Genomic DNA, 115343 nt, shown 5'->3' on the forward strand with positions numbered 1-115343 from the left:
AAAAAAAAAAAAAAAAACAGAAATTTATTCTGTTTTAAAAAAATTTTTTTAATTATTTAATATATAGTTAAATGCTGATAAGGCTGCCTTTGCTCCTTCACCTAAAGCAATTATTATTTGTTTATATGGTACAGTTGTGCAATCACCTGCAGCAAATATACCCTTACAACTTGTTCTATTATATTCATCGATTTCTATTTCTCCAATTTTGTTAGTTTTAACTATATCTTTAAAATTATCAGTATTTGCTCTTAAACCAATTTCAACAAAAACTCCATCTATTTTTAAATTTTCTAATTCCTTTGTTGTTCTTTCTTTGCATAAGACCTCAGTAACAAATTTATCCCCTTTGATTTCATCTATAGCTGTATTGACTTTTATTTTAATTTTAGAATTTGATTTTGCTTTTTCTTGTAAAACTACATCTGCTTTTAGTTCAGGTAAATATTCTATTATAGTTACACTTTTAGCGATATTAGCCAAATCAAGTGCTGCTTCTACTCCAGAATTTCCACCACCAGCAACTATTACATCTAAATTTCTATAAAAAGGTCCATCACAAGTTGAACAATAATGAACTCCTTTACCTTTAAATTCTTCTTCACCCTTAACATTTAATTCTCTATGTTTTGCACCAGTTGCGATAATTATTGACTTTGTCTTAAATTCAACACCATTATCTGTAACGACTAATTTTTTATTTCCATCAATAATTTTAGAAACTAAATGTCCTTGATAAAAAGGTATTTCATATTCTTTGGCATGTTTTTCTAAAGAAGTTGCAAATTCAGGACCAGTTGTTGAAACAGTTCCGATAATATTTTCTATACCATTTGTAGTTAAAACTTGACCTCCAACATTTTCTGCTACAATCCCAATTTTCATTCCTTTTCTTTTTGCATATATTGCACTTGATATTGCTGCTGGACCTGCTCCTATAACAATTACGTCATACACAAGATCGCTTCTCATTTCTTTAAAATTTTTCTTATTTTCTTCCAAATTAAGATTTAATTCAAACATTAATTGTTCTCCTTTTTTATTCTTATAATCTTTTTCTTACCTGCCTTTACTACCATGTCTTGAATAATCTTAATATTAGCTTTAATATCTACTATAGCAACATCGTTTATTTTTACTGCTCCTTGTTCTATTAATCTTCTAGCTTCACTTGTTGATTTACAGAAAGATAATTTATTTACTAACAAATCAATTATATCCACTTCTTGTTCAGAAATAATGACTTCTGGTAATTCAACATTTAAATTTTTCTTAGAAAATAGATTTTCAAAATATTCTCTTGCACTCTTAGCTGCTTCTTCTGAATAATATATTTTAACTAATTCTTCTCCTAGTCTCTTTTTTGCTTCCATTGGATGAACTTCTTTTTTTATTCTTTCTATTTCTTGCATTGGTATTTCTGTTAATTGTTCATAATATACATACATCAATTCATCAGAAATAGACATTATCTTCCCAAACATATCATTAGGAGTATCAGTTATTCCAATATAGTTATTCAATGATTTACTCATTTTTTCTACACCATCAAGACCTACTAATATAGGCATTAACATACAAACTTGAGGTTCTTTATTAAAATCTTTTAATAAATCTCTTCCTCTTAAGATATTGAATTTTTGTTCAGTAGCACCTAATTCAACATCTGCTTCTAAATGAACAGAATCATATGATTGTAGTATTGGATACATAAATTCAATTAAAGAAACTGGCTTATTTTCCTTAAGTCTTTTTGCAAAATCTTCCCGAGATATCATTTGTGAAACGGTAAATTTTGATAAAAGATTCAATATAGTTGTTAAATCTAGTGTTTCTAACCATTCATGATTATATTTCACTGTCATTTTATTTACATCTAATATCAAACTAATTTGATCCATATATGTTTTTATATTTTTTTCTATTTGTTCCATACTTAGCATTTTTCTAGTTTCACTCTTACCTGTAGGGTCACCAATTCTAGCAGTAAAAGTTCCAATTAAAAATATTGGTTCATGCCCTAAATCTTGGAATTGTTTTAATTTTCTAATAGGAACTGCATGACCCAAATGTAAATCGCTTCCAGTTGGATCAATTCCGAATTTAACTTTTAACCCTTTTCCTGTTCTTATGCTTCTTTCAAGTTTTTTCTTAAATTCTTCTTCATTAATTAATTCTTCGCATCCTCTTTTTAGAATATTAAATTGTCTTTCAACTTCATTTTTTATCTCTACTTCAGTCATATCATTCTCCTGTCAATTTTATTTTACATTTTTTTTATTTTTTTTTCAAGCTATTAATCTTCATTAGTTTTATTTATATAGTAAAATTCTCCATTTCTACCTAATACATCATCATATTCAACTGTTAATACCTTATCACCAGCTTTTAAATTTTTTATATTTAATCCATCAATAAAAGGTTGTGTTATTTCTGAAAAATATACCTTAATATTTTCATTAAATAATTCTTTATTCTTTGCATTTAATATTTCATTACATCCGCTGTAATCATGTATATAATAATATCTACCATCATTAGCAATAGACATATCAGAATATGATACTAGAAAATCTTGATATTTAACATTTTCTCTAGTCTTTTTTAAAATTTTTGAATTTAAAGGAAATATGTATGTATTACACATACTTAAATCTTCATTATTATCTATTTTAGAATATTTTTCATAACAGTCTTCATTATCTATAGTTTCAATTAATCTATTGTTTTTTTCATCATAGCTATATACATATTTTTCTTCATCATCAATTGCATATAGCTTATTATTTTTTCTATCTAATTTACTAATAATTGCAGATCCGTCGTCATATCTAACAGCCTTATAATACTTATTATCCATTTGAAAAATAGTAAATACTTCATAATCTGCATTCAAATCACTTATTATCCAAGTTCCTAAAAAATTATCTGAAAATCCTATTAGTTGAAATACTAACAAAAGTATCCCCATTACAATTTTTTTCATAAAAACTCCTTACAAATTAAAATGTTTTTTTGTTTTTATTATACCACAATTTTTTTTACTATACCAACCATATTTTCCTTGCTTTTTTTAAATTTTAATATGATAATAAATATATCAACATATGAAAGGACGATGTATGTATCATGAAAATATTAATAGCTCCTGATTCATACAAAGCTAGCCTTAGCTCAAATGAAATCTGTGAGATTTTTAAAAATACTTGCATTAACCAAGTAATAACTTGTCCTCTTGCCGATGGTGGTGAAGGAACTGTTAATGCAATAGTATCTGCAAAAAAAGGAAAATTTTTTTATTCCTTTGTACTTGGTCCTAATTACAATAGAATAAAAGCTAAATATGGTGTTATATATAGCAATACAGTAGTTATAGAAGTTGCTAGTTGTTGTGGAATGACAGTAGTAGAAAAAAAGAATCCATACTTTACTACAACTTATGGCTTAGGTCAATTAATCCGTTATACATTAGACAAAGGTTTTCGTAATTTTATAATAGGTCTTGGTGGAAGCTGTACTAATGATGCTGGTTTAGGCTTACTTCGTGCATTAGGTGCTAAATTTTATGATAGAAATAGAAAAATAATTAAAAATGCCAGAGATATTGGCGATATTTATGAAATTGATTTAAATAATTTTGATAAAAGAGTAAAAAAAAGTAAATTTTTAATAGCCTGTGATGTTACAAATACTTTTACTGGACCCAATGGAGCTTCATTTATGTATGGAAAGCAAAAAGGTGCTAATGACGAAATGATAAAAAAATTAGATTCTAATTTCTCGCATCTTGAAAAAATATTAAATCAAAATTTAAATTTTCTATATGCTGGTGCTGCAGGTGGTTTAGGTGCCTGCTTCAAAGTTTTTTTCGATGCAAAACTTGTAAGAGGTTTTGATTTAATTACCAAAATGACTAATTTAGAACAAAAAATACAAAAAGCCGACTTAGTTATAACTGGCGAAGGTAGATCAGATATTCAAACAAAATATGGTAAAGCTCCTTATGGGGTACTGAAATTAGCTAAGAAATACAATAAACCCGTATATTTAATCTCTGGTAGAATAGAAGATGAAGAAGAATTAAAAAAACTTGCTTTTGATAAATTAATTGAAATTAGTCCTAAAAATATTAATATATTTTATGCAATTAAAAATTCAAAAAAATTTTTAATAAAAACAATTAAAATTTTAGGATTATAGAAAATATTTACAAATATATTTATTTTTTAATCTTTGCTTTTATCATTTTATTATTATAAAATATTATTATATTGTTTAGGAGGTATTTCAAATGAAATTATCAAAGAAAATTATTGCTATTTTAGCAACAAGTATCGCTTTTACAAGTTTTGCTGAAGTTAAAACTTATACATTAACTGCTAACCAATTAATGGCTAGAGAAAATACCATGAGTACTTATTGGTATCAAACATCTGTTGAAGCAAAAGCTTTATATCTTCAAGGTTATAAGCTTGCTACTAAAAATTTAACTAATATCTTAAAAAAACACCATAATAAACCTTATGCTATAGTTTTAGATATCGATGAAACAGTTTTAGATAATAGTCCATATCAAGTTCAAAATATCAAAGATGGAACTGGTTTCAATCCTAAAACATGGGACGAATGGGTTCAATTAGGTGTAGCAAAAGCTGTTCCTGGTGCTAAGGAATTTTTAAATTTTGCTAATAAGAATAAAGTTAAAATATATTACATTTCTGATAGAGATGACAATCAAATAGATGTTACTATTAAAAATATGAAAAAAGAAGGTTTACCTGTACAAGGTAGAGATCACTTATTATTCAAAGGAATGGGTACAAAAGTTGAAAGAATGGATAAAGTTAAAAAACATTCTAATATAGTTATGTTATTTGGTGATAATATCTGTGATTTTGGAGATTTCTCTAAAACTTCTATGGCAGACAGACAAAAGAAATTAGACGAATTAAAGGCTGAATTTGGTGACAGATTCATTATCTTCCCTAATCCAATGTATGGTAGTTTTGAAAGAACAATTTATAAAGAAAAAAATGCTAAAACTCCTGAAGAAAAAATGAAAGTTAAACATAATTTACTTAAAGGATATAAATAAGAATAAAAAAAAGCCTACGGGCTTTTTTTTTACCATTCATAATTATAGCCTAAAGTTGCTGAGTATGCTTGCGATAATTTACCTAAGGATAGTGACAATTTATGCTTATCTTTAAATAACATTTCAACTAATATATCTCCAGAATGAACCATATAATTATCTTCTTTCTTATTTATTATTTCTCTTGAAAAAATTTCATATTTATTTGAATTTTTTAATCTTTTATCAAATGCGTAACCTATAGAAAGTTTATATTTATTTTTAGTTTCAAATAATATACCTGCTCTCAAAAAGGCCCCAATATTATAATTAAAACTTGGTACTAATTTTACAAGAGAATTATTTTGATCCCTAACTTCTGATTTCAAATTATATGTATAACTTGCCCTAAGTCCCGGTTCCACAAAATATTTTTTACCAAAATGTAATCTAAAATCTAAGCCTCCAATTATCCCCATATAATTTTGTTTAAAATTTTTATTATAGTCTATAATGCTATAGTTAAATTTATGCTCAGTATTTATTCTCACTTTAAAATCTGGTATATATGCACTAGCATTAAGTCCAAAATTAATTCCATTAATTTTATTAGAATTTATTAATGAATTTGTATAACCTACTGTAGCACCAAACATTGTTTTATTTCCTTCATAATCTAATGCTTTTGAAAAATTAATATTAGTATTTATATTGTATTTATTCTTATCTCCAACAAAATTTGTAAATGTTCCTATATTATATTTTGAATTTTTTTCATCAAGACTATCTATAAAATTTTGACCAGAACTTTTTAAATTAGTAAATTTATAATTTGATAATTCATAATTAAAAGCCTTAATTTGCATATTTCTAAATTCATCAATTGTTTCCATAACTATCTTTTTTTCTTCCGATAAATTTTCATAATTTACTGTACTAGCAAACCCTAAAGTTGTAATTAAACTTAAAAATAATAATTTTTTCATTTTTCTCCTATCTAGGCCAATATATCCCTTGTACCTTTTTATCTTTTTTATAATAACTTTTTTTTATAACATTTGATTGATTTCCACCAAGACAATAATATCCATTATCATCTTCTGATACTATGAAACTACAGTGTCCTTTACCATTTCCATAATTAAGCACTAAAATAGCCCCATATTTTGCTTTATTTATTTTTTTGAAATATTTAGCTCCCTCTTTAGAATAAAAACATTGTGAACTAGGTGATTTAAAGCCTAAATTTAAAATGTAGTTTACAAATGAAGCACACCACGGTGTATTTATGTCTGCATCTATACCCCCACCTTCTTTATGATAAATTTTAACCATTTTTTGTAAAGTATATTGATTATAACTTTTCATATATTCAAATAAGGCCCTTTCCATCCATGTGCACTTTCTATTTTCGTTAGTGCTAATTTTATATGGTGAATAAAGTTGTGGTAATTGTTTCTTTGCTTTTTCAATAAATTCAGAAAATACATCTTGTTTGCATAACTTTTTTCCTATATTTACCCATTTATCATTTTCATATTTTGAATTTATTTTTCCCAAGAAATATCCCATTATTATTTTAGCTAAAGGCTTTATATTTATTAATCTTTCATTTTTAGAATCAACAACTGGATATACCTCATAACTCATTAACTTCTTTTCATCATACCTTGGTTTTAATTCAGATTTAAATAATATCTCACATTGTTTCGCTAATGTCCTTGCAAAACATTCAACTGAATAAACATATCTTGCATATTTATTAAAATATCTTCTTTCTAATCTGGAATATATATTTTCTATTGCTTTATAGTCATCTAATTTATATATTATTTCCGTTTTTATTTCAGGAATTTGTTTTAAGCTACTTTTTATTTGATTTGGATTTGTAATATTAATAGTTCCACCTAATGTACAAATACACTTTGAATTTTCTAGCAATATCGGTTTGTTTTCTATTTGTATATCCGTTTTTTTTAACCAATATGACAAATTTGGAGAACACACTTTATTTATTGTGCAAGTTTTAAAAGGTATTATCCTATTATCATATATAGTTGCACATGCTTTCCCATCTATATATTTTTTTGCACTCAATACATTCAATGTTGATATATCTGGGCTCATTGTACAACTTACTTTTGCTCCAGAACAAACTATTTTATTTTTTTCATTATTTTCAACTTCAAAATATATTTTTTCATAAAAATTATATATGTTATAGCTTGATCTTATCTTCATATTATATGCCAGTGCTTGTTTTGTTTTAAAACTCTTTTTTATTTTACTTGCACTACCATCTTTTAAATAAGTTTTACAATCCTTATTTTCCATTAAGTTAGATATTTTTTGTAAAGATTTATCTTTATATTCTTTATCACTTTTTAGCAAAGAAATAATAACATTTGTAATATTAAAGTCTTTAATGCTAGCTAAAAAACTATAGTCACTAAAATCTAATCCTTGTCTATATTCATCTAAATATATTAAATAATTTCTAAGAATATTCTGTTTATCATTTGGAAAATTGTCAAAATATTTTGTTTTTACTCTCGTAATACTTTTTATTAATGAAATTAATAAATTATCTAAAAATCTTCTTGCTCTTTTAAAATTTCTCTTAGATTGTTTGTCTAAGCTATAACTTTTTTTTACTAAGCACTCATCTTTAAATAATTTTAAAAATCTATAATGTTTTGTTTTTGGATATTCCCTTAAAGGTAAGGTTGGGCAATCAACTTTAATATCATCAACATCTGCCAAACCTAAGCTTGTTAAATAATTTGTATTTGAATTTTCTAATTTAATCTTAGTAAAATCTTCTATTTTATTTATAATATATTCTTTAACCTTAGATTTAAATATATTTTTTATAATATTCCCTATTTGCTGTATTCTACTTTCATTTTCATACTTACAGCTCAAAAAGCACAAAGAATCTTCCAAAGTTTGCAATGGATCCATTGAAGAACTACAAATATCATATAAAAAGTCTATTACACTAACTTGTTTTTTTAAAATATCTCTATATTTATCAAAATTTTCTTGATTAATTATATCTTTATTTTTTTTATCAACTGCTTTTAAGATCTCATTAAAACTTTTTCTTTCTTTGCTATCAACCTTAGAATTTGTAACATCTTCAAAATAATTTGTGTACTTTTTGTCTCCATATTCTTTTTCAAATTTTTCTTTTAACTTTTCTCTTACAGAATCACTATCTTCAACCAATCTAGCCTTTGTTTTGTTATTATCCTTTATTATTTCTTTTATTTTCTCAATAAGTTCTTCATTAGAATTTTTATTTTCTATAAGTTCTTCTTTTTTACTTTGAGTTAAATTTTTAAGTTTTTCTAAAATAGGTAATATTTCTTTTATCTGTTCTTTTAAACCTTTACTATTCTGTCCAATAAATTCTTCACCAACATCAATTTCAGACTTATCTTTTTCATTTACTTTTGGAATAACTTTTTTTTCTTTAAGTACCCCTGTAATATAGCTAATATCATATTCACTTTTATTATCAAGATATTCTGTTATGGGAATATTATCTCTACAGTGTATTTCAACCTTATTTAATAATTTTTTTAATTTACTTATTCCAAACACATGACAAGCAATATATATACCAGCTGGACTTAATTCAACACTTAATTTTTTATCTTTTAATTCTATTTGCTTATTATCTTGTATAAAGGGTATTCCACTTATATCTAATATTTCACCAGAATATTCAAGTAATATCTCTTTTAAATCTTTAATTCTTATAAACTTATCAAAAAATATCACAAGTTCATCCTGTTTTTTATAACCTTCCTCACAATGTAATAAAAAATTTAAATCTATATTAGGTTCTATTAAATATATTTCAGTTTGACTCATTAAATATCTTCCTATTTTTTCGCTTGTAATTTCTCCCTTTGTTTCTCTACCAACTTCATAATCAGATTTAAGATATTTCATTGCTAAATCATCATAAAATCTTTGAATTTCTTCAGGTATTTGTTCTTTTTGAAAAAATTTTTCTTTCATATATTCCTCAATTATTAAATATTTTATTAGCTTTTAATTTAATATTAGATTTACTATTTATGTCTATATCTGCTTTTTTGGAAACAAGAATAATATTATTTCCATATATACTCATTTCATCCTTTGCTTCCATAGATATATAGCCCCTACTTAGATTAGCTATTTCTTCTTTTGAAATAAATACTATCTTATTAGTATCTACTGTAAATTTATCTTTTTCTAATTCTATACTTGCCTCTTTACTTATGTATACTCTTTTTTCATCAGTACAAAATCTATTACTTCCTTTATTATTAATACAAAATGCTACCTTTGCATCATTTTCATTATCACTTGGAAAGTACACATCCACTATATCTCCATTTTCTGGTGTTGGAAAAAAGCCCGTACTTGTCTTTGAATAAGGTGTAGAAAAACTCAAACTTTTTTTATTTTTACTCTTATCCCATATACTTCTTGAAAAATCCACTTTCATACTAGCTACTTCAAGATTTTCAATAACCTTAATTACCGTTGCTTCCAAAAAAGTTCCCTTAACATTATTTTTTATTTCATATAAATAATTGCCTTTTGGGCATAACAATATTTCTGTTAAATAAATATTTTTATCTAAATTTGTAATTAGCTCGCAAATATATTTATCTTGGTATTTATCTCCGACTAAATATACTTCATTTTTTATTTTGAAATAACTATCCTTATTCTTGATACCACTTTCAACTATATTTTTTAAATCAATTTCAGATACATTTTGTAGACCTATCATTAAAATTCCAGAATAACTTGTATATATTACTTCATTTATATCATTTAATATCCTTGCCATAAATTCAAAATCTGTTTGTGCATATTGTAAATACAATCTATTAATTGATCTTTTTAAACTATTTGAAATTGAATATTTAAATTTATATTCTTTTAATAATTCTAAGCAAATATCATAATATGTTATTGTTTCATCTTGGAATATTTTATAATTTTTTTTTATATCCATTTTCTTACTATATGAATAAGCTTTTATAAGAGCTTTTTTACCATCTATACCAAATTTTGATACACATTTATCATATATTTCTCCAGAAAAATAGTTTATTTTATCTTCTATTTCAATTATATTTCCACTTAATTGTTGAATATCTAAAATTTCAAGTTCTATTTCCAATTCTGTGTGCTTATTATATGCTGATTTTAAGCTTAATCTTTTTAAGGTATATTCTTTTATTTCAGTATTATTAATTTTTATTATCATCTACATTTACCTCAATTTCTTTTTGATCACCTATAAATTTCTGTAATAGAACCAAATTAAATTTCCCACTTTCGCCATTAAATTTTTGAATTAATTTATAGATATATAACTTTGGGAAAAAATAAGCAACATCATCTATTTTTAAATTTACATCAAAGTACTTATCTTTGATTTTTATAAGTTCTCTTATTAAAGTATTTGTTTTTATATTTGTATTATCTTTTGTAAATATCTCACCTTCTATTAATAACTCTATTCTATTTTTATCATTTACATAACTTTCTTTTACATCTTGTAAAATATTAATTTCTACAGATTTTATTATCTCATTTGAAATATTTACATTTTCTAATTTAATTTCATATTTCATATGCTAATCCACCTTTCTTGCTCTGAAAATTCTATTATATCTAAGAATAAAAAATTATTAAAAAAATACCTACATTCAAAGCCTATTGGTAAAAATTCTTCTATTATCTCATTAATTAATCGTTCTATATATACTGTTTTTTTATAATCTAAAATTATGAAAAATTGTCTGTCTTTTCTATATATCATATAACTTTCAAAATTATCTTTAATACATGAAAAAAATATATATAACTTATCTTTTATATACCTTGCTTTATACTTCCACTTACTTATTAAATATTTTTCATTTTCATTATATATACTTAACTTGCTAATTATTAATTCATATCTTATTTTCGCTAAGATTTTAATATATATTTTAGCTAAATTTTCATTAAGTCCATATTTAAAATATATATTTAATGAAGGTAAATTTATATGTGCCTTTTTCCCTATATTAAAACCATCTAAACTTAATTCAAAATAAGGAATATACTCATTAAAACTAATTTCTTTTATTTTTTTATACTCTAAATACCAAATATATGGGAAAAATTTATTATTCATAAATTCTCACCTCAAAGGCTTCAAATTTATTATTTAAAAAATTCACAAGAAAAAAAACATCTTCATAGCAAGCTATTTTCTCTAATTTTATATAAATATATGAATTTTTAAATTTAAATATTTGTTGATTATAGTCTGGAATTAATAAATGTGATAGATTTTCATTTGAATAGAATATTTCTAAAATTTTTATTTTATATTGTTTGAAAAATATTTTTTTTATATCTTCTAAAGAGATTAATTTATGTTCTACTATTTTATTATCAATATACTTAGTTACAAATCGTTTATCAAAAGGTAAAATTTTAAAAATATCAAAGATATATAAATCATCTTTTCTTGAATAAATATCAATATGTTCATCATAAATTAATATATCATCGATATTTCTTATATCATCTTTTACTAAATAAAATGTTTCTACTTTTTTATCTAAGATATATTTATAGCCTATATCGTCCAATCTTGTTAAAGTTTTTTTTGAAATTATTTTCTCTTCGCTTATATTCCAAAAAATTGTTTGATTGAATTTAAAATCTTCGTCTAAATTATATTCAATTTTGGCTTCTTCAACATTTTCAATAATATCAATAAATTCCTTAAATTTTATCTTGTACATTCTATTAACATATCTTAAATCTAATCCATCCCATTCAAGATTTGAAAGTAAATATGCAAAATATATTTCTTCTATTTTTTCAATATACCTTGTATCTTTTTCTAAGGTGAATATAAACCTAAACCTTTCTGTACCAAGCACATATTCTCCTATAAATTCTTTATTTTCCAATTCTTTTAATTCATAATATGGCTTATCTATATATACTTCATCTTCATTAGATTCCAACATAGGATTCAAAAAGAAAGAGTATTTTTTATTCTCTTTTTCTAGAATTGTAAAATAAATATCTGGCTTAGTCTTCACATCAAAAAGCAAGCTTTTTATATTTTCTAAACCTAATTTCAAATTTTCTTCTATTCTTTTTTTAAATAACTCTGTATGTTCTAAAAATTGCTTATCATCTATCATTTAAGCTCCTCCTTTCAGGTATATTTTACTTTTTTTTTAAAATAATTTTCTTTTTTTTCTTAAGTTTATTCCTTTCTTTTTTCTTAAAAATAAAAAAAAGAAATCTAGTAGTACTAGATTCCCTTATAAAAAATTTTTTTATTTTATAACCTTAAAAATTTCTTTTTTTATTCTTGACATTTCTTCTTCAGTTTTATTAATCTTAAATTTTGCAACAAATTTACCTGGTTGCCCTAAAAGTACATAAACTGTATCTGCTAGCAAAATTGCTTCATTTATATCATGTGTAATTAGAAGACAGGTTAAATTTAACTTATTTTTTAAATTTAAAAACCAATCATACATCTTAGTTTTTGTAATATAATCTAAGGCAGAAAATGGTTCATCCAACAATACTATTTTATCACTGAACATATATGTTCTTAATAAAGCCGCTCTTTGTCTTTGACCTCCAGATAATTCTTTTGGATATCTTTCAAGAAGTCCATCTAAACCAAATTTTGGTATATTTTCTTCTATTTTCTTTCTAATTATATTTTTATCAACTTTTTGTATTTTTAAAGGTAGGGCTATATTGTCATAAATAGTCATAAATGGTAATAACAAATCTTTTTGTAGCATATAGCTAACCTTTGCAGTTTTTCCTGTTATCTTTTCATCTTCTAAATATACTTCTCCCTTTGTTGGATAAATTAAACCAGCTATAATATTAAACAATGTAGTTTTACCTACCCCACTAGGTCCTATTATTCCGACAATTTCTCCTTTTTTTACACAGAAATTTATATCTTCTAATATTGGTTTTTCATCAAATTTGTGACAAATATCCTTAATTTCCAAGATATTCATTTGTTACACCTGCAGAACTTGGTAATTTTTTATCTATTAATTTCTTTTCATATAACCAATTATAGAATCTATCCCATTTTGCTATATCTATACGTCCCCATTCACCTTTTTCATTTAAGTAATATTTAGCAATACTCTTTTGGCTTTCTTTAATTAATTCTTTATTACCTTCAGGTGCATTTTTAATTAAAATATCTGCTGCCTTATCTGGATTTTGTATTGCATATCTATAACCTTTTTCAAGAGCTTTTAATACTTTTCTAGCTAATTCTGGTTTATTTTTTAAGAAGTCATTATTAGCTATTAAAACTGGTGAATAATAATCAAATATTGGTTCATATTCAGCTAAAGGGAAGAAATTAACATCTACTTTCTTTAATTTTGCATTAATTAAATCCCAATTACTATATACAATAATAAAGTCATATTGATTTGCTACCAAACCTGCTGTAGCATCAGTACTTTCTCCTGGGATATATTCCATTTTATCCCCTACTATTGTTTTTACAGTAGCATCATCTATAGGATCTTGCCAAGTTGAATATCTTTTACCTTGTAAATCTTTTGGTGTTTTAGCTCCTAATGATTTTAATGACATTAACCCAGCTGTATTCTTTTGTAATATTGCAGCTATAGCAGTTATTGGAGTATTTTTTAATAATCTTTTTACTAAATTAGGTTGGAAATATATACCTAATTCTGCTTTACCTGAACCTACTATTGCTGCTGAACTATCTTCAGCTGGTTGAACTATATTTAAATCTATACCTTCTTCTTTGAAATATCCTAAATCTTTGGCTACGAAGATACCTGTATGATTTGTATTTGGAACCCAATCCAATACTAAAGTAAGTTTTTCCAACTTTTTATTTTCTGCTTTCTTTGAATTAAAGCATGAAAACACTGTAAATAACATTACGAAAATTGTTAAAATTTTAATAAATTTATTTTTCAACTTTTCTCCTCCTATTTTTTAATTATTTTCTTTTCTAAAATATCTATTATTGACATTAATAATAAGCTTAAAAAGGTTATAAGAAATATAACAGCAAACATCTTATCTAAGGCAAATGCCTTTTTTACTCTTGTCATATATACACCTAATCCATAATAGCCCCCTAACCATTCAGAAATTACTGCAGATATTAACGAATATGACATTGATACTTTTAAACCTGAAAAAAAATAGCTCATTGCTGAAGGGATTTTTAAATATCTATACATTTGAAAGGTATTAGCCCCCATTGCTTTAAGTAATTGTATATTATCTTTATCAACAGCCTTATAACCATTCAATAAAGAAATAGTTATTGGAAAGAAAGTTGATATAACTACTAAAACTATTTTAGGTTTCATATAATATCCTAACCATATAATTAATAAAGGTGCTATTGCAATAGTTGGTATTGTTTGCGTCAATATTATAACTGGATAAACTAAATCGTAAAGTCCTTGGTATAAATCCATACTAAGTGATAAGATAAAACTAAGTATTATACCTATAAAAACGCCAATAAAAGCTACCAATAGTGTATAGTAGGTATGTCGCATAAGCAGACCAAAATCTCCTATAAATGCTAAAATGACCTGATATGGGGATGGTAGCAAAAATTCTGATATGATATGTAAATCAGACAAAATCTCCCAAACTATTAGCAATAAAATAACTAAACTATAATCTTTTAATTTCTTCATATATACTCCTAAAAAAAAACTCTCTATGAGAGAGTAGTAAAATTTGATTATATCAAAAAAAACATAAACTCCCTACGCCAGTATTACCTGTATCAGGTTTAGGGTATAATCTCAGCCATTAAAATAGCACCCCTGTTTGTTCAAATATATTATACATTATTTTTCACCTTTTTCAATAATTGTTTTTATTTTCACAAAAATAAATAGTGACCTAAGCCACTATTTATATCATAATTTATTTTTTATTTCTGTCTATATATGGATAACGTAAATTTGAATAAATCAACACTATTATACAGAAAACTACTATAGGTATTATTGCACCTTGGCTCTTTAAGAAACTCCAACTTGATACTATTCCTATTATATATATTGTAACACTTAAAATTGGGAATATTATACTTGCAATAGGTCCTAATTTAAATTTAGCATTTTTATATGCTTCTGGTCTTTTTTTCTTTAAGAAAAATAAAGTTATAACAGGGAAAATTGAGAAAATTAATCCTACATTTGCACCTATAAGTGAAACAACCTTTATTTCTTGACCAGTTATTATTGGATACATTCCTATAATATAATACATTAATAATAGATAATGTGGTGTTCCAAATGTTTTATTTTCTTCTGCCATTTTTTTAGGTAACCAACCATCATTTATTGCTGCTTTTATACCGATAGGTGCCCATGAGAATACTGCATTAAGTGATGTAAATAACGCTATCATTCCACCACCTATCATAAAGATATAGTACATATAATTTGGTAATATTCTCTTTGCAACTACACCTAAGGTCTTATTAGCTACTTCTGATACTGGTAAAACACCTGCTGCTACTATTGTTATTAAGAAATATACAACTGCTACAATTAATGTTGATCCTATCATAGCTATAGGTATATTTTTACCTGGGTTCTTAGCCTTTCCACCAAATTCAGACAAGAATTCTCCACCTATCATTGTATATCTTACAAGTAACATTGCTGATATAAATGTTCCAATACCATTAGGGAATATATTCTTTGCTTCAAAAAAGCTTGGAAATTCTTTTACTTGTGGTAAACCAAAACCAATAAATGCGAACAATGATACTATCAATATAATAACTGTTACTCTTTGAACAAATACTGATGTTTTCAATCCAACTATATTAACTATGAAAACAAAAGTCATAACTGCTCCTGCTAAAAGTCTTGGATTAATAAAAGGCCATAAATCTTGTGCATATTGTGAAATACCAATTGCATATTGTGCCAAAATGAATTGCCCAAAAACTAATAAAGCAACATAGAAAAAGGCTGTTCTAGGTCCTATAAGATCTCTAACATACGAATACATTCCACCCTTATTAGGTATTGCTGAACCAAGTGCTGCAAGAGGTATTAACGGAATAATTATAATAACTGTTGCTAATAAAAATGATACTGCAACCCCCTTACCTGTCATTCCAATTGCTATACATAGCAATACTACTATACCAGATCCAATTATTTGACCTATTCCTATCATCATAAGTTCAAATAAATTTAATTGTTTTTCATTTGTTTCTTCCATCTAAACTCCTTTTACAATTTAAAATTAACCAATGCTTCAAGAGCTACATCTGCACAAGTATTAACTGTTTTCTTTAATAATTCTGGATCAGGATTATTTTCTTCAGCTTTTTGTAAAACTTTCAAGGCATTTCCATCAACAGATAAAATAGATCCTGCTTTAATTCCATACATACTAGCTGCTACAAATAGACAAGCTAATTCCATTTCAAGACCTATAGCTCCACTTTTAGCTTGTTCTTCAGTATTAGTTTTAAGAACTCCTCCATAAAATGCACCTTGTGTAACTACTATACCAACATTTGGTTTCAAATTCTTTTTTTCTGCTATTGTTTTAAGTTCATTTAATACACCGTAATCACTAATAGCTGGGAAACTCTTAGGTACATAAATATCACTAACTCCATCTTCTTTTGAACATGCAGTAGGTATTATTATATCTCCAGCTTTTATATTTTCACTTATTGAACCACATGTTCCTAGTCTAATAATAAGCTTTGCCCCACCTTTAATTAATGAAATAAATGCCAACATAGCACCACTTGCACCGACTCCATGTGAACAAATATTAATTGGTACTCCTTTATAGTAACCAAAATAAGTCCAATATTCTCTTGCCTTTACTAAGCATTTCATATTGTCCAAACGATTTGCCAACATTTCAGCTCTAAACGGATCTCCAACTACAAGAACTCTTTCTTGTACTTCACCTTCCAACAATTTAATTCCTGGTAGCATATTTTTTTCCAAAACTATCAGCTCCTTTCACTAATATTAGTGTACTCCATTTTATAAAAAAGTCAACATTTCCCAAAAAAGCACAATATATTACTTGTTTTTTTTGCATTTTAAATTATACTTTGTGGTGTAAATGGTGATATAAAATTTGACTAAAATTTCTTTTCATAATATAATTGTCATTATTAGGAGGTACTACTATGAATTATGATTTAGTTTTAAGAAATAAAATTAAAGCTGTACGTACTTTAAGAAAAATATCTCAAGAACAACTCGCTCATATGGTTGGCATTTCTCGTCAAACCATTTGTTATATAGAAAATGGGCAATTTAATCCTTCTGCAAAATTAGCTCTATTAATCTGCAAAGCTTTAGATTATAAATTTGAAGATTTATTTTTCTTATAATTTTTTAGCTTAATACCATTAAATTAAATGCTTATTTACGTTTTTTAATGAGCATTTTTTTATTTTTTCAAAATGTGAAATAAACAAAAAATTTTTTAAGTACATTCAAATACTTTTGTGCAAATATTTATATATTCCTAGCATTTTTATTTAATTTATAGTAAAATTAAGGGTGGTAAATATGTTATTAAAATTAGAAAATGTTTCTAAAAAGTTCAATAACGAACTTATCTTTTCAAATATTTCCTTCTCTGTAAAAGAAGGTGAAATTTTTTCTATAGTAGGTAAATCTGGTATAGGTAAGTCAACACTAGCTAAAATAATTATTGGTCTTATAAAGCCAACATCAGGCAGAATTTTATTTAATAATTCTGATATTTCAAAAAGAAAAATATCTGATATACAAATGATTTTCCAAGATCCTTATAGTGCTTTAAATGAAAAAATGACTGTTGAAGAAATTATTAAAGAACCTTTAATTGTCAATAAACAAGATAATATCAATGAGCGTGTAACTGAGATGCTAAACTTTTTAAAATTAATTGATTTTAAAACGAAGTATCCAAGCGAATTATCTGGTGGTCAAAGACAAAGAGTTATTGTTGGTGCAGCAATGATTTTAAAACCAAAATTAGTAATTTGCGATGAACCAATTGCTTCTCTTGATCTTACTATACAAGAACAAATAATACAATTAATAAAATTTTTTAATAAAAAATATAGAACAACTTTTATCTTTATTTCACATGATTTACAAATAGTTAAACATATTTCAGATACTATATTTAAAATGGAGGTTAAAAATGAAAAAAACTAATAAAGTTTCAATTATTGGAGCTGGCTTTGTAGGTTCAGCTACTACTCTTGCAATTGCAGAATCTGGACTTGCTTCTCACATTGTTTTGGTTGATATAAACAAGAATAAGGCTCAAGGTGAAGCCTTGGATATAGCACATGGTGCGGCATTTATGAAATCTGTAGAAATAACTGCAGGAGATTATAAAGATACTACTGATTCAGACATAGTTGTAATTACTGCTGGTGCTGGTCAAAAACCTGGAGAATCAAGATTAGATTTAATAGGAAAAAATTTAAATATTTTCAAACAAATGATACCACAAATTGTAAGATATTCTCCAAATAGTATTTTACTTGTTGTTGCAAACCCAGTAGATATACTAACTTATTTCACTTATAAACTTTCTGGTTTCCCTGCTACAAGAGTAATAGGTAGTGGAACAGTACTTGATACTTCAAGATTAAAATATCATCTTGCAAAAATATTTGATATAGATGCTAAGAGTGTACATGGCTTTATGATAGGTGAACATGGGGACAGTGAATTTCCTGTATGGTCTGCTTTAAGTGTTGGTCCTTTATCAATAGAAGAATATTGTAGATTAGTTAATATTGAATTAGAAGAACTTAAGAAAACAGTTACTCACAATGTTAAAAATGCTGCTTATGAAATAATTGAAAAAAAAGGATATACAAATTATGCAATAGGTTTAGCTGTTCGTCGTATTGTTGAGGCAATTTTAAGAGATGAAAAATCAATTTTAACAATTTCTACATACAACCCTATAAGTGAAGTATATTATTCAGTACCTAATGTAGTAGGTAGAAATGGTCAAATAATGAAAATTTGCCCTGAATTAAACAAAGAAGAAAGAGAAAAATTAGATGAATCTATGAAAATTTTAAAAGAAGTTATAAATAAATTTGAACTATAATTTTCTTTGTTTTTGTGATATAATTAAGATAAAAAAATAAACTTGGAGGAAATCATGTTATCAATAATTTTAGCTGCTGGTAAAGGTACTAGAATGAAATCTAATTTACCAAAAGTTTTACATAAGGTTAATGGTAAGCCAATGTTACAAAAGGTTATAGAAACAACTAGCAAATTTGGAGATATACTTTTAGTTTTAGGGTATAAAAAAGAACAAATTATAGAAAATTTTCCAACATACCCTTATGTTGTACAAGAAGAACAATTAGGTACTGGACATGCTATTAAAATTGCAAAAGAATATTTAAAAAATGCTGATACTGTTTTAATTACTTATGGCGATGGTCCTTTATTGTCTTCAGAAACAATAAAATCAATGCAAGATAAATTTTTTAAAAACAACTTAGACTGTCTACTACTTACTTGTTATTTAGATGAGCCTAAAGGTTATGGAAGAATTTTAAAAGATTCTATGAATAAAGTTATTGATATAGTTGAAGAAAAAGAAGCTACTGAAGAAATAAAAAAAATAAATGAAATTAATGTTGGAGTTTATTTATTCAAAGCAAAAAGCTTACTTAATATCATAGATAAAATAGATAACAATAATCTTAAAGGCGAATATTATTTAACAGATGCCATAAAATTATTGAATTCTAATGGTTATATCTGTGATAGCCTAACTCTAAAAGATAAAAATGAAATGTTAGGTGTAAATTCAAAAATTGATTTGGCAAAAGTATCAAATATTTTATTACAAAAAAAATTAACTTCATTAATGGAAAATGGTGTTACAATTATTGATCCAACATCTACATACATTGAAGATGATGTTATTATAGGTTCAGATACAATAATTTATCCTAATACTATTATTACTGGAAAAACTACTATTGGATCTAATTGTCTTGTATTTTCTTCAAGAATTGAAGATAGCGAAATAGCTGACAATGTAAAAATAGATAATAGCGTTATAGAAAGTTCTACTTTAAAAAATGAAGTTACAATTGGTCCTTTTGCACATTTAAGAAAAGGTACAATTTTAAATGAAAAGGTTCACATAGGTAATTTTGTAGAAGTTAAAAATTCTACTTTGCACAAAGGTGTAAAATCTGGACATTTAACTTACCTTGGAGATGCTATCATAGGCGAAAATACTAATATTGGTGCTGGTACTATTACATGTAATTATGATGGTGTTCACAAAAATAAAACTCAAATAGGTGCTAATTCATTTATTGGAAGTAATTCTATATTTGTTGCTCCAATTAATGTAGGTGCTAATGTTCTTACTGCAGCGGGTAGTGTAATTACAAAAGATATTGAAGATGATAAACTTGCATTTGGTCGTGCAAGACAAGTTATTATTAATAAAAAAAAGTAGAAAGAGAGTGTAAGAAATGAAAGAACACGAAATTAAAATTTTCGCTGGAACTTCAAGTTTTAAATTAGCAAATAAAATTGCTGACAAACTCGGTACTAAGCTTGGAGATAGAGATATCATTAAATTTGCTGATGGTGAATTTTTTGCAAAAGCTAATTGTACCGTAAGAGGTTGTAAAGTATTTATTATACAATCTACCTCGAAACCTGTTAATGAAAATATTATGGAATTATTAGTTTTTATTGACTCGTTAAAAAGAGCTTCTGCTTCTGAAATTATTGCTGTTATGCCTTATTATGGTTATGCAAGACAAGATAGAAAAGCTAGTCCAAGAGAACCAATTACTTCAAAGTTAATTGCTGATCTTTTAACAACTGCTGGTGCTACAAGAGTAGTTACTATGGATTTACATGCTAAACAAATACAAGGGTTCTTTAATATTCCAGTTGATCACATGGAAGCCTTACCTATATTTGCAAAGTATTTTATAAACCAAGGTTTCACAAATGAAAATACTGTAGTTGTCTCACCTGATGTTGGTGGTGTTAAAAGAGCAAGAAACTTGGCTACTTGGTTACATATGCCTCTAGCAATAATTGATAAAAGAAGACCACAAGCAAACATTTGCGAAGTAATGAATATTATTGGTGATGTTAAGGGTAAAAGAGCTATTTTAATAGATGATATTATTGATACTGCTGGTACTATTTGTAATGCTGCAAAAGCTTTAAAAGAAGCTGGTGCTACTGAAGTATTTGCTTGTGCCACACATGCTGTATTTTCAGGAGAAGCCGTACAAAGACTTAAAAACTCTGAATTTACAAAAGTTATAGTTACAGATTCAATTCAATTAAATGACGATCAATTATTTGATAAATTAAAAATAGTTTCTGCAAGTACAATGTTTGCTGAAACTATTCATAGAATATACAATGAAGAGCCTATTAGCGACCTTTTTGCTCTTCCAAATAATATAGATGAAAGTAATGAATAATAATTTTGAAAAAGCCATACAATTATTACAAGAAGGTCGTGCAATAATAATTCCAACTGATACTGTGTATGGTTTAGCTGCTATTCCTACAAAAAAAGCTATAAATCTTTTATATACACTAAAAAAAAGAGATAAAGCTAAAAAGATTCTAGCCTTAGTAGCTGATTATTCAGACTTTGAAAAATTAACTACTGATGTTGATTATAAACTTATAAAACATTTTTTACCTGGTGCTTTAAGCATAATTTGTAAGACAAACAAAGAATTTTTACCTTTATTAGGTCCTACTATTGGCATCAGAATTCCAGACTGCGATTTAACTCGTAATTTGATTAGAAAAGTTGGTGGCATACTTATGACAACAAGTGCTAATATTTCTGGCGAACCCCCTGCTACAAAGATTAGCTCTATTTCTAAAGAGTTGTTAGATAATGTTCCTTTAATACTTGAAACTGATAAACATTTATCTGGTATACCTTCAACTATTATCTCATATTTGGATAATCATTATACTTTAATTCGCTCTGGGCAAATTGATTTTAAAGACATTTTGAAGATTGGAGGAAAAAAATAACATGAAAATAATGAATGCAAATAGATTAAATGATATGGATGTTTTAAATATGAAACAACAAGCTAAACTTGCAAGTTCTATGCAAAAAATTGGTAAAACTAAAAGAAAAATAGAAGTACATCTTAGTAAAAGTTCTCAAAAATATCTTGATCAAGTTATTATAGAACTAAAAAAACAAATGGATGCAAATACTAGTTCAGCTTTACCTAATATTTTAAGTTTTTTCAACTATTTACAAAAGCAAGTCCATGTTGAAAAGAAAGCAAAAAGAGAAAAACTTAAATCTTTTAAACTTTCATATGAAGAACAAGACTTCTTAGTATTACAAATAAAATCTATGATTAAAGAAGTTGAAAGACAAAAAGAAAATTTAAAATTCTATAATTTAATTAAAAAACTAATTTTTTCTTCAGTTAAAGCACAAAATGAACTATTATTAAAAGAACTTACAAATAAAAAATAATTTAATTTCATATGGGGGGATTATGAAAAAAATGATAAAAGAAGACATTGCTCCTAGCAATGTCTTTATATCTAATAACACTATTTTAATAGTTAATGATATTATTAGTTATGGAATAAAAAATAAAGCAAGTGATATACATATTAGAGATTATTATGGTAAATGTATAATTGAATATAGAATAAATGGTCTTATTAAAGAATACAAAAATGATTATTCTAATTCTGTAGAAATTATCTCAAGAATAAAGATAATGTCAAAAATGAATGTAGCAGAGAAGAGATTACCACAAGATGGAAATATTACTTTCGAAAATTATGATTTAAGAATCTGTGTAATACCTACAATTAGTGGAGAAAATGTAGTAATTAGAATATTAAATTCTACCTTAGATGATATTTCACTAAAAGCCCTTGGTTTTTCAACAAAATCTATTTTAAATATTCAGAAGGCTATTTGTAAAAGTCATGGTTTAATTCTGGTTACAGGTCCCACTGGAAGTGGAAAATCAACAACTCTTTTATCAATAACAAAATTATTAAATGATGGCACAAGAAAAATTATAAGCATAGAAGATCCTGTTGAAAATAAAGTTTCTGGTATAGTTCAAGTTCAGGTGAATGATGATATAGGTCTAAGCTTTCCTACTATTTTAAGAAGTTCTCTTAGATCTGATCCTGATGTTATAATAATTTCAGAAATAAGAGATGAATTAACTGCTAAAATTGCTGTTAGAGCTTCTTTAACTGGACATCTTGTATTAGCTACTCTACACACAAATGATTGTATTTCAAGTTTTGCAAGACTAATTGATATGAATATCCCTAAATATCTTATTCTCGATTCCATCCTTATGATAATATCTCAAAGACTATTAAATTCTAGCGATGATAAAAAAATAAAAAATAGATTGATGATAAATGAAGTTCTTTATTTAACTGAAAAAGAAAAAGATATATTTTCTAAATATACTTTAAATAGTGACATTTTAGAAAATTTAAAATTACTTAATTTTAAAACTATGATGGAGGATGCAAGTGAAAAAGGCTATAATATATGATTTTGACAAAACAATTTATTCAAAAGAAACAAGTATAACTTTTATGAAATATTTTTTAAAAAAACATCCTTATTTAATTTTTCCTTTTTTTATTAATCTTATTAAAATACTATTTAATTTATTTAATTTATCCAAGGTTAAAAATATCTTTTTTGATATATTTAAATATAATAATCCAAATGAAGATATTATTGATTTTTGGGAAAAAGAAATAAATAATATATATCCATATTTTTTTAATGAAATTAATAATAATAAAAAAGAGGCTGATATTTTAATTTTGATTTCTGCTTCACCTGATTTCTTACTTAAACCCCTTTATAAAAAGCTTGGTTTTGATATTTTAATTGCAACAGAATATAATAATTATTCTATTGTTGGTAAAAATTGTAAGGGAGTTGAAAAATTAAATAGACTGAATAACTTAGGTGCTTTTCATGTACTTGCTTTTTATTCTGATAGTTTGTCAGATAAGCCTTTATTTGATATTGCAGATAAAAAATTTAGTATAGTAAAAGGAAAAAAAAATATAGGCTTGCCTAAAAAGAATGGATTGATAGATAAATGGTTATAAAAATTAAATATAGCTATGATGGTAGCAAATTTTATGGAATGCAAAGACAAAAAGATAAGATTACTGTTCAAGGTGAAATTGAAAGAGTTTTATTTGAAGTTTTTTCTGAAAAAATTAATTTAATTTCTTCTGGAAGAACAGATCGTGGAGTACATGCCCTAAATCAAGTATCAAATTTTGAAATTAAATCTCCTATTCCCTTGGAAACTATTAAATATCAACTAAATAAACATCTTTATGGTAAACTTAAAATTAATGAAATTAATTATGAAACAACTCATTTTAACTCAAGATACTCAGCTATTAAAAGAACCTATGAATACCGTTTTAAACTTTTAAAAGATATTAGTCCTTTTGAAGCAAACTATATTTCAGGAATAAATTTAAAACATATTGATCTTGATAAAATAAACAAAAATCTTCTTCTTTTTATTGGAACACACGATTTTACACAATATTCTAAAAAAGATAAGGCTCTTAAAAATCCCATAAGACAAATATATTCTGCAAAATGCAAATATGAAAATGAAATATATATCGCCACAATACAGGGTAATAGTTTTCTAAAATCTATGATAAGACTCATTATGGCCTCTTGTATATTTGAAAATCCTGAACAAATAAAAAATAGATTAGATTTAAAAGCCCCTAATTTACCAAAAAAAATATTAAGTCCTTATGGTCTTTACTTAAAAGAGGTAATATATGATGAAAATTAAAAGATTAGATGCAAAGGCAGACAGAAAACTTTTAGAAAAAATATACATATATGAAGAAGAAATTTTTGGCAAGGCAGGTATAGGTCAATATAACATATCTCCTTTTACAAAATATGGTAGAACTTATGCAATATATAACGATAAAGATATTATTAGTGTTATCGAAGTTTTACAATGCAATAAGCTTTCATATATTTATGGTGTATCGACAAATAAATCATATCAAAATATGGGCTATGCTAAAAAACTATTAACTTTTGTCATAAATGATTTAAAAATTTCTAATTTTGAATTTATCGAGTTAACTGTTACTTGCACAAATGAAAAAGCAATAAAGCTTTATCAAAGTTTTGATTTTAAAATAAAAGAATTGCTTGAAAATGAGTATTTTGATAATGAAAAAAGATATTTAATGAGAAAGGAAATATAAATGCAACATTATTTTAGTGAAAACCCTGACATAAAATCAAATAGAAAAAAAATTGACTTACAATTTTTAGATAAACATTTTTCTTTTACAACAGATAATGGAATTTTTTCAAAAAATAATATAGACACTGGTACCAAAATCTTATTAACTGAAATTATTAAAACTTTTAAAGCTCCTTCTACTTCTTTTGATGTCCTAGACATTGGTTGTGGCTATGGTGTAGTTGCAACTATAATAAGATCATTTTATAAAAATAGTAATGTCATTTTAAGTGATGTAAATAATAGAGCCTTAGATTTAGCAAAAATAAATTTAGAAAATAATAATATATCTGCTAATTATAAAATAATAAAATCTAATTTATATGAAAATATTTGTGAACAATTTGATTTGATAATCTCTAATCCTCCAATTAGAGCTGGAAAAAAACTAATCTTTGAACTTTATAGAAAGAGTTATGAGCACCTAAAAAAAGATGGTTTATTCTTCTGTGTTATAATGACAAAACATGGTGCAAAATCAACAGAAAAAGAATTAAAAACTATTTTTTCTTCTATTTCATGTATACAAATTTCAGAAGGATATAGAGTTTATATGGGAAGAAAGTAACTTCCCATTTAAACTATAATATCAACATATTCTGCTTTAACAATATTAATTAAATCTTGTGGATTTATTTTAATTTGTACACCTATTTTTCCACCACTTACAAAAATATATTCTTTACCTTTTGCACTCTCATCAATAAAAGTTTTAAATAACTTTTTCATGCCTATGGGTGAACAACCTCCATGAACATAACCTGTTAATCCAAGCAAATCTCTTTGTAATAGCATTTCTATCTTTTTACTATTTGAAACACTTGCTGCTTTTTTTAAGTCTAATTCATTAACTACAGGTATAATAAATACAAAATATTCTTTTTTATTTGAAATAGTAACTAAGGTTTTATATACATTTTGAGGATTTTCTCCAGTACTTATTGCAACATCAACACCTGATATACCCTTACTTGCATCATATTCTATTTCTTCGTATTTTATTTTCTTAGATTCTAATATTCTAATTGCATTCGTTTTTTTCATTTTATTCCTTTTAAATAATCTTAAATAAACCTAAACTAACTAAACTCATAATTAAAAATGCTAATATTACACCAAATAATACAGATAACACTGTCTTTTTAAAATCAAGATCTAATAAACTTGCTGCTAGTGTTCCAGTCCATGCTCCAGTTCCTGGTAAGGGTATTCCAACAAATAAGAAAAGAGCTACATATACTCCATATTTTGAACCTGTTTCTAATTTTTTACCAGCATTATGACCCTTTACCAAACAATATTTAAAAAATTTTCCAATATATTTTAATTCACTTCCAAATTTTAAAACTTGTCTTGCAAATAAAAATATTAGAGGAACAACTAACATATTACCTATTATCGATATTAACATTATTTTAGTTAAATCTAATTTCATAGCTATTCCATATACAACAGCTCCTCTTAATTCAATTAGAGGTAGCATAGATATTATAAAAACAATTATATATTTCATTATTATCCTTTTTATTAAAAAAAGCCAACACCAGCTGGCTTTTTTATTTTAATTTTATCTTACTTTTCCTTTTTTGTAAGCCCCTTCAGCACCATAAACATCTACTATTTTTTCTTTGTAGTATTTCTTCATAAATTCTTTACCTTTTGCTAAGTATTTTCTAGGGTCAAATACAGTTGGATCATCAAAGAATGCTTTTCTAACTCCTGCAGTAAATGCTAATCTTCCATCTGTATCAACATTTATTTTTGCAACTGCTGATTTAGAAGCCATATGTAATTGTTCATCAGGTATTCCTAATGCATCTTGTAATTTTCCACCATTTTCATTAATAATTCTTACATATTGTTGTGGAACTGATGAAGAACCATGTAATACTATAGGGAATCCTGGTATTCTTTTTTCTATTTCTTTTAATATATCTAATCTAATATGTGGATTGTCACCTGGTTTGAATTTATATGCACCATGTGAAGTTCCTATTGCAATTGCTAATGAATCAACTCCTGTTTTTGAAACAAAATCTTCAACTTCACTTGGTTGAGTGAATATATGTTCTTCAGCATGTACTTCATCTTCAATACCTGCTAATACTCCTAATTCTGCTTCAACAGTAACATCATATTTATGAGCAAAATCTGCAACCTTCTTTGAAAGTGCAACATTTTCATCATATGGATATTTTGAAGCATCAATCATTACTGATGAGAATCCATTTAAAATACAGTCTTCAGCTATTTCATAACTTGGACCATGATCCAAATGTAATGCAACTGGTATATCTGAACCTGAAGCCTTTACATATTCTACTGCTGCTCTACCTAACCATGGTATCATATCTCTTCCAATATAATTTCTTGCACTTGGTGAAACTTGTAGAATTACTGGTGCCCCCATTTCAACACAAGCTTCAATAATAGCTTGTAATTGTTCCAAATTATTGAAATTAAATGCGGGAACTGCATATCCTTCCTTATTTGCTTTTGCAAACATTTCCTTAGTATTAACTAAACCAAAATCTTTGTAGTTATACTTCATTTCCATGTTATTTAATCCTCCTATTCGATATATATCTTATTTTAGCATAATTTGCACTATTTTTTCAACTCTTTTAAATAATAATTAATATTATTATATCTTAAAATGTTTTTATCAGTAAAACCATCTATTCCTTTTACTCTTCCCCTATTTGAATATTGCCATATAATCCACCTATTTTTTTCAAAAATAGTTGGTTTTTTTCTTATATCCCTTATCCAAATTGGATTAGCTATTAATTCATTTTTAATAAAATTATTATATGATTTGTAATCTGTATAGATTATAACTTTTTTTTCATATCTATCTTCCAGGATTTTTATCATGTTTTTTAATTCTTTTATTACCTTTGCTTTATCATATTTTTTAGAAAGTTCTACATCTATTATTGGGGGAAAAGAATCCTTACTTTTTGGAACTTTGGATATATAGTAACTAGCTTGTTCTTCCCCACTAGATAACATTGAAAAAAAGTGATATGCTCCTACTTTAAAGCCATTTAATTGTGCCTTATTCCAATTATATAAAAAATCTGTATCCATAAAATCTTTACCTTCAGTTGCCTTCATTAATACAAATTTATATTTTTTATCAACCTTATTCCAATTTATTCTTATTTGGTGATGAGAAATATCTATTCCATGTATTTTATAATTCCAAGTCATCAAATCATTATGATATAACAAACCTGAAAATTCTAAATTTGCAAATAATAAGATTACATTAATTATTATAAGACATATTACAAACTTTTTCATTTAGTAATTACTTTTAATCCTCCCATATATGGTACTAAAACATCTGGAATAACAATACTTCCGTCTTTTTGTTGATAATTTTCCATTATTGCAACTACTGTTCTTCCTACTGCAAGTCCTGATCCATTCAATGTATGTACAAAATAACTCTTCTTATCTTCTTTTGATCTATATTTTATCATTGCTCTTCTTGCTTGGAAATCTTCTGTATTTGAACATGAAGAAATTTCTCTATATTTATTTTGACTTGGAACCCAAACTTCAACATCATAAGTTTTAGCAGCTGAAAAGCCTAAATCTCCACTACATAAAGTTATAACTCTATATGGTAATTTCAATTGTTGTAAAATATTTTCAGCACAATTAACCATATGTTCTAATTCGTCATAAGAATTCTTAGGATGTACTAATTTAACCATTTCTACTTTGTTAAATTGATGTTGTCTTATCAAACCTTTTAAGTCTTTTCCACCTGCTCCAGCTTCTTTTCTAAAACAAGCTGTAAATCCACAGAAATACTTAGGTAATTCTTCTTCTTCTAAAATTTCTTGATTGTATAAATTAGTTAAAGTTACTTCAGCAGTAGGTATTAAAAATAATTCTTCTCCTTCTATTTTATACATATCATCTTCAAATTTAGGTAATTGTCCTGTACCTGTCATAATTTCTCTTTTTGCTAATTGAGGTGTCATAATTTCAGTAAATCCTTCTTTTTCATGTGTATCTAACATAAAATTAATCAAGGCTCTTTCCAATTTAGCTGCTTGTTTCTTATATACTGTAAATCTTGAACCAGATAACTTTGCCCCTCTTTCAAAATCTAAAATATCCAATTCAACACCCAATTCATCATGTGTTTTTATAGGAAAATCAAATTTTCTTGGTTCTCCCCATTTTCTAATTTCAACATTTTCATCTTCATCTTTTCCAAAAGGAACAGAAGAATGTAATTTATTAGGTATTCTATATAAAAAGTATGTTAATCTTTCTTCAACTTTAGTTAATTCTTCATCTAATCTTTTTATATTTTCATTAATTTCTTGCATTTCACTAACTAAATCACTTGCATCTTTTTTTTCTCTTTTCAATTTTCCTATTAGTGAACTTGCTTCATTTTTTTTACTTTTTAGGCTTTCAACTTCAACCAATAATTCTCTTCTTTTTTTGTCTAAATCTATAACTATGTCTAAATCAAAATCACTATTTCTTGCTTTTAGAAATTTCTTTACTTGTTCTGAATTTTCTCTAATATATTTTAAATCTAACATAATATTTCTCCTATTTTTTTAATTTATTATATATAATATTTTTTATCTTACTTAACTTTGTTTCTTTTGGAATTTCTAATTTATTTTTATATTTTTTATTATATATTTCAACATATAAGGCTGATACCCTTGAATAAAAATATTCCATTTGTTTTTTATCTGTAATATCCATATATTTATTGCAGGAGTGTGTAAAATAATCTAATAAATTTTTTAATAAATACTCTCTATACCCTAAATCGTTATACATTATTTCAAATAAATATGTTTTTATTAATTTATTTTCATCCTCTGAAATATATGCTAAACCATACATAAGATTAAAAAACTTTTCTTTATCTCTTATAATTAATTCATTTGCTAAATCAAAACAATATCTATTTGAATGTATTAAATTTTTAAATAATCTTTCATATATAATTTCTGTACTTAAATTAACCATTCTATTTAGTTTTTTATATTTCTTTTTTACACATTTCTTTGATTCTTCTTCGGCAATATCAAATTCATTAAAATATATTAACTCAAATACAAAAGAAGGTTCAATATTTTCAACACTTAAGTCTTTATTTATTCTATAGTAAATATCTTTCTCATTTTTTAAAATATACTTTTCCATTTGCTGACTCAATTTCATCATATATTTCTTTTAGCCTCCTAAATCTATTTCTTAGTCCAGATTTTGATATATTTAATTTATTTGCTAGTTCTTGCAAAGAAGCATCTTCATTTTTCATTCTAAGTATGGCTACTTCTCTTAAATTTTCATTTATATTATTAAGACCTATTGTTTTATCTATTTTTCGTATAAGTTCTATTTGTTTCATAGAAGTACTTAGTTTTTTTGCTTCATTTGCTATTTCATAATTCATATTTCTATTTATTTTTAAATTAATCTCTTTATTTATACTTGAATTTTGATAATAAAAGAAAGACTTTTGAGCAGATAAATCTATTAATAAATCTAATATATCTTCACAATTTCGTACATATATTAAATTTGTATCTTTTTTCTCTGAATAAAAAGCTTTTTTCCCCCATTCATTTAAAAGATTAAATAAATATTTTGCACTATCCTTACTTTCAATAAAAAAATCCATAGAATATCCTTTTATTGGATCTTTTATATATCCACCTGCTAAAAATATACCTTTAAATACCCAAGTATTATCTAAATTAGACTGAGCTATTTTAAAATTTTGTATTTTTATTTCGTAAATAATCATATTTTTTTTTATGTAATTGAACTTAAAATCAAATATTTCTATTTTTTTTAAATTTTCAACAATTCTTCTTGCTAAATAACTTATTTCTGTTTTAAAATTTACTCCTTCTTTTATTATAGCACCTTTTGATAGAAAAATTCCATATAATTCTGAGATAATTTCATTTTTTGTCTGTGGTTTTATTAAAAGCACTTCTTTTTTCACCTTAGTAGAAAATGAAATAATATTATCTTCCATAGTTTATACCAGATTTCCATTTTATTTTAGTTATTATAATTAAAAATATTATTGCTGCTGTAAAATTAGAAAATAGATTTCCATAAAATACTGCATAATATCCTAAATATCTTTGTGTACATAAGATAAATACATATCTAAATAACCATATTCTTAAAAAACTCATAACAAGAGGCATAACATTTTTACCTAAGGCATTAAATATTGCCTGACAAACCATAAATATTCCATAAGGTAATATTGAAAATGTATAAATTTTCAAAGCTGAATTTGCAACATTTAAAACATTTTGTTGTAAGGTAAATAATTTTGTTATTTTACTTGTTAAAGGAATAATTATAACTAAAGTTGTAAGAGCTATTATTATCGCTATAGTTAATCCTATTTTATATATCTTTTTTGCTTTTTTTGAATTACCTACCCCTATATTTAAACTAACCATAGTAGTTACAGTAGTTCCTATACAAGATGGTAATTGAAAGCATAAGCTATTTACATTACTAGCTATTCCTAAGCCTGCTATAACAACTGCTCCATACTTACTTATTTCCATATTTATTAATAGAAAGCCTAAATTTATCATCATAAAGCTTAACATAGATGGAATACCTAATTTTATAAGTGTAAATATAATATTCTTTTCAAATTTATAATCACATAGATTTAATTTATATATATATTTATTCAAAAATAAATCATAGTACATCCAAAAACTTACTACTATGTATGCAGATAGCGAAGCAAATACTGCCCCCTTTATATCCATTTTTAATAGTTCTAAAAAAATAAAATTAAAAAATATTTTAAGTAATAATAAAACTATCATTCTATAAAACGAAGCTTCTGGATTACCTACACCATCTTTTATAGAATTGAATATAGCTGCCATAAATTGAAAGGGTATTACCAGTGAATATAGCGATAAATACATATACACATCATTTGACATATCCTTAGTTACTGTTGTAGACATATATGAAGCTACAAATAAGCTAATTGGTATTAGAACTAAACCACAAAATATTCCAAAAATTAAAACTTGTAAGGCTGTTTTTTTTACTCCTTTTACATCTCCCTTACCGACCAATTGTCCTATCATGGCCATCGCTGCAACTCCCAAGCCTTGTGATAAACCAAGCATTATATTTATTGTAGGTTGTGAATATGTTATCGCCCCCGTTCTTTCTGGTCCTATTATATGATTTAAATATAGCCCATCTGTAAATGGTATCATGGCTTGTACAATAGCCATCATTATTGTAGGAATACTAAGTAAAAATAGGGTAACTATTACATTTCCATTAAGTATAATATTTCGTCTATCTTCCATAGTTAATTTTGTAATATTTATTTTCAATTCATTCTCCTCGTAAAAAAAAGCATGTTTTCACATGCTTATATAATTTATTATACATCAATTTCTATAATTTTTTCTTGCCCTGCATGTACTTCTTGATTTTCGTACTTAATAATTTCTTTGTATTCTTCTGATTCCAATACAATGACTGGCGAAGTTACTGATGGAACCTTATCTTTAATAAACTCTAAGTCGTATTTTATAATCCCATCTCCTGCTTTTACTTTTGTTCCAGATTCTACTAATTTTTCAAATCCTTCACCATTTAACTTAACTGTATCTAATCCTAAATGAACTAAAATACTTATTCCATCCTTTGATTCTAATGTAAATGCATGCAATGTTGGTGTAACTTCAACAACTCCATCCATAGGTGCAACCATTACTCCAGAATTGCTTGGTTCTATTGCTATTCCATCCCCCAACATCTTTGAAGCAAATGTTTCATCTTTTACTGTTTCTAAAGGAACTACCTTACCTGTTAAAGGTGCTATAAGAACTTTTTTTGTATCTTTATCTTTTTTACTAAATAATTTGCTAAAAAAACCCATATTATTCTTGTGTATTAATTACACAACTCCTTTCTTTTTAGACTCATATTATCTATAATAACATATTTAAAATAATATATCAACATTACTTTATTTTCTATATTTTTACTTAAAAAACAAGTTATTAATTCCTTCTTTTTTATTTTTGAAAAAATATAATTTTTAATAAACATAAGTCTGGGCATAATAATAGTAAAATTAAGACAAGGATAAAAAATATAACTATTTATTTTTCTTTTCCTTTTTTCAATGCTATTAAAAAAAGTATTAAGCCTATTCCAACTAATATATGACCAAGTCCAGCAAGTCCAGATATAAATAAAGATATTTTATTAGAAATTTCTAATTCAAGTACTTGAATTATCCCACGCACTAACATTGAAATTGATAAAATTGCTAAACCTATATTATATATTTTCATAAAAATACAAAAACTTTTCTGTTTTTCTAATTCAATATTTTTAGAAAATATTGCAACAAATAAATAAACAAAAGTGCCTAGAATAAAAAGATGAGTATGTACCTTACCAAGAGTTGTTACTTTTGTAAAATGATAAAATTTTGTAAATTCACGATAAAAAACTCCTCCTATCATTGCAAATATCGCATAAATTAATGCTAAGTTTAAATATTTCTTTTTCATTTAAAAGCCTCCTTTTTCATAGTATTATATCCAATTAATACTGTCCATATATATGCACAAGTTTTAGGTATCATTAATACTCCAATTGCAGGAATAGTACTTGATAAGAGTACAACCGGTATGTAAAAAGCAAAACTAAAAACTATTGTAAGCCAAATATTTTTAAAATTATTATCCTTATTTGCCTTATCATAAAAAAGCTTAATAATTAATAAACCCAGAAGTAGAAAAGGAATATTTCTATATATTCCCCATGATAAAGGTTGTTTTATACTAAGCCATTTATTTTGAGGCATAATTGAAAGTATTATCCTTAATATTGACAATATATATACCATAAGTGTTAGGCTCTTTTTTCCTCTTATTTTATATCTACTTCTCCAAACATAATATAGTAGTATATAAAAAATAGTCATTGTAATTGAGGTTATAAGCTTACCTATACCTAATGCCCTTGTATATGTTGAAAGCCCTGTAGTATTAAGAGCAATAGCTCTTGGTACTAAATGAAATGCATCTCCTAAGCCAAGTATTATAGCCATAAGTCCAAATATGAAAAATTGACTGTTTAATTTACTCTTACTTAGCATTTTTATTCCTAAAATAATAACTGTTAACAAATATACTACATCAAAAAGTGTTTCAAAAATCGCTTGCATTAAAACTCCTCCCGTCATTATGAACAATGTTCAATTTAAACTGATATAAAACTCTTCCATATTTGGAAGAGTAAATTTAATATATACTTTTTTTTATCAAATCTATTAATATCATATAATCATATTTCTTTTGTGTCAATAAGGAAAATATATTCATTATTAAAAAATCAATAAATTTTTCTTTTGAAAATTTATCATTAAAAACATTAGGTCTAATATTCGTATCTTTTTTCAAAATATCTTTCATCTTTTTTTTAATATTGGAAAGATAAAAATTCATTTTGCTATATCCTTTTTCTTTCCCATTTTCTGATAAACTTATTGAATGTATCATAAAAAAATTTGGATATTTATCTACATTAATTCTTATATGCAAAAAAAGTTTTTCTACAAATTCTAAAAAATTGAGTTCTTTTTTTTCAAAATCATTCCACTTAAATATATCTTCCCAAACACTTTCAATTATTGCAATTAAAAGATCATCTTTTGAAGGAAAATAATAATATATGGAACCTAGTGCAATATTACATTCTTTTGCTACTAACCTCATATTTATTGCAGTTAATCCTTTATTTGAAACAATTTTTTTACAAGTTTCAAGAATATTTTCTCTAGATGTAATCACAGTATTCACTCAATATACACTCCATTCTAAATATTTTCTATATATTAATCCAATATCTTCTTGTTGTAACATTTCCTCTTGATAATCTATTTTGCACTTTGTTTTCCAAAATCCCACCATTATTTTCTATAACTTTTATTGATCCGATATTATCATCATCACATGTAATCAAAACCTTATGAAGGTTCAGTGTCTCTTTACAATACATAAGTGCCATAGAGAGCATTTTTGTTCCATAGCCCTTCATACATTCAGATTGTCTAATTTCATATCCTATGTGACCACCATAGTTAATTAAAAAAGAATTTAATTCATGCCTAATATTAATTTCACCAATAAATTTTTCATTATCTATCAACCAAAATGTAGTGGCTCTAACATAATTTATAGGCAAATTTATACCATGTTCAAAATTATATGAACTTTCTATAATTGTCTCAGGGTTATTAAAACGTCTTTCTGCATGCGGTCTAAAAATTTCATCTTCTTCATTTGCTTCTATATAACCTTGAATATATTTCTTATCTGGTCTAATTAATTTCATAAGTCCTCCTTTATTAATCATACCCTTTTACACTGCTTACAATATGTCATGTGTCAATTACACTCACTAACAACAGTATATTCAAAAATCTTCTGTAATTTTTGTTTTGGCGTAATACGTTTACTCTATAAGCTGAGATTTATTTGTGGTTATTTTTATATCCTAAAATTAAATCACTTAGTTTATTTCTGTAATTATATGCTCTACGCTACTATGCTCTGAGCTAAGATATTCCTTCATAAATGTCGGATATGCCTTACATTTATCTAGCTCATCTATAGGCACCCAATACATTGTCTCTTTAGCACCTGAATCTGTAGTGCTTTGTCTCGTAAAATCTCTTTTGCCTATTGGTTTCATCATATAGTAGAAAGTAAGCTCATGGAAGTCCACTCCTTTTAAGCCAGAGGTTCCAATGAAGAAGTTCTCGTGTATTACTGCAAGGTGATCGACCTCGTAATTAAGTCCTGTCTCTTCAAACACTTCTCTCTTCACGGCTTCTTCTGATGTCTCACCCATGTGAACTGCTCCACCAACTGAGTAGTAATAGTCATCGACTTCATTTCTTGCAAATAGCACGCAACCATCTTCGACTATGATTGCTGCCGCTCTATATCTAAATGCTTTTTTATCTTCAATAATAGAACAATTATGCTCCATAGTTTTCCTCCATTAAATCCTTTTAAATCTCACAATATTTAAATATTCTACTATTTTTTTCATACTCAATAAGATTTTCATCTACATTTTCGCTTTCAAAATCAACTTTAATTTTTCCACTATTCTCAATATTCATCGTTAACACAGTCCACTTATCTTTTTCACGCATCGCTCCTTCCAGTGCACCAAACTGGTACATGACACTTTTTTCCTTGCTCTTAAACTGTGAAAAGTCATAGTCAATACTTTTGCAAATTTTAGTAGCGTATTCGTCTCGATACAGTGTCGGGAACTGCTCTGTGCAAAGCTTCCGTGCATACAACGGTAAAACAAGTGTTTCCTGTATACTACCTTTTTCTATATGAATTTTATTCATTGATAAACTCCTTTCTGTTATAATGATAAAACTATCGTATTTGAATAAGATATTCTTATTCTTTTTGCTGAGTATCTACCTCGTTTCTGTACAAAGATTTTTAGTAAAATTTCATTTAAAATCCACTCTACTCATTTTTCTATCCATAGGTTCTAAGTATATTTCAAGTTCTTCCAAAGAGTAATCAATCGTCTTTATTTCTCCAATTGGATATAAAGATTATGCGGGTATTTATACCCAACAAAGAAATTGTCTCTCGCAGAAGATTTGTGTGTTCAGCGGACTTCTTAACTAATAAGCTATATTCCTTGTAAGTCCCTTCTGCTTCAATGTTAAGCCTAATAGTATCCAGCTTGACAGAAATCTTATCTTTTCCCGTTACCAGTATTGCTCTATCCATGTTACGCCTTCTGTGCATAAAATAATTCTTTCAACTTAACTATCTGATTTTGACGTTAATTTATACACTTCTATTAAAGGTCTCCACATGCGATGTCTTTTGCTTGGAAACATAATTTTTATCAATGAGGACAAATATTTTTTGCCTTTTTTAGTTGACCTTACACATTGCCAATTTACTTTTTTATAAATTGAACTGGTGTGCCAAGTTCTTCTTGAAAGTATTTTACCACAAAATCCACATTCTAGCATACTTGAAAAGTATATTTTCTTGATAGTTTTTCTCTTTTTCTATCCTTATTAACAATAGTATTTCAGTTCTTATTTTTTTTATTATATTTGAAGCTTTTATTACTTTTACTTTTATATTCATTTTACCTCCTTCCCATTTTGTATCTTTCTACAGTTTTATTATATCACAAGATTAACATAGCAAATCTCATACTATAAATCTTTATTGCTTGCATTTTACCCTCCTAAGTAAGTTAATTTTTTACTTGATAAGTTATCTAAAATTAAAATATACTAATCTCACCTAAGCAACTTTAATAATATTCGAACTTCAAAGTATTTTGATTTTTATAGAAAGATGACAAAATCCCCCTCACTTTATAAAGTGAAATTTGCCCTCTTTGGTAACCAATAATATCCTACACCGTTTCTCCAAGACTCATAAGAGAAATGCTGTCAAGCATTGTAAAGTTTTCCTTTAACAGTTCCTTATCCATCGGATAGTCTAACTTAAATCTTGAAGTTACTGCGTAGCTTATCGAGTCCCTCACAAATTTAGTAAAGGAAAGTCTATCTTCATCGGATATTCTAAGCTCATTCATCAGGCTATCTATTTTTTTCATCCCCGTAAAGCCTGCTTAAAGAAAAAATGTTTTCTAAAGTGCTTTCGCATTCTTCATAGCCCTCACTTCTTTTAATACATCTCTATGAGTTTCTTTATCAAATCTTCAAAGATTTACCTCATTGACATATCTATTTTTAGAAACGGTCTGACTTATATCAAAGATATAGTCCACCTTTTTGTATGTGCCATAGTCCTCTAAAATTGGGATACCATTTTGACCTCTCATAACAGTACGGTTAAAAAAGCGTTCCCTTCAATAATCAAACTTGGCACAGGCTATAGCTTCAAAATTCCTATCATAGATACTTAACTGACTTCTAAAGTCGTATCTTTGATTATTTCCAACAACCTTTAAGAGCTTCGGGTATTCTGCTTCACTTTGCAAAATATCCTGTTTTACAAGCACCAAAATGTTATGAAAATCATTGATTCGCATTTTTATCTCCTTCTTTTTTCAAACAAAAAAGGCGGTTAGATTTTACTCTAATCACCTTCGCTATATACCAAATATTATTACTCTATTTCAATTTTTTAATTGATTCACTTTCAGATAGTATCTTCATTTGTTCAATAGCTATTGCATTTAATTTTTCCAATCTTTCAGTTTGGCTCATGCCTTCATTTATAAATACCGCATTAAGATTCTCAAGATTAGAAAGGCAGACAAGCTGTGATATATCCGCATAATCTCTAATATTGCCTTTTAAATCTGGATTTTCATCACGCCACTCCTTAGCTGTTATTCCAAATAGAGAAACATTAAGAATATCCGCTTCACTTGCATAAATAAAATTGATTTTTTCTTTTGAAAGTTTATCTGGTACAAGTTTGTTTTTAATGGCATCTGTGTGAATTCTATAATTGATTTTTGCCAAATTTCTCTTAATATCCCACCCTAACTTCTTTTGTTCTTCTTCCTTTAGGCGTTCAAATTCTTTGATTAAATATAATTTAAAGTATGGCGATACCCAAGAAGCAAACTCAAACGCTATATCTTTATGAGCATACGTTCCACCATATCTTCCTGCTCTCGCAACGATACCGATAGAATTAGTTTTTTCCACCCATTGCTTAACTGATAATATAAAACGGTTAAATCCTGCTTCATTTTTAATTCCCTCGAATTCGGGGGAATTAAAATTCGTGTTATACATTTCTTCCCAAATACCTAAAAACTCTATTGTATTCTTGTTTCTGAGCCACTTTTCAATCAAAGCAGAACCGTTCTCAATATCTCTAACCATATCCGTTAAAGAAATATAATCTCTATTGTCTATGGCAATAATGCTGATTTCTGAACCTTCAACATTTATTTTAGACCCTAAATTGCAATCCTAAATGACGAGTTTTTTTCTAGTAGTTATGCCTTTATTTTTTTCTAAACTCCCGATAGTAAGGTGGCAGGTCAAGCTAAGTCTGATAAGTTCTAATTCATCGTAAAATATGCTATAATTATTCATTAGGAAAAGGAGAATCATAATGACACAGTACACAGATGCTAAATGAACGATAAAGAGAAGTCACAAAAGGAGATAGTTTTATGGATTATATACGAGCGATTCTGGACGGGATTGCAATAGCCGCAATCTTTAACGGTGCAGTGGCAGCTTTGGTGCTTATTAACCCGAGATACTTTTTTGATTCTTATCCAAAAGCAATTCAGAAAGCTGCACCAGAACAGATGACAAAAAAAGAAAAAAATATAAATTTAATTCTAACAATTATAATTTGCGGGATTTGTTTCATATATTCAACGGCAAGTCTTATACATACAGGCATTTTGGGTTTTTGGAATCTTTTTTGGATGGGGTATATTCAGTGGAGCATATTAAACTTAGGAGATTTCTTTTTGTTGGATTGTCTGTTGTTCCAAGGAAAATATAAGGATAAAATCGTCATTCAGGGAACAGAAGGGCATCCAGATTATGAATTCAGTAACTGGCTGAAGCATTTAGCAATCATGGAACATTTTGTAGTTACTCCGTTTTTAATTATACCATTTGTGGCAGTGATTCAGGCGTTGCTGGTTGGTTTATTAGGAAGATAAATTTTTATATAGGTAGTTTGATGGTAAATATGTCAAATTTTTGAATTATAAAAATAAGTAGAGTTTTTCTCTACTTCTTTTTATAATTTATATTTTATTTTCCCTTGTATTTTTCTATAACTTTTTCTACTTGTTCTTCAAGCTCTTCTCTGTTTGGGATATACAAAGTATATTTTGATGCGAATATTTTATTTGATAAGTTTCCTAATGCGTATTCTGCTTGTACTCCGTCCTTATCTGTACACAAGATTATCCCTATCGGTTCATTATCCATTTCATCATTAACTTCTGCCTTATAATAATTAAGATACATATTGATTTGCCCAACTGCTTCTGGCATTAGCTTGCTTGTTTTTAGTTCGATTAAGACATAAGACCTCAAAATCTTATTATAAAATACCATGTCCACATAATAATGTGTGTTTCCTAGGGTTACTCTTTGTTGGCTACCTACATACATAAAACCCTTGCCAAGTTCTAGCAAGAATTTTTCAATATGCTCTATAAGTGCTTTTTCTAAATCACTTTCCATCATTGGTTTTTCTTCTGGCAATCCTAAAAATTCAAATACATAAGGGTCTTTTACAAGATCAGCCGCCTTTTTTATTTCATTACCTTTTAAGGCTAGGTCTAGAACTTTTTCTTTATTTTTCTCTCCAGCTTATAAGTGTAATCTTTTAAAAAGTGATGTTTTAATTTGTCTTTTAAGTTCTCTTACTGACCAGTTTGCGTTGATACTCTCTTTCTCATAGAAGCTTCGCTTTTTCTCATCGCTAATTGATAAAAGCTCACAATAATGAGACCAAGTCAATTTAACAGACACTGTCTGTTGAATTTCATATTCTTGAAAAAATCTCCTCATAAATTGCAAATTTGATACTGAAAATCCTCGCCCAAACTCTTTAGTTAATCTCTTAGATAAATCTTTAAGTAATTCTCTACCATAATCTGCTCTTTCTGAATGTCCTTGTTCATCTTCTACGATGATACGTCCAACCTCCCAGTAAGTTTGCACTAAAATATTATTGACTTCTCTTGCAACTTCATTTCTTGCCTTATCCATCAATGTTTTTATGCTATTAAAAATATCGTCATGGACTCTATCTATGTTATTTTTGTTATTCATACAAGCACCTCTTTGACCTCTTAATTACTATAATTATATCATAAAATATTGTGTTTATTAAATTTAATATTTCTAAATTGCAACCCTAAATGACAAGTTTTTATCATTAAACTGTTCCCACAAGGTATTTCCGAAAAGAAAAATGACTTTTAAGATTTTAAAGCAAATCTTAAAAGCCACCTTTTTAGCCTGTTATCTTATTTTCTTGACATCAATACTACATTAAGAAGTAAGTCTTGACGCTCGTTGCAGGGTGGAATTTATCTAATAGAATATCGTAGGAGTCCAAGTACAATCCGAGAGTTTTTATTCTTAAATGCCCATATTATCACCTCAACAAAGTCAATTTTATTAACGAATTTCCATCACGAATTCTCCTTGCCGAACAGAAAGTAGAGAATCGGCCCGACAAAGTTCATCAGTACAATGGTAATAACCAGCCATAATGTACGATTTCCTCGCTTATATGTGTAATGAGTCAAAATATGATACAATGTATAACCCAGTAGCACAAACTGTGCAATGATAAGCGGAATCAATAATGGAAGATATTCTACAATTTTATCCATCTTTCTTCTCCTCTCCATAAACTTCTATGCAAAAACCGTGATACCCGCAACAAGTACAAGTCAGTTTTCTAAGCGTTGGGGTATGACGTGCCCATAATGCCTCTTTAAATTTTGGTCTAAATATTTCATGACACTGTGGGCAAATATACGCAACATTTTTGAAATAATAGATTGACACCCAGATTGCATATGGAATTGCTAACACAGCCCAAATAATGAATGGCCAATATATTCTTGACGAAATTAGCAGGATAATAGATCCCCACTGTAACATACTGATAGGAATACCCGTAATCAGCAGAAAAGCATGAAGCTGTTTCAATTTATTTTTTTGTTTCACTACATAGGCTATGTCACCGATAGATTCAACAGAGAAAATATCCACGGTCTTTAGTTCTTGTTGAATACTTTCAATCAACTCCAGTTGTGTCTTGCGCTCATTGACTTCTTCTTTGATAATCTGTTCTTGTCGTTTCAGCAAAGCAGCAATAACGCTGCTCGGATTTTCCTCTGCAAGCAGTTCTCCAATGCTGTTTATAGATATTCCTGCATCACGAAGAAAACAAATGACCTTCATACGTTTTAAATCTTGTTCAGAGTATAGTCTGCGACCACCTTCAGACAATTCGCTGGGGACGAGAATATTTCTGGAGTCATAATACTGTACTGTTCTTACAGATACGCCACAAATCTTTGCAATATCTCCTGTCGTATATTTTGACATAGCCTTCACCTCCTTTCATTATGCAGTTTACAACATTACGCAACGTCACAATCAATACCTTACGCAGCGTTACAAGTAATAAATTACATAATTTAATGCACACCTATCATCTTAACAAGTGTATTATTGACTATAGTTTCCTTTGCAAGTTTTACCTAAGTGATTCTGACTTCAATACATTTCGTTTTCACATCAAGTTCTACATTATTTTTCAGCACGTCAAAAAAATGCTGCCGACAACGTTTCTGTAGTTACAACCCTCATATTTCAAGTAGTCAGAACTGTTGTCAAATGGTATAAAAATGGGATCCCGATCACCCTCCAAACTGGGGAAGTACTTCGGAATCCCTTGATTTCAAGCCCTTTCTATACTATTTAGTCCTTTACTCTTGACATCAATACTACAGTCTCCACATGTATCAAGACTATCCTGATGATGATGATGATAAAAGTCTAAGGCACTACAAACTGGGATTTGGATTTTACTTAAAATTGTATGATTTTATTGGCTATATCTTCTACAAATCGCTTATCGTGTTCCACAAATATAAGTGTAGGCTTTGCTTCTTTTATAATTTCCTCAATCTGTATTCTTGATATTACATCTATATAATTCAGTGGTTCGTCCCAAACAAATATATGAGCTGGCTTTGAGAAACTTACAGCAATTAAAACTTTCTTTTTTTGTCCATCGCTATAGTTCTTCATATCCATTTCAAATAATTCTCTTGAAAAATCTAATTTTCTTAGAATTGTTTTACACAATGTTTCATCAACATCTTGCTTGTGAATATATTCGTTTAGGCTACCTGTTAAATTAGATGTGTCTTGAGGAATATACGAGATTTTTAAATTACCTGCTAATTTTATCTCACCTGTATACTCGTGATTTATACCTAATAAAATTTTAATCAAGGTTGATTTTCCGCTACCATTACCCCCATATATAGCCACTATGTCGCCTTGCTTTATCTCAAAACTTACATTACTTAGGATCTGTCTTTCTCCATAGTATGCTGATAACTCGCTAACCGATATTAGGGGATTTTTGTGATGATTTAGCGGATGCAGTAATAGGCTTTCCTTTATTTCGATATCTTTTAGTAAACTCTGTTTTTCTTCTATTGCCTTGTTTTGTCTATTCTCCAAATTCTTAGATTTTTTCATCATCTTGGCTGATTGATGACCTATATGTCCTTTGTCTGGTTTTACACCTGATACTTTCACACCATTTTTAGTATTTTCAATTTTATCAGACCAAATTTGACTTTGTCTTGCAGCCTCTTTTAATCGTTTAATATCTTTTCTTAATCTCTCATTTTGACTAATTTCAAATTGGTCTTTCATCACTTTGTTTTCATACCATGATGTAAAATTTCCCGATTGGACATCAATAGAATTCCTGTTAATAGAAATAACATGATTAATACAACCATCTAAAAAATCTCTATCATGAGATATAAGCAAAAATCCTTTTTTACTTTTCAGATATTCACTTACAATTTTTCTTCCGTCCATATCTAAATGGTTTGTTGGTTCATCAATAAGTAAAAAACCATCTTCTCTTGTAAACAAAATAGCTAAAAGGATTTTTGTTTGTTCCCCTTTAGAAAGAGTTTTAAATTCCCTATAAACAAGGTTCTCATCTACATTTAGCAAATTAAGTTCTCTAAATAACTTCCATTCTTCATCATCTGATATTAGTTCTTTATATAACTCAATTCCTAATTTTGAAGTATCAATTATATTTGGTGGAAATTTAATAAATTCAACATCCTTGCTTATTTTACCTTGATAAGTTTCTTGATTTAAAAGTAACTTAAATAGAGTTGATTTACCAATTCCATTTCTTCCTATCAAACCCGTTTTCCAGTTTGTATCAAAGGAAAACGATACATTTTTAAATATCGGTTTTACATATCCATAATATGAGAAAGTGAGGTTTTCAATTTTAATTGCCGACATAAAAACACCCCCATCACAATCCTATTTTATTTAATATTATACCATTTTTAAGCCATTTTTTCTATATCAGCTTTCTGTGGCACTTGATAGTTCCCTATAAAGTTAAAGTAAACATCAACTTGTTGTTTTCTGTCTTTTCCTTTTCTTCCCCAAAGTTTGACAGTTTTAAATAATTAAAAATGTTGTAGGTATATTAAAATCTACATTTTTTTGTCAAAATTTTTTAAAAACTGTATAATTAAACATAAATTGCATCTCTAAATGACGAGTTTTTTTTTAGTAGTTATGCCTTTATTTTTATTCTAAACTCCCGATAGTAAGGTGGCAGGTCAAGCTGAGTTTGATAAATTCTAATTCATCGTAAAATATGCTATAATTATTCATTAGGAAAAGGAGAATCATAATGACACAGTACACAGATGCCAAATGAACAATGAAGAGAAGTCACAAAAGGAGATAGTTTTATGGATTATATACGAGCGATTCTGGACGAAATTGCAATAGCCACAATCTTTAATGGTGCAGTGGCAGCTTTGGTGCTTATTAACCCGAGATACTTTTTTGATTCTTATCCAAAAGCAATTCAGAAAGCTGCGCCAGAACAAATGACAAAAAAAAAGAAAAACATAAATTTAATTCTAACAATTATAATTTGCGGGATTTGTTTCATATATTTAACGGCAAGTCTTATACATACAGGCATTTTGGGTTTTTGGAATCTTTTTTGGATGGGGTATATTCAGTGGAGCATATTAAACTTAGGAGATTTCTTTTTGTTGGATTATCTGTTGTTCCAAGGAAAATATAAGGATAAAATCGTCATTCAGGGGACAGAAGGGCATCCAGATTATGAATTCAGTAACTAGCTGAAGCATTTAGCAATCATGGAACATTTTGTAGTTACTCCGTTTTTAATTATACCATTTGTGGCAGTGATTCAGGCGTTGCTGGTCGGTTTATTAGGAAGATAAATTTTTATATAGGTAGTTTGATGGTAAATATGTCGAATTTTTGAATTATAAAAATAAGTAGAGTTTTTCTCTACTTCTTTTTATAATTTATATTTTATTTTCCCTTATATTTTTCTATAACTTTTTCTACTTGTTCTTCAAGCTCTTCTCTGTTTGGGATATACAAAGTATATTTTGATGCGAATATTTTATTTGATAAGTTTCCTAATGCGTATTCTGCTTGTACTCCGTACTTATCTGTGCATAAGATTATCCCTATCGGTTCATTATCCATTTCATCATTAACTTCTGCCTTATAATAATTAAGATACATATTGATTTGCCCAACTGCTTCTAGCAATCCTAAAAATTCAGATACATAAGGGTCTTTTTCAAGATCAGCCGCCTTTTTTATTTCATTACCCTTTAAGGCTAGGTCTAGAACTTTTTCTTTATTTTTCTCTCCAGCTTATAAGTGTAATCTTTTAAAAAGTGATGTTTTAATTTGTCTTTTAAGTTCTCTTACTGACCAGTTTGCGTTGATACTCTCTTTCTCATAAAAGCTCACAATAATAATACCAGGTCAATTTAACAGACACTGTCTGTTGAATTTCATATTCTTTAAAAAATCTCCTCATAAATTGCAAATTTGATACTGAAAATTCTCACCCAAACTCTTTAATTAATCTCTTAGATAAATCTTTAAGCAATTCTCTACCATACTCTGCTCTTTCTGAATGTCCTTGTTCATCTTCTACGATGATACGTTCAACCTCCCAGTAAGTTTGCACTAAAATATTATTGACTTCTCTTGCAACTTCAATTCTTGCCTTATCCATCAATGTTTTTATGCTATTAAAAACATCGTCATTGTGTTTATTAAATTTTATATCCTCTATCTACCTTGATATACTTTTCGGAAGTTTTTTTATTGTAAATGGCAATATATAAATGCACAAAAGAGTAATTTCCAATCCATTGTTTCATAAAATGGAGCTTCACATATTACTGTGAGCTGCCAGCATGATGGTCTGTATATTTACGCCTAGTCAATCATTTGGGATGCTTAGCACCTGTGCTTTTTAGGCTGATTATACCGCCGACACTTAATCCTCACACGTGCCATTCAAACACACAGGAAGCCAGTTTGAATTCATTACATAACACTCTTAATGTTGTGTTTTTTAAAGCACTTGCTAAAATTATTCATTTTGTTTTGATGTATCTTGCTCATATTCCCGTAATTGCATATGCCAATCATCTCTTTCTTCCTGCGATATCTAACGTATGATACGGCAGGGATTGCCTCCTGCCACAACGTGACTTGGAATATCTTTTGTGACAACCGATCCAGATGCAACCACCACATCGTCTCCAATCGTCACACCAGGATTAATAACAGCATTGCCACCAATCCAAACATTATTGCCTATGGTTACAGGTTTAGCGTATTCAAGGTCTAGATTACGCACGTTCGCGTCAATCGGATGGCCAGCCGTGTAAATACTTACATGCGGACCTATAAATACGTTATCTCCAAAGGTCACATCATTCTCATCAAGAATTGTTAAATCAATGTTTGCATAAAAATGCTTACCAAACGAGATCCTATCTCCGTGATCAAAATAAACAGAAGGTGTTAAAACCATATCCTCTGGAGCAACTTTAAAACATTTTTTCAATTCTTCGAATGCACTTTTATCATTCCAATATTCTGATTCATTAAACTTCTTCTGTGCCGCATGCACTATCTCAAAAGAATAATCGCCAATTTTATAAGGATTATAGAGTTTACCAGCAATCATCCTATTCCATTCAGTTTTATTAACTATACAAATTCCTCATTTCAATTCATCAACTTGTAATAAAATATCATTCTGCGTAGATTATGAAGAGACACGCAGCTTAGATATAAAAAGGAAAATACACCACCTAATCAGCCCTTGACATCAATACTACCGTCTCCACATGGATTGAGAGAACTCCTAGTACGTCAGTCCTTTTTCGAGTGCACACTATTGATAGTGGGTGCACCTTTTAACGATAGAAAAAGCTATCGTTAAAAGGTTTAAGATTGGCTTAATAGCTTGATTATTGAGCATTGAGATGGACCCAGAATTTCGGACACACTAGGCGACAAGCTGAAACGAGTGAACACTAAGTATGTCATGAAGTCTTGTCTGTATGTGGAAACATATCCACATGCTTTTTAACGATAGCATAAGGTTATCGCTAAAAGGTATTACCTCGACAAACCGGGATCTGTTTACTTACAATATTCCTCTACTTTATATTCATACTTTTTTAAAAGTTCCCGTGAGTAAACTTTTTCATTTATCGAGTTTCTAACTTCTTTCCAGAGAATAGCTGCAACTTTTAACTTATTAGAATAACAATCGCTAAATTCATCTAAACAAAAGTCTTTTAGAAACTGATTCCATTGACAAGCAGAACTATCATACTTGGCATAATCCGACTCACCATAATATATTTTAATCATATCTTGAATAGTAAATTTTATATCTTTATCCCTTTTTATTTTTCGCCAAGCCGTTGCCATATCAGCACTAAATTTAAAAGGAGTAATACCTGTTACAGCTGAAAAATAATCTCGAAATTTTTGGTTAAATGAAAAACCGCATTTAAGTAATGGTGTCTCCAAGGTTATAACTTCGGACTGATTTTTATTTCCTTTACTCATACTCAAAAATTTTTCTACTTTATTTCCCCTAAAATATTGTTCGATAATATAGTTCAATTCTTGCTTCGTACATCTATACTCTAATCCAAGAGACTTACAAATTTGTGAAAGTTCTTCTCGATACCAATAGTATCTATTAAATTCTTCAAATGATTTTATATCTCTAAAATCATGTCTTTTTTCTTTCATATGGTCACCTTAATAATTTCAAATTTTTCAGTTTTTGATTTAAACTGATTTTATTTTCTCATTTATACCTTGCAAGAACGCTATAACAGCGGCTCCAACCATCGGTATTCCATATGGACTAACTAAGAATCCAATAATCAATGCTTCTATACCAATGGTAACTTCTTTTTGTAAAAAGGATGCTATCGCTCCAAGTATACAAAATATCTTCAGCAAATATAGTAGTGCCGTTCCTATGCTAAGTAAGAATATCAGAAATGCAGTAAGGACACTTAACAAAAGACAGATTGGGGAAAAACTATTTTTATCCATCTCATGGACTGTCATTCATTTCTATTCAATCATTTTGAAGTGTCTCAAAGCATCCATGATGGCTTCTTCTTTTTCAGGTGTACACTGTGGAATAATTTGTTTCTCCTTTTTTTTGACTTGTTGTAATGTTCTCGTAATTCTATTCCACATTTCCTTTTTTATTTGTGCAATATATAATGTCGGAACTTTTAATTCAAATTTATTCCAAACATATTCTTTGATTTGAGCATATGTTGCCTTGCTTTCAGCACTGGTCAAATCAAGCTCATTCAGCTCAGTTTCAACGTCTATATGATTATCGACATCGAGTTTGGACAAAAGTGCTAACGTCCCGACGTGTGATTTTTAGGTTAATTCTAAATTTATCGTTACTTTTGCGAAAATGCGAATTTTACTTATCTTACATCTTTTCTATACACTCGGTCTTTGCAAATCTCAATTAGGCTATTTTATAAAGCTATACCCTCGCTTTAACATTTTCTAAAAATAAGATTCTATTGTATTTTCTCGTTTATCTCTCATACCTCGGATTTTATTTTGAAGAATATCAATATTCTATATTAATTATATCCATTTCATAGTTTCCCATCCATTTTAAAAATTTTAACCCGCTTTTCTCTAATCCTGTCGTACGTATAAATCTATATCCCATCGACTTAATTCCGTAATTTCTAAAGTAAAATCTATCAAATACACACTAATCTTATCATACTCATTAATCTTTTTTATTTCTTTTAAATGTTCCTGTGAAACTCCAACAACAATAATATTATATTTATGATTGAATTTTTTATACTTATAATCTTCAGCCAATTTTTTACTTGAAAATAATAAAATCTTATTTGATAATACACTGTTTTTTTCTATAGATGTTTTACCATCTGTATTCATTAACATCCAAAAAGGATCTCCTATTGTATTGAAATCAGGTTTTAAATACTCATTATATTCAGACATAGCAAAAGTATCAAAATCATCATATTTTATCAATTTAATTCCATTATACTCTGATACCTTACAAGCACCATTTTGAAATTCACTTTCTGCAGAAATAAATACACCATTAATTCCACCAATATGTTTCAGTTTGTAATCGAAATTTCTTAATTCACTAACATTTATTGGGTTTCTCCAATTTTTACATTCTATACCAACTTGATAAAATATACCAAAATGCTCAAATGAATAAAGAACGTCTATTTCATGAGTCGCACCATCATCACCCACCATTTTGACTTTCGTTCGAATTTCTGAATTTATTCTCTCTTTCTTAAAAAGTAGTACACAAATATTTTCAACTGCTTTTTCAAAATCATCACCTTTTCCCATATACTCACCTCACATATAATTCTCTAATAACGTTATAATCTACACTATGCATTTTTACATTACAGTCTATTATGGAAGAGATTTGTTTACTTGGCCGAATAAGACCTAATTTATATGGAAAAAGCCCACTCTCTGCAAGAGAAATCAAAAATACTAAATGACGTTGTGAAATACCAAATACAGCGTAATCCTTTTGTTGTTTACAGTATGCATCGGCAAGTTTTTTTGATGTGAAAAGTGGTAAAGAATTCCCTCCAACAAAATAATTTCCCGTATTTTTTTTTGTTCGTTCATCAATTTGCATTAAAGTCCAAAAAGGATCACCAATAACATTTTCATCAGGTAAAAATTTACTGATAGCTTTTAAAGCATTTATTCTTGTTTCTTTCATAACATCAAAAAATATGGTTTGAATTTGTTTATCATTAGCAATATTCAATGCTTCTTCATCTATTTTAACGTTATAATACAAAACACCTTTAGGAAAGTAACCTAAATCTTTTAAGAGGTTATCGAACTGCCATACATCTTCAGCTTTTACAATTTTGTTATCTATTATTTTTATAACCGTTTTTTCTAAATTATTCATCTGGACAAATTCAATGTATATATCTATTTTATGTTCAATGCTTTTCCCTTTAACTCTAATATTTTTAAAAAGTTTAGGATTGATTAAATTTTCTCTATTTATCCTATAATCGTATAGAGAGAATACTAAATCAATCAACTCCATCCCCTTATTTTTATTGTTTTCTATGCTATCTTTCAATTGATTCTTTTTACGAAAAATATTTTTGAAAAAATTCATTATTATAACTAACCTCCTTGAATATAAACTGGAAAATTTTAGAGGATATCTGTTAACGCATCGTTTTTTCTCTGACAGATATCGCATAGTCAATTATTAAACTATTCTCATCATTTCTATCCTCTGAATCAAGACTACACCTTCACATGAGATTTTTAGACTATTTGAAAAATTACAGATTTATGCAAAATCCATTGATTTTTCATGTCTTATAACATTTCAATTGTTTTAAGCCTATTATTTTTAATTAGACTATTTATCATCTGGCTTTAAATGCTTCCTTAATTTTTCAACTTTCTCTGTACATTTGGTGTAAAGTTCATAACCTTCATTGAAGTTCACTCTTGACCTAAATGTGCTAGCAATGAATTTGCATGGTGAGGTAATCCTTTCAACTACACCGCACCGTTCGCACTCAGCATACACATTCCCATCCTTAATCGGAATAAACATTCCATGGTCTTTCTCATTTCCCATGACGCTAACATCTCCGAAATCATCAAATTTTACATAGAGCATATACGGCTTCCTCCTTTATTGGTATGTCTATATACGCTCTAATTCCAACTTATATCAAGTTTTATTGCTTCTTTTTTGATCTATATGTCTGCTACTTTGCAATAGCTTTCCCATTAAGGCAGCGCACCATGTAATGCGCAAATCCATCGTTTTTACAGTTTACCTTCTTCTTATCTGAAACCTCGGTGACACCATTCTCACAATCTACTTCAAGGCTTGCATCCTTGGTGATTGTTCCTTCTAAAATACTCATGCCATTTAATGTATCAAGCGTACAAACATGAGTTACTTCTACGTTTGTTGCTGAAGCCGACCCATTACAACATTTAAGAAAGACATCATCCGCTTTCAAATTAACAACTTCTACCTTGCCATTGCCCACTTCTACATAAAGCTTACCAATCTCAATATCTGTGATGAGCACTTGATTAGAATCAGATTCAACCTCACAAACTTCCACATCACGTGGCAAACTCACAACAATTTCAGGCATACCCTGAATAAACCACCTCAGCCAATTCGAAGCTGAGACTTTTTTAGTTTGAATAAGCCTTATAACATTTTGCGCTTCCTCAACCCTCAATATATCTTGTTCACAGTTAACAAAGCTCACACCAAAGGTATCAGCACGTTTCACCGTTAAACGAACATCTTTCGTCTCTGCGATAAACTTCTTCCCTTTTAATTTAGTCATTTCTTATTTCTCCCTTCCCAATTCATCCTTTGTATCTCCACACACCATATCAATGCAAACATTCACATCTATATAATTTTTTAGGACTTTTTTTCGTCCACCTTCGCCATCTTCTACAAATACATAATGCTTGTAAAACTGCTTAAAATGCAGGATTTTCACGATTTCACTCTTTGTATCAACGCTATGCACTCCACATGATTAGTAAATGGGAACATATCAACTATACATACTTTTTTTACTTCATAACCATATTCTTGAAATTGTTTTAAATCTGTACATAAGGTTCTTGGATTACATGAAACATATATTATTTCATTTGTTGAATAAAATTCTGCTACTTTTTTTACTACTTTTTCACCTACACCATTTCTAGGAGGATCTAAAATAAGTAAATCTGGTTTTTCTAAATTTTCTAATTTACTAAAAACATCACCAGCTATGAATTCACAATTTTGTATATTATTTAATAGACAATTTGCTTTTGCTTTTTTTACAGCTTCTTCAACTATTTCAATACCTATAACTTTTTTACAATTTTTTGATACTATTTGCCCTATTGTTCCTGTACCACTAAACAAATCAAAAACAACCCTATCTTTTTTATTTCCTATATATTCAATTACTTTTGAATAAAGTTTTTCAATTGTTTTCTTATTTGTTTGAAAAAAACTATATGGACTAATTTCAAATTTTAAGTCAAATAATTCTTCACATATATCTCTTTTCCCATAAAGTATATTTTCTTTCTCAGAAACAACCATATCTTGTAATCCATCATTTAATGTATGTAATATACCTGTTATTGTGTAATTTTGAATAAATTTTAAACTTAATAATTCATCTTTTAAATTTTCTAAATATTTTTCTTCTATTTCTTTATCAATTTGACTTGTAGTTACAAGATTAACTAATATATCATTTTTTCCTTTTCTAATTACTAAATTTCTTAAATATCCTTTGTGCTTAAGTCTGTGATAAAAATTCAAATTAAATTTTTTAGAAATTTCATCTACTTTATTGTATATCATGTTAAAATTAGCATCCATTAATTTACAGCCACTAACATTTACTATATCATGAAAACTATTCTGTTTATGTAAGCCTAAAATTGTTGGTCCATCTAAATATTCATTTCCAAAACTAAATTCCATCTTATTCCTATATCCTTGTTTTTCAACACTTTGTATAGGTTCTTGAAATTCATATTCTTTTTTTATTACTTGATCTAAAAGTTTTTTTATATTTTCACATTTTAATTTTAATTGTTCTTCATATGTGTAATATTGATAGTTACAACCTCCACATTGTCTTTCTAATTCAGAATAAATTTGATTTGTTCTACCTGCATAATCTAATATTTTACAATGATTAAGTTCATATTTTTTCTTTCTAGTTTTTGTTAATATACCCTCAACTATTTGATCTTTTGCAGCATTTATATTAATATATACCTTATTATCTTCTAGTAAACCGTAGGATTTTCCTCTTTCATTTATTCCTACTATTTTTATTCTTACACTTTCTCCCTTTTTCATTTTATTCCTTTACAAAAAAATGGCGTGCTTCACAAGAGTCGAACTCGTAACCTTCTGGTTCGAAGCCAGCTGCTCTATCCATTGAGCTAGAAGCACATTATTTATATAAATATTCTTTTACACTACTATCATATACATTTAAAGGAGCTTCTACTACCAAGCCTTTTTTTGCTCCCTTAATACAATCGACCAGAACTAACAAGGCCTTTGCATCATGTTTAGTATACACAAATTTCAATACTTTAGCAACTAATTTTGTACTTAACAAATATTCTAAAATTTCATCTAATCTTTCTACTCTAAATATTAAATATAGATGCCCTCTATTTTTTAAAATTACATTTGAAATAGCTATTATTTCTTCAATTTTTAAATTTTCTTCATTTCTAGCTATTCTTTTACAACTATCTTTTTTTATTTGATCTTCGTTATTTTCCAAAAAATATGGTGGATTTGAAACTACTATATCAAATTCTTGAAAAATATGTTTAGAAAATTCTTTTATATCCTCATTAATATATTCAACATTTTTTATTTCATTATTATTTGCATTTTCAACAGCTAAATCATATGACTTCTTTAAAATTTCAACACCTACTATTTTTGCTTTCATTTTTTTTGCTAAAAGCAAAGAAATTACGCCATTGCCACTACCTATTTCAAGAACTTTTTTTGCACATCTATTTATTTTAACAAAATCTGCTAAGGCAACTGAATCTAAGGTTATTGATTGTAATTCAGTATCTTGCATCAATTCAATATCTTTAATCTTAATTTTTTGTATCAAGTCCAGTTCCTCCACGATAAAAAAAAAGTACCTAAAGGTACAAAATGGCGTGCTTCACAAGAGTCGAACTCGTAACCTTCTGGTCCGTAGCCAGACGCTCTAATCCATTGAGCTAGAAGCACATATGGCGGTGAAGGAGGGATTTGAACCCTCGATCCAATATTACTTGGACACTCCCTTAGCAGGGGAGCATATTCGGCCACTCTAACACTTCACCACTGGCGGGCAGACTGGGATTCGAACCCAGACGGCTTTCACACCTTCGCTGGTTTTCAAGACCAGTTCCTTAGCCAGTTCGGACATCTGCCCTTTACACTCAACTATCCTACCATTTTTTAAAAATATTGTCAACTATTTTTTTAATTTTATGCATTAGTCCAACACTTTGTTTTTCAATGGCTTCAACATTGTTATTTATTTCCTTTAATCTAGGTACTATATTGGCTTTAACTGTATTCTCATCTATTCCATAAATTCTGTCATATTCCTTTGAAAAATCTTCAAAGCTAATAGGTGCTAACTTAAGATATAGATCTTTTGCCTGTTTCATTCTATCAACTTTTCCAAATTGTATAATTGGCATACGAGAAAATTTTATATTTGAAAAATTTTTATTATCCTTACAAATTTTTTTCAATAAATTATGTAGTTCATATTCATCTTGCACATCATATTCCTTCATTAAGTCTAAATTATCTCTAAATATTTTCAATGATGAATATTCGATATTTTTATATTTTGTTAATTCTAATGCAGTCAAAAATTTTTTCATATCTTTATTTTCAATATCATAATATCTTATAGTATTTTTTAATTTACTTAATATATCTGGTCTATTTTTTATAGCATTTTCGTAATCTCTATTTTTTAGTTTTTCAATCTTACCTTGACAATAAGTATCTAAAAAATCATTATACATTTCTTTAAATTTTTCAAGATTTATAGTAACTGCGGCATTTTTTTTCAAAAAATATTCCATTAAACTTTTTTTTGTTAATTTTATTTTTTCTCCATCTATAACTAAAATATCTTCATTCAATAAATTATTTATTTTATTTTTTATATCATTCGATATTTCAACATCATTTAAAATTTCTTCAAGAGGTATTCTTTCTTCTTCTAAAAAGTCTAATCCAAATCTTAATTCAATAAAATTACAGATTTCCTTTCCGAAAATTTTATAAATATCTTCTTTTTTAAAATCATATTTTTGTACAATTTCTAAATATTTATCATAACCTAGCTTCTTATCTTTTAATATTGATAATACTTTACATTCAATTTGTCTTATTCTTTCCCTAGTAACATTGAAATCTTTTGCAATTTCATTTAAAGTTCTGCCATTAATTCTATCAATAAAAATCTTTATCTTATTAGCATCCAAAATTGGTTTTAATTCTTCCTCTAAACTTTTTATATTTTTCAATATTAGAAAATTATCTCTTATTTCTACTTGATCTTTTTGTTCTAACTCTCTTATTGCTTCATCTATTATATCTTGATATTGCAATATTACAGGTAATTTTTCAATAAAACAGTCTTTTAATACTCCATAAGGATAAAAAGAAAGAAATTTATACAAATAATCTAGTAACTTATTTTTAAAATATGAATTTTTTAATATTAAAAATTTTAATATTTCATATGTATTATTATAATCTAATGATACAATATATAGGCTTTCAATATCTAATTCTAATAAAGTTGAAAGTTCAATTAAATTTGGACTATATTTTTCATATTTTTTAATTTTTTCTTTAACTTCACATAGTTCTTTTAAACTCTTTTGTCCCATTCCTTGAATATTTTTCATATCATTTTCTGTTAATTCTAATATTTGTGTATCAGTTGTTATACCAACTTTAATTAGTGCATTATATGTCCTTGTTGATAAATTCAAATCTTTTAGTTCTCTCATAATAAACAACCTTCTATTTTTTTGTATATTATACCATAAAACCTTTCTTTATCTAAGCTTTAATTTTACAATTTCTTCATTTTATGCTATAATTATACATATTTTTTATTGGAGGAAATTATGGGAAGACATGGTACTATAGCTGGTCGTAAAGAAGCACAAGATAAGAAAAGAGCAGCTGCATTTACAAAGTATGTTAGATTAATTACCGTCGCTGCAAGAGAAGGAGCAGATCCTGATTACAATGTTGCACTAAAGCATGCTATTGAAAAGGCAAAAAGTATAAATATGCCTAATGACAATATACAAAGAGCTATTAAAAAAGGTTCAGGTGCTGATGGAAGTGTTACATATGATTCACTTAATTATGAAGGATATGGTCCTGGTGGTGTAGCTGTAATAGTAGAAATTTTAACAGATAATAGAAATAGAACAGCTTCTTCTGTAAAAGGTTTATTTGATAGATGTGGTGGAAATGTAGGTACTCCTGGTTGTGTATCTTATATGTTCACAAGAAAAGGTGCAATAGAAATTGAAAAAACTGATAATCTTACTGAAGACGATATTATGGATGTTGCTTTGGATGCTGGAATGGATGAAATTACAACTTATGATGATAGTTTTTATATTACAGCTCCTACAGAAAATTTTGAAGCTGTTAGTACAGCATTAAGAGAAGCTGGTTATAAATTTATTGATTCAGACATAACTTATGTTCCTAACATAGTTGTTGAAAATGTATCTGAAGCTGATAAAGAAAAACTACAAAAGCTTATTGATCAACTTGAAGATAATGATGATGTACAAAAAGTTCATCACAATTGTAAGGATTTATTATAAAAAAGCACAAAGTGTTAAACTTTGTGTTTTTATTTTATCAATGTTCTACCTTTAAATAAATTATTTATTATTAAAGATAAAGCCCCTAAATTCTCTATATCATTATTTAATTTTGAATATTCTATTATTGTATTTGAAAATAAATTACTATCTACATTTTTTCTAACATTTTCTTTAATTAGATTTAAAAAATAATCCGATTTTATATGATCTTCACCAGATATTACAATTTTCCCTATATCTAAAAGATTTAATACATTAGCTAAAGCAAAACCTATTTTCTTACTTATATCTGTTATAATTTCCATATATGGCGATTCACCTTTACTTGCTAACCTAAATATATCTGAAATTTTTAACATTTCATTTTCCATACCTTTTTTAGTTAATCTATCAAATATATTATAATCATTACAGTAGTCTCCCAAACTAAGTTCAGTATTACTATAAGTGTTGTTAAATTGACCTGCTGAATAATTAACACCAGAATAAATTTTATCATTTATTAATATTGCAGATCCTATACCATTCCTAAAGAACATAAAAAAAGCATCCTTATTATTTTTCAATGTCCCAAATAGTTTTTCTGCATTTATCATAGCCCTGATATTATTTTCTATCACACAGGGTATTGAAAAAATGTCCTCTATATATTTTGTAATTTTTATATTACTTCCTTTAAAAACTGTTGATTTTTTAATCAAGCCATTTTCAGAGTCAACTATCCCAGGTATCGCAAGACCGACACCTATTATATTTTCTTTTCCATATTTTTCCATCATATATTCTAATTCATCACACATCATTTTTATTAATTTAGCTTGTAAAGTTGCATATGATCTCTTTCTAAGCCTAGTTTCAATTATTTCTCCATTAAGATGTGAAATTGATATTGATAGATATTCCTCGCTTAGAAAAATTCCTAAAATTTTTCCATATTTTTTATTCAAAGTTATAACTTTTCTAGGTCTACCACCATTTGAAGGTAACAATTTTCCTGTAGATATTAGTAATTTTTTATCAAATAATTTTTTAGTTATTTTAAAAATAGCTGGTGCCGTTAAACCTAAAACTTCTACTAATTTAGCTCTACTCATATTATTTTCTAATAAAATATGATTAAGTGCTATGTAATCATTACTATTAAGTTTTTTCATTCAATCACCTTTTATTTATTTTTTTATAAATAAATGATATACTAGATTGTAGATAATTGCAAGAACTTTTTTTATTTTTATAGGAGGCTTTAAGATGACAACACGACAAACATCAGAATCAACAGAAGTTTCTATGCTTTTAACTTTTATCGGAGGTTTTTTAGAAATATATTCTTTTTTATTAAAAGGGCATGTATTTGCAACAACAATAACAGGAAATATTGTTTTAATGATATTTAATCTTTCTAGTAAAAATTATTCTTTAATTATTAAATATATTTTTCCTATTCTTGGTTTTTGCTTAGGAACTATGATTTCAATAAAAATTAGAGAAAATTTTTCAAATAAACTTTTACATTGGCGATTATATGTATTGCCCTTAGAAATATTACTAATTGTCTTAGTTTATTTATTGAGAAGTAAAGAATTTATAATTATTGATATTTGTTTTATTTCAACATTAAGTGGCTTACAAATACAAACTTTTACCAAGATAAAAAAAAGAGTATATATGTCAACTATGTGTACAGGAAATACTAGAAAATTCATTCAGCATTTAGTTTATAAAGATTATGAAACAGCAAAAATTTTTGCACTTATAATTTCTAGCTTTGCATCAGGAGTTATTTTTGGGACATTTATAATTAATATTTTAAAAGAAACTTCAATTTTACTTATGATAATTCCTATAGTAATTGTTGGATATCTTGTACATAAAAATTAAGCTACAAACAGATTAAACTGTTGTAGCTTTTTTTTAATTTTAATTTTTATTTCTTCTTTCTCTTCTTGAAACAAATTCTCCATCTTCTTTTTGTTCTTCTTGGTGAGAAGGTTCTTGAGGTTTAATTCTAAGTAAGAATGATGTTGTATCTCTATTTATTGATTCTATCATATCGTTATATACATCAGCACTTACAATTTTATACTCATTAACTGGATTTTTTTGACCATATGATTGTAAATTTATACCTTCTCTTAATTCTGATAAATTCTTTAAATTATCTCTCCATTTACTATCAAGAACTTCAAGCATAATATATCTTTCAATTTTCTTAAAATATTCATCTCCAAATAAATCAACTTTTGAATAATATATTTTTTCTAATTCTTTGTATAACTTATCTAGAAGACCTTCTTTTTCTTCTTTGTTAATATCGAAACTTGGTTCATAATTATATATATTATGTAATTTTTCAATTATTTCTTCATTATCTTCAGAAGTTTCTAATATGTCATCTATATTACCATATAACATATCCAAAATTACATCTCTTAAATTTTCATTTTTTAATATTTTATCTCTTTGTGCATAAATAATTTCTCTTTGCTTATTATTTACATCATCAAATTCAATCAAACTTTTTCTTGTAGCAAAGTTTCTACTTTCTACTCTTTTTTGAGCATTTTCAACAGATTTAGATACTTTTTTAGATCTTATTTCTTCATCTTCGCCAAGTTTTAACATAGCCATTATTTTCTTTAATCTATCTCCACCAAACAATCTCATTAATTCATCATCTAAAGATAAATAAAATTCTGATGCTCCTGGATCTCCTTGTCTTCCTGCTCTTCCTCTTAATTGATTATCTATTCTTCTACTTTCATGTCTTTCAGTTCCAAGTATGAATAAGCCTCCAGCTTTTAGTACCTTTTCTCTATTTTCTTCACATTCTTTTTCATACATTTTCAAAGCATCTATATATTCAGGTGTACCTCTTTCAGCAACCTTTGTTGCTAATGAATCTGGATCTCCACCCAATTTTATGTCTGTTCCACGACCTGCCATATTTGTTGCTATAGTAACTGATTTATATCTACCTGCTTGAGATACAATTTCTGCTTCTCTTTCATGATATTTTGCATTCAATACTTCATGAGGTATTTTTGCCTTTGTTAATAATCTTGATAATTCTTCTGAATGAGCAATAGTAGCTGTACCAACCAATACTGGTTGTCCTTTTTCAAATAATTCAATTATTTTATTTACAACTGCCTTATATTTTGCTTTTTTTGTTTGATATATTACATCTGCTAAATCTTTTCTTATAACTGGTTTATTTGTAGGAACTACTACAACTTTAAGATTATAGATTTGTCTAAATTCTTCTTCTTCAGTTTTTGCAGTACCTGTCATACCTGACAATTTATCATACATTCTAAAATAGTTTTGTAATGTAACTGTTGCTAAAGTTTGATTTTCTCCGGCAACTTTTACATGTTCTTTTGCTTCAATTGCTTGGTGTAAACCATCTGAATATCGTCTTCCATCCATAAGTCTACCTGTATGTTCGTCAACTATTATTATTTCATCTTTTTGGTTTATGATATAATCCTTGTCTCTTTTAAATAATTCTTTTGCCTTAAGTGCTTGAGTTAAGAAATGTGTCAATTCTACATAATCAGGTGCATAAAGATTTTCTATGTTCAGCATTTTTTCAACACTTTTTATACCCTTATCTGTTATTGTTACTGTTCTAGCTTTTTCATCAACTTCATAATCTTCCCAATCTTCATCAGGTATAACTGTGTTCTTTTTATCTTTAATTTTTTCAGTCTTATAACTTCTTTTTAATCTATTTGCTACTGTTGCAAAAGTTCCATACCATTCAGTAGTTTCTTCTGCAGCACCAGAAATAATTAAAGGAGTTCTTGCTTCATCTATAAGTATAGAATCTACTTCATCGACAATTGCAAAATTAAATTCTCTTTGAACTTTTTCTTCCATTTCATGTACCATGTTATCACGCAAATAATCAAACCCAAATTCATTATTAGTTCCATATGTTATATCACAATTGTATGCAATTTTTCTTTTGTCATTTTCCATATTTGCTATTATAACACCTGAAGACAAACCTAAAAATGAATAAATTGTACCCATGGTATCTCTATCTCTTTTTGCTAAATAATCATTTACTGTAACAACATGAACTCCCTTACCTGTTAAGGCATTTAAATATACTGGAAATGCTGACATCAAAGTTTTACCTTCTCCAGTTTTCATTTCTGCAATTTTCCCTTCATGAAGTATCATACCACCAATTAATTGGACATCATATGCTCTCATTCCTAAAACTCTTTTTGCAGTTTCTCTAACTGTTGCAAAAGCATCAACTAAAATATCATCTAAAGTTTCACCATTAGCTAATCTTTCTTTTAATTGTCTTGTCTTATCTTTCAATTCATCATTACTTAACTTTATATATTCTTCCTCAATATTGTTAATTTTCTCAACTTTTTTTCTCATTCTTTTAATAACTTTTTCGTCTGTCAAACCAAACATTTTATTAAAAATTCCCTCAAACATTTAACTTCCCTTTCTAATTTATCTTTTTTTTGTAATTATTGCTACCATTCTTTCAGGGGTATGAGTTTTTCTATATGAATAAAAATCACCTTCAGTAGTACAATAATTATTTTTAAATATATTTTTTTCCAAAATTCCACAGTTTTTTGCTATTTGTTCATTTAATTTTTGTGTATCTAAATATATTTTATCTTCTTTATATGTTATCATATTATTAAAAGTTAGTAAAGTTTTCAAAATATCAACAGTATCTTCTTTTATTTCATAATTTCTTCCCGATATTCCTATTCCAAAACAAACTAATATATTTTCTAATTTACATTTATATTTATTTAACATTAAATCTATACCTTTTTCCAATATTTTATTTGCACTTCCTCTCCAACCTCCATGCAAAACTCCAAATACATCCTTTGTTGGATCTAATAAGAATATTGGTAAACAATCTGCATAATATGTAATTAAAGTGTAGTTAGTATCATTTGAGATAAATCCATCTATAACTTCATTTTCATCTATATCTACTTTTTCATTTTTTTCTATGCAATATATGTTAGTTGTATGTTTTTGATTTCCCTTAATACAATTTTCAGAAATATTTAAATCTGTTAAAATTTTATTTAAATTAAACTTATCTTTCATATCTCCTGCTTGTTTTGTTGTTTGTATTGCAAGATATCCATATTTTTCTATTTCATTAAAATGAATATATTTCATTATTTTTGCCTTTCAATTATTTTCATTATAAATTGGGTTAAGTTTGTGTTAGTAGGTAAAAGCTCTTTTAACTCTTTGATATATTTTTCTAATTTTTCTTTTGCCTTCATTTCTCCTAATATATTAACATAATTTGAATTATCAGTTTCATTTTTTGAATCAAAAATGTCATCCTGTAATTGATAAATTAAACCTAATAAAGTAGCTATTTTTAGATATTTTTCATTTTCAAGTCCTTTATGTATCATTACCATTTCAAAACATGCTTTTATTAAGGCCCCAGTCTTATATTCATGAATTGTATTAATTGTTTTTTCATCAAGTTTTTTATTTAAATTTTGCATATCAAGATATTGACCTTGAACCATACCTCTAAGTCCTGCATTTTTACTTAAACATTCTATAAGTTTATCCTTATTTTTTAACTTTTCTGATCTTGCTATTATACTAAAAGCTTCTGTAAGTAGAGCATCCCCTACCAAAATACCTATATACTCTCCGAATTTCGCATGAGTAGTAAGTTTGCCTCTTCTATACTTATCATTATCCATTCCTGGTAAGTCGTCATGTACCAAAGAATAGTTATGTATAAATTCTATAGCTATTGCTATATCTACAATTTCATCTTTTTTTATGTTCAATACTTCAGAAAAGTATAGTACCAAAAGTGGTCTTATTCTTTTTCCACCAGAATTTATTGAATATTCTATTGCCTTATACAAATTATCTTGAGTATTATAATAACTAAGTGCTTCATTTAATTTTTTTTCAAAATATTCTTTCATTTCTTTTCCTTAAAGTCTTCTAATTCATATCCTTCATCTGTTTTTTCTATTATTTTTTTCACTTTACCTGAAGCTTCATCTAAAAGTTCATTCGCTGATTCTAAAATTTTTTTACTTTCTTCATAAATTTTCAATGATTCCTCTAAACTTATGTCACTTTCTAAAATTTTCATATTATTTTCTAATTTTTCTATTTTCTTTTCAAAGCTCTCTTTTCTAGCCATTTTATTCCCCTAACTTATATTTAAAAAATGTAACTATTTTTCTATTATAGTCTCTTTCATCATATTTTATAAATTGTCCTATTTCATCAGCTAATTTTTCATACTTTCCATGTTCACAAATTATTACTCCATCTTTTTCTAAAAGATTACAATCAGATATTTTTTCAATTGTTTCTGTAGTTAAATTTTTTGCATATGGTGGATCCATAAAAATTATATCAAATTTCTCATTTTTATTTTCCAAAATTTCTATTGCTCTTAAAACATTATTTTTATATGCTCTACACTTACTTGATAAGTTAAGTCTTTCAACATTATCTATTATTACTTTTAAAGCTTTTACATCTTGTTCTATTAATATTGCTTTTTTAGCTCCCCTAGATAAGGCTTCAAAACTCATATTTCCTGTACCTGCATACAAATCTAAAAATTTAGCTTCATTTATTTTATCATAAATAATACTATAAATAGCTTCCTTTAATCTTTCCAAAGTTGGTCTTGTATCTCTACCCTCTCTTGAAAGTATTAATCTATTTTTTAAATTTCCTGAAGTTATTCTCATACATTTTCTCCTATATACATTGCATCTCCTAAGCTAAAGAATCTATATTTTTCCTCTACTGCAATTTTATATGCATTAAACAAATTATCCTTACCCATAAATGCTGAAATCAACATTACTAAAGTTGATTTTGGTAAATGGAAATTTGTTATTACTGCATCAACAATTTTGAAATTATAGTTTCCATATATGAAAATCCCAGTTTCACTTTTTTGTGCTATTAATTCTCCTTTTTCATTTAAAGAAGATTCTAAAGTTCTAATTGATGTAGTTCCAACTGCAATAACTCTTCTTCCTTCTTTTTTAGCCAAATTAACTATCTTTGCTGTTTCTTCTGGAACTTCATATTCCTCTGTATGCATAATATGTTCTTCAATATTTTTACATTTTACTGGTCTAAATGTTCCCAAACCAACTGTTAAATTAATTTCTGCAAAAATTACACCCTTATCTTTTATTTTTTCTATTAATTCTTTTGTAAAATGTAAGCCTGCTGTTGGAGCTGCTACAGATTCTCCTTCTTTTGCATATACAGTTTGATATCTATTCTTATTTTCTAATTTTTCATGTATATATGGTGGTAATGGCAACTCTCCTAATTCATCCAATATTTCTTCAAAAACTCCTGAATAAATAAATTCAACTATTCTATTTCCATCTTCTTTTATTTCTAATAATTTTAATTTCAATTTATCTTTTACAAAAATTAATTCATCGCCAACTTTTAATCTTTTCGCAGGCTTTAATAAAACTTCCCATTTATTTAATTCTAATCTTTTTAGTAATAAACATTCTATAACTACACCATTTTCTTTATGCCCTATTAATCTAGCTGGTATAACCTTTGTTCTATTTATTACTAAAACATCACCCTTATTCAAAAAGTCTATTATATCATAAAAATGTTTGTGCTTTATCTCACCAGTTATTTTATTAACTGCTAACAATTTAGAATGATCTCTTGGTTCACAACCTTTTTGTGCTATTAATTCCTTTGGCAAATAAAAATCAAACTCTTCTATATCTATCATTTGTCATCCCTTCCTTCATATTTACATAATATAACCCTATCATGAGAATCTAAATCTTTAATGACCCTTATATCTTTATATGAAAATTCTAATAAAATATTTTTTACTGCTTCTGCTTGGTTAAATCCTATTTCAAAAGCTAGCATACCCTCATTTTTCAAATAATCTCTAGCTTTTTCTGCTATTAAATAATAAAAATACAGCCCATCTGCATTAGCAAATAAAGCTTCTTTTGGTTCATGTATATATGTTTGTTCACTGACCAAAGCTATTTCATCATTTGATATATATGGTGGATTAGAAACAATAATATCAAACGATTTAAAATTTACATTTTCAAATAAGTCTGATAAAACAAATTTTACATTTTTAGCTCCTAAATCATCCCTATTTTTTTTTGAAATTTCTATAGCTTTATCTGAAATATCTATTCCTAATACCTTACTTTCTGGAATTTCAAGTCCTAATGTTATTGCTATTGCCCCTGAGCCTGTGCCTATATCTAATATAAAAGGTGCTTTTATTTTTAAATTTTTTATTACATTTTCAACTAAACATTCTGTATCATATCTTGGTATAAGAACTCCTTTATTAACATAAAAATTTCTTCCATAAAAATTTTGTTGATTTATCAAATACTGATATGGTAATTTATCTATAGCTATTTTTTTTAATGCTTCCCTTATATCATTTTTTTGTTTATCCGTAATATTTTTATCATAATTCATAAAAAGTAGCATTCTATCTATTTTCAATATATTGGAAAAAATTAATTCTGCTATTAATCTTGCCTCATCAATTTTATATTTTTTTAAATATTCTATTGAACTATCCAATATATCTTTCAAATAACCACTTTTTATTTTTGTATCATTAATATATGTTTTTATTTTATTTTTTTCTTCATTTGTTAAAATTCTATCATACTGTGTATAAAGAGTTATTCTATCAATATTCAAAGATTGTGAAAATATTCTTTCAGCTTCTAATCTAGGTTTTTCAACTTTATTTTTTTTCAAATATTCTTCAGTTTTTTTTAATAATTCTAACAAAGTTTGCATTATTCATCTCCGACTGTTTGTAATAATTCTGCTTGATTATATGCTATTAATGCATTTATCATTTCATCCAAATCTCCATCTAAGAAAGCATCTAATTTATGTAAAGTTAATTTTATTCTATGATCTGTAACTCTTCCTTGTGGGAAATTATATGTTCTTATCTTTTCAGATCTATCTCCCATACCTACTTGTGCTCTTCTTTGAGATTCAATTTCTTTTCTTTGAGTTTCTCTTTCAAGATTAAATAATTTTGAAGCTAATACTTTCATTGCAGCTTCTTTGTTTTTTATTTGTGATCTTCCGTCTTGAGATGTTACAACAATACCTGTTGGTTTATGAGTAATACGAACTGCTGAATCTGTAGTGTTTACGTGTTGTCCTCCAGCACCAGATGATCTATATGTATCTATAATTAAATCACTTGGATTTATTTCAACTTCAGCTACATCTTCAACTTCAGGTAAAACTGCAACTGTTATTGTTGAAGTATGAATTCTTCCAGAAGATTCAGTATCTGGAACTCTTTGAACCCTATGAACTCCACTTTCAAATTTTAGTCTTGAATAAGCTCCCTTACCTTTTATCATAAAAGTTATTTCTTTTAATCCTCCAACACCTATTTCATTTTTATCTAAAACTTCAGTTTTCCATCTACATCTTTCAGCATATCTTGTAAACATTCTAAAAATATCTGCAGCAAATAAGGCAGCTTCATCTCCACCTGCAGCAGCTCTTATTTCTACTATTACATTTTTTTCATCATTTGGATCTTTTGGTAATAATAAAATTTTAAGTTCATCTTCTATCTTAGGAATTTCTTTTTCTAAATCATTGATTTCCTCTTGCATTATTTCTTTCATTTCATGATCTTTTTCTTCTTTTATATCTTGTTTTAAATTAGTAAATTCTGTATTTTTCGCCTTATATTCTCTATATTTTTCAACAATATCTTCTATTGCATTTATTGCTTTATTACATTCCATTATTTTTTTAGGATCTGACATAATTTTAGGATCCATTAATTGTTTATTTAATTCATCATATTTTTTTTCAACTTCTTCTAATTTTTGAAACATATTTTTTCCCTTCTTTTAGTGTTTTTAATACAATTATAGCACAATATCATTTAAAATTATAGAGCACAAAAAAAGATACAAATTAAAGCTAATTCATATCTTTATTTTTCATATAGTATATCTTCTATTTCATTAGCTGATAAATCAAAATTTTGAAATTCAATATATGATTTTATACTATCTTTGTTTAAATTATTAATTAAGAATAAAAAATTTGAATATACCAAACCATATTCATTCAATTGATTCAATTTGACATAAATTACATCTTCAAAATCAAATATCAATTTTTTACCATTTTCTAAATAAAATATAAATATCCTTTTTACTATTTCATCTATATCATCTTTAAATTCAAATTCTTCTACTTTTACACTACCTTTATACACTATACTAGCATTATTTCTATCTAAAATAACCAAGTATTTATTATTAAAATTATTTTTTAATTCATCTATAGCCTTATTGTATAAATCCACATTCATCACTCTCCTTGAATGCTTTTTATTACTATAAGTTTAACCTATTTTTACGGATTGTCAATAAGGTTTACACATATTGAAAATTTATTTTAATTATTACTTGCAGCCCTTGTTAATGGTGGTACAATTTGTTTCTTTCTTGAAACTATACCTTTTAATAAAATAGTATCATTTTCTGCCTTAGTTTCAAAAGCTTTTTCTATAATATCTACTCTATTTCCTCTTATAACTCCAACTGAGTCATTTGTTAAAATATTTGTTATTACAAACATAAAGCCTTCAAGATTTAAATCTTTTAACATTTTGTCTATTTCGTTTATAAATACTTCCTTTTTGGCTAATAATTCTTCTTCATTTACTGTATTTACTTGTGCAATTCCAAATCTTCCCTTATCTAATTCAAATATTTTCATGTCCATATTCAAAATTTCTTTTTCAGTTTTAGAACTTAAATTAGTTCCTGCTTTTAATAAAGCCATACCATATTCTTTCAAATCTACACAAGCAATCTTAGCTAAATATTTACAAGCTTCAACATCATGTTCTGTACAAGTTGGTGATTTAAATAAAAGAGTATCTGATATAATTGCACTTAGCATCATTCCTGCCATTTTCTTACAAGGAATTACATTTTTTTCTTGATACATTTCACAAACTATTGTTGATGTACAACCATAGGGTTCAACTCTAGCATGTAAAGGTTCATCTGTTTTAAAATTAGCTATTCTATGATGATCAATTAATTCTAAAACTTTCGCTTCTTCAAATCCATCTGCTGTTTGTGTTCTTTCATTATGATCTACTAATATTATTTTTCTACCTGAAACATTTTCAACATATTCTGGAGCTTCTACACCAAAATATTTTAAGGCATATTTTGTTTCTTCATTTACATCACCTATTCTAACAGCAACAGCCTTTTCTTTTGGCTTGATAATATTTCTCAAATTTGCATAAGCTATTGCAGTACAAATAGCATCTGAATCTGGATTTCTATGTCCATAAACTAAAATTTCTTCCATTATTTCCTCCTAATAAAAAATCTTTCCTAATTTTATTAATGTTATAAATATTATATATGTTACACTAAAGCCAATAATACTTCCTACAACGACTTCTTTAAATGTATGTATTCCTGCTTTAATCCTACTTTGACAAACTAACAAATATAGTAGAAAAGTTAATAAAATTACTCTTGTGTCGTGTGTCATAAACATTACAATTATTACCAAAGAACTTGCTATTGTTGCATGACCACTAGGCATACCTCCCTCAAAAGCTGTACCTTTTTTAAAATAGGCCTTTAAACTTACTACTATAATACACAAAAGTGCTAAAATTAATAAGGCAATATTTGAAATTCTACCTGTTATTCTTGCAATATAATGTGCTGTTACAACAAATTTTAATATTCTATCAAAGAATATAATATAGCCTATAAAAATTGCTGCAATTGCTGCTATCATGACTGCTCCAGCTGCTGCATCTTTTGCAAATTTTGCCAAAGGATTGTTCTCTTGTATAACAAGATCAACTGTTTTTTCAATACTTGTATTTATTATTTCTGTAATAAAAACTAATGAAACTACAAGTATTAAGATTAATAATTCTGCCTTTGTTATTTCAAAGATCATAGCTAAAATTATTATAATAAAAGCTATAAAAATATGAAATCTCATATGCGATTCGCTTCTTATAGTTGCTATAATACCATCTATAGAATGATTAAAACTTTCAATTATTCTATTTTCTTTTTTATTTTTATTATCTCTTGTACTCATAAGCACTCAAATATCTTTCTTCTTTTTCTCTCATTATTTTTCTTTCATCTGCTTCTATATGATCGTAACCTAAAATATGTAACATACCATGTGTCAAAAGATAAAAGAATTCTCTTTTATCTGAATGTCCATATTCTTTAGCTTGTTCTTTAACTTTATCTATAGAAATTATTATATCTCCAACAACTTCCATTGGGCCTATATTTTCAGTTTCATTATATGCAAATGAAATAACATCTGTTGGTCTATCAACATTTCTATATTCTTTATTTATTTTATGTATAACAGGATTAGTTGTTAACATAAATGAAATATAATAAGTTTTACTATCAAAATCATTTTTTTCATTTTTTAAAATATATTCTAAATATTCTTTAATTTTATCTTCATCATAATATTCTTCTATTTTTTCAACATCATAACATATGTCTATATCTAACATAATTACCTTCTACTTTCTATTAATTTTAGGATATTGTATTCTTTCATGATAAGCTGCTTTTAAAACTTTTAAGAATGCCTGTACTAAAGTTTCAATATCTTTTAAATTAATTTCACATTCATATAATTGATTATCATCTATCTTATACTTTATTAAATATCTTATGGTATTTTCTATACCTTCTTTACTCTTATCAGTTGATGCTCTAACTGCTGCTTCTACTGTATCTGCCAACATTACTATAGCTGATTCTTTTGTTTGTGGTCTAGGTCCTGCATATCTAAAATCTGTTTCACTTATATTTTCCCCTGTTTCAACTGCCTTATAATAAAAATATTGCACCATTGTTGTCCCATGATGTTGTATTATTATATCCAACACTTCTTGTGGCAAGCCATATTGTTTTCCTAAAATATATCCATCTCTAGGATGAGAAGTTAAAATTAAAGAACTAAGCGAAGGCTTCAATTCATCATGCAAATTACTTAGACCTCCTTGATTTTCAACAAAATAAATTGGTCTTTTTAATTTACCTATATCATGATAATATGCCCCAACTCTAGCGAGTATAGGGTTTGCTCCTATTGCTTCTGCAGCTTGTTCTGCTAGTGCTCCTACCATTACACTATGATAAAAAGTTCCGGGAGCTTCAAGTAGTAATCTTTTAAGTAATGGTGATGAATAATCTCCTATTTCTAAAAGTTTTATGTCTGTTAATATTGAAAAGGCATTTTCAAAATATGGCATAATACCTAAACAAATCATACCTGTTAAAAAACCAGAGATTATAGAAAAAGTCAATATTATTGTCATCAACTTCAAATCATAGTTATAAACTGCTGAATATATAATAGCAAAAATAGCTTGTAATGCTCCTACTTTAAATCCATTTTTTACTAATTCCATTCTATTAGTTATTTTTGAATTATTATACATTGCTACCAATGATACTATCATCATAGCTATGAACCATTCCAAATTAGGTGCTAATAAATAGTTCGTCATTGCTGATATCGCTAATGAAAACATTTTATCAGTGGTTAGAATAGATGCAATTATTGATACAACTGCGAAAGGTATTAAATATAGCAAAGTATCTGATTTATTTATAGTTAATAAATAAATAAAATTAACAAAAAAGAAACTTATTAATGTTGGATAAAAACCTTTAGAATTAATACCTTTTTTCAAAAATTTTTTTCCACTTATATAAAATGAAATTGCTATCATCAAAGTGTATACTACCGTAAAAATATTTCTAACAGTTTTATCATAACCCGTAACAAGACCTAATACTTTTAATTGTTCATAAGCACTTGAGGTAATTTCATCACCTTTTTTAAGAATAAAATCTCCTTTTTTTATAACTATAGTATTATTCTTTAAAGCCTTTATATTATTTTCAATTTTTAATTTTGTTTCTTCTTCATTTATAACTAAATTAGGTTTAACAAAATTCTTTATTAATTCTTTTTCATAGTCATCTAAAACTATTTGTTTTTTAGATAATATCTTTGTTAGATCTTCTGGAGATATAACTCCTTCTTCATATATTTTTGATAAAATATCTATTAAATATATGTGATATTTATTTCCACCATTTATACCAACACTAATCAAATCTTCTGTCTTTATATCTAAATTATTTGCATCTATAAATTCTCTAACTAATTTTTCATTTTTTAAATCTAAACTACTCAATTCTGTTAGAACTTTTGTAAATCTAGCTATTTCTTCCTTTTCGACATCTTCTTTTCTATTATATTCAGGCTTTGTATTCTTTAAAATTTTGCTTTTTAAATCTTTATCTAAAATGTCTTTTTCATATTTAATTGTTTTATATGCAATAACATCATGTTTAGCCTGAGTCCCTATTATATATTCATTTTTATTTTTGTAATATATAAAAAGGGCAGAAAAAAACATAAATATTAACAAAAATATGGATATTTTAAAATTATATCTGTCATATATATTTCCTTTTTTAATTTCTTCTATGTCTTCCTGCTTTTTTATACTTAACTCAAATTTATTTCCAAAAAAATTAAATTCCATAAGTCCTTCTCCAACTTCTATTTGTTAAATTATATCATATAGAAATGCAATTGTCTATTTAAGACTTATAAATAAATAACTGAAAAATTTGCATTTCTTTCACCTATTTAAAATGCTAAAATAACTAAGATTATTTATACAAAGAACTGAATTTGGCTTATTGACTTGCTAAAAATGTTGTTATATAATCGTGATAATCAAAAATAAAGAGGAGAAATAAGATGAAAAAACTATTATTAATTTTAACAATGTCTTTTGCATTATCAACTTTTGCACATGGCAATCATGCTGATGTTAAATTAGAAAATGCAACTACTTATCATTCAGTAAATTCTGCTTTAAATACTACATTAAGCATTGGAACTCATGAAGGAGAACTACATGCTCTTATAGGTGATTTTGGTTTAGTTGATATAGAAAAAACAAGTACTGGATATGAAACAGCTAACAAATTAATAACTATAACTACATATGGTAAAAATGCTTACCTAGAAGCTAAATTCCTATTATTCGATAGAGCTGATTATGCACCTGAAAAATTTGAAAAAGAAATGCATTTCCATTCATACAACGCTGGTTTCCCACACACACACATTGATTTCTTAAATAAAGACTATACTGAAGTTAGATTACAAGAAAATGAAAATCTTACTTTTAAAGGTAAAATGGTTGTAAATGAAGAAACAAAAGATAGAATTTTCACTGAAGAAAAAGGTAGATTTACTATTATTCTATTTGGAAAATATGACGATAAAAAGACAATGTCTAACAAATTAACAAGAACTGGTATGTTAATCTTAAATATGAATTTATCTGAATAAAGATTTGGCTGTATTACATAATACAGCCCCTTTTTTTATATAAATTTTTTTCATTATTATACCCATTTTTTTAATTTTAAAAGATAATTATGTAAAATTTCATAAGAAGCTAAACTAATATAAAAATCAATTTGTCTAATACTCTATTAATTTAAAACATTTAATTAATGCATGAATAGTTTCACATTTTAACTAATTAAAAAAAATGCACCTTTTACAAGGTGCATAAATATTAGTTTTGTTAAGAGTTTACTATCCTAATGCTTTAACTTTTAACGATAATCTTGACTTTGTTCTTGAAGCAGTATTTTTCTTTAATACTCCTTTAGTAACTGATTTATCTAATTCTTTGAAAGCTACAGACAATGCTGCTTTAGCATCTTCTATATTTTTTTCTTCAATAGCTAATAAAACTTTTTTTACGAAAGTTTTAACTCTGCTTCTTATAGCTTGATTTCTAAGTCTATTTCTTTCTCCTAAAACAATTCTTTTTTTAGATGATTTAGTATGTGCCATTATTCCTCCTTTATAAGCTTCAATTAATACCTTAACATAATAACACTTTTTTATATAAAAATCAAGTATTTGTTTACTTAAATTTCTTCTATTTCACAAATAGATTTTACTATTAAATCTGCTTCTTGTTTCACATTTTCTGGAGCATGATGCATACAAATAGAATAATCTGCTTCTTTAAACATTTCTACATCATTACCTGAATCTCCTAATGCTATAATGTCAAGCTTATCAATTTCTTTTATTTTTTTTATTGCTACTCCTTTTGATAAATTTTTTGAACAAACTTCTATTCTTGTTTTTGCTGTTTTAAAAATTGATAAATCTTCAAAATTTTCTTTTAGCCTTTTTAATATTTCATCACATTCTTCTGCCTTTGGTCTTATATTTACCTTATATATTTTTAAACCTTTCAACAGTCCATACGGATTATGTACACAAATAAGTTCCATATTCCATAAAGATTTTGGATTTTCATGATTAAAATTTCCTATCCTTTTTTCTCCATCTAAAGCATCAAATATCAGATTATTTTCTTGTAAAAATTTGTATAATCTTTCTAAGATATCTTCATCTATATGTTTTTCAAAAATTAGTTCATCATCTTTTTGAATTTGTGCTCCATTAAAGGCTATTTTATAGCTAAATTTAAGATTATTATTTTTTTCAATATATTTAATTTCTTTCAATGATCTTCCAGTTGCAACACCTATTAAATATTTTTCTTGAAACTCTCTCATCTTTTCAAGATCTTTTTTATATATTTCAACTGAATTTTGTAATAAAGTTCCATCTAAATCTGTAATTATTAATTTTTTCATTAGTCTTCTAATCCTAGTATATCTATTATTTCCATTTTTAACACTTGTGCATGTGCACCATATATTGATTGCACTTGCATACCATTTTCTGTAACACCCATTGCTTTAAATTCTTTTTTTATTCTTTCTTTATCTACAATGCTTTTATCTTTAACATCAATTCTAAGTCTTGTAATACAAGCATCTACAGATACAATATTATCCTTTCCACCATAACATTCTATCAAACCTAATGCTTGTTCATGTTTATCCATCTTAGTCTTATTTTTTTCATCTTTTAAAGTTTTTAAGCCATATTTGCTTCTTGCTTCTTCCTTTGTAGAAATATGTATATCTTCGATATTTCCTTCTCTTCCTGGTGTCTTATAATCAAATTTTAAAATCATAAACTTAAATACAAAGTAATAAACGATGAAACATACAACACCTGCTATAGGTAATAAATACCATTTTGTTCTTGTTCCTTGTAAAACTCCATAAATTATGAAATTTATTAATCCATGACCTGTTGGTGTAAGAAAAGCTGCTCCCATAATATGCATAGCTAATAATGTTAATCCTGCTAAAAATGCATGTACAGCATATAGCATTGGTGCAACAAATAGGAAAGTAAATTCCAATGGTTCTGTAATTCCAGTTAAGAATGAAGTTCCTGCAGCTGCAAATAATAAAGAGGCAACCATTTTTTTATTTTCTTTTTTAGCAGTCTTATACATAGCATATGCTGCTCCTGGTAAACCAAACATGTTGTATACAAATTTTCCAGAACTAAATCTTGTAATATTTGGATCTATTTTTGTATTTGCATCTCCTATTGAAGCCATATATGCATTAATTGTTCCACATACTGTTTTACCATTGATAACAAAAGTACCACCTAATTCTGTTGTTCTAATTGGCCAATTTAAACCATGATGTAGTCCAAATGGAAGTAAGAATCTTTCAGCTAATGCATATAGGAAAGTTCCAATATATCCAGATTTAAGAATCATTACTGATACAAAATTTATTCCATGTTGTACAGTTGGCCAAATTACAAACATAATACTTGCAACTATTGCCATTGCTGGCATTACAATGATAGGTACAAATCTAGGTCCACTAAAGAATCCTATTACTTGTGGTAATTGTACATTAAGTGCTTTTTTATGTACATAATATGCTACAACACCTACTATTAATCCTCCAAACACATTCAAATCCATTGTTTGAATACCTAATACTTTTGTTTGCATGCTTTGTGCCATCAATTGACTTACTTGAGCTTTAGTCAAACCATCACTAACAACTAATGTATTTGTTACTTTTAACAAAAAGTTCATTATATAATGGAAAGATAAAAATCCTAATACTGCTGATAGAGCAGCTGAACCTTTTTCTTTTTTTGCTAATCCTACACAAACACCTACAGCAAACATAAGCGGTAAATTTTTAAATGCTACATCTCCTAATGTAACTAATAATTTCATAAATATTTGTAAAAATTTAACATCTAAAAATGAGTACATTTTTATTGTATTTGAATTTGTAAAAGCCGATCCTATTCCTTTTAATATTCCTGCTGCTGGTAGTACAGATACTGGTAATAAAAAACTTCTACCAAATTTTTCGAATGCTACTACTACTTTGTTACGTTCCATGCTTTCAATGCCTCCTATTTATTTCTTATATGGATAGTATAACCTACATATTCAAAATGTCCATTATATTTGCCATTTTTGACTTATAATAAAAAAAATGCCTATTATAGTAATTTTTTACTAAATCGACATTATTAATTTTTCTATTATTAAAGTAGCTGCTAAATGTAGCATTAATCTTGATCTTATCCTTTTTCTTTCAATTCTTGTATTATAAACAGTTATTAATGTATCACTTAAATTTGCTAAACTATTATTACTCAAAGAACATATACCTGCTATTCTTGCTCCCTTCATCTTTGTGTTTAATAGCATTTTATTTATCTCACTGTCTTCACCACTTAATGAAAAATCTACAATCAAATCATTTTGATCTATTATATCAGGTATAGTTTGTATTGCATATTTTTCAATATAATCATTTGCCCAAAAGCCCAACAATTTAAGTTGTCTATTAAATTCTATGCATACCTGTGAACTCATTCCTATCCCTATACAAAATATTCTTTTTGCCCTTTTTATTTCTGATATAATTTGTTCTAATTTTTCATCAGTAATTAGTGATAAGGTTTTTTCAAAATCTTTTTTTATATTATTTTTAAAAATATCAATAGTTTTATTATTTTTCAATACCTCTTCATGTTCTGAATTAATTAAAGCAAATTTGAATTGATTAAAAGAATCATAACCTATTTTTTTGCAAGCTCTAATTATTGTCGATGATGAAATATACAAACTTTCTTCTATTATTTTTATTTTTAATTCTTTTTTATTTTTGAAACCCAGAACATAGTCAATAACTTGTTTTTCACTGTCTGATAATTTTTTATAGTTTTCTGTTATTTTTTCAATAATATTAGTCATCATTTACCACCAGTGCATTTTTCGCACAACCCTTTAATATAAAATTGAACTGTGTCTATTTTTATATTTTCTAAAATTTTAATATTTATGCCCTTTATATCAAAATCAAAATCACATATTTTATTGCAATTCAGACATTTAAAATGCCCATGAGGTTGTGGAAGTGCATCATATCGCACTTCCTTTCCCTCTATGGCTATTTCATTAACTATACCTTTTTTTACAAATAATTTTAATGTATTATAGATAGTTGTCTTAGATAAAGTAGGTATTTTATTTGAAAGGCTTAGATAAATCATATCAACACTAGGATGATTTTTAGCTAAAAGTAAATAATTAAGTATTTCAACTCTTTGTATTGATAACTTTATATTATTTTCAATAAGTATATCTTTTGCCCTCAATTAAAATTCACTCCTATCTAAAACTTCCAATAGCATTATTTATGAAATAATTTGCTGCATTATCTATATCATAACTTTTTAAATTAAGCATTCTATTTTTTCCTAATGGCATACCATATCCATAATCATTACTATATCTAACAACCTTATCAGAAATAATACTATTTCCATTAAATAAGAAAAATCTTACTTCTAACATTTCTTTTCCTGAATAGTTATCGTTATAATAACTATATTCTTCTTTATATGTTAAATCATAACTAGGATTATATTCTGTTCTTGTGTAACCTTTGCTGAAAAGTAATCTTTCTATCAAAGATTCTCTACTAAATTTTTCGGCATATAATTTGTATGTTTTTGATTTATAATTATAATCATTCAAATTATTTTCCATTCTTTTAGCTAAATCATAGCTTCCTTTATAATTATTAATCACATTATGTGCTTCATAGAAATATTTAGCAGCCATCATATAATCTCCTTTTGCTTGATAAATACAAGCTTTTTGGAAATATTCTTCTGCTTTATTTTCCTTTATTCTATTATTTAAATTTTCAATATATACATCTATATCTCTAATTCTGCTATTATATTCATAATATTTATTATATAAAGCACGAGCTTCTTTGAACTTCATTAAAGCTGTATTATAGTCATTCATAGAATAATAACTTTTTGCTACTTCATATAGCTTATTTGCCATTTGTATATCAAGTTCTCTTTGTAATTCTTTATATTTTGTTTTTGCTCCTCTATAATCGCTATAAAAATCACTATAAGCTATATAACAAGACTTATAATAATCAATTGCTTTTTGAATACTTGTTGTATTTTCAGCTAATTTATAATATTTATCTGCAATAGCTTTTGAAATATTTTTATACATATTTGCATATTTAGAATAAGGTATTCTTATTTCCTTCATATCACATCTTATTGCTTCCATAGAGTCAACTTCATTTTTTTCATATCCATTTGCTAAATTACTAGTTATCTTATATTCCAAAGTATTTGCTAATCTATCTACTGTATTTTTATTTAAATTAACCATTTGTTGTGATAATTCAGGTACTTTAGTATTTATCATATAACCTATTGCAAAAGCATCATACATAGTTGAAATATTTGGATTATTTTCTGCATTAGCATAAAAATTATCAATTATTTTCATTCTATTCAAAATTTCTTGTTTTTCTTCTAATTTCAAATTACTATATTTACCATTTTCTAGTAAACTTAAACTTGTTTTTACACTTTCTCTATATTCTCCTCTTTCAAATTGACTTTTTGCAATTTGACCAGCACATGAAAAAAGTAATAATAACATTGAAAAATAAAACACAATTTTTTTAAACATAACTTTTCCCCTCTTTACATTTTATCTACTGTTTTAATTCCTAATAATGCCAAACTCTTTTTCAAAGCTTCCCCAACCTTTTCTGATAAAAGTATACGAGAATTTCTTAATTCTTCTGATGAAGCTGTCAATATTTTTTCATTATTGTAAAAACTATTAAATTTTTTAGCTAAATCATAAACATAATCTGCTATTACATTAGGTTTTTTTGTTTCATAAGCTTTAATAACTGCTGTAGGTAATTTTAATATTGTAGAAACTAAATCTCTTTCTGCTTCAGTTGAAGATTCTACTAAAACTTTTGCATTTTCATCTATCTTATCAACTTTATTTAATATAGACTTAATTCTAACATAAGTATATTGTAAATATGGACCTGTATTACCTTCAAAACTTAAAACCTTATCCCATTCAAATAAAATAGGTGAAGTTCTATTTTGACTTAAATCAAAATATTTTATTGCACAAACTCCAACAGCTTCAGAAATTTTATCTCTTTCTTCTTCTGAAAGATTAGGATTTTTTTCGTCAACCACTTTCTTAACTTCTTCTTTTGCTTGATCTAATAAATCTGTAAGTCTTATTACATTTCCACCTCTTGATGAAAAAATCATTCCATTTCCAAATCTCATAATTCCAAATTGTGTATGGTGTTTTTCATATTCATATAAACCACCTAATAATCTTGAAATTTCAAATACTTGTTTAAAATGACCTGCTTGTCTTTCATCAACAACATATAAGGCAATGTCAACATTCAATTTTTCTTTTCTATATTTTATAGTTGCTAAATCTGAAGTTGAGTACAAGAAACTACCATCCTTTTTTTGAACTATGCAAGGTGGTAATTTATTTTCATCAAAGAATACTACTAAAGCTCCGTCATCTTCCTTAGCCAAACCTTTTTGTCTCAAATCATCTAATACTTTTGGCATCATTTCGTTATAAAATGACTCACCATTAACTAATTCAAAATGGATATCAAGTCTATCATAAACCTTTTGATATTCTTTCATTGAGTAAGTTATAAATTCCTTCCACAATGCTAAATTAACTGGATCTCCTATTTGAACTTTTCTTAATTCTTCTCTTGCTTCTTCTTCTAAGCTAGGATCTTTTTTAGATTCTGTTGAAAATAAAACATATAGCCTTTCTAATTCTTCTATTGCATTTTTTTCATATGCTTCTTTATTTAACCATTTATTATATGCAACTATAAGTTTACCAAATTGTGTACCCCAGTCTCCTATATGATTATCTCCATAAACTTTAAATCCTATTTCTTCATAAATCTTTTTTAAAGCATCTCCTATTATTGTAGATCTCAAATGTCCAACGTGCATTCTTTTTGCAATATTTGGTGATGAATAATCTATTGCTACTATTCTGCTTGTATCTATTCCATATTCAAATTTTTCACTTCCAAATCTTGTTATTTCTTCATTTAATTTTTCATCTGAAACATATATATTTATAAAGCCAGGACCAGCTAATTCAATTTTCTTTATTATTCCCATACCATCAAATTGTTCTACTAATTCTTTAGCAATTTCCCTTGGATTTTTACCTATTTTTTTTGAATTAACCATAGCAAAATTCGTTTGAAAATCTCCAAATTCTTTTTTTGTAGAATTTTGTAAATCTTTTTTTTCAATTTCTACATTAAATATTTTTTTTATATTTTCATTTAACACATCAAATACTTGATTTATAAGTAATTTCATCTATTTCCTCCAAACCTTATTTACTTAAATTATACTATAATTTTTAATTTTGTGTCAATTATTATAACTTATCTATTACAGTTGTTGCTAAACCTAAGAAAAGGAAAAATCCACATACATCTGTAACTGTAGTTAATATTACTGCTGACGCCATAGCAGGGTCTATATTTATAGCTTGCAAGCCTATAGGTATTAGATAGCCTACTAAACAAGCTATTATACAATTTCCTATCATAGATAATAAAATAACAATTCCTAAATAAACATTATGAAAAGCAACTGCTATTATAATTCCACAAAAAAGACCTAATACTAAACCATTTATAAAGCCTAATACAATATATTTTATTGAAATCATCAAATTTTCATTACCATCATATTCTCCCAATGCTATTGATCTAATTGTTACAGCCAATGCTTGAGTCCCTGCATTACCACCCATACCACTAACTATTGGCATGGTTACAGCCAAAGCAACAACTTTATCTACTGTATTTTGAAAAATTCCAACTGTAAATGATGCTAAAAATGCTGTAAGTAAATTTATAAATAACCATGGTAACCTTTTCTTTATAGATTCATAAAGACCTGTATAAATATCTTCATCATCACCTGTACTTGCCAATTTTAGCATATCTTCTGTATGTTCTTCTTGAATTACATCTACAACATCATCTATTGTAATTATTCCCATTAAAGCCATTTTATCACTAACTACAGGCACAACTTTCAAACTATATTTTGAAACTAATAAGGCAACCTCTTCTTGGTCAACCATAGGTTTTACATATTTAAAATTTTCATTTGTTATTTCTTCCAATATGGTATCATCTGATGATCCAAGTATATCTCTTAAGTCCGCTTCTCCCATTAAAGACCCATCAACATCTAAAACAAATATTGTTTCAATATATTCTGTCTTAGGACCAATAATTTTAATTTTTTCTAAAATATCCTTTATCTTCAAATCTTTTTTAAATGCAATAAATTGTGTTGTCATTATACCACCAGCACTGTCTGTTTCATACCCTAAAAGTTCTCTTAATTTATTTGCATCGGATCTTTTCATATTATTTAGTAAATTTTTTCTCTTTTGGAAATTAATATATCCCAATATATCAACAATATCATCTGGTGACATATGTGAAAAAATATCTAGCACATCATCTTCTGGCAAAAGTTCAACTATCCTCTTTTGTATGTCCTCATCTGCCTCTTCTAATATCGCAGCTTTTTCTTCATCTGTCATAGCATTCAAAATTTTCAACAAATCTTCATCTTTGTCAATTTCTTCAAATGATTCTGCAATATCTACATCATGATGCTCTTCTAAGTATTCATGTAATTTTTCATTATCATCTATATGCCTTAATTCCTGTGCCAATTCTTCTCTGCTTATATTCTCATCTTCATCTATTTCTTTATTATCTACATCTGATAATCTAGCTTTTATCTCTTGCTTCAATTCTTCAACTTCTTTGTTACTAAGTTTTTCCACATCGCACCTCCTTTTTTATTGTACATATAGTATAACAAAAAAAGAAAGATATATCCATTTAAAATTGGACTTTTTTTTTATTTTATGCTACAATTTGTAAAAATATATGTATTTTTATGGAGGAAAAACAAATGGCAAAACAAAAGTATGAAAGAAGTAAGCCCCATGTAAACATAGGGACAATAGGCCATGTAGACCATGGTAAGACAACAACAACAGCAGCAATATCAAAAGTATTAGCAGCAAAAGGATTGGCACAAAAGGTAGATTTTGAAAATATCGACCAAGCCCCAGAAGAAAGAGAAAGAGGAATAACAATCAACACTGCTCACATAGAATATGAATCAGAAACAAGACACTATGCACACGTAGACTGTCCAGGGCATGCTGACTATGTAAAGAACATGATAACAGGAGCAGCACAAATGGATGGAGCAATTCTAGTAGTATCAGCAGCAGATGGACCAATGCCACAAACAAGAGAACACATCTTGTTGGCAAGACAAGTAGGAGTACCTTACATAGTAGTATTCTTAAATAAGGTAGATATGGTTGATGATGAAGAATTACTAGAATTAGTAGAAATGGAAGTAAGAGAATTATTAACTGAATATGGATTCCCAGGAGATGAAATACCAGTAATAAAAGGATCAGCATTAAAAGCCTTAGAAGGAGATGCAAAAGCAGAAGAACAAATCTTAGAATTAATTAAGGCAGTAGATGACTACATTCCAACACCAAATAGACCAATAGACGAACCATTCTTGATGCCAATAGAAGATGTTATGACAATAACAGGAAGAGGAACAGTAGTAACAGGAAGAGTAGAAAGAGGAGTTGTAAAAGTTGGGGATGAAGTAGAAATAGTAGGAATCAAGCCAACATCAAAAACAACAGTAACAGGAATAGAAATGTTCAGAAAATTATTAGACCAAGGACAAGCAGGGGATAATATAGGAGCATTACTAAGAGGAGTTAAGAAAGAAGAAGTAGAAAGAGGACAAGTATTAGCAAAACCAGGAACAATAACACCACATACAGAATTCAAGGGAGAAATATATGTTCTAACAAAAGAAGAAGGTGGAAGACATACACCATTCTTCACAGGATACAAACCACAATTCTACTTTAGAACAACAGATATAACAGGAGAAGTACAATTACCAGAAGGAGTAGAAATGGTAATGCCTGGAGATAATGTATCAGTAGAAGTAAAATTAATACACCCAATTGCAATGGAACCAGGATTAAGATTTGCAATAAGAGAAGGTGGAAGAACAGTTGCTTCTGGAGTTGTTGCTAAAATTGATAAATAAAAATAATAAATTTAATAAGTGAGATTATACAAATCTCACTTATTTTTTATAAAAAAAAACAGCAAAAGCTGTTTTATTTTATACTAAAAATTATATTTGAATTATCTGTAATTTCTAAGGTATATATTAAATTATTTTTATACTTCAATTGTGATGAATTTTTATTTTTATCTACTGTTAATAGTAATTCAGAACATATTTTCTTACTTTCTATTTCATCTATATTTTTATCAGAAACACAAATTAAAGTAGTAATAATATTTTCCACAGTAGGCATATTCGCCTCATTTACATTGAAAATACTTGCATACAAGGCACTTACATTTATTCCCTCATAATGGATTAAATATTCTGAATTTTTCAAATTATTTATACTCATTTTATAATAAGTCTTATTATCATATTTTATTAAGGAAAATTTACTAATTTCTATATTTGATTTTTTAGTTTCTACTTTAAATTTTTCAATTGTATCTTCTAATAATTCCGATTTGAAATTTCCTTTTTTTATATTTGCTATATTAATGCCATTTTTATCGTTTATATTATTTAATTTCCATAGTTGAAATACTATTAAAGAACTCACTAAAATAATAACTATAAGAAAACTAAAATATAAGTACTTTTTCAAATATTTCACCTCATATCTTACAATATTCTAAAAAAGCTAGTTTTCACTAGCTTTAATTTATTTTTCAATTTTTGTATATGGTAATAAAGCAATTTGTCTTGCTCTTTTTATTTCTTTTGCTACTTTTCTTTGAAGTTTTGCATCAAGACCTGTTACTCTTGCTGGAGATATCTTACCTTTATCATTCATAAAGTTTTTCAATAATTCAACATTCTTATAACTTAATTCTTCTATTTTAAATTTTACCTTTGGTCTTCTTTTTCTTCTTTTAAATTCAGCAACTGGTTTCATTTTTACCTCCTTTTAAAATGGAAAATCTTCACCATCATCTGAATCTTCATCCATTGTAGTTTCATAATCCATAGTATCATCATTTCTAGTACTATTTGTTGAACTACCATTAGCCATACTTTCTATAAAGTCTGCCTTATCTACAACTATATCAAATGAAGTTCTTTTTTCACCATTAACTTCATATGTACCTGTATTAATTCTTCCTTGTATTAAAATTTTTTGCCCTTTTTTAAAATAATTTGCAATAAATTCTGCTCTTTTATCCCAAGCAACACAATTTATAAAATCTACTCCGTCTTTAACAAAATCTTTTTTTACTGCTATAGAAAATCTGCTATATGTTTTACCAGATGATGTTTGCTTTAATTCAGGATCCTTTGTTAGTCTCCCCATCAAACCTACATAATTCATATTAGTCCACCTTTCTTGGTTTACTTTTCATTCTTAACAATCATGTATTTTAATATATTTTCAGTTATATTCAACTTTGTTTCCACATTAGTTAATTTTGTTCCATCCATAACAAAACTTGTTAAAACATAATAACCATTTTCTTTTTTCTTTATAGGATAAGCTAATTTTCTTTCTCCCATAATTTCAGTACTAACTTCTGTAGCTCCATTTTGTGTTAATAAAGTTTCAACTGTTTCAACACAAGCTTTTTTTTCTTCATCAGAAATTTGTGTTGTTAGTATAAACATTATTTCATACTTTGTCATTCTTCATTTCTCCTTTCCTTATGGTTTTTAGCCCAAAGACATATGTCTAAAAGCAAGGTATTTTCATTATATCAAATTATCAAATTTCTGTCAAATTATATCATTTTTTATTTATCAATTCTTTTAATTGCTTTATTTGTTCTTTTAAGTCACTCACTTCATTATTTAAATCTTTAATTTCTTTTTTCATTGAATCAATTGAGTTATTCTTATATTTTCCAAATTGAACTCCTAAACCTAATCCTACTGAAAAATTCCCTTTATGTGTAACTGAACTTGATAATCTATATGTTACTCTATCATCTGGCGAAACACCACTAACACCTAAAGCAAACGCATGATTTTTACCATAGTAACCATATGCTCCACTTATTTGATGGCTATATTTAAAGCTTGAATTTGCCATTCCCAAATTAGCTATTGCTACAGCTGCAGATGTTCCATCATACAACCCACTTTTTTGATTTTCAGCCTCTTGCATTTCAATATTTTTTACACTCATTTTTTTAAATTCTTCATCTATATATTTTTTTGTATCTTCATTTAAACCTGCATTATGTGGAGTTTGTGATCCTCCTTTATTAGGATTTCCTCCATTTCCGTCAAGCAATTGATTTCCAAATGCTAAAATTTGTAATAAAAATAATAATAAAGCTATTTTCTTTTTCATTTATTCTTCCCTTTCTTCAATAATATTGCCAAGTTTGGAAAATTTATTATTTCCATTCATATTTCATATTAAAATTCAATTTCAAATATTCATTAATTGCCTTATCTGATAAATTTCTTTGTTTTTCTTTAGAAATATACTTATATTCTCCTTTAACAAATTTTAAACCTGCTATAGCTTCAGCATTAAGCATCAAATTATTTGTTACATTATATTTCAATTCTAAACCTACTTCACCTTTTAATCTATGCAAAAAATATTCATTATAGAACTTAGTATAATCATCAAGAGTTCCAATATGCTTTAAATGTCTATTTAAATATTCAACTCTTATTTTAGGAATTAAAGTCAATTTATCATTAATTTTACCTTCATATGCAGAATAAACATCCAAATCTAGAAAATTTCCCTTTGAAAAAAAACGTTCATTTCTTAAAGTCTCTACTATTCTAACTTTTGATCCAAGTAAATACTTATTTAAAAATTTATTACTTATTTCTGTATTAAGTCCATATATAACTCCATTATTTTTTTCATATGTAACATAGGTGAAAATTGCATTTGCAAATGGCATAACCTTAATTTTAAAATCTTTATTAACATATTGTACTTTTAGATATGATTTAAATACACTGCTTGGCTTACGTACATCATCTAAGTTAACACTATTAAAATAAAAATTTTGTGTCATTAATTGATCATGTTCTTCACCATTATACGCTTCATATAAATATCCAGTTTCTTCTTCTGTATATAACTTTCTATAATCTCCAATACCAAAATAATTTAGATGTGCATATGGTTTTAACTTACTATATTTATAGTTCTTTATTGTAGCAAATTTTCCATCTATATTCACATTTTCATTAGCTTTTACACTAAAATCCAATCCTGTTGTAAAATACGTATCATTTTCAGAACCCCAATCAGAACCATAATATTCAGGATCATTTATTACTACTTTTTCATTAAAATGATCTATGCCAAAACTTGTTTTAATATTTGCTTTATTAGAAATATTAACATCCAAATAAATCTTATTTTGTGTTCTAAGTCTTTGTTCTTTTTCAATATAGCAATTAAGCTTATTATCTAAACCTAATTTCACTCCACCTTTAAATTTAAAAGCTACATCTGCACCAAGTTGAACATATTCTCTATAAATATCTCCAAAATCTTCAGATTTAACTTTAGCTTTTAGTGTTACATCTGCTTTTTCATCTCTTATCATTGCATATTCTAAACTGGCTTTACTAGCTTTAGCAACATTTTGTTTGACATTATACATATAACTATTTAGTTCATCATAATTATCTGCATATTTAGGATAGTCAATTAATTTTCTTTTTTCCATATCTTTATTTAAAAAACGACTATATCCAATCTTTTTAAAATATAACTCATCAAACCCTATATTAGTTTTAAATTTGAACTTACCTTGTTCTACATTCAATCTAATTCCTGCTTTATCAACCTTATTATTTCCATTACTTTCAACATAGAATTTTCCATATGTTTCTACATAACCCTTTGAAAAACTTACTAATGAAAGTAATAGGCTTAATACACATATTTTTTTCATAATTCACCTTCATTTTTTTAATAGCATTAATAATTGTACCCCCCCCCGCCTTTTTTTGTCAATAGCATTTTACTTTTTATTTACATTTTAAAAATAAATTAAACTTTTTTTAAAACATATTTTTATATAAGCCATATTTGTGACATTTTATTACCTTCAACACTTTATTCTTAATTCTTGTTAAACAAAAAAATTTAATTTTAATATTTATTTGAATGAAGTAATCAATATATTATTTTTTTACTAAAAAATTTTTTTTATTTATATTTCCATTTGACTTTCCATAAAATTTAACTTATAGTATTTTGCTATATATTGAAAAAAAAATTAAAAAGTGCTATTATTGAATTAAACTATAGATACAAGGAGTTTATATGAAAAAAATAGCAATTTTAACAAGCGGTGGAGATGCACAAGGAATGAATACAGCTATTCGTGCCGTTGCAAAAGCCGCAATGTATAAAGGTTGGGAAGTTTATGGAATAAAAAGAGGTTATAAGGGGATGTTAACTGATGACATTTACTTAATGACACCTCTTGATGTTGCAAACATCGCCGATAAAGGTGGAACAAAATTATTAACTGCTCGTTTACCAGAATTTAAAGATCCAAAAATCAGAGCACAAGCCGTTGAAAATTTGAAAAAAAGAGGTATTGAAGCTCTTGTTGTTATAGGTGGAGATGGTTCATATCATGGAGCACATTTTCTTAACTTAGAACATGGTATTCAAACTGTTGGTTTACCTGGTACAATTGATAATGATATTGCCGGTACAGATTATACAATTGGTTTTCATACAGCACTTAACATTGTAATCGATGCTATATCAAAATTACATGATACTGCACAATCACATGATAGAACTATATTAGTTGAAGTTATGGGAAGAAATTGTGGAGATCTTGCACTTAATGCTTGTATAGCAGGTGGAGCTAATGGAGCTATCATCCCAGAAGTTCCTTACAAAATAGAAGATATTGAAAATATAATTCGTAAAAGAAGAGCCGAAGGAAAGAACTTTGATGTCATAGTTGTTTCTGAAGGAGTAGGTAATACAAAAGAAATTGCAGATACATTACAAAAAAGAAATCCTGATCTTGACGTAAAGGTTACTACTTTAGGTCATATACAAAGAGGGGGAGCACCTACTGCATTTGATAGACTACTTGCAACAAGACTTGGAATTGCTGCCGTTGACTTAATTGAAAAAAATGAAGCTAATGGTATAATGTTAGGAATTGAAAAAACTAAGGTCGTTACACACAAACTTGCTTATGCTTGGGAAAATTACGAAAAGAAAGACCAAAAATTTTATGAAATTGCTATGATGTTATCAATATAATAATTAATATATAATTAATTTAGGAGGAATTATGAAAATTAAAATGACAAAAGTTGTTTGTACTATAGGTCCTAAGAGTGAATCACCTGAAGTACTTAAGGAACTATTATTAAGTGGTATGAACGTTATGAGACTTAACTTTTCTCACGGTGATCATGAAGAACATGGTAAGAGAATTGTAACATTAAGAAAATTATGTAAAGAAACTGGTAAATTTGTTGCTATAATGTTAGATACTAAAGGTCCTGAAATCAGAACAGGTGAATTTAGAGACGGAGACATTAAGTACAATCTTGTTGAAGGACACAAAATTATTTTAACTACTGATTATTCTTTCAAAGGAGACGATAAGAAAATATCTGTTTCATACAAAGATATAACAAAAGATTTAAAACCTGGTAATACTATTTTAATAGACGATGGTTTAATTGCATTAAATGTTGACTCTATAAAAGGTGAAGAATTATATTGTACAGTTAAAAATAGTGGTTCTTTAGGACAAAAGAAGGGTGTTAACTTACCAAATGTATCAGTTAGCTTACCTGCATTAGCACCTAAAGATATTGACGATTTGAAATTCGGTTGTGAACAAGGTGTTGACTATGTTGCAGCATCATTTATTAGAAAGGCTTCTGATGTTGCTGAAGTTAGAAGAGTTCTTGATGAAAATGGTGGAGAAAATATTAAAATAATACCTAAGATTGAAACTCAAGAAGGTTTTGATAATTTTGATGAAATTCTTGAATTATCAGATGGTATAATGGTAGCAAGAGGAGACTTAGGTGTTGAAGTACCCGTTGAACAAGTTCCTTATATGCAAAAAGTTATGATAAGAAAATGTAATGAAGCTGGTAAACCAGTTATAACTGCTACTCAAATGTTAGACTCAATGCAAAAAAATCCAAGACCTACAAGAGCCGAAGCAGGAGATGTTGCTAATGCAATACTTGATGGTACTGATGCAGTAATGTTATCAGGAGAATCTGCAAATGGTAAATACCCAGTAGAAGCTGTTAAAACTATGACAAAAATTTCAGCTGTAACTGATAAAATTGGAGTTCAAAGAAGAACTTATACACCTAGTACAATGACTATTACAGAAGCAATAAGTAAAAGTGCTGTATATGCAAGTGAAACATTAAATGCTAAATTAATAGTTTGTTGGACTAAGACAGGTAGAGCAGCTAAAATGATAAGAAAATACAATCCAGTTGTACCTATAATTGCCTTGACAGATAACGAACAAACTGCAAGACAATTATCAGTAGTTAGAGGTGTTAGAGCTGTATTAGCTACTGAACTTGATAAAACTGATGATTTCTTTAAGAAGGCTGTTGAAGTTGCTGAAAGTCATTCAATCACAACTGAAGATGAAAATTATACTGGAATTAAAAAAGGTGATTTAGTTGTATTAGTAACAGGTATTTCTGAAACAGGAACTACAAATACTCTTAAAGTTACTAGAATTGGTGAAAATCAATAAATACTAACAAATATTCAAGGGAGTATCTAATACTCCCTTTTATTAGTAAAGGAAAAATTATGACTAAATTAGAAGATTTAATTACTGCTTTTTCAAAATTACAAGGTATAGGGAAAAAAAGTGCTACTAGAATTGCCTTTGATTTTTTAAGTAAAAAGCCTGAAGATGTTAATGCATTTTTAAATGTTTTAAAGTCTTCTTATGAAACTATTAAACCTTGTAAGATTTGCCAAAGCTTAACTGATACTGAAATTTGTGATATTTGTCGTAATCCTAAAAGGGATCATTCCATCCTTTGTATTGTTGAAGATACAAAAGATGTATTTGCAATTGAAAAATCTTCTATCTATACAGGGCTTTATCATGTTTTAGGTGGAAAAGTTGACCCTCTTAATGGTATTGGCATTGATGATTTAAATATTAAAGAATTGTTAGATAGACTTGCTGATATTAAAGAAATCATTTTTGCACTTAATCCTGATATTGAGGGTGAAACAACTATACTTTATTTAACAAAACTTTTACCTAAACATATTAAAATAAGTAAAATTGCAAGTGGTATCCCAATGGGAGGTAATATAGAATATACTGACATTATCACACTTACAAAATCTTTAGAAGGGAGACAAATAATAAATTATGAACAATAATACATTTTTTACATCTGAATTTGTATCACCTGGGCATCCTGACAAAATTTGTGATCAAATATCTGATGCAATTTTAGATGAATGCCTTAAATATGATGAAAATTCAAGAGTTGCCTGTGAAACATTTGCAACTACTGGTTTAATCTTAATTGGTGGTGAAATTACAACAAAAACTTATGTTGATGTTCAAGATATTGCTAGAGGAGTTATAAAAGAAATAGGATATAAGCCGGGGTTAGGTTTTGATTATGATTGTGGAGTAATTAATACCATTCATTCACAATCACCTGATATTTCTATGGGTGTTGATACTGGAGGTGCCGGAGATCAAGGTATAATGTTCGGAGGTGCCGTAGATGAAACTCCTGAACTTATGCCACTTGCCATTACATTAGCTAGAGAGATTATAAGAAAATTAACAGAACTTACAAGAAATAATACTCTTAGTTGGGCAAGACCTGATGCAAAGTCACAAGTTACTCTTGAATATGATGGTAATAAAATAGTTGATATTGATACTCTTGTTTTATCTGTTCAACATGATGAAAAAGTTGATCTTGATAAAATAAAAAGTGATATTAAAGAACTTGTTTTCAAACCCGTAGTAGAAAAATATGGATATAAATTAGAAAATGTTAAACATATCTATATTAATCCTACTGGTAGATTTGTAATTGGTGGTCCACATGGAGATACTGGACTTACTGGTAGAAAAATTATTGTCGATACTTATGGTGGATATTTTAGACATGGTGGTGGAGCATTTTCAGGAAAAGATTCATCAAAAGTTGATAGATCTGCTGCATATATGGCAAGATATATTGCAAAAAATATTGTTGCAGCTAAGCTTGCTAAAAAATGCGAAGTTCAATTATCTTATGCTATTGGTGTAAATAAACCTACATCAATAAAAGTTGAAACATTCAATACATCAAAATATTCTGAAAAAGATATTGAAAATGTTGTAACAAAATTATTCGACTTGAGTCCTCGTGGAATAGAAAAAACTCTTAATTTAAGAAAACCTAATTTCAAATATAGAGATCTTGCTGCATTTGGACATATTGGTAGAACAGATATAGATGTTACTTGGGAAAAAACAGATATGGTTAATAAAATTTTGGAGGAACTTAACAAATAATGAATAAAAAAATTTTTATTTTATTTTCTTTACTTTTAGTTTTTTTTGTTAGCTGCCAAAGCAATACTGAAAAAACTTTAACATACAACTTAGTTTCAGAACCAACAACAATAGATCCTCATAATTTTAATGAATTAGTTTCAGTACAACTTATGAATAATATTTATGAAGGTTTACTTCGTATAGATGAAAAAGGTAATTATGTGCCTGCCTTAGCAAAATCATATACAGAAAATGGAACTAAATTAACTTTTACTTTGAAAGATAATTTAAAATGGTCTGACGGCTCTAAACTTACAATAGATGATATCATTTTTGGCTTTAAAAGAGCTTTAGATAAAAATACAGCTTCTCGTTTTGCTGAATATCTATTTCCTATTAAAAATGCTAAAAAATTTAATGCAGGCTTAATATCTGAAAAGGAATTAGGTATACAAAATGTAGATGGTAAACTTGTAATAACTTTAGAAAAACCTACACCATATTTTAAAGATATCTTAACTTTACCTATTTCATTTCCAGTAAAAAAAGGAATAACACAAGACATAGGTGATTATACAAAAGCACTATATAACGGACCTTATATTATACAAAAAATGGATAATTCTAGTATTATTTTAAAAGAAAATAAGTACTATTGGAATAAAAAAGAAACTAAATTCAAAAATGTAAAACTTTTATTTGTTTCTGACTTTGGTGTATTGGAAAATTTAATAAAAAATTCTGAAGTAGATCTTGCTAGAGTTGAACCCTATGATTTAAATAGTAAAAGAAAAAATAATGAATTACTTTCATATACTAATGGTCGTATTTGGTACTTAGACTTTAATCTTGATAATCCTATATTAAAAAATATGAAATATCGTATTGCAATCAGAAATAGTATCGACAGACAAAAATATGTTGATGTTATTAAAGAAGATGGATCAAAGGTTGCAAAATCTGTTATTTCTGGTATATTAGGAAATTATAGAAAAGAATTTCCTGATAACAATTATTTTAAAGATAATATTAAATCTAATATTTTAGCTGGTAAAAAATTAAGACTTTTAACTGGTAATTCTTCAGTTGAAGTAAAAGAAGCTAATTTTATTCAAGAAGAACTTAGAACAAAATTGAAACTTAATGTTGTAGTTACAACTGTTTCTTTCAAAGATAGACTTGCTTTGACAAGAAGTAAAGATTTTGATATGGTTCTAAATACCTATAGTCCAAAATTCAATGATCCTATTAGTATTTTGAATCGTTGGTATAATAAAAAATTAAATAATTGGTCTCAAGCTAAATATGATGCTCTTATTGATCAAATAAATGAAGAACAAGATACACAAAAAAGATATTTACTAATGAATAAAGCAGAAAAATTGTTAATTGATGAAGCAATAATAGCACCCTTATACTATTCATCAGAAAATTGGTATATACGAAAAGGCTTAAGCAATATTGTTATTCATCCTATTACAAATACAATGGATTTATTTAGAATAAAATAGTTACAAAAAAGCTGTGCAATAAACACAGCTTTTTTCATAGATACCCCATTGGATTTACTATATTAACTCCTCTTCTAACTTCAAAATAAAGAGTTGATTTCTTTGTTTCTGAATCTCTTCCTAATGTTCCTATACTTTGTCCTTTTTTAACCACAGCATTTCTTCCTACTCTTACAGAAGCTAAATTTCCATAAACTGTAACTAAGCTACCATGATTTATTATTACAACTTTACCTAAACCTCCAAGACTTCCTGCAAATATTACTGTTCCTGTATCTGCAGCAGAAACTGATTGTCCTAAAGAACCTAAAATTTCTATACCCTTACTCTTTAAACCTTGTACTTTTTCATGTCCAAAGCCTACAACTACTTTACCTCTTATTGGGTACATAAGAGACCCTGTTCCCTTAACAACATTTATTGGTTCTATATCTTTTTCTATAACCTTTTGTCCCTTCTTTTTCTTAGCTTCTTCTAGTTTTCTTTTTCTTTCTCTTTCTAGTCTTTGTTGTCTTAAAGCATTTTGTCTAATAATTTCATTTATTTGTGCTTCTAATCTTGATCTTTCTGAAGCTAACTTTTTATTTGTACTTTCCATTTTACTATTTTCAGAAATTAATCTAGATTGTAGAGCTTTTAATTCTGCAACAGCAGTATTTTTTCTTGCAACTGCAGTATTTAATTCTCTCTTTTTATTTTCCAATTCATTTCTTGCATTCATAACTTTGTTCGCTTCAGTTTGATTCTTTTGTTTTATTCCTTCAACTTTTTTCTTATTAGTTTCTACACCTTGCTTATAGGTTTCAATACCCTTAATTTTATTAATTTGTAAATCTAATATTGCCTTAGCATCATGTCTTAACTTATCATTTTTAGCACTGTTACTCATTTCAAGTTTTATGCTTCTAGCTTTTCTTAATATATCATAATTTTTTACTTTTACATTATATTCATCTTTATTTATTTTTATTTGTGCGTCACTATTTTGTATTTTTTGTATACTTGCTTTTATATCTTGTTCATTTGCACCAATGGCCTTTAATAGATCTATATATTTTTTTTCCAAAATATTATATTCATTTTGTAATTTTGAAATTTGTATATTTAGATCTTTAATTTCTCCTTGTAAGCTTGCTTGTGTTTTTTTAGATACAAAAATTTGTGTATTATTTTTTGAAATTTTTGTCCTATTTTGTGCAACTTGTTGATTAATTTGTGCAATTCTTTTTCTATTTTTATTAATCTTAGAATCTGAAAAAGCCATATATGGAAGACAAAAAGCTAGTAAAATAGAAACCATTCTATATTTCCCAGTTATTTTCATCTTCATCTCCTATTTCTTCAGTTGAAGTTGCATCTTCCTTTTCATCATTTTCTTCAACAATTATCTTTTCTAAACTTTTAATTTTGAAATATCTATTCATAGCAAAGAATGAAATAATTGCTGAAATAATTATTGCTGCTACAAATAGAACTATTGCTACACTTGCTTCTTCTAATATTGATACTGTTGTTGTGTAACTTGGTAAAATTTGTTTTATATTCTTTACCAATAATTGCCTAATTAGTTGATATAGACCAAAACTAATTAAAGTTGATAAGAATATAACAGCAACACTTTCTAAGAAGAATGTTTTCTTAAGTACTTTTGCTTTTACACCTTCTTCAAGAAATTCGTGTATTTCTTTTTTTCTTGTTTTAATTGAAAAACTTACAATGTTATATATCATAAATAGACATATAACTGTTGAAACAACTGCAACTTTTACACTCAAAGAATCTATTCCCTTAGAAAAATTAATATTTTTTTCCAAAGCCTTTGTTCTAAAATCTACAGCTGATATTTCTGGCATATTTAATAAGCTTGTCTTTAATTGATCTAATTTAACTGATTTATTTAAATATACAAAGAATGCATCATTTAATGGATTTTCACTTTCATCAATTGCTACTCCTAATTCCTTAGCAGCTATCTTCAATGCTATTTCCTTAGATTCATATCTTATTGATGAAACACCAGGTAATTCTATAATTTTTTGTGAAAGATTATTTTTGGTATTTTCATCTAAATCATTAAGATAAACTATAACTTGATTTGTATTTGCTTGCATAGAACTATATTCTTTTAAATTAAGTAAAGCAAAGGCAAAAAATTCTACTATTACAAAGACTATTGTTAAAGTAATAATTGCCGATAAAAATATTCCCTTATCTGTTAATTTTTTTGTATATTTTTTATTATCTTGCATATCACAGCTCCTTACATATTTTTAAGAACTAAATCTACTATATTTATAGCTCTCAATCCATATTTATCTAACATTTCATTTCCTTCACCGCTTTGTCCAAATATATCATTGACTCCATGTCTAATAATTTTTGTTGGATATACTCCTGATAAGTATTCACAAACTGCTGAACCCAAACCTCCAATGATAGAATGTTCTTCTGAAGTTACTATAAATTTACATTCTTTTGCTGCTTTTAATACTACTTCTTCATCCAAAGGTTTAATAGTTGACATATTTATAACTCTAGCTTTTATACCTTTTTCTTCTAGCATTTCTGCTGCCTTTAAAGCTTCATATACTAATAAGCCTGTAGCTATAAGGGCAACATCATTTCCTTCTTTTAAAGTTGTTGCTTTTCCAATTTCAAATTTATAATTTTCATCAAATAAGATAGGTACTGCCAATCTTCCTAATCTCATATATACAGGTCCTTTATAATCTGCAATTGCAAATACCATTTTTTCTGTTTCTACAGCATCTGATGGTGATAAAACTACCATACCTGGCAAAACTCTCATTAATGCTATATCTTCTATTGATTGATGTGATCCACCATCTTCACCTAATGATATTCCTGCATGTGTTGGACAAATTTTTACATTAAGATGTGGATAAGCAATACTATTTCTTATTTGATCAAAGGCTCTACCTGCGGCAAATACAGCAAATGTAGAGGCAAAAGGAATTTTTCCTGTTGTTGCAAGTCCTGCTGCTGTTCCCATCATATTTGCTTCTGCTATACCCATGTTAAAATGTCTATTCGGAAATTCTTTTTGAAAAAAAGTAGTCATTGTTGATTTTGTTAAATCTGCATCAAGAACAACAACATCTTTATTGACTTTACCTAATTTAACTAAAGCTTCACCATATGCTAATCTAGTAGCTTTCTTTTCCATATTAATTTTTCCTCCCTAATCTTCTAACTCTTTCATTGCTTTTTCATATTCTTCTTTATTTGGTGCTTTACCATGCCATCCATAGTTTCCTTCCATAAATGAAACACCTTTACCTTTTATAGTATGTGCAACTATTGCTGTTGGTTTACCTTTTGTATTTCTTGCTTCTTTTAAGGCTTCTTTTATTTGATCAAAATTATGACCATCTATTTCAATTACATTCCAACCAAATGCTAAGAATTTATCCTTTATTGATATTAAATTCATAACATCTTTTACATTACCATCTATTTGTAGTCCATTTGAATCTATTATTGCAACTAAATTATCTAATTTATAATGAGCTGCAGCCATTGCTGCTTCATAACATTGCCCTTCTTGTAATTCACCATCACCTAATATAGCATAAACTCTATATTCTGGTCCAAATTTCTTAGATGCTAAAGCCATACCATTAGCTGCTGATAAACCTTGACCAAGTGAACCTGTTGACATTTCTATTGCCTTAATTTTTTTCAAATCAGGATGTCCTTGTAAAGGAGAACCAAATTTTCTAAGTTGTGTTATTAAACTTTTATCAAGAAAACCTTTTTCCATCAATGTTGAATATAGACCTGGTGCAGCATGCCCTTTACTCAATACTAATCTATCTCTATTTACCATTTTAGGATCAGAAACATTCACATTCATTTCATCAAAATAAAGTACAGTTAATATATCTGTTATTGATAATGATCCACCTGGATGTCCTGATTTTGCATGATATATCATTTCAACTATATCTTTTCTAATATTTTTTGCAATTTTAGCTAATTCAATATTTTTCATAAAAACCTCCATTATATTTCTTTTTTCTTAATAGCATAAAAGGCAATTGAGATAATGAGCATAACTATAGCAAAGCATAAACTTATAATAACTCCTTCTTTTGTTGCATTTCTTAAACCTTGCTCATCTGCTATACTTCCATATACAATTGTAGAAACTGAAATTATTGCTTCCACCATAAAGGCTAATTTTAAGAAAAAACCTTGTATTCCAAATAGTAAACCTTCAACAGAAACTCCTGATTTTTTACTTATCTCTGTTGAAATTTCACTAAGCATAGCTGGTGGAAATATAAAGGCAGCTCCACTGATACCTACACCTATTATAGCACAAAATGTATAAATTGTTATTATATTTGCTCCATTAAACAATACCAAACCTAAAGTTCCTAGTATAATAATTAAAATATCTAATATCATTATCTTTTTAAAACCATATTTTTTCGTAATACTATTTGTAATTGGAAAAAATATTGCAGAAGTTAAAAATATCACTGCTGATACTATTGTAACAAAACCTGCATCCTTATTTAAAATTAAGCTAACATAATATGCTAAGCTCCCTCTTATTATATTAAATGCACTAAAGAAAAAAAACAGTCCTAAAAAATAGCTCAATACTTCAAAATTGCTAATTTCTTTTATTGTTTTTCTAAAACTTGAACCTTTAGATAATTCATTCTTATTTGTCAATTTTGATTCACCAAGAAATAATGCACAAATATAAATACCTATAACTGAAATTAAAGAAAAACATATTATCATAAGTCTGAATCCTAAAATAGAGCTTTTAGCAGTTTCTGTTAATTTAGATAGAATTATTCCTGAAAATACCAAAGGTATAGCTGTAAATACAAGTCTAAAAATTGATTGTACTGTTGATAAATTAATTCTTTCATACTTATCATTTGCTAAATCTGGTATCATTGAATTATATGGTCCTCCAACTAAAGTATAGGCAACAAAATATATTGATCCTATAATAGAAAAATATACAAATCTTTGAAATACTGTTGTCCCCATTGGATAGAAAAATAATATCATTGCTATTCCTAAAGGTATTCCACCAATTAACATAAAAATTGATCTTCTTCCTAATTTTGAATGATTATGATCTGACATATATCCAACTATAGGATCTGTAATTGCATCAACTAAACGCATTATTATAAATCCCAATACAATATATCTAGTTGGTAATATAGTTTTTAATCCAACACCTTTAGGTGGTAAATAAAAATATTTAAGCCATTGAACAAATAATTGATCTAGCATAAAATATGAAACACCTATACCATATAAAATATAGGCTTTTTTTGATAATTTATTCATATTTTCTCACTTTCTAAAAATTTATTTATTGTTTGTGTATATTCTTCTTTATATTCTAAATAAATACGAACATGTTGCCCTTTTCTAAAGGCTTTAAATCTTACTTTTTCTTTTTTTTCATCAGATAAATTAAAATATTCTTTTTCAATAATACGAAATGGTGTCAATTTATCTTTCTTAGATTGAAGTAATAATGTCGGAATATCACCTAATAATTCTGATAATCTTAATTTTTTTAAATTTTTATCTACTATCTTATTTAAAGCTATAAATGAAGGAATTAAAAATACTTTTGGTATAGTATAATCCTTTATTTTTGAATGATGTAAAATAATTTTTTGTATATTAGATACTGGGCTATCTAAAATCATCTTACTTATTTTTATATTTTTTTCACTCAACTCTTTCTGAAATAATTTTGAGCATATTGCAGCCCCCATACCTCCTTGAGAAAACCCATATAGTACAAAATTATTTAACTTATATCTTTCATTTAGCATTTTCATACTACTATAAATATCTCTTGCAAAAAAATATCCAAATGCTGTCATTGCTTCATCAGATTTTCCTGAATTTCTTAAATCTGGTATGAAAATATTATATTTATTTTCTTTATCAATTTCAGAAAATATTTGTAAAAATTTAAGACAAAATATTCTATTATTATTTCTTCCATGTAATAAAAGTATTGTGTTTTTTGGTTTATCACTTCTTTTTATATACCAGCCGTATAAATTAAGCCCATCAATAGACTTATATTTAACTTCTTCATAATTCATAGAAAAAATAGTCGGAGAATATTTTCCAGAAATCATTTTATTTTTACTTTTCATAACCTCTTTTAATGATTGCTCTAACGTTTTTTTTGGATATTTTATTATTTTATTTAATATATACATATTATCTACTTTCATAATATTTAGTATTTGTAAAGCTATATTCTTCAAAAAGATATGAATATAACTGCTTAAATTTATCTTCTTCTATTAAATCTTTAAAATTAACACAAATCTTATCTCTATTTTTTATATACTTAGCTCCTTTTTCATTAATTCCTAAGATTTTAATTTGTTTTATTTCAGAATTTTTTGATATATCTTCTTTCTTAATTTCTAATATTATATTTAACATAAGTCTTTTTACCCTATTAATTGAAATATTTCTTGAAGACATTAATTTTAAAAATTCAAAATAATCATTTGTTTTCTTAACTACCTTCAACATCTTATTAAAAATATCTTCTTTTAAATCAAATATATTTTCAAATTTTCGAGTTAAAATTAGAAATTTAAATAATGTATATAGCTTATTTTCATAATTTAAATTATATTGATATTTTTTAGAAAAAGGTAAATATTTTTCTACATTTTGCCCATTTTTTATCATTTTTCTTATATTCGTTGCTGAACTTATATTAGAACATATCTTTTCTTCATTATAGTTCACTAGCTTTCTTTTTATTATATAAGGTTTAATATTTAAGTTATAATTCCTTATTGTCCTTAAATATTCCATAGCTAATATATTATTCGAAGTATACAAGTAACTTAAATCTCCAAGAGCTTTTTCACAAGATTTATTATATGAAAAACCACTTTTCAAATGATCTTTTAAAATACTTTTCTCTAATTTATCCATCATTAAATATATATCTTCTATTTTATCTGTTTCAGCTCCAAAGACTTGATAATCTGCTCCTAATTCTTCAAGTAATCTTGTTGAATAATTGCAAAAAATTTCTGCATTTTGTATTGCATATTTTGTTGGAATGCCAACAACTATATCATAACCCATTTCCAAAGCTATTTCTGTCTTATCTCTTTGATTTAAAATACTAACTTCTCCCCTTTGAACAAAATCAGGAGAAATAACTGCAATTTTTATATCTGCTTTTATTTTATCAACTTGATATTTATGCCCATAATGAAAAGGATTAAATTCTGCAACAACACCCGCTACCATTGTACACCTCAAAATACTTCCATTTCTATTCTATTTTTATATTTGTCACAAACTCTTACAACCTTATATGCCTTATTTTTTGTTAAACCTTTTACTGCTTGTATTTCCTTAACTGAAGCATTTAGAATACCACTCACATCCTTAAATTCTCCAATTATATTTTCAGTTTCCTTTTTTGTTAAACTAGGTATATTACCTAATAATCTATAACCTTTTGCTATTAAAGAATCTTCCATTATTAAATTTTTAACATTATATCCTAATAAATTAACAATATATTCATCTTCTGTAATATCTGTACTATCTACTTTTAAAACTTTATCTAGTATTTTGTCATATTTTTCTTTTTTATCACAATTAAAACTATAATCTTTAATTAAATTTGTAAAATTCTTTTTATGTCCTATCATAATTTCTTTATTTTGTAATTGCAATGTTTTACCTTCAGTACCTAATTCTAATATATATTGATTAATTTTATTTTCCATATTGAAAAGTAATATAAAAAATCTAATAACTCTAACAACTTCTTCAAGAGTAACTAATTTTTCATACTCTAAATGATTAATATTATTTAAACAACGATTTATTATACTAGAATATTTTTCCAAAGACATTATTGCTTGAGAAGATTTAATTAATAAATCTCCAAGAGAATCTAATGAATATTTTATATTATCTTTATATATCGTAATCTTATTTCTTCTTTCAGATATAGTTATTACAATATTACCAGTTTGCATTGCCATTCTATGTGCTGTTCTATGTCTTGTACCACTTTCATCAGTAATTAGAGTATGGTCAGGTTGCAATTGCAAGTTAGCTCCATATATTTTCTTTATATCTTTTGAAACAATAACAGCTCCATCCATTTTTGCTAATTCATATACTTTTTGCGGAGAAAAAGTAGTATCTAGTATAAAACCACCTTCCATTAATCCCTCTATTTCACTAGGTTCACATAAAATTATTAAGGCTCCTAATGAAGCTTCTTGTATTCTATCTATTGCATTTCTCAATGGTTGTCCAGGTGCAATTATTCCAAATATTTCTTTTAATATTTCTCTTTTATCTGTCATTAATTAATCCTTTCTACCAATTCACTTATATTATCAATAAAACTTAATTTTATTTTAAATTTTTCTTTTTCTACTTCATCCTTTTGTACTTTAGGTAAATAAACTCCTGTAAAGCCAAGTTTTTCTAACTCTTTTAATCTCTTTCTTAAAAAAGATACAGCTCTAACCTCACCTCTAAGTCCTAGTTCTCCTAATACAGCTATTTTAGCACTTATTTCTATTGATTTAACAGAAGATATTAATGATAAAATTATTGCTAAATCACTTGCTCTTTCTTTTATCTCTATTCCTCCTGGGACATTTACATATACATCATTTAAATTAAAATCTAATTTCATATGCTTTGATAAAATAGCTAACAATATTTCTAATCTATTTTTATCTAAGCCTTGTATAATTCTTTTTGGATATCCATATATAGCCTTATTAATCAATGTTTGTATTTCAAATAGTACTACTCTACTACCTTCTATACTAGGAACTATTATACTTCCTACATTTTTTTCATCTCTTTCAGAGATAAAGAATAATGACGGATTTTTAACCTCTTCTATTCCTTGATCATGTATTACAAATATTGAAATTTCATTAGTTGAACCATATCTATTTTTTGTACTTCTAATTATTCTATATGTGTTTTCCTCATTTCCTTCAAAAGAAATAACACAATCTACCATATGTTCTAATAACTTAGGCCCTGCTAATTTTCCATCTTTTGTAACATGACCAACTATAAAAAAAGATATTTCATTTTCTTTAGCAAGTTGTATTAATTTTAAGGCACACTCTCTTATTTGACTAACACTTGCAGGTAATGAATTAACAGTTTCACTATATAGGGTTTGTATTGAATCAATAACTACTACTTTCGCTTTTACCTTTTTAATTGAATCAATTATATATTCTAATCTTGTATCACTTAATACATTAAGTTTTTTAGCTGAAATATTAATCCTATTTGCCCTTTCTTTTATTTGTTTTTGTGATTCTTCACCAGAAATATATAGACAAATATTTTCTTTAGAATATTCTGCTAATAACTTTAATAAAAAGGTTGATTTACCTATTCCTGGTTCTCCAGTTATTAGAATAACTTCAGAATTAGTTAAACCTCCTCCTAGTACCCTATCAAATTCTGTAAAACTTGTTTTTAATCTAAATTCTTCCTCTATTTCTATATTATCTATACTTTTTACTTCCTTTGATAAGTTTGTATCTATATAAAGATTTTTCATCTCTACTTCTTCTTCAATAGTACCCCACATACTACAATTTGGACATTTTCCTAACCATTTTGTAGTTCTATAGGCACAAGTTGAACAAACATACTCATGCTTATTTTTTGCCATTCATTTCATCAACCTTTTTCATTAATTCTTTTTTCACATAATCTGTAACAAAATATTTAAGTTCTCCTTTATGCAAGGCAACATCCCTAACTATACTTGAACTTAAATAAAGATATTTTCTTGATGAATTTAAAAATATTGTTTCAAATTCTTTTTTTGTCAATTGTTTATTAGTTAAATCTAATTGCACTTCATATTCGTAATCTGATACAGCTCTTAAACCTCTTATTAATACATCTACATCTTCTCTTTCTATTAAATCTACTAATAAACCTTTAAAAGCTATAACTTTTATTTTACAATTTTCTACATCTAATTCTGAAATACTATGTTTTAATAAATTAATTCTTTCTTCCACACTAAACCATATGTTAGATTTACTTGAATTTTGTAAAACTGCAACTATTAATTCCTCTGTTAATTTACTTGCCCTTTGTATTATATCTAAATGTCCTTTTGTAACAGGGTCAAAACTTCCAGGATATATTGCTCTTTTTATCATTTTATCGTCCCCATATTATCCAATGCATTTTTAGCTGCCATTTTTTCAGCTTCTTTTTTATTTTTTGCTACTCCTTCACCCATTATTTTTCCATTAACCTTAACGACTACAGTAAAAATTTTATCATGATCAGGACCTTTTGTATCTATTATTTCATATTCTGGTGTATGTTTATATAAAGCTTGTATATATTCTTGAAATTTTGTCTTATAGTCAAGTATTCCTTCTATACTACTCAAATGTTCAACATTTCTTTTCAAGTAACGCAAAATTATCTTCTTTGTTGTATAATAATCTGAATCAAGAAATATCGCTCCAACTAATGCTTCAAAAGCATCACCTAATATAGACTTTCTAGTTCTACCTCCAGAAGAATTTTCTCCATTGCTTAAATATAAATAAGCTCCAAGATTTAATGAAGTTGCTATAGTTGAAAATGAATTTTCACTTATTAATTTACTTTTTATCTTGGACATATCTCCTTCTTTTAAATTTTTATATTTTCCTACTATATATTCAGTTGAAATTAAATCTAAAACAGAATCACCTAAGAATTCTAATCTTTCATTATCTTTAAAATTATGTAAATTATGTTCATTAGCATAGGACCTGTGGGTCAAAGCTTGAATCAACAAATTTATATTTTTAAATTCATAATGTATTTCTTCTTGTAAGGATACCAAATTTAATTCTTGTTCCAATATTTACACCTCTATTTTTTTTCTAATAAAACTATTATATCTTGTATAGTTTCTATATCATTTAATTCTTCTTTTTTAAATTCTACATTAAATTCTGTTTCTATTGCCGAAATTATTTCAGCGACATCTAATGAATCAGCACCTAAATCTTCTATTAGCTTGCTATCTAATTTTATATCTTTTTCATCAATATCTAACTGTTCTAGTAATATATTTTTAATTTTTTCAAACATTTTTTTCCTCCCATTTATCTATTAAATTATACCAATATATTCATTTTTTTTCAATCTTCGGCAAATAAAAAAGTACCTATAAGCAAAATTGCTTATAAGTACCTATAATTAACTATCTAATTGTTGCTGAATCTAATGGTTGTCCATTAACTTCTAAATCGAACATTGCTCCATCAACACCATCTATTATATATCCTAAGAAAGTTGGAACGAAGAAGTTACCTACTCCAAAAGCTCCTATATTAATTTTAGATTCAACATTTAATTTTTGAAGTGGAGTTTCTACAACATAATATGCAGCCTTAAATGCTCCATCTCCTCTTTTAACTTTTGCAGTAATTTCTCCTCTACCTTGAGCTAAAATTGTTCCTCTCTTATCCTTTAATGTAATCATTTGATTACTTGAAGATTTAATTCTAACATTTGAGTTAGTTCCGTGTACTACTGATGCACAGCTAGATAATGCTAGTGTTGTTAAGATTAAAAATAATGTTTTTTTCATTATTAACACTCCTTTTTTTATAGATATTTCAATTATATCATATTTTTTTATTTTAACAAATATTTTTGTAATTTTCTACTCGAAATTGATAATATAAGTGTCCCAATAATTAAAATTGTTGACAATGCATTAATTGTTGGTGAAATTCCAAATTTTAACATCGAATATATTTGTATAGGCAAAGTATCTGAATTAGTTCCAGTTACAAAACTTGTTATTACATAATCGTCTAAAGATAAGGTTAAAGACATCAAAAATGCTGATATAATTCCCGGTGTCATAGTTGGTATAATTATTTTAATCAATGTTTGAAATTCTGTAGCACCTAAATCTCTTGCTGCTTCAACTATAGAAAAATCAAATTCATCTAATCTTGACATTATTATAAACAATGAAAATGGTATATTAAATGTTGTATGTGCTATAAATATAGTCGTTAGTCCCAATGTTATATTAGAATTCATATTGAAAAATATTAAAAGTGAAACACCTATTATTAAATCCGGTAAAACCAAAGGAACATAAGTCAATATCTTAACATAATTTTTCATTTTAAAATTATACCACTTTATCCCTATTGCACCTAAGGTTGCAATTACTACTGAGGCACTAGAAGATAAAAGTGCAATAACTATACTTCTCCAAAAAGTTATCCATAAATGTGGCGAATTGAAAAATAATTCCTTATACCATTTTAGTGAAAAACTATCCCAAACATATGCTTTTGATGCATTAAATGATAGTATAACTAACATTATTATTGGCACATAAAAGAATATTATCACTAAGGCGAAAAATAGAGTTGAAATTATTTTTTTATCATTATTCATCTATTTCACCACCCTTACTAATTAACATACATATTATAGTTATTATTATGAAAATAGTAGAAATTGCGGCAGCTGATGGCCAATCACGCAAAACAAACATTTTATTTGCAATAACATTTCCTAACATTATTCCGTCAGTTCCCCCTACTATATCTGGAACTGCATATGATCCTATAGCAGGTATAAATGTTAAAACTATTGCTGTAATAATACCCCCTTTTATTCCCGGTAAGAATATTTTTATTAAAGCCTGATACTTATTTGCTCCCAAATCTCTTGCAGCATCTATTAATGAAAAATCAAACTTTTCTATAGAAGTATACAAAGGCAAAATAGCATAGGGCATTAATATATATACACTAATTATTATTACTGCTCTTTGATTATATAACAGGGCTACTGGTGCTTTCAATCCAAAAATAACCATTATTAATTTATTTATCAAACCGTTATTCCCTATTAAACCAATCAATGCAAAAATTCTTACCAAAAAATTTGTCCAAAAAGGGATAACTATTAATAATAACCATAAATTTTTATTCTTTGATGTTGAAATGAAATATGCTGTTGGTACAGATAAAATTATTACAACTGCTGTTATTATTATAGATATCTTTAAAGTTTTAAATAAAATTGTAAGTAATTGAGGATCTGCTAAATCTTTATATGCTTTCAAAGTGAAAGTTGTATAATTTTCTATTCCCCCATAAGCCGATTTTTTTAAAAAACTAAAATAAACTATTATTGCTGTTGGTATAGCAAAAAATATTGTCATCCATATTGTTAGTGGTAGGTAATAAAGTAATTTCAAATTTTTCTTATGCATTTACATCACCTCTACCAAATATGCATCCTCATAATTCCAATAGAAATAAACCTTTTCTTTCCATTCAAATAATTCATCTTCTTCCAAGAATTCCCTATGTTGATCAAAAGCCTTTATTATTCTATCGCTACCTTCAATTTTAATAAACAATTTACTTTGAAAGCCTGAATATATAACTTCATCTATAATTCCTTGTAATATCTTATATTTTTCATTTGCTTTAGGTGGCTTATTATCTACCTTTATTTTTTCTGGTCTTAATGTTAATTTAACTTTATTTCCAACTTTTACAGGTTTATCTAATTCAACCTTAAATTCCCCTATTTCTTCTGATACTGCTATTGCATAATTATCATAAACTTCCTTTATTTTTCCATATATAAAATTAGTTTCTCCTATGAAATCTGCAACAAAAGTATCAGCAGGAGTTTCATATATTTCATTAGGTGTTCCCACTTGTAAGACATTTCCATTATGCATTACAGCTATTCTATCAGAAACACTCAAAGCTTCTTCTTGATCATGTGTAACAAAAACAAAGGTTATTCCTACTTCATCATGAATATCATCCAAATCTATTAGTAATTTTTGTCTTAATTTTGCATCTAATGCTGACAATGGTTCATCTAGCAGAAGAACTTCTGGCTTATTAATCAAAGCTCTTGCTATAGATACTCTTTGTTTTTGACCACCAGATAAAGAAATTGGATATTTTTTTGCATATTTTTGCAAACCTACTAAATCTAAATATTTATTTACTTCCCTTTTTATTTCATCTTTTTTCATTTTCTTTAACTTTAAAGGAAAAGCTATATTATCAAAAACCGTCATATTGGGAAATAGTGCATAATTTTGAAAGACTGTATTAACATTTCGCTTATTTGGAGCTAAAATATCAATTCTTTCTCCATTTACTTTTATTTGACCTTCATCTGGGCTAATAAATCCTGCTATCATTCTAAGCAATGTTGTTTTACCACAACCTGAAGGTCCTAATATCGAGAAAAATTCTCCTTTTCTTATACTTAAATTTACATTTTTTAAAACTTTTTCTTCACCAAAAGCCTTAGATATATTTAAAATTTCTAAATCTTTTTCCAATTCTACCCCCTATTTATTAAAATATTCTCTTGCTAATTCTTTCAAATAAAAGACATCATATATACCGCATAATTCTCTTATTGAGTGCATTGATAAAATAGGCACTCCTAAATCTACTGAATCTATATCCAAATGTCTTGCACTTAATGGACCTATTGTAGTTCCTCCTACTTCATTTGAATTATTTACAAAAATTTGTAATTTAATATCTTTATCTTGTGCAATTTCTTTAATTACTGCCATTGAATAACCATCTGATGTATATTTTTGATTTACACTTAATTTAAGTGCTACTCCTTCATTAATCAAACATTGATTTGTTATATCTGATTTTTCTAAGAAAGCAGGATGTGCTATATGTCCACTATCTGCTGACAACATAAATGAAGAACTTAAAATTTGCAAGAATACTTCTCTATCATAGCCTAAGGCATACATTATTCTTTCTAAAATATTTGATAGATAATTTGAATCTGCTCCTTGTTTTGTAGAACTTCCTATTTCTTCATTATCAAAACCAACAAAAACATTTATTTTTTCTGATTCATTTTCTGATTCAACTAAACCTATTAAACCAGTATATACTGATAAAAGATTATCTAATTTTGTACAAGACATCATTTCTTCATTTAAACCTACAAGACAACCTTTTTCTTTAGGATATAGGGCTAAATCAAAGTCCAATATTTCTTCAATTTTTACATTTAATTCTTTTGAAATATGTTCTAGTAATAAGTTTTTTGTTTCTAATTTATTTTTTATAATACTCAAAATTGGCAATAATTCCTTTTGTTTATCTATTTTATGACCATTATTGACATCTCTATTTTGATGTATTGCAAGATTAGGTATAACTACTGTTAATTTTTCTAATTTAACACTAATAGTTTTAGGTCTAAAAGCATCTGAACTTCTTAATATTATTCTTCCTGCAATACCTAAAGGTCTATCAAACCATGTTGATAAAATAGGCCCTCCATATACTTCTGTATTTAATCTTACAATATTATTTGTCTTTATTTCTGAATTAGGTTTTATTCTTATACTTGGGCTATCTGTATGAGATGCAAATATTTTTATTCCCTTTTGTAAATCAAATTTCTTAGGTATAGTAAAGGCTATTATTGTAGAATTAGTTTTTTTCATATAATAACGCCCACCTAATTTTAAATCCCATTTTTTTGTTGGTTCTAATCTTGTAAATCCATTTTCATCCAAAATTGCTGAACTATTTTTTATAACATGATAAGTACTAGGACTATCATCAACAAATTCTATTAATTCTCTTGAAAATCCTTTTATTTCTAATTTTTTTATATCATCTTCGCTCATTGTTCTCTCCTAAAAATATATTTTTGAAAATTTTTCTATTAAATAATCTATATAATAATCTGAATTAAAAGCTTCCCCACAACATTCTCTAATCATTTCATTTGGTTCTTTAAAATTACCATATTTATGTATATGCTCTGCTAAGAAATTAGATATCTTACTAAAGTCCTTATTTTCAATTGCCTTTGCTACATCAACTTTTTTTGATAAGGCTTCATATATTTGACTAGCATAAGCACTACCTATTGCATAAGATGGGAAATATCCAAAAGCTCCACCTGACCAATGTGAATCTTGTAATATTCCTTCTTTTGAATTTCTAGGTCTTATACCTAGATATTTTTCATATAAGTCATTCCATTTTTCTTCTAAAATTGTTACATCAACTTCTTGATTTTTCTCAGAAAAAATTTCTTTTTCTATTTCATATCTAATCAATATATGAATTGGATAAGTTAACTCATCTGCTTCCATACGAATATATTGATCTTTCACTTCATTTACAAGAATATAAAATTCATTTTTATCTATATTAAGCTTATGATATTCTTCTAAAATATCATAAATTAAATTAGTAAATTCTCTCATTTTTCCTATAACATTTTCATAAAATCTTGATTGAGCCTCATGTATTCCCATTGTAGAACCACCTGCTAAAACACAGGTATCATTATACTTATCTTCTACTTGTTGTTCATAGATAGCATGACCTGTTTCATGAATAGTTGAATATATTCCTGATAATACATCATCTAAATAATAGTGTGTTGTAATTCTAACATCTTTATTACACATATTAGTTGTAAATGGATGCTCACTTTCTTTTATAACCCCTTTGTTATAATCAAAACCTAACATTTTTGATAATTTCAATGAAATTTGCTTTTGTTCTTCTAAGCTAAATTTTACAGAGTAAAATCTCTTTTTTATATCTTCTAATTTTGTTTTATCCACTTTTCTTATTTTTTTTATAAGTGGTGTTAATTTCTTTTTTATTTTTTCAAAAAATTTCTCTAAAATTTCTACATTTAAGCCTGTTTCATAATCATCAACTAAAACATCATATGGGCAATTTGAATAACCCCTATAATTTATAAATCTTTTATTAATTTCTATTAATTCTTTTAAATAAGGCTTAAATATTTCATAGTCTCCCTTATTTTTAGCTTCTTCCCATGCAGCTTGTGCCTTAGTTAAAAGTGCTGAATATTTTGAAAATTCATCCTTTGGTATTTTACTCATTTTTTCAAATATATCTTTTTTTAATTTTATTACAACTTTTTTGTCTATTTCACTTAATTTTTCCTCATCAAGAGAATATAATAAAGTTTTAAATTTTGTATTTACAAGATTATCATATTGTAATTCAGCTAAAGTTGACATTGTATCACTTAAATTATCAACTGCTAATTTTGGAGCTTCTGTTTCTAAATCCCAGCTCAATAAGGTCAAAGCATGTTTATATGCCTTATCCCTTTTTATATACTCATAAATTTCTTTCATAAAACACCTTCCTGTGAACTACCCATAGTCTAAAGCCTATGGGCTTCCTGCTTCGCTGACCTCGTAACCTACTATCTCCACAGGCGTTAATTTGGGTAGTCCCTACCCTATATTTTTTTTATTACGCTATTTGTCTTAATCCTTCTGCTAATATATTCTTTGCGGCATTGACATCTCTATCGTGTATTTCCCCACAATTTGGACATTTCCATTGCCTTACGGATAAATCTTTTATGTTCTTATTTTGGCAACCACAACAAGAACATAACTGACTACTTGCGTAAAAACTATCTACCTTAACATATATTCTATTGTTCCACTTTGCTTTATACTCTAGCTGTCTTGTAAGCTCATACCATGAAACGTCACTTATAGACTTAGCCAATTTATGGTTTTTTATCATATTTTTTATCTGCAAGTTTTCTGAAACAATCACTTGGTTTTCGCTTATTATTTCACTTGAAATCTTATGAAGATAATCTTTTCTGGTATTTGTTATTTTCTCATGGCATAATGCTATTTGCTTTCTTTTTTTCTGATAGTTACTGCTCCCTTTTATTTTATGTGCAAGCTGTCTTTGCAATTTTGTAAGATTTCTCTCATACTTCTTTATTGTCTTTGGATTTTCGTATTTTCTCCCATCTGATGTAATACACAAATCCTTTATCCCCAAATCTAAACCTATTTTACCTCTTGTATCCTGCTTTTTTACATTCTCTGTTTCTACTAAGATTGCTACATAATACTTTCCACTCGGCAGTTGTGATATAGTTGCCGATTTTATTTGCCCTGCAAAATTCCTATGAATTTTTGCTTTTATCTCTTTTAACTTTGGCAACTTTATTCTTTCTCTATCAAAATCTACAGTTATATTCCCATTTGTAAAATTAGTTGTGTAGGATTTATGCCTATCGTGTTTACTCTTAAACTTTGGGTAACCTGCATGCTCTTTGAAAAACTTTTGATAAGCACTATCCATATGATGAATTGCATTTGTTAAAGCAAATTTGTCTACTTCTTTCAGCCATTCATAAACTTTTTTCAGCTCTCTATTGCAATAATTATTACAGTCTGTTTTACTGATAGAGTTTTTTTCTTTTTCATAAGCATCTTTCCTGTATGCAAGGGTCTGATTATATACAAAACGGCAACAGCCAAATGTCTTTTCCAACTGTATTTCTTGCTCTTTACTTGGATAAATCCGATATTTATATGCTTTTAACATTCAGCTTACCTGCCTTTCTACCCTTGATTTTCTATGTATTGCTTTAATATTTCTTCAGAAACATTGCCTATACTACAAGCAAAATATCCATCAGTCCAAAATTGTATATGGTCTTTGTCTGTTTCCATATATTTTCGGCACTAATAATTTCTTTCTATACTTGCATACAAAAATAATGTGATACTGCAATAAATACTTATGCCTATTCTTTGATTTCCACGTTCCCATAATGCCAATTATTATACCACTAAATCATAATTTTTGCTACCTTAACCCACAGTCTAAAATCAGTGGGATTGCGGTAGCTTTAATTTCAAGACATTCAAGTATATTGTACTATAATAGAATAATTTTTTAAAGTTTTTTATTTATAAATTTTTTTGAAATTGCTATCGCATAAAATACAATTTTTAAATTAACATATTTTAATCTCAATTCCTTTTCTATTTCTCTTATTGTTGCCCCTGTTGTAATAATATCATCAACAACTAAGACAGTCTTATTTGATAAATTTAAATTTCCTACATTGAAACTTTTTGAAATATTTAGATTTTTTTGATAAGTTTTTTGAAGTTTTGACATTTTTTTTGTATCTCTAATTTTTTTTATCTTTAAAAATTTATAAGGTAAATTATGATATATCAATTCTACCTGATTAAAGCTCCTTTCTTTTTCCCTTTTTTTACTTGTTGGAACACAAATAATATAGTCAATTTGATTAGCTTTTATAATAAAATTTAGTTGTTCTTGTATAATTGAATAAATTGCTTTTGCAACATATTTTTTTCTTTTATATTTTAATTCATATATCATATCTCTAAAGTAGTTATTATAAAACATAGAAAAATGCACATTCTCAACTGAATAAAAATGTGCTAATTCTTTAACCTTATTATATTTCAATTCACCAATTTCATATTCATGTTTATCAAAGAATATGTTTCTAAAAAATTTTAAAATTTGTTCCATTTAAAATTTACCTTTTTCTATTTCTTTATTGACTAATTTTGCACAGTATAACTCTGTATACCCACATTTTTTACATATTTTGATATAAAATAATTCCGATGTTGGCAACATATTTACAAGCCAAGAATCCAATTCTTTAGTTGGTAACCAAACACTTTTTATATCATGTTCTTTATTATTACATTTTATACAACTACTTAATTTCATTTTAATCACTTCCAAGTATTTTTTTTAAAAAACTTTTTCTATGTTCCTCTAAAATTCCATATTTTTTTATTGCTTCATAATGCTGTTTTGTTCCATAACCCTTATGCTTTGCAAAACCATATTCCTTATATTTCTTATCATATTCGTATAAAATATTATCTCTATAAACTTTAGCTATAATAGAAGCCGTTGCTATTTCTAAAACTTTACTATCTCCCTTAACAATACTTTCTTGTTCACCTTCATAATTTCTAATCAATAAATTCCCATCTACCAAAACCTTTTTATTTAAATTCATTTTTTTTAAAGCCCTATTCATCGCTAAAAAAGTTGCATTTAATATATTTAGCTTATCTATTTCTTTATTACTTGCCTTTCCAATTGCATATATCAATTTATCTGATTTTATTAATCTTTCATATAATTTTTGTCTTTTTTTCTCAGATATTTTTTTTGAATCTTTTATTTCATCAAAAAGTTCATCAGAAGTATCTAAAATATATACACAACAAGCTACAACTGGACCAAATAAAGGTCCTCTTCCAGCTTCATCTACACCTATACATTTCTTATTCTCTAACATTTTTCTTTCCTTTTAAAATAAAATAGCTAGATACTAGCTATTATTTAATTTTAATTTTTCTATATTTTCTTCCATATCCTTAGGAATTTTTGCTATAAATTCTTGTTTTATATTTAAAAATGGATGTACAAATTCCAATTTATATGAATGTAATTGCTGTCTTTCACACTTATCATTTCTACCATAAACATGATCCCCTAGTATAGGATGCCCTAGTTCTTTGGCATGAACTCTTATTTGATGAGTTCTACCAGTTTCAATATTAACCTTTACCAGACTATATTTATCCGTTATAGCTAAAGGATAAAATGTACTAATTGCTAATTTCCCATTTTTACAATTTGAGCTAAATATTTTTCTATTTCTTTCACTTCTACCTATATAGCTTTCTACTCTTTTTTCATGAGTAAATTTTCCTTTTAAAATTGCTAAATATGTCTTATGTATTTCATGATTTTTAAACATTTTTACTAATTTTTCATGTGCTTCATTTGTCTTAGCTATAATTAAAAGCCCACTTGTATTTTTATCTATTCTATGAACTATTCCAGGTCTTAAAGGATCTAAATCTGATAATTTTTTTATTCTATATTTTATTGCATTTATCAAAGTATCACCTACATAACTATCGCAAGGATGTATAACCATATTATATGGTTTATTAATTATAGCTAAATATTCATCTTCATAAATAATTTCAATATATATATCCTTAGCTTCTAAATTGTAGCTAACTTCTTTTATTTCAAAGTCTACCTTATCATTTAATGCTAATTTATATGACATCTTAACCTTATTATCATTAACATATATTTCAGCATGAGTTAAAAGTTTATTTCTTGAAATATTAAATATTTCACTCAAAGCCTTATCAATTCTTACATTAACATATTTTTCACTTACTACATAAGTCATGCTAACTCCTATCGTCACAGTCTTGAAATATTTTTAAAAGCCCTTTTGTATTTTTATCATGATGATGTAAAATTAACTCAGCAACTTCTTTATTAATATCTTTTAACATTAAATACCCTATTTTTGGATGTTCTTTTAAACGAGTTTTAAAATTTAATTTTGTCAAAACTCTTAATAAAAAACTTGCCCTATGTTTCCCGCAATCATGTAATAAACTAAATTTCAAATAAAGTTCATCTGAAGTTTTATCTTTCATTTTCTTATAAACTTCCATACCATGCCATTTATCATAATAGTCCATTTTATTAAAAATTTCTTTTTCTTTAGTAGACAAAAGTTCACTAATCTCTAATTCCAAAAGCTTATCAATTTTTCTAAAGTAATAATCACAAAATTTTCTAATTGCATATCTTATCATTTTATCAATTCCATTATTTCTTTTGCACAAGCAACACTATTTTCATATATACTTGCTTTTTTTTCATAACCATATTTACAATGAATTTGCTTTATACCTGCATTTTTTGCCATGTCGTAATCTACTTTCATATCACCTATATGCACTATTTCATCTTTTTTATAGCCATCTTTTAAAATTTCATTTATTGCATAAGGATTAGGCTTAGCTGGATAAGACTTATCTTCAGGATTACCATAAATATACTTGAATTTCCATTTTGATAAAATTGTCTTCACATGTTTTAAAGTCGCTATCTGATCTTTATTAGTAATAATAGCCAAAATTTTGCCTTTTTTTTGTAAATAATCTAATAATTCCGGTATACCTTCATACAAATAAATACCTTTATAATAGTTTTCATTATAGTAAGATCTAACTTCTGCTAAAAATTGCTCTTTTTCTTCTTTTATATTTCTTATTATTTTAATTTTATCAAAAACGACTCCAAAACCCTTGCCAATAAAATCCATATATTTTTCTTCTTCAAAAGTCTTATATGAATATTTTTTTAAAATTTCATTAAATGCTTTTGCTATTGCAGGCAAAGTATTAACTAATGTACCATCTAAATCAAACGTTACAACATTTACATTCATCATGATACTCACCCTTCATCGCAAAATTAACAAATCTTTCTATACCTTTTAAGCCATAACCATCATGCTTATAGCAAGCAACATCATTTAAAACTTCCATATATTTTTGTGAAAATAATTGATAAATATATTCATCAAAGAAAAAACATTTATCCATATCTTCTTCTTTAATATTCTTTTTAATAAAATTAATATATTTACACATATCTGTATTTTCTTCCATTAATTCTAA

At 27.0% G+C, this 115343-nt stretch carries 131 protein-coding genes, 4 tRNA genes, 1 pseudogene and 1 riboswitch (1 of these 137 running past the window's edge); of the genes and pseudogenes, 25 read left to right on the top strand and 111 right to left on the bottom strand.

From position 1 onward, the window contains the following. Positions 1-48 precede the first annotated feature (48 nt). Genes AWT65_RS00840 through AWT65_RS00850 form a run of 3 tightly spaced genes read right to left on the bottom strand, consistent with a single transcriptional unit; the run spans position 49 to position 2986 of the window. A complete protein-coding gene (locus tag AWT65_RS00840) occupies positions 49-1023 on the bottom strand; it encodes an FAD-dependent oxidoreductase (protein ID WP_066728379.1) in 975 nt (324 codons plus the stop codon). Then, positions 1023-2243, bottom strand: a complete 1221-nt coding sequence (gene tyrS, locus AWT65_RS00845; protein WP_066728381.1) for a tyrosine--tRNA ligase — start codon at positions 2241-2243, stop codon at positions 1023-1025. Before tyrS ends, AWT65_RS00840 begins: the two co-directional genes overlap by 1 nt. Before the next feature lie 53 nt (positions 2244-2296). Then, on the bottom strand, positions 2297-2986 hold the full coding sequence (locus AWT65_RS00850; RefSeq protein ID WP_066728383.1) for a hypothetical protein: 690 nt from the start codon (positions 2984-2986) through the stop codon (positions 2297-2299). Positions 2987-3129: 143 nt separating this feature from the next. Between AWT65_RS00850 and AWT65_RS00855 the strand changes: the two genes are divergently transcribed. Together AWT65_RS00855 and AWT65_RS00860 are read left to right on the top strand one after the other, a co-directional pair. Then, entirely contained in the window at positions 3130-4200 is a 1071-nt protein-coding gene (locus AWT65_RS00855; protein WP_066728390.1) for a glycerate kinase, read from the top strand. 91 nt (positions 4201-4291) lie between these two features. Next, positions 4292-5095 carry a 5'-nucleotidase, lipoprotein e(P4) family gene (locus AWT65_RS00860; RefSeq protein ID WP_066728392.1) on the top strand — a complete coding sequence of 268 codons (804 nt, stop codon included), beginning with the start codon at positions 4292-4294 and terminating at the stop codon, positions 5093-5095. A gap of 29 nt (positions 5096-5124) precedes the next feature. Here AWT65_RS00860 and AWT65_RS00865 read toward each other — a convergent pair whose 3' ends face one another. From AWT65_RS00865 to AWT65_RS00915, 11 genes are all read right to left on the bottom strand, one after another. After that, a complete protein-coding gene (locus AWT65_RS00865) occupies positions 5125-6060 on the bottom strand; it encodes a hypothetical protein (RefSeq protein WP_066728394.1) in 936 nt (311 codons plus the stop codon). A 7-nt stretch (positions 6061-6067) separates the two neighbouring features. Beyond that, complete coding sequence (locus tag AWT65_RS00870; RefSeq protein WP_066728397.1) at positions 6068-9106, bottom strand: PAAR-like protein; 3039 nt, start codon at positions 9104-9106, stop codon at positions 6068-6070. 7 nt (positions 9107-9113) lie between these two features. Then, positions 9114-10355: a hypothetical protein gene (locus AWT65_RS00875; protein WP_066728399.1), complete on the bottom strand. Its 1242-nt coding sequence runs from the start codon at positions 10353-10355 to the stop codon at positions 9114-9116. Further along, entirely contained in the window at positions 10339-10725 is a 387-nt protein-coding gene (locus AWT65_RS00880) for a hypothetical protein (RefSeq protein ID WP_066728401.1), read from the bottom strand. Before AWT65_RS00880 ends, AWT65_RS00875 begins: the two co-directional genes overlap by 17 nt. Next, positions 10722-11273 carry a hypothetical protein gene (locus AWT65_RS00885; protein ID WP_066728403.1) on the bottom strand — a complete coding sequence of 184 codons (552 nt, stop codon included), beginning with the start codon at positions 11271-11273 and terminating at the stop codon, positions 10722-10724. Before AWT65_RS00885 ends, AWT65_RS00880 begins: the two co-directional genes overlap by 4 nt. Beyond that, entirely contained in the window at positions 11266-12303 is a 1038-nt protein-coding gene (locus AWT65_RS00890; protein WP_066728405.1) for a hypothetical protein, read from the bottom strand. The genes AWT65_RS00885 and AWT65_RS00890 overlap by 8 nt, the downstream gene beginning before the upstream one ends. A 138-nt stretch (positions 12304-12441) precedes the next feature. Next, a complete protein-coding gene (locus tag AWT65_RS00895; protein ID WP_066728408.1) occupies positions 12442-13152 on the bottom strand; it encodes an ABC transporter ATP-binding protein in 711 nt (236 codons plus the stop codon). Then, positions 13133-14107, bottom strand: coding sequence for an ABC transporter substrate-binding protein (locus AWT65_RS00900; protein ID WP_232292771.1), 975 nt, complete (start codon positions 14105-14107; stop codon positions 13133-13135). Before AWT65_RS00900 ends, AWT65_RS00895 begins: the two co-directional genes overlap by 20 nt. Positions 14108-14118: 11 nt before the next feature. Further along, complete coding sequence (locus AWT65_RS00905) at positions 14119-14847, bottom strand: ABC transporter permease (RefSeq protein WP_066728410.1); 729 nt, start codon at positions 14845-14847, stop codon at positions 14119-14121. A gap of 52 nt (positions 14848-14899) precedes the next feature. Beyond that, positions 14900-14991, bottom strand: a riboswitch (TPP riboswitch). Positions 14992-15082: 91 nt separating this feature from the next. Next, positions 15083-16399 (bottom strand): APC family permease, encoded by a 1317-nt coding sequence (locus AWT65_RS00910; RefSeq protein WP_066728412.1) that lies wholly within the window; start codon positions 16397-16399, stop codon positions 15083-15085. Between the two features lie 11 nt (positions 16400-16410). Next, positions 16411-17148: a nucleoside phosphorylase gene (locus tag AWT65_RS00915; RefSeq protein ID WP_066728415.1), complete on the bottom strand. Its 738-nt coding sequence runs from the start codon at positions 17146-17148 to the stop codon at positions 16411-16413. 188 nt (positions 17149-17336) lie between these two features. On the opposite strand from AWT65_RS00915, the gene AWT65_RS00920 reads away from it, so the two are divergent. From AWT65_RS00920 to AWT65_RS00975, 12 genes are all read left to right on the top strand, one after another. Next, a complete protein-coding gene (locus tag AWT65_RS00920) occupies positions 17337-17543 on the top strand; it encodes a helix-turn-helix transcriptional regulator (protein WP_066728419.1) in 207 nt (68 codons plus the stop codon). A gap of 181 nt (positions 17544-17724) precedes the next feature. Further along, entirely contained in the window at positions 17725-18360 is a 636-nt protein-coding gene (locus AWT65_RS00925; RefSeq protein ID WP_066728422.1) for an ABC transporter ATP-binding protein, read from the top strand. Then, positions 18347-19276 (top strand): L-lactate dehydrogenase, encoded by a 930-nt coding sequence (locus AWT65_RS00930; RefSeq protein ID WP_066728424.1) that lies wholly within the window; start codon positions 18347-18349, stop codon positions 19274-19276. The genes AWT65_RS00925 and AWT65_RS00930 overlap by 14 nt, the downstream gene beginning before the upstream one ends. A gap of 54 nt (positions 19277-19330) precedes the next feature. Beyond that, positions 19331-20659 (top strand): bifunctional UDP-N-acetylglucosamine diphosphorylase/glucosamine-1-phosphate N-acetyltransferase GlmU, encoded by a 1329-nt coding sequence (gene glmU, locus AWT65_RS00935; protein ID WP_066728426.1) that lies wholly within the window; start codon positions 19331-19333, stop codon positions 20657-20659. Between the two features lie 16 nt (positions 20660-20675). Then, positions 20676-21653, top strand: a complete 978-nt coding sequence (locus AWT65_RS00940; RefSeq protein WP_066728428.1) for a ribose-phosphate diphosphokinase — start codon at positions 20676-20678, stop codon at positions 21651-21653. Then, complete coding sequence (locus AWT65_RS00945; RefSeq protein ID WP_066728430.1) at positions 21646-22227, top strand: L-threonylcarbamoyladenylate synthase; 582 nt, start codon at positions 21646-21648, stop codon at positions 22225-22227. Before AWT65_RS00940 ends, AWT65_RS00945 begins: the two co-directional genes overlap by 8 nt. Position 22228: 1 nt before the next feature. Then, positions 22229-22690: a hypothetical protein gene (locus AWT65_RS00950; protein WP_066728433.1), complete on the top strand. Its 462-nt coding sequence runs from the start codon at positions 22229-22231 to the stop codon at positions 22688-22690. 22 nt (positions 22691-22712) lie between these two features. Next, complete coding sequence (locus AWT65_RS00955) at positions 22713-23750, top strand: GspE/PulE family protein (protein WP_066728435.1); 1038 nt, start codon at positions 22713-22715, stop codon at positions 23748-23750. After that, entirely contained in the window at positions 23728-24324 is a 597-nt protein-coding gene (locus tag AWT65_RS00960; protein ID WP_066728437.1) for an HAD family hydrolase, read from the top strand. Before AWT65_RS00955 ends, AWT65_RS00960 begins: the two co-directional genes overlap by 23 nt. Continuing rightward, positions 24315-25043, top strand: coding sequence for a tRNA pseudouridine(38-40) synthase TruA (gene truA / locus AWT65_RS00965; protein WP_066728439.1), 729 nt, complete (start codon positions 24315-24317; stop codon positions 25041-25043). The genes AWT65_RS00960 and truA overlap by 10 nt, the downstream gene beginning before the upstream one ends. After that, positions 25030-25473, top strand: a complete 444-nt coding sequence (locus AWT65_RS00970; RefSeq protein WP_066728441.1) for a GNAT family N-acetyltransferase — start codon at positions 25030-25032, stop codon at positions 25471-25473. The genes truA and AWT65_RS00970 overlap by 14 nt, the downstream gene beginning before the upstream one ends. Further along, positions 25474-26082 (top strand): class I SAM-dependent methyltransferase, encoded by a 609-nt coding sequence (locus AWT65_RS00975; protein WP_066728443.1) that lies wholly within the window; start codon positions 25474-25476, stop codon positions 26080-26082. It abuts the gene before it with no gap. A gap of 8 nt (positions 26083-26090) precedes the next feature. Here the strand turns inward: AWT65_RS00975 and ybaK are convergent, their stop codons facing one another. From ybaK to AWT65_RS01070, 20 genes are all read right to left on the bottom strand, one after another. Continuing rightward, positions 26091-26558, bottom strand: coding sequence for a Cys-tRNA(Pro) deacylase (gene ybaK, locus AWT65_RS00980; protein ID WP_066728445.1), 468 nt, complete (start codon positions 26556-26558; stop codon positions 26091-26093). Positions 26559-26568: 10 nt separating this feature from the next. After that, on the bottom strand, positions 26569-27027 hold the full coding sequence (locus AWT65_RS00985; RefSeq protein WP_066728448.1) for a COG2426 family protein: 459 nt from the start codon (positions 27025-27027) through the stop codon (positions 26569-26571). Between the two features lie 54 nt (positions 27028-27081). Continuing rightward, entirely contained in the window at positions 27082-28065 is a 984-nt protein-coding gene (locus AWT65_RS00990; RefSeq protein WP_066728759.1) for a class II fructose-bisphosphate aldolase, read from the bottom strand. A 56-nt stretch (positions 28066-28121) separates the two neighbouring features. Beyond that, positions 28122-28823: a GH25 family lysozyme gene (locus AWT65_RS00995; RefSeq protein ID WP_066728451.1), complete on the bottom strand. Its 702-nt coding sequence runs from the start codon at positions 28821-28823 to the stop codon at positions 28122-28124. Then, positions 28820-30091 carry a serine--tRNA ligase gene (gene serS / locus AWT65_RS01000; RefSeq protein WP_066728453.1) on the bottom strand — a complete coding sequence of 424 codons (1272 nt, stop codon included), beginning with the start codon at positions 30089-30091 and terminating at the stop codon, positions 28820-28822. The genes AWT65_RS00995 and serS overlap by 4 nt, the downstream gene beginning before the upstream one ends. Before the next feature lie 10 nt (positions 30092-30101). Next, entirely contained in the window at positions 30102-30710 is a 609-nt protein-coding gene (locus AWT65_RS01005) for a hypothetical protein (RefSeq protein WP_066728455.1), read from the bottom strand. Then, a complete protein-coding gene (whiA, locus tag AWT65_RS01010) occupies positions 30685-31554 on the bottom strand; it encodes a DNA-binding protein WhiA (RefSeq protein WP_066728457.1) in 870 nt (289 codons plus the stop codon). The genes AWT65_RS01005 and whiA overlap by 26 nt, the downstream gene beginning before the upstream one ends. Continuing rightward, positions 31544-32911 carry an MATE family efflux transporter gene (locus AWT65_RS01015; protein WP_232292772.1) on the bottom strand — a complete coding sequence of 456 codons (1368 nt, stop codon included), beginning with the start codon at positions 32909-32911 and terminating at the stop codon, positions 31544-31546. The genes whiA and AWT65_RS01015 overlap by 11 nt, the downstream gene beginning before the upstream one ends. Positions 32912-32961: 50 nt before the next feature. Next, on the bottom strand, positions 32962-33462 hold the full coding sequence (locus AWT65_RS01020; protein ID WP_066728459.1) for a PTS sugar transporter subunit IIA: 501 nt from the start codon (positions 33460-33462) through the stop codon (positions 32962-32964). Positions 33463-33688: 226 nt separating this feature from the next. Further along, positions 33689-34105, bottom strand: a complete 417-nt coding sequence (locus tag AWT65_RS01025; RefSeq protein WP_066728462.1) for a DUF2871 domain-containing protein — start codon at positions 34103-34105, stop codon at positions 33689-33691. Continuing rightward, positions 34102-34764: a hypothetical protein gene (locus AWT65_RS01030; protein WP_066728464.1), complete on the bottom strand. Its 663-nt coding sequence runs from the start codon at positions 34762-34764 to the stop codon at positions 34102-34104. The genes AWT65_RS01025 and AWT65_RS01030 overlap by 4 nt, the downstream gene beginning before the upstream one ends. 76 nt (positions 34765-34840) lie before the next feature. Then, the gene (locus AWT65_RS01035; RefSeq protein ID WP_066728468.1) at positions 34841-35398 is read right to left on the bottom strand and encodes a TetR/AcrR family transcriptional regulator; all 558 of its coding nucleotides are present in this window, start codon (positions 35396-35398) and stop codon (positions 34841-34843) included. Positions 35399-35426: 28 nt separating this feature from the next. Then, positions 35427-35933 carry a GNAT family N-acetyltransferase gene (locus AWT65_RS01040; protein ID WP_066728469.1) on the bottom strand — a complete coding sequence of 169 codons (507 nt, stop codon included), beginning with the start codon at positions 35931-35933 and terminating at the stop codon, positions 35427-35429. A 177-nt stretch (positions 35934-36110) separates the two neighbouring features. Then, on the bottom strand, positions 36111-36593 hold the full coding sequence (locus AWT65_RS01045; RefSeq protein ID WP_066728470.1) for an NUDIX hydrolase: 483 nt from the start codon (positions 36591-36593) through the stop codon (positions 36111-36113). Positions 36594-36615: 22 nt separating this feature from the next. Continuing rightward, the gene (locus tag AWT65_RS01050; protein ID WP_066728471.1) at positions 36616-36969 is read right to left on the bottom strand and encodes an immunity protein YezG family protein; all 354 of its coding nucleotides are present in this window, start codon (positions 36967-36969) and stop codon (positions 36616-36618) included. Positions 36970-37404: 435 nt separating this feature from the next. After that, on the bottom strand, positions 37405-37620 hold the full coding sequence (locus AWT65_RS06850) for a hypothetical protein (protein ID WP_198142927.1): 216 nt from the start codon (positions 37618-37620) through the stop codon (positions 37405-37407). After that, a complete protein-coding gene (locus AWT65_RS06550) occupies positions 37595-37741 on the bottom strand; it encodes a hypothetical protein (protein ID WP_198142928.1) in 147 nt (48 codons plus the stop codon). The genes AWT65_RS06850 and AWT65_RS06550 overlap by 26 nt, the downstream gene beginning before the upstream one ends. Before the next feature lie 277 nt (positions 37742-38018). Further along, the gene (locus AWT65_RS06910; RefSeq protein ID WP_066728474.1) at positions 38019-38222 is read right to left on the bottom strand and encodes a hypothetical protein; all 204 of its coding nucleotides are present in this window, start codon (positions 38220-38222) and stop codon (positions 38019-38021) included. Positions 38223-38477: 255 nt separating this feature from the next. Then, on the bottom strand, positions 38478-38660 hold the full coding sequence (locus AWT65_RS06915) for a hypothetical protein (RefSeq protein ID WP_066728476.1): 183 nt from the start codon (positions 38658-38660) through the stop codon (positions 38478-38480). Positions 38661-38742: 82 nt separating this feature from the next. After that, positions 38743-39537 (bottom strand): KilA-N domain-containing protein, encoded by a 795-nt coding sequence (locus AWT65_RS01070; protein ID WP_066728477.1) that lies wholly within the window; start codon positions 39535-39537, stop codon positions 38743-38745. 227 nt (positions 39538-39764) lie between these two features. Here AWT65_RS01070 and AWT65_RS01075 point away from each other — a divergent pair, with 227 nt between their 5' ends. After that, complete coding sequence (locus AWT65_RS01075) at positions 39765-40271, top strand: hypothetical protein (RefSeq protein ID WP_066728479.1); 507 nt, start codon at positions 39765-39767, stop codon at positions 40269-40271. A gap of 94 nt (positions 40272-40365) precedes the next feature. On the opposite strand, the gene AWT65_RS06920 is transcribed toward AWT65_RS01075, so the two are convergent. The 5 genes from AWT65_RS06920 to AWT65_RS01095 all read right to left on the bottom strand — a co-directional run bounded on the left by AWT65_RS06920 (position 40366) and on the right by AWT65_RS01095 (position 44655). Then, positions 40366-40878: a DUF1016 domain-containing protein gene (locus AWT65_RS06920; protein ID WP_269744826.1), complete on the bottom strand. Its 513-nt coding sequence runs from the start codon at positions 40876-40878 to the stop codon at positions 40366-40368. Between the two features lie 54 nt (positions 40879-40932). Continuing rightward, the gene (locus tag AWT65_RS06925; protein WP_232292774.1) at positions 40933-41397 is read right to left on the bottom strand and encodes a DUF1016 N-terminal domain-containing protein; all 465 of its coding nucleotides are present in this window, start codon (positions 41395-41397) and stop codon (positions 40933-40935) included. A 365-nt stretch (positions 41398-41762) separates the two neighbouring features. Next, positions 41763-41984 carry a PLDc N-terminal domain-containing protein gene (locus tag AWT65_RS06860; protein ID WP_353933982.1) on the bottom strand — a complete coding sequence of 74 codons (222 nt, stop codon included), beginning with the start codon at positions 41982-41984 and terminating at the stop codon, positions 41763-41765. Continuing rightward, positions 41959-42690 (bottom strand): MerR family transcriptional regulator, encoded by a 732-nt coding sequence (locus tag AWT65_RS01090; protein ID WP_066728483.1) that lies wholly within the window; start codon positions 42688-42690, stop codon positions 41959-41961. Before AWT65_RS01090 ends, AWT65_RS06860 begins: the two co-directional genes overlap by 26 nt. Positions 42691-43176: 486 nt before the next feature. Beyond that, positions 43177-44655: an Lsa family ABC-F type ribosomal protection protein gene (locus AWT65_RS01095; protein ID WP_066728485.1), complete on the bottom strand. Its 1479-nt coding sequence runs from the start codon at positions 44653-44655 to the stop codon at positions 43177-43179. A 464-nt stretch (positions 44656-45119) separates the two neighbouring features. On the opposite strand from AWT65_RS01095, the gene AWT65_RS01100 reads away from it, so the two are divergent. Next, positions 45120-45521 (top strand): hypothetical protein, encoded by a 402-nt coding sequence (locus AWT65_RS01100; protein WP_232292775.1) that lies wholly within the window; start codon positions 45120-45122, stop codon positions 45519-45521. A gap of 199 nt (positions 45522-45720) precedes the next feature. Here AWT65_RS01100 and AWT65_RS06930 read toward each other — a convergent pair whose 3' ends face one another. From AWT65_RS06930 to AWT65_RS01180, 17 genes are all read right to left on the bottom strand, one after another. Then, the gene (locus AWT65_RS06930) at positions 45721-45939 is read right to left on the bottom strand and encodes a PDDEXK nuclease domain-containing protein (RefSeq protein ID WP_232292776.1); all 219 of its coding nucleotides are present in this window, start codon (positions 45937-45939) and stop codon (positions 45721-45723) included. A gap of 331 nt (positions 45940-46270) precedes the next feature. Then, positions 46271-46444, bottom strand: coding sequence for a DUF1016 N-terminal domain-containing protein (locus AWT65_RS06935; RefSeq protein ID WP_232292777.1), 174 nt, complete (start codon positions 46442-46444; stop codon positions 46271-46273). 441 nt (positions 46445-46885) lie between these two features. Then, a complete protein-coding gene (locus tag AWT65_RS01110; protein WP_066728487.1) occupies positions 46886-47410 on the bottom strand; it encodes a sugar O-acetyltransferase in 525 nt (174 codons plus the stop codon). Positions 47411-47871: 461 nt separating this feature from the next. Then, positions 47872-48495, bottom strand: coding sequence for an SAP domain-containing protein (locus AWT65_RS01115; protein WP_066728489.1), 624 nt, complete (start codon positions 48493-48495; stop codon positions 47872-47874). A gap of 39 nt (positions 48496-48534) precedes the next feature. Further along, positions 48535-48711, bottom strand: coding sequence for a CD1845 family protein (locus AWT65_RS06940; RefSeq protein ID WP_232292778.1), 177 nt, complete (start codon positions 48709-48711; stop codon positions 48535-48537). 117 nt (positions 48712-48828) lie between these two features. After that, positions 48829-49125: a hypothetical protein gene (locus AWT65_RS01125; protein ID WP_066728490.1), complete on the bottom strand. Its 297-nt coding sequence runs from the start codon at positions 49123-49125 to the stop codon at positions 48829-48831. A gap of 300 nt (positions 49126-49425) precedes the next feature. After that, complete coding sequence (locus tag AWT65_RS01130; protein ID WP_066728492.1) at positions 49426-50136, bottom strand: restriction endonuclease; 711 nt, start codon at positions 50134-50136, stop codon at positions 49426-49428. Positions 50137-50140: 4 nt separating this feature from the next. Then, positions 50141-50944 (bottom strand): hypothetical protein, encoded by an 804-nt coding sequence (locus AWT65_RS01135; protein WP_066728494.1) that lies wholly within the window; start codon positions 50942-50944, stop codon positions 50141-50143. A 252-nt stretch (positions 50945-51196) separates the two neighbouring features. After that, the gene (locus tag AWT65_RS01140; RefSeq protein ID WP_066728496.1) at positions 51197-51463 is read right to left on the bottom strand and encodes a hypothetical protein; all 267 of its coding nucleotides are present in this window, start codon (positions 51461-51463) and stop codon (positions 51197-51199) included. 91 nt (positions 51464-51554) lie between these two features. Continuing rightward, entirely contained in the window at positions 51555-52157 is a 603-nt protein-coding gene (locus AWT65_RS01145) for a DUF4097 family beta strand repeat-containing protein (protein ID WP_066728498.1), read from the bottom strand. Positions 52158-52315: 158 nt separating this feature from the next. Next, positions 52316-53695, bottom strand: coding sequence for a 23S rRNA (uracil(1939)-C(5))-methyltransferase RlmD (rlmD, locus tag AWT65_RS01150; protein ID WP_066728500.1), 1380 nt, complete (start codon positions 53693-53695; stop codon positions 52316-52318). Between the two features lie 20 nt (positions 53696-53715). Continuing rightward, positions 53716-53791, bottom strand: a tRNA-Arg gene (locus tag AWT65_RS01155). Position 53792: 1 nt separating this feature from the next. Then, positions 53793-54482 carry a tRNA1(Val) (adenine(37)-N6)-methyltransferase gene (locus AWT65_RS01160; RefSeq protein ID WP_066728502.1) on the bottom strand — a complete coding sequence of 230 codons (690 nt, stop codon included), beginning with the start codon at positions 54480-54482 and terminating at the stop codon, positions 53793-53795. Between the two features lie 45 nt (positions 54483-54527). After that, positions 54528-54604 (bottom strand) — tRNA-Arg (locus tag AWT65_RS01165). 3 nt (positions 54605-54607) lie between these two features. Then, positions 54608-54699: transfer RNA gene (locus AWT65_RS01170), tRNA-Ser, on the bottom strand. Positions 54700-54701: 2 nt separating this feature from the next. Continuing rightward, positions 54702-54791, bottom strand: a tRNA-Ser gene (locus AWT65_RS01175). A 16-nt stretch (positions 54792-54807) separates the two neighbouring features. After that, entirely contained in the window at positions 54808-56400 is a 1593-nt protein-coding gene (locus AWT65_RS01180) for a DNA-directed RNA polymerase subunit alpha C-terminal domain-containing protein (protein WP_066728504.1), read from the bottom strand. Positions 56401-56520: 120 nt separating this feature from the next. Here AWT65_RS01180 and AWT65_RS01185 point away from each other — a divergent pair, with 120 nt between their 5' ends. Continuing rightward, positions 56521-57240, top strand: a complete 720-nt coding sequence (locus tag AWT65_RS01185; protein WP_066728506.1) for a YebC/PmpR family DNA-binding transcriptional regulator — start codon at positions 56521-56523, stop codon at positions 57238-57240. Positions 57241-57269: 29 nt separating this feature from the next. Here the strand turns inward: AWT65_RS01185 and AWT65_RS01190 are convergent, their stop codons facing one another. Then, positions 57270-58397, bottom strand: coding sequence for an ROK family protein (locus tag AWT65_RS01190; RefSeq protein ID WP_066728508.1), 1128 nt, complete (start codon positions 58395-58397; stop codon positions 57270-57272). Between the two features lie 94 nt (positions 58398-58491). Here AWT65_RS01190 and AWT65_RS01195 point away from each other — a divergent pair, with 94 nt between their 5' ends. Then, positions 58492-59121 (top strand): YoaK family protein, encoded by a 630-nt coding sequence (locus AWT65_RS01195; protein WP_066728510.1) that lies wholly within the window; start codon positions 58492-58494, stop codon positions 59119-59121. Positions 59122-59160: 39 nt separating this feature from the next. On the opposite strand, the gene secA is transcribed toward AWT65_RS01195, so the two are convergent. From secA to AWT65_RS01260, 13 genes are all read right to left on the bottom strand, one after another. Beyond that, positions 59161-61707: a preprotein translocase subunit SecA gene (secA, locus tag AWT65_RS01200; RefSeq protein ID WP_066728512.1), complete on the bottom strand. Its 2547-nt coding sequence runs from the start codon at positions 61705-61707 to the stop codon at positions 59161-59163. 18 nt (positions 61708-61725) lie between these two features. Next, entirely contained in the window at positions 61726-62424 is a 699-nt protein-coding gene (locus tag AWT65_RS01205) for a purine nucleoside phosphorylase YfiH/LACC1 family protein (protein ID WP_066728514.1), read from the bottom strand. Further along, complete coding sequence (locus AWT65_RS01210) at positions 62424-63209, bottom strand: polyprenyl synthetase family protein (protein WP_066728516.1); 786 nt, start codon at positions 63207-63209, stop codon at positions 62424-62426. The genes AWT65_RS01205 and AWT65_RS01210 overlap by 1 nt, the downstream gene beginning before the upstream one ends. Further along, on the bottom strand, positions 63206-63433 hold the full coding sequence (gene xseB, locus AWT65_RS01215; RefSeq protein WP_066728518.1) for an exodeoxyribonuclease VII small subunit: 228 nt from the start codon (positions 63431-63433) through the stop codon (positions 63206-63208). The genes AWT65_RS01210 and xseB overlap by 4 nt, the downstream gene beginning before the upstream one ends. Before the next feature lies 1 nt (position 63434). Further along, on the bottom strand, positions 63435-63995 hold the full coding sequence (gene rsmD, locus AWT65_RS01220; RefSeq protein ID WP_066728520.1) for a 16S rRNA (guanine(966)-N(2))-methyltransferase RsmD: 561 nt from the start codon (positions 63993-63995) through the stop codon (positions 63435-63437). Continuing rightward, on the bottom strand, positions 63992-65026 hold the full coding sequence (queA, locus tag AWT65_RS01225; RefSeq protein WP_066728522.1) for a tRNA preQ1(34) S-adenosylmethionine ribosyltransferase-isomerase QueA: 1035 nt from the start codon (positions 65024-65026) through the stop codon (positions 63992-63994). The genes rsmD and queA overlap by 4 nt, the downstream gene beginning before the upstream one ends. Next, positions 65023-66087, bottom strand: coding sequence for a peptide chain release factor N(5)-glutamine methyltransferase (gene prmC, locus AWT65_RS01230; protein WP_066728524.1), 1065 nt, complete (start codon positions 66085-66087; stop codon positions 65023-65025). Before prmC ends, queA begins: the two co-directional genes overlap by 4 nt. Further along, positions 66087-67163 (bottom strand): peptide chain release factor 1, encoded by a 1077-nt coding sequence (prfA, locus tag AWT65_RS01235; RefSeq protein WP_066728526.1) that lies wholly within the window; start codon positions 67161-67163, stop codon positions 66087-66089. The genes prmC and prfA overlap by 1 nt, the downstream gene beginning before the upstream one ends. A gap of 101 nt (positions 67164-67264) precedes the next feature. After that, a complete protein-coding gene (locus tag AWT65_RS01240) occupies positions 67265-67648 on the bottom strand; it encodes a hypothetical protein (protein WP_066728528.1) in 384 nt (127 codons plus the stop codon). A gap of 86 nt (positions 67649-67734) precedes the next feature. Further along, complete coding sequence (locus AWT65_RS01245) at positions 67735-68667, bottom strand: manganese-dependent inorganic pyrophosphatase (protein ID WP_066728530.1); 933 nt, start codon at positions 68665-68667, stop codon at positions 67735-67737. Positions 68668-68676: 9 nt separating this feature from the next. Beyond that, on the bottom strand, positions 68677-69426 hold the full coding sequence (locus AWT65_RS01250) for a diacylglycerol kinase (RefSeq protein ID WP_066728532.1): 750 nt from the start codon (positions 69424-69426) through the stop codon (positions 68677-68679). Beyond that, positions 69410-69868, bottom strand: coding sequence for an rRNA maturation RNase YbeY (gene ybeY, locus AWT65_RS01255; protein ID WP_083497777.1), 459 nt, complete (start codon positions 69866-69868; stop codon positions 69410-69412). Before ybeY ends, AWT65_RS01250 begins: the two co-directional genes overlap by 17 nt. Positions 69869-69877: 9 nt before the next feature. Beyond that, a complete protein-coding gene (locus tag AWT65_RS01260) occupies positions 69878-71923 on the bottom strand; it encodes an HD family phosphohydrolase (protein WP_066728536.1) in 2046 nt (681 codons plus the stop codon). A gap of 221 nt (positions 71924-72144) precedes the next feature. Between AWT65_RS01260 and AWT65_RS01265 the strand changes: the two genes are divergently transcribed. Further along, positions 72145-72744, top strand: a complete 600-nt coding sequence (locus AWT65_RS01265) for a hypothetical protein (RefSeq protein WP_066728538.1) — start codon at positions 72145-72147, stop codon at positions 72742-72744. A 252-nt stretch (positions 72745-72996) separates the two neighbouring features. Here the strand turns inward: AWT65_RS01265 and rpsT are convergent, their stop codons facing one another. The 8 genes from rpsT to mgtE form a co-directional block, all read right to left on the bottom strand. Next, on the bottom strand, positions 72997-73260 hold the full coding sequence (gene rpsT, locus AWT65_RS01270) for a 30S ribosomal protein S20 (protein WP_066728540.1): 264 nt from the start codon (positions 73258-73260) through the stop codon (positions 72997-72999). Between the two features lie 77 nt (positions 73261-73337). Continuing rightward, positions 73338-74081 carry a Cof-type HAD-IIB family hydrolase gene (locus AWT65_RS01275; protein WP_066728542.1) on the bottom strand — a complete coding sequence of 248 codons (744 nt, stop codon included), beginning with the start codon at positions 74079-74081 and terminating at the stop codon, positions 73338-73340. After that, the gene (locus AWT65_RS01280) at positions 74081-75721 is read right to left on the bottom strand and encodes a PTS transporter subunit EIIC (protein ID WP_066728544.1); all 1641 of its coding nucleotides are present in this window, start codon (positions 75719-75721) and stop codon (positions 74081-74083) included. Before AWT65_RS01280 ends, AWT65_RS01275 begins: the two co-directional genes overlap by 1 nt. Before the next feature lie 120 nt (positions 75722-75841). Continuing rightward, positions 75842-76585: a MurR/RpiR family transcriptional regulator gene (locus tag AWT65_RS01285; RefSeq protein WP_066728546.1), complete on the bottom strand. Its 744-nt coding sequence runs from the start codon at positions 76583-76585 to the stop codon at positions 75842-75844. After that, a complete protein-coding gene (locus tag AWT65_RS01290; protein ID WP_066728548.1) occupies positions 76585-76989 on the bottom strand; it encodes a Fur family transcriptional regulator in 405 nt (134 codons plus the stop codon). Before AWT65_RS01290 ends, AWT65_RS01285 begins: the two co-directional genes overlap by 1 nt. A 13-nt stretch (positions 76990-77002) precedes the next feature. Next, positions 77003-78346: a hypothetical protein gene (locus tag AWT65_RS01295; protein ID WP_066728550.1), complete on the bottom strand. Its 1344-nt coding sequence runs from the start codon at positions 78344-78346 to the stop codon at positions 77003-77005. A gap of 14 nt (positions 78347-78360) precedes the next feature. Further along, positions 78361-80070: an arginine--tRNA ligase gene (argS, locus tag AWT65_RS01300; RefSeq protein WP_066728552.1), complete on the bottom strand. Its 1710-nt coding sequence runs from the start codon at positions 80068-80070 to the stop codon at positions 78361-78363. A 61-nt stretch (positions 80071-80131) separates the two neighbouring features. Next, on the bottom strand, positions 80132-81568 hold the full coding sequence (gene mgtE, locus AWT65_RS01305) for a magnesium transporter (protein WP_232292779.1): 1437 nt from the start codon (positions 81566-81568) through the stop codon (positions 80132-80134). A 131-nt stretch (positions 81569-81699) separates the two neighbouring features. Here mgtE and tuf point away from each other — a divergent pair, with 131 nt between their 5' ends. Beyond that, positions 81700-82884 carry an elongation factor Tu gene (gene tuf, locus AWT65_RS01310; RefSeq protein WP_066728554.1) on the top strand — a complete coding sequence of 395 codons (1185 nt, stop codon included), beginning with the start codon at positions 81700-81702 and terminating at the stop codon, positions 82882-82884. A gap of 73 nt (positions 82885-82957) precedes the next feature. Here tuf and AWT65_RS01315 read toward each other — a convergent pair whose 3' ends face one another. The 6 genes from AWT65_RS01315 to AWT65_RS01340 form a co-directional block, all read right to left on the bottom strand. Next, positions 82958-83515, bottom strand: a complete 558-nt coding sequence (locus AWT65_RS01315) for a hypothetical protein (protein ID WP_066728558.1) — start codon at positions 83513-83515, stop codon at positions 82958-82960. Between the two features lie 57 nt (positions 83516-83572). Then, entirely contained in the window at positions 83573-83806 is a 234-nt protein-coding gene (gene rpsR / locus AWT65_RS01320) for a 30S ribosomal protein S18 (RefSeq protein ID WP_066728560.1), read from the bottom strand. Positions 83807-83818: 12 nt separating this feature from the next. Then, positions 83819-84220 (bottom strand): single-stranded DNA-binding protein, encoded by a 402-nt coding sequence (locus AWT65_RS01325; protein ID WP_066728563.1) that lies wholly within the window; start codon positions 84218-84220, stop codon positions 83819-83821. 20 nt (positions 84221-84240) lie between these two features. After that, entirely contained in the window at positions 84241-84528 is a 288-nt protein-coding gene (gene rpsF, locus AWT65_RS01330; protein ID WP_066728564.1) for a 30S ribosomal protein S6, read from the bottom strand. Positions 84529-84628: 100 nt separating this feature from the next. Then, a complete protein-coding gene (locus tag AWT65_RS01335) occupies positions 84629-85198 on the bottom strand; it encodes a YadA-like family protein (RefSeq protein ID WP_066728565.1) in 570 nt (189 codons plus the stop codon). A gap of 46 nt (positions 85199-85244) precedes the next feature. Further along, positions 85245-86780 carry a hypothetical protein gene (locus AWT65_RS01340; protein ID WP_066728567.1) on the bottom strand — a complete coding sequence of 512 codons (1536 nt, stop codon included), beginning with the start codon at positions 86778-86780 and terminating at the stop codon, positions 85245-85247. A gap of 374 nt (positions 86781-87154) precedes the next feature. Between AWT65_RS01340 and pfkA the strand changes: the two genes are divergently transcribed. Genes pfkA through AWT65_RS01365 form a run of 5 tightly spaced genes read left to right on the top strand, consistent with a single transcriptional unit; the run spans position 87155 to position 92890 of the window. Then, complete coding sequence (pfkA, locus tag AWT65_RS01345; RefSeq protein WP_066728568.1) at positions 87155-88123, top strand: 6-phosphofructokinase; 969 nt, start codon at positions 87155-87157, stop codon at positions 88121-88123. 31 nt (positions 88124-88154) lie between these two features. Next, positions 88155-89606 carry a pyruvate kinase PykF gene (pykF, locus tag AWT65_RS01350; RefSeq protein WP_083497779.1) on the top strand — a complete coding sequence of 484 codons (1452 nt, stop codon included), beginning with the start codon at positions 88155-88157 and terminating at the stop codon, positions 89604-89606. A gap of 56 nt (positions 89607-89662) precedes the next feature. Continuing rightward, positions 89663-90256 carry a recombination mediator RecR gene (recR, locus tag AWT65_RS01355; RefSeq protein WP_066728569.1) on the top strand — a complete coding sequence of 198 codons (594 nt, stop codon included), beginning with the start codon at positions 89663-89665 and terminating at the stop codon, positions 90254-90256. Continuing rightward, entirely contained in the window at positions 90246-91397 is a 1152-nt protein-coding gene (gene metK, locus AWT65_RS01360) for a methionine adenosyltransferase (protein ID WP_066728570.1), read from the top strand. The genes recR and metK overlap by 11 nt, the downstream gene beginning before the upstream one ends. Further along, positions 91397-92890, top strand: a complete 1494-nt coding sequence (locus tag AWT65_RS01365) for a peptide ABC transporter substrate-binding protein (protein WP_066728572.1) — start codon at positions 91397-91399, stop codon at positions 92888-92890. Before metK ends, AWT65_RS01365 begins: the two co-directional genes overlap by 1 nt. Positions 92891-92924: 34 nt before the next feature. Here the strand turns inward: AWT65_RS01365 and AWT65_RS01370 are convergent, their stop codons facing one another. The 27 genes and pseudogenes from AWT65_RS01370 to AWT65_RS01495 form a co-directional block, all read right to left on the bottom strand. Further along, complete coding sequence (locus AWT65_RS01370) at positions 92925-94214, bottom strand: murein hydrolase activator EnvC family protein (RefSeq protein WP_066728574.1); 1290 nt, start codon at positions 94212-94214, stop codon at positions 92925-92927. Then, positions 94192-95139 carry a cell division protein FtsX gene (locus AWT65_RS01375; protein WP_066728576.1) on the bottom strand — a complete coding sequence of 316 codons (948 nt, stop codon included), beginning with the start codon at positions 95137-95139 and terminating at the stop codon, positions 94192-94194. The genes AWT65_RS01370 and AWT65_RS01375 overlap by 23 nt, the downstream gene beginning before the upstream one ends. A gap of 11 nt (positions 95140-95150) precedes the next feature. Continuing rightward, positions 95151-96077, bottom strand: a complete 927-nt coding sequence (locus AWT65_RS01380; protein WP_066728581.1) for a transketolase family protein — start codon at positions 96075-96077, stop codon at positions 95151-95153. A 15-nt stretch (positions 96078-96092) separates the two neighbouring features. Beyond that, positions 96093-96905, bottom strand: a complete 813-nt coding sequence (locus tag AWT65_RS01385; RefSeq protein ID WP_066728583.1) for a transketolase — start codon at positions 96903-96905, stop codon at positions 96093-96095. An 11-nt stretch (positions 96906-96916) separates the two neighbouring features. Then, entirely contained in the window at positions 96917-98236 is a 1320-nt protein-coding gene (locus tag AWT65_RS01390; protein WP_066728585.1) for an MFS transporter, read from the bottom strand. Then, positions 98233-99069 (bottom strand): alpha/beta hydrolase, encoded by an 837-nt coding sequence (locus AWT65_RS01395; RefSeq protein WP_198142929.1) that lies wholly within the window; start codon positions 99067-99069, stop codon positions 98233-98235. The genes AWT65_RS01390 and AWT65_RS01395 overlap by 4 nt, the downstream gene beginning before the upstream one ends. Before the next feature lie 67 nt (positions 99070-99136). Next, positions 99137-100198, bottom strand: a complete 1062-nt coding sequence (locus AWT65_RS01400) for a nucleotidyltransferase family protein (RefSeq protein WP_066728589.1) — start codon at positions 100196-100198, stop codon at positions 99137-99139. A gap of 8 nt (positions 100199-100206) precedes the next feature. After that, on the bottom strand, positions 100207-101277 hold the full coding sequence (gene disA, locus AWT65_RS01405) for a DNA integrity scanning diadenylate cyclase DisA (RefSeq protein WP_066728591.1): 1071 nt from the start codon (positions 101275-101277) through the stop codon (positions 100207-100209). Continuing rightward, a complete protein-coding gene (radA, locus tag AWT65_RS01410; protein ID WP_066728593.1) occupies positions 101277-102626 on the bottom strand; it encodes a DNA repair protein RadA in 1350 nt (449 codons plus the stop codon). Before radA ends, disA begins: the two co-directional genes overlap by 1 nt. After that, complete coding sequence (gene coaD / locus AWT65_RS01415; RefSeq protein ID WP_066728595.1) at positions 102613-103128, bottom strand: pantetheine-phosphate adenylyltransferase; 516 nt, start codon at positions 103126-103128, stop codon at positions 102613-102615. Before coaD ends, radA begins: the two co-directional genes overlap by 14 nt. Continuing rightward, entirely contained in the window at positions 103125-103829 is a 705-nt protein-coding gene (gene rnc, locus AWT65_RS01420; RefSeq protein WP_198142930.1) for a ribonuclease III, read from the bottom strand. Before rnc ends, coaD begins: the two co-directional genes overlap by 4 nt. Positions 103830-103840: 11 nt before the next feature. Continuing rightward, positions 103841-104062 (bottom strand): acyl carrier protein, encoded by a 222-nt coding sequence (locus AWT65_RS01425; RefSeq protein ID WP_066728600.1) that lies wholly within the window; start codon positions 104060-104062, stop codon positions 103841-103843. A gap of 112 nt (positions 104063-104174) precedes the next feature. Beyond that, entirely contained in the window at positions 104175-104564 is a 390-nt protein-coding gene (locus AWT65_RS01430) for a lipoprotein (RefSeq protein ID WP_066728604.1), read from the bottom strand. A 47-nt stretch (positions 104565-104611) separates the two neighbouring features. Then, positions 104612-105394, bottom strand: a complete 783-nt coding sequence (locus AWT65_RS01435) for an ABC transporter permease (protein WP_066728606.1) — start codon at positions 105392-105394, stop codon at positions 104612-104614. Next, positions 105387-106220 carry an ABC transporter permease gene (locus AWT65_RS01440; RefSeq protein ID WP_066728608.1) on the bottom strand — a complete coding sequence of 278 codons (834 nt, stop codon included), beginning with the start codon at positions 106218-106220 and terminating at the stop codon, positions 105387-105389. Before AWT65_RS01440 ends, AWT65_RS01435 begins: the two co-directional genes overlap by 8 nt. Continuing rightward, positions 106221-107321, bottom strand: a complete 1101-nt coding sequence (locus AWT65_RS01445; protein ID WP_066728610.1) for an ABC transporter ATP-binding protein — start codon at positions 107319-107321, stop codon at positions 106221-106223. Positions 107322-107330: 9 nt separating this feature from the next. Then, positions 107331-108653: a M18 family aminopeptidase gene (locus tag AWT65_RS01450; protein WP_066728612.1), complete on the bottom strand. Its 1323-nt coding sequence runs from the start codon at positions 108651-108653 to the stop codon at positions 107331-107333. Between the two features lie 9 nt (positions 108654-108662). Further along, a complete protein-coding gene (locus tag AWT65_RS01455; protein WP_066728614.1) occupies positions 108663-110156 on the bottom strand; it encodes a carboxypeptidase M32 in 1494 nt (497 codons plus the stop codon). A gap of 121 nt (positions 110157-110277) precedes the next feature. Continuing rightward, positions 110278-111381, bottom strand: a complete 1104-nt coding sequence (tnpB, locus tag AWT65_RS01460; protein WP_066728619.1) for an IS200/IS605 family element RNA-guided endonuclease TnpB — start codon at positions 111379-111381, stop codon at positions 110278-110280. Between the two features lie 17 nt (positions 111382-111398). Beyond that, positions 111399-111609: pseudogene (locus tag AWT65_RS06325) on the bottom strand (transposase). A 126-nt stretch (positions 111610-111735) separates the two neighbouring features. After that, the gene (locus tag AWT65_RS01465) at positions 111736-112350 is read right to left on the bottom strand and encodes a ComF family protein (protein ID WP_066728622.1); all 615 of its coding nucleotides are present in this window, start codon (positions 112348-112350) and stop codon (positions 111736-111738) included. Beyond that, entirely contained in the window at positions 112351-112557 is a 207-nt protein-coding gene (locus AWT65_RS01470) for a zinc ribbon domain-containing protein (RefSeq protein WP_066728624.1), read from the bottom strand. A gap of 1 nt (position 112558) precedes the next feature. Then, positions 112559-113140 carry a ribonuclease HII gene (locus AWT65_RS01475; RefSeq protein ID WP_066728625.1) on the bottom strand — a complete coding sequence of 194 codons (582 nt, stop codon included), beginning with the start codon at positions 113138-113140 and terminating at the stop codon, positions 112559-112561. 33 nt (positions 113141-113173) lie between these two features. After that, positions 113174-114055, bottom strand: coding sequence for an RluA family pseudouridine synthase (locus tag AWT65_RS01480; protein WP_066728626.1), 882 nt, complete (start codon positions 114053-114055; stop codon positions 113174-113176). Position 114056: 1 nt separating this feature from the next. Continuing rightward, on the bottom strand, positions 114057-114473 hold the full coding sequence (locus tag AWT65_RS01485) for an HD domain-containing protein (protein ID WP_066728628.1): 417 nt from the start codon (positions 114471-114473) through the stop codon (positions 114057-114059). Further along, positions 114470-115114, bottom strand: a complete 645-nt coding sequence (locus tag AWT65_RS01490) for an HAD family hydrolase (protein WP_066728630.1) — start codon at positions 115112-115114, stop codon at positions 114470-114472. Before AWT65_RS01490 ends, AWT65_RS01485 begins: the two co-directional genes overlap by 4 nt. After that, positions 115086-115343, bottom strand: partial view of a hypothetical protein gene (locus AWT65_RS01495; RefSeq protein WP_066728632.1) — the end only. Its footprint extends 474 nt past the window's final position; the window shows 258 of its 732 coding nt (coding positions 475-732); the start codon falls outside the window, past its right edge; it ends in the stop codon at positions 115086-115088. Before AWT65_RS01495 ends, AWT65_RS01490 begins: the two co-directional genes overlap by 29 nt.

This window comes from Sneathia sanguinegens, assembly GCF_001517935.1.
In the GTDB taxonomy this organism is placed as follows: Bacteria; Fusobacteriota; Fusobacteriia; order Fusobacteriales; family Leptotrichiaceae; genus Sneathia; species Sneathia sanguinegens.

Excerpts from the sequence above, each read along its gene's own strand:
- AWT65_RS01385 (WP_066728583.1), bottom strand. The coding sequence starts at position 96,905 with ATGAAAAATATTGAATTAGCTAAAATTGCAAAAAATATTAGAAAAGAT.
- AWT65_RS01265 (WP_066728538.1), top strand. The coding sequence starts at position 72,145 with ATGAAAAAACTATTATTAATTTTAACAATGTCTTTTGCATTATCAACT.
- AWT65_RS01340 (WP_066728567.1), bottom strand. The coding sequence starts at position 86,780 with ATGAAAAAAATATGTGTATTAAGCCTATTACTTTCATTAGTAAGTTTT.
- AWT65_RS00955 (WP_066728435.1), top strand. The coding sequence starts at position 22,713 with ATGAAAAAAATGATAAAAGAAGACATTGCTCCTAGCAATGTCTTTATA.
- whiA (WP_066728457.1), bottom strand. The coding sequence starts at position 31,554 with ATGGAAGATAATATTATTTCATTTTCTACTAAGGTGAAAAAAGAAGTG.
- tyrS (WP_066728381.1), bottom strand. The coding sequence starts at position 2,243 with ATGACTGAAGTAGAGATAAAAAATGAAGTTGAAAGACAATTTAATATT.
- AWT65_RS00925 (WP_066728422.1), top strand. The coding sequence starts at position 17,725 with ATGTTATTAAAATTAGAAAATGTTTCTAAAAAGTTCAATAACGAACTT.
- queA (WP_066728522.1), bottom strand. The coding sequence starts at position 65,026 with ATGATAGATATAGAAGAGTTTGATTTTTATTTGCCAAAGGAATTAATA.
- AWT65_RS00920 (WP_066728419.1), top strand. The coding sequence starts at position 17,337 with ATGAATTATGATTTAGTTTTAAGAAATAAAATTAAAGCTGTACGTACT.
- AWT65_RS01475 (WP_066728625.1), bottom strand. The coding sequence starts at position 113,140 with ATGTTAGAGAATAAGAAATGTATAGGTGTAGATGAAGCTGGAAGAGGA.
- AWT65_RS06850 (WP_198142927.1), bottom strand. The coding sequence starts at position 37,620 with ATGCTAGAATGTGGATTTTGTGGTAAAATACTTTCAAGAAGAACTTGG.
- ybaK (WP_066728445.1), bottom strand. The coding sequence starts at position 26,558 with ATGAAAAAAACGAATGCAATTAGAATATTAGAATCTAAGAAAATAAAA.
- AWT65_RS00860 (WP_066728392.1), top strand. The coding sequence starts at position 4,292 with ATGAAATTATCAAAGAAAATTATTGCTATTTTAGCAACAAGTATCGCT.
- truA (WP_066728439.1), top strand. The coding sequence starts at position 24,315 with ATGGTTATAAAAATTAAATATAGCTATGATGGTAGCAAATTTTATGGA.
- radA (WP_066728593.1), bottom strand. The coding sequence starts at position 102,626 with ATGGCAAAAAATAAGCATGAGTATGTTTGTTCAACTTGTGCCTATAGA.
- AWT65_RS01050 (WP_066728471.1), bottom strand. The coding sequence starts at position 36,969 with ATGAATAAAATTCATATAGAAAAAGGTAGTATACAGGAAACACTTGTT.
- argS (WP_066728552.1), bottom strand. The coding sequence starts at position 80,070 with ATGAAATTACTTATAAATCAAGTATTTGATGTGTTAAATGAAAATATA.
- AWT65_RS01380 (WP_066728581.1), bottom strand. The coding sequence starts at position 96,077 with ATGGAAAAGAAAGCTACTAGATTAGCATATGGTGAAGCTTTAGTTAAA.
- rpsT (WP_066728540.1), bottom strand. The coding sequence starts at position 73,260 with ATGGCACATACTAAATCATCTAAAAAAAGAATTGTTTTAGGAGAAAGA.
- AWT65_RS01115 (WP_066728489.1), bottom strand. The coding sequence starts at position 48,495 with ATGAAAGAAAAAAGACATGATTTTAGAGATATAAAATCATTTGAAGAA.
- AWT65_RS00895 (WP_066728408.1), bottom strand. The coding sequence starts at position 13,152 with ATGAATATCTTGGAAATTAAGGATATTTGTCACAAATTTGATGAAAAA.
- AWT65_RS00870 (WP_066728397.1), bottom strand. The coding sequence starts at position 9,106 with ATGAAAGAAAAATTTTTTCAAAAAGAACAAATACCTGAAGAAATTCAA.
- rpsR (WP_066728560.1), bottom strand. The coding sequence starts at position 83,806 with ATGAAACCAGTTGCTGAATTTAAAAGAAGAAAAAGAAGACCAAAGGTA.
- AWT65_RS06930 (WP_232292776.1), bottom strand. The coding sequence starts at position 45,939 with ATGTATCTTAATTATTATAAGGCAGAAGTTAATGATGAAATGGATAAT.
- AWT65_RS01195 (WP_066728510.1), top strand. The coding sequence starts at position 58,492 with ATGACAACACGACAAACATCAGAATCAACAGAAGTTTCTATGCTTTTA.
- glmU (WP_066728426.1), top strand. The coding sequence starts at position 19,331 with ATGTTATCAATAATTTTAGCTGCTGGTAAAGGTACTAGAATGAAATCT.
- AWT65_RS01095 (WP_066728485.1), bottom strand. The coding sequence starts at position 44,655 with ATGTCGGCAATTAAAATTGAAAACCTCACTTTCTCATATTATGGATAT.
- AWT65_RS01285 (WP_066728546.1), bottom strand. The coding sequence starts at position 76,585 with ATGACTAATATTATTGAAAAAATAACAGAAAACTATAAAAAATTATCA.
- AWT65_RS00855 (WP_066728390.1), top strand. The coding sequence starts at position 3,130 with ATGAAAATATTAATAGCTCCTGATTCATACAAAGCTAGCCTTAGCTCA.
- AWT65_RS06910 (WP_066728474.1), bottom strand. The coding sequence starts at position 38,222 with ATGAAAAAAATAGATAGCCTGATGAATGAGCTTAGAATATCCGATGAA.
- AWT65_RS00850 (WP_066728383.1), bottom strand. The coding sequence starts at position 2,986 with ATGAAAAAAATTGTAATGGGGATACTTTTGTTAGTATTTCAACTAATA.
- secA (WP_066728512.1), bottom strand. The coding sequence starts at position 61,707 with ATGTTTGAGGGAATTTTTAATAAAATGTTTGGTTTGACAGACGAAAAA.
- AWT65_RS01100 (WP_232292775.1), top strand. The coding sequence starts at position 45,120 with ATGGATTATATACGAGCGATTCTGGACGAAATTGCAATAGCCACAATC.
- AWT65_RS01365 (WP_066728572.1), top strand. The coding sequence starts at position 91,397 with ATGAATAAAAAAATTTTTATTTTATTTTCTTTACTTTTAGTTTTTTTT.
- AWT65_RS01245 (WP_066728530.1), bottom strand. The coding sequence starts at position 68,667 with ATGGAAGAAATTTTAGTTTATGGACATAGAAATCCAGATTCAGATGCT.
- AWT65_RS00910 (WP_066728412.1), bottom strand. The coding sequence starts at position 16,399 with ATGGAAGAAACAAATGAAAAACAATTAAATTTATTTGAACTTATGATG.
- AWT65_RS06860 (WP_353933982.1), bottom strand. The coding sequence starts at position 41,984 with ATGGAGAGGAGAAGAAAGATGGATAAAATTGTAGAATATCTTCCATTA.
- AWT65_RS00890 (WP_066728405.1), bottom strand. The coding sequence starts at position 12,303 with ATGATAGATGATAAGCAATTTTTAGAACATACAGAGTTATTTAAAAAA.
- AWT65_RS01295 (WP_066728550.1), bottom strand. The coding sequence starts at position 78,346 with ATGTTTAAAAAAATTGTGTTTTATTTTTCAATGTTATTATTACTTTTT.
- AWT65_RS01180 (WP_066728504.1), bottom strand. The coding sequence starts at position 56,400 with ATGAGAGAACTAAAAGATTTGAATTTATCAACAAGGACATATAATGCA.
- prfA (WP_066728526.1), bottom strand. The coding sequence starts at position 67,163 with ATGTTTCAAAAATTAGAAGAAGTTGAAAAAAAATATGATGAATTAAAT.
- AWT65_RS01465 (WP_066728622.1), bottom strand. The coding sequence starts at position 112,350 with ATGGAACAAATTTTAAAATTTTTTAGAAACATATTCTTTGATAAACAT.
- tnpB (WP_066728619.1), bottom strand. The coding sequence starts at position 111,381 with ATGTTAAAAGCATATAAATATCGGATTTATCCAAGTAAAGAGCAAGAA.
- xseB (WP_066728518.1), bottom strand. The coding sequence starts at position 63,433 with ATGGCTAGAAAAGAGAGCTTTGAAAAGAAAATAGAAAAATTAGAAAAT.
- AWT65_RS00885 (WP_066728403.1), bottom strand. The coding sequence starts at position 11,273 with ATGAATAATAAATTTTTCCCATATATTTGGTATTTAGAGTATAAAAAA.
- AWT65_RS00930 (WP_066728424.1), top strand. The coding sequence starts at position 18,347 with ATGAAAAAAACTAATAAAGTTTCAATTATTGGAGCTGGCTTTGTAGGT.
- rpsF (WP_066728564.1), bottom strand. The coding sequence starts at position 84,528 with ATGACAAAGTATGAAATAATGTTTATACTAACAACACAAATTTCTGAT.
- AWT65_RS01210 (WP_066728516.1), bottom strand. The coding sequence starts at position 63,209 with ATGAAAGAATATTTTGAAAAAAAATTAAATGAAGCACTTAGTTATTAT.
- AWT65_RS01185 (WP_066728506.1), top strand. The coding sequence starts at position 56,521 with ATGGGAAGACATGGTACTATAGCTGGTCGTAAAGAAGCACAAGATAAG.
- AWT65_RS01045 (WP_066728470.1), bottom strand. The coding sequence starts at position 36,593 with ATGGAGCATAATTGTTCTATTATTGAAGATAAAAAAGCATTTAGATAT.
- AWT65_RS01190 (WP_066728508.1), bottom strand. The coding sequence starts at position 58,397 with ATGAAAAAACTTAATAGTAATGATTACATAGCACTTAATCATATTTTA.
- AWT65_RS01470 (WP_066728624.1), bottom strand. The coding sequence starts at position 112,557 with ATGAAATTAAGTAGTTGTATAAAATGTAATAATAAAGAACATGATATA.
- AWT65_RS01130 (WP_066728492.1), bottom strand. The coding sequence starts at position 50,136 with ATGGGAAAAGGTGATGATTTTGAAAAAGCAGTTGAAAATATTTGTGTA.
- metK (WP_066728570.1), top strand. The coding sequence starts at position 90,246 with ATGAACAATAATACATTTTTTACATCTGAATTTGTATCACCTGGGCAT.
- AWT65_RS01435 (WP_066728606.1), bottom strand. The coding sequence starts at position 105,394 with ATGAATAATGATAAAAAAATAATTTCAACTCTATTTTTCGCCTTAGTG.
- AWT65_RS00940 (WP_066728428.1), top strand. The coding sequence starts at position 20,676 with ATGAAAGAACACGAAATTAAAATTTTCGCTGGAACTTCAAGTTTTAAA.
- AWT65_RS00950 (WP_066728433.1), top strand. The coding sequence starts at position 22,229 with ATGAAAATAATGAATGCAAATAGATTAAATGATATGGATGTTTTAAAT.
- AWT65_RS01485 (WP_066728628.1), bottom strand. The coding sequence starts at position 114,473 with ATGATAAGATATGCAATTAGAAAATTTTGTGATTATTACTTTAGAAAA.
- AWT65_RS01425 (WP_066728600.1), bottom strand. The coding sequence starts at position 104,062 with ATGTTTGAAAAAATTAAAAATATATTACTAGAACAGTTAGATATTGAT.
- coaD (WP_066728595.1), bottom strand. The coding sequence starts at position 103,128 with ATGATAAAAAGAGCAATATATCCTGGAAGTTTTGACCCTGTTACAAAA.
- AWT65_RS00905 (WP_066728410.1), bottom strand. The coding sequence starts at position 14,847 with ATGAAGAAATTAAAAGATTATAGTTTAGTTATTTTATTGCTAATAGTT.
- AWT65_RS00875 (WP_066728399.1), bottom strand. The coding sequence starts at position 10,355 with ATGATAATAAAAATTAATAATACTGAAATAAAAGAATATACCTTAAAA.
- AWT65_RS00865 (WP_066728394.1), bottom strand. The coding sequence starts at position 6,060 with ATGAAAAAATTATTATTTTTAAGTTTAATTACAACTTTAGGGTTTGCT.
- AWT65_RS00945 (WP_066728430.1), top strand. The coding sequence starts at position 21,646 with ATGAATAATAATTTTGAAAAAGCCATACAATTATTACAAGAAGGTCGT.
- AWT65_RS06550 (WP_198142928.1), bottom strand. The coding sequence starts at position 37,741 with ATGAATATAAAAGTAAAAGTAATAAAAGCTTCAAATATAATAAAAAAA.
- disA (WP_066728591.1), bottom strand. The coding sequence starts at position 101,277 with ATGACAGATAAAAGAGAAATATTAAAAGAAATATTTGGAATAATTGCA.
- AWT65_RS01450 (WP_066728612.1), bottom strand. The coding sequence starts at position 108,653 with ATGAGCGAAGATGATATAAAAAAATTAGAAATAAAAGGATTTTCAAGA.
- AWT65_RS01325 (WP_066728563.1), bottom strand. The coding sequence starts at position 84,220 with ATGAATTATGTAGGTTTGATGGGGAGACTAACAAAGGATCCTGAATTA.
- AWT65_RS01240 (WP_066728528.1), bottom strand. The coding sequence starts at position 67,648 with ATGAATGTGGATTTATACAATAAGGCTATAGATGAATTAAAAAATAAT.
- AWT65_RS06935 (WP_232292777.1), bottom strand. The coding sequence starts at position 46,444 with ATGGATAAGGCAAGAATTGAAGTTGCAAGAGAAGTCAATAATATTTTA.
- AWT65_RS01455 (WP_066728614.1), bottom strand. The coding sequence starts at position 110,156 with ATGAAAGAAATTTATGAGTATATAAAAAGGGATAAGGCATATAAACAT.
- ybeY (WP_083497777.1), bottom strand. The coding sequence starts at position 69,868 with ATGTTAGATATAGACATATGTTATGATGTTGAAAAAATAGAAGAATAT.
- pykF (WP_083497779.1), top strand. The coding sequence starts at position 88,155 with ATGAAAATTAAAATGACAAAAGTTGTTTGTACTATAGGTCCTAAGAGT.
- AWT65_RS01395 (WP_198142929.1), bottom strand. The coding sequence starts at position 99,069 with ATGAAAAGTAAAAATAAAATGATTTCTGGAAAATATTCTCCGACTATT.
- AWT65_RS01090 (WP_066728483.1), bottom strand. The coding sequence starts at position 42,690 with ATGTCAAAATATACGACAGGAGATATTGCAAAGATTTGTGGCGTATCT.
- AWT65_RS01490 (WP_066728630.1), bottom strand. The coding sequence starts at position 115,114 with ATGATGAATGTAAATGTTGTAACGTTTGATTTAGATGGTACATTAGTT.
- AWT65_RS01110 (WP_066728487.1), bottom strand. The coding sequence starts at position 47,410 with ATGATTGCTGGTAAACTCTATAATCCTTATAAAATTGGCGATTATTCT.
- AWT65_RS00970 (WP_066728441.1), top strand. The coding sequence starts at position 25,030 with ATGATGAAAATTAAAAGATTAGATGCAAAGGCAGACAGAAAACTTTTA.
- serS (WP_066728453.1), bottom strand. The coding sequence starts at position 30,091 with ATGTTAGATTTAAAATATATTAGAGAAAATTCAGAACAAGTAAAGAAA.
- AWT65_RS01440 (WP_066728608.1), bottom strand. The coding sequence starts at position 106,220 with ATGCATAAGAAAAATTTGAAATTACTTTATTACCTACCACTAACAATA.
- AWT65_RS01135 (WP_066728494.1), bottom strand. The coding sequence starts at position 50,944 with ATGAATTTTTTCAAAAATATTTTTCGTAAAAAGAATCAATTGAAAGAT.
- AWT65_RS06925 (WP_232292774.1), bottom strand. The coding sequence starts at position 41,397 with ATGAATAACAAAAATAACATAGATAGAGTCCATGACGATATTTTTAAT.
- AWT65_RS01260 (WP_066728536.1), bottom strand. The coding sequence starts at position 71,923 with ATGGAATTTAATTTTTTTGGAAATAAATTTGAGTTAAGTATAAAAAAG.
- AWT65_RS01075 (WP_066728479.1), top strand. The coding sequence starts at position 39,765 with ATGGATTATATACGAGCGATTCTGGACGGGATTGCAATAGCCGCAATC.
- AWT65_RS00880 (WP_066728401.1), bottom strand. The coding sequence starts at position 10,725 with ATGAAATATGAAATTAAATTAGAAAATGTAAATATTTCAAATGAGATA.
- AWT65_RS01025 (WP_066728462.1), bottom strand. The coding sequence starts at position 34,105 with ATGAAAAAGAAATATTTAAACTTAGCATTAATTTATGCGATATTTGCA.
- AWT65_RS00840 (WP_066728379.1), bottom strand. The coding sequence starts at position 1,023 with ATGTTTGAATTAAATCTTAATTTGGAAGAAAATAAGAAAAATTTTAAA.
- AWT65_RS01005 (WP_066728455.1), bottom strand. The coding sequence starts at position 30,710 with ATGGAAAAGTATATTTTAAAAAATGAGAAAGATATTTACTATAGAATA.
- AWT65_RS01140 (WP_066728496.1), bottom strand. The coding sequence starts at position 51,463 with ATGCTCTATGTAAAATTTGATGATTTCGGAGATGTTAGCGTCATGGGA.
- AWT65_RS01280 (WP_066728544.1), bottom strand. The coding sequence starts at position 75,721 with ATGGAACGTAACAAAGTAGTAGTAGCATTCGAAAAATTTGGTAGAAGT.
- AWT65_RS00975 (WP_066728443.1), top strand. The coding sequence starts at position 25,474 with ATGCAACATTATTTTAGTGAAAACCCTGACATAAAATCAAATAGAAAA.
- tuf (WP_066728554.1), top strand. The coding sequence starts at position 81,700 with ATGGCAAAACAAAAGTATGAAAGAAGTAAGCCCCATGTAAACATAGGG.
- AWT65_RS01250 (WP_066728532.1), bottom strand. The coding sequence starts at position 69,426 with ATGAGTACAAGAGATAATAAAAATAAAAAAGAAAATAGAATAATTGAA.
- AWT65_RS01335 (WP_066728565.1), bottom strand. The coding sequence starts at position 85,198 with ATGAAAAAGAAAATAGCTTTATTATTATTTTTATTACAAATTTTAGCA.
- AWT65_RS01375 (WP_066728576.1), bottom strand. The coding sequence starts at position 95,139 with ATGCAAGATAATAAAAAATATACAAAAAAATTAACAGATAAGGGAATA.
- prmC (WP_066728524.1), bottom strand. The coding sequence starts at position 66,087 with ATGCAAACTTTGTTAGAATTATTAAAAAAAACTGAAGAATATTTGAAA.
- AWT65_RS00995 (WP_066728451.1), bottom strand. The coding sequence starts at position 28,823 with ATGAAAAAGTTTGTAATATGTCTTATAATAATTAATGTAATCTTATTA.
- rlmD (WP_066728500.1), bottom strand. The coding sequence starts at position 53,695 with ATGAAAAAGGGAGAAAGTGTAAGAATAAAAATAGTAGGAATAAATGAA.
- rsmD (WP_066728520.1), bottom strand. The coding sequence starts at position 63,995 with ATGAGAATAACTTCAGGAAATTTAAAAAATAGATTAATACTTTCAAGA.
- AWT65_RS01040 (WP_066728469.1), bottom strand. The coding sequence starts at position 35,933 with ATGAAATTAATTAGACCAGATAAGAAATATATTCAAGGTTATATAGAA.
- AWT65_RS01400 (WP_066728589.1), bottom strand. The coding sequence starts at position 100,198 with ATGGTAGCGGGTGTTGTTGCAGAATTTAATCCTTTTCATTATGGGCAT.
- AWT65_RS00990 (WP_066728759.1), bottom strand. The coding sequence starts at position 28,065 with ATGAAGTATAACTACAAAGATTTTGGTTTAGTTAATACTAAGGAAATG.
- AWT65_RS01390 (WP_066728585.1), bottom strand. The coding sequence starts at position 98,236 with ATGAATAAATTATCAAAAAAAGCCTATATTTTATATGGTATAGGTGTT.
- AWT65_RS01020 (WP_066728459.1), bottom strand. The coding sequence starts at position 33,462 with ATGGGTTTTTTTAGCAAATTATTTAGTAAAAAAGATAAAGATACAAAA.
- AWT65_RS01480 (WP_066728626.1), bottom strand. The coding sequence starts at position 114,055 with ATGACTTATGTAGTAAGTGAAAAATATGTTAATGTAAGAATTGATAAG.
- AWT65_RS00985 (WP_066728448.1), bottom strand. The coding sequence starts at position 27,027 with ATGAAATATATAATTGTTTTTATAATATCTATGCTACCTCTAATTGAA.
- AWT65_RS01430 (WP_066728604.1), bottom strand. The coding sequence starts at position 104,564 with ATGAAAAAAACATTATTTTTAATCTTAACAACACTAGCATTATCTAGC.
- AWT65_RS01030 (WP_066728464.1), bottom strand. The coding sequence starts at position 34,764 with ATGCAAGCGATTTTTGAAACACTTTTTGATGTAGTATATTTGTTAACA.
- pfkA (WP_066728568.1), top strand. The coding sequence starts at position 87,155 with ATGAAAAAAATAGCAATTTTAACAAGCGGTGGAGATGCACAAGGAATG.
- AWT65_RS01145 (WP_066728498.1), bottom strand. The coding sequence starts at position 52,157 with ATGACTAAATTAAAAGGGAAGAAGTTTATCGCAGAGACGAAAGATGTT.
- AWT65_RS06915 (WP_066728476.1), bottom strand. The coding sequence starts at position 38,660 with ATGCGAATCAATGATTTTCATAACATTTTGGTGCTTGTAAAACAGGAT.
- AWT65_RS01370 (WP_066728574.1), bottom strand. The coding sequence starts at position 94,214 with ATGAAAATAACTGGGAAATATAGAATGGTTTCTATTTTACTAGCTTTT.
- AWT65_RS01275 (WP_066728542.1), bottom strand. The coding sequence starts at position 74,081 with ATGAAAAAATTAATAATTACAGATTTAGATGGAACTTTATTACAAAAT.
- AWT65_RS01205 (WP_066728514.1), bottom strand. The coding sequence starts at position 62,424 with ATGAAATATATTCATTTTAATGAAATAGAAAAATATGGATATCTTGCA.